Raw genomic sequence first — 87,935 nt, forward strand, 5'->3', positions numbered from 1 at the left:
ATCAAAGAGGTTGAAGAGAGACGTGATCAAGATTTGAAAGAATTAGAAAAACAAAGTGAAATTGCAATTATGCGTCTTGAAGAAGAATTTGATAACGAAATTTCAATGAGAAAAGAGAAATTAAATCAGCTTGATGAGCAGTATAATAAGGAGATCGCGTTCTTGAAACAGGCTCAAAGTAAAGGACAAATATCTGGAGAGGAATTTCAAAGACGCATTAGGACATTAGAGAATGAGCATCAATCTAAAAAACAACAAGAGACCCAAGGAATAACTAATGCAGAAACTTCTAAGAAGGTTGAATTAGAACGTAAACGCAAACTTAAAGATTTAGAAGCAGAACGTATCAAAGCACAAGCTGAGGTTGACAAGGTTAAGGTGTCTAATTGGTCTTGGAATCAAGCTCGTGATTTAGATCGTGCTAATACAGTCTTAGAAGAAATCTTGAAAAGAATATCGAAAGTTAAGTCGGCAAATTCTGTTGAAGAAATTAAACTTGCAAATAAAGGTGCTAGATTTATGACGACAAGGTCAACGTTTATTCCTGGTTCAGGACTTATTACTAGTGAATTTGGTCAAAATGAGCTTGTAAGAGTAACACCAGCACCAATTGATCAAAATTTGAGAAATTTTGAAGCAAGAATCATCGCAGAAGAAATTAATAGAATACAAAAAAGTGAAGGAAGTAATAAGGGACACGTAATTATCAATAATTATAATTTCAATGGTGATGTTTTGGATGCTGATAAACTTGTTCGAATGTTAAAAGAGAAGGAGCATGCAATTGGTTTTAGAATGTCGGAATAGAAAAAATAAAAAATATTTTCAACAATCGATTTTATCTATTGATTTTTTTGGAAAAAGATGTATAATATAAATTGTATTTATAGTAATGTAATTTATTATTTTTACTATTAATACACCCTTGAATAAGATCAATAACTTTTGTTGTTGGTCTTATTCTTTTTTAAGTGTCTACAATTATAGTAATTCAAGCTTATTATGTTACAATTAATTAGAATGTAAAGAGTTAGGGAGTAATAGAGGTTTGATATGGATGTTGCTGTAACAAAGGAACAATTAATTGATGATAATCCAATAAATAAGAGTTCAATTAAATCTGAGAGAGTTAAAAAAGATTATCATAATATACCATTTGATGGTCAGATTATAAGTTATTATGTTCTTGAAGAGAAGTTTGATCTTCTTCAAGATAGAATGATGGATAATTTTCATTATTTGGATGATAAGATAAATATTCTTAAGATTGATTTAAGTGATAAGATAGATTCTGTTAAGAATGATTTAAATGCAAAGATAGATAAACTAGATGCAAAGATAGATTCTGTTAAGAATGATTTAAATGCAAAGATAGATAAACTAGATGCAAAGATAGATTCTGTTAAGAATGATTTAAATGCAAAGATAGATTCTGTTAAGAATGATTTAAATGCAAAGATAGATGGAGTTGAGAGTAGACTTAATGCTAGAATGGATAAACTAGATGCTAGAATGGATAAACTAGATGCTAGAATGGATAAACTAGATGCTAGAATGGATAAATTAGATGAAAAGATAGAGGCTGTTAAGAGTGATGTAGGACAAATTAATTCTAGATTAACTTTTATTGAAAGTAAGTTAGGATTTAAGGGCCAATTGGTTTCGTCTTTGACAGTTATTGCTACACTTGCTGTTTCATATTTTGTAGTACAAATGTTTGTGACTTTAGGAAAGTATTTAGGAATTTCATAGTATGTGATACTTTTAATAAAAGTCATAATTTTTTTGATATTAATACTTCAATATTAATCTTGATTAAGTACTAATCTTTGGTTCTCTTTTATCAAAAAATTAAAAAGAATACTCCACCTATAATTTCTATGAAATTTAGGTGGAGATGAATTTGCAACGCAAGTTAAATATTATAAAATAACAAAACATATGGGTGCTAATAAAGCTTATAAGTACAGAATATATCCTAACACTAATCAAAAGAAATACTTTTCAAAAGTATTTGGATGCGTAAGATTTTTGTATAACAAAATGTTAAGTGATAAGAAAGACTATTATGAAAAGAATAAGAAAAGTATTAGCGTTAATCCAAGTAATTATAAAAATGAATTTCCATTTTTAAAGGAAGTTGATAGTTTAGCTCTTTGTAGCGCATGGATTGATTTAAATTTTGCGTATAGTAATTTTTTTAGAGAAATTAAAAAAGGAAATAGAACACAAGGATTTCCTAAATATAAAAGTAAGAAAAATAGACAAACCTTTAGAACTAATAATCAAAAAAACTCAATAAGAATAGAAAATGATTATATAAAGCTACCTAAAATAGGATTTGTAAAATTGGCTCTACATAGGAAAATTAAAAGCAATGAAGTTATTAAAAATGTAGTAGTAGAAAAAGATACTGATGATAAATATTACATTTCAGTAGCAGTTGAGTGCTTAGATGTTAAAAATAACGATAAAACTAAATTCAATAAAAAAGAGATAGTTGGTATTGATATGAGTATGAGGCATTTTCTAGTAAGTAGTGAAGGTGAGAAAATCAATCATCCTAAATATTTACTAAAAAATGAACGTAAACTTAAGAAATGCCAAAGAAAACTATCAAAAAAACAAAAGGGCTCTAGGAATAGAGCTAAATCTAGATTAAGAGTTGCCAAGTTGCATAGGAAAATTTCAAATCAAAGAAAAGATTTTTTACATAAATTATCTTATTATTTTGTAGCTAATTATAAAAATATAGTAATAGAAAGCCTATCAATTAAAAGTATGCAAAAAGGAATGTTTGGCAAAAGTGTTAATGATTTAGGATGGCATGAGTTTGTAAGACAATTATCGTATAAATCAGAGTGGTACGGAGCCTATTTACATAAAGTTGATAGATATTTTCCATCAAGCAAGCTATGCAACAATTGCGGTATTAAAAATACAACTCTAAAATTAAGTGATATTAGGTGGAGTTGTAGGAGTTGTAACACTTTGCACGATAGAGATATAAATGCAGCTCTAAATCTTAAAGCTTATTATTATAAGGAAATAAAAGCTAAGGCAGGAACTGCCTGAAGTAAAGCTTGTGGACTATGCTCTAGTGGATGACCGTTCTTATAGAACCTAAAAAGCTATCATGGGATGAAACAAGAAGCTATTTCTATAATCTTTGATTTAGAAATAGCAGTTCACAATCTATATTTAAAATATGTTGAACTTTTGGTTTTGATCGAATTACACAATAGCTGTTGATATATTATCCATTTTAGTTTTTGTAAATTTTTTATTTTTAGTTTTATTTTGATTTTATTGTTATAAACTTTTCTTATTTACAAGCTAATTTTTAACTTTGGATTATAGAAAAATGTGAAATTACAAATTTATTTGGAGGTAAAAATGGGATTTATTAATAAGATTGGTATTTTAAATATTTTTATATTTTTAAATGTTTTGCCATTTAGTTATCAATTTTGTGGTGCTATGGTATTAGGTGATTTTTCTCCTAATAATAAAATCTGTGATTTAATTGGTTCTGTTTTTAAAAGTGCAACAACTACTGGTGCAGATAGTATGGTGATATCGTCTGTTATCAATTTTGGCTTTAAAATTAAAGAGGCAATTTATTATTTGGGTAGTGATGATGTTGCAGAAGTAATTTTAGGTGTTGGTGTTAATACGAATAGAGAAGTTGTGGGTTCTGATATTTTAGGTATGCAAGATGAAAATGGTACTTTTAATTTTAAAGATTCTGGAACAAATATTGATGAAGTTATTATTGAGAAGAGTAATTTTACTGATAATCAAAATTTAGATGTAATGCAAGATTCTAATGGTTTTGAGCCTGGACTTGTTAAGGAAACGCAGAATAATACTATTTTGGATGCAAAAGATCCTTCTCTCAGCAAGGATTTAAGTGATGATGCAAATGATACCGATGAGAGTTTTAGGAATATATCTGATAATATTGTTAAATTTAGTAGTAGAGTTGATAAATTTTTGGGTTGGATGAGAGATGATTCTGTTAAGTGGAAAGAGCTGATAACATTGATGCAAAAATTTTATAATAGAAAGAGACAAGAAATTAGAAAGAAAATGGCAGGTTGGCATTTAAGAGAACCTTTTTTTGTAGATCAAAATAAAGGTACAGTACATCTTTGTGATAGTTATGTTGTAGATATGAAAGGTGATAATGTTAAAATCTTTTTAGATGATTATTCTGAAGAAAATTCTAGTGATTGGAGTTGGGCTTGTATTAGATTCTTTGCAAGAGAATTTTTATTTGCATTAACTACATTTGGTAATAATTATGATAAGATTTATGAACATTTGAAAAATTTTTTTGAAGGAAGTATTTTAGAGAGTACATTAAAAGATTCTTTTAAAAAATAAGATTATTGATGTGGGTTATTGTAAATCCTGCTTTTGATACTTAGGTTGATTATATAGTGTTATTATTTTAAAAATTGATATTTGTCATTTAAAGGGTTATCTTTAAGTTTATAAAAATTTTAAGATAATCCTTTTATTATTTATTTTCCTTGTTTTAAGGTATCTAATGATTTTTGAGAGAATTGCTTTGTAAATTTCATTTATTGCTGTATATTTTTATTTCAATGTCTATAAATCTTTTAAGGAGGTTAGATATGAGGCATTTTGGTATTATTGTTTTATGTTTAAGTATCTCTATATTTGGTTGTAAATTTTATGATATTGGAGATCAAAAATCATTATGGAATGATAATACTGGGCGTGCTCAAGATGTTAGGGATTTTTTTTCATCTGATGTTGGCAAAATGAATAGTGATATTGTTGGTATGAAATTTGATGATAAGAGGGCAAATAGAGGTGATATAGGTAAGGTGCAAGATAGTTCTCTTAATGGAGTTGTTGGAAAAAGTAAAGGGGATGATAAGAAGGAAAAGGTAGATGAAAATGCGGAAGGGAGAGTAGCTGGTAATCAAGATGTATCACCAGTAGCTGATGGTCAAAAAAGAGATGAACAAAAGGGTTCTGATGAGCAAGTAGCATCAGTTGGTGAACAGCAAAAAGTGAATGTTGAGCAAAAAATACAAGATGGTAATCAAGGTGTAGAAGCTAGAGAAGAAGGTAAAGAAGTATTAAGTAGTGAAGGTCAAAATTTAAATGGTGCTGATAATAGTTCTGTTGATAGTTCTGATAGTAGCGGTTCTAATGGTGAATCTGGTGGTGGTGTTGGTTCTGGTACTTTATTGGGAAGTGCTGATGTGCAAGGTTCAGAAGTTGTTTCTAGTGAACAGCAAAATCAGGTACAAGAACAAATTCAACCTCAGACGCAAAGTCAGAATGATTTAACTGCTGATTTGGGAACTGATGCTCTAGAAACTAATGCTTTAGAAAAATTAAGTTTAAGTAGTGCAGAAGATGGGTCTAGAAAGGTGTTATCTGTAAGTACGCCTGAAGTTACATCTAATTTGGGTCTTCAAGATAATTCTATATCTATTGATAATGTTAAGGATAAACATGAAGATGTTAAAGATGTTAATTTGGATTCTTCTTTAATAGATAATAAAGTAACAGAAGGTATTGTATCTGGTGGGAGTTTATATCCTAATTTGGTTTCTCAGTCTAGTATGCTTGATAGTAATATGGTTGAGCAGGAGAGAAAGGTTAATGTTCCTACGTCTAATATTCCTGTTGTTAAGGAGAGTAAGTCTGTTGTGTCTTTGGCACAAACATCAGATTCTAAGGTACGAGATATAGAAGTTAAAAAAGAACAAGTTTCAACTTCTAAAACACCAACTTCTAAAACACAAGTTGTAAAAACACAAAGTAATGTTAAAGCCGATAGTAATTCTAAGGTTGCAGATGAATCTTTGGGTAAATCTGTTTCAGTATCAGGAAATAAAGTTGTTGATAATGTTGTTGATGGAATTGTTCATGGAATTGGCGATGGAGTTGGAGCTGTTATTAGTAAAGCAGATACTTTAGTGACAGCTGCTGTACAAGGTGCAGAAGCTGCTATTGGTGCTATTCACGATGCTGGAACTTTTGTTATAGATACTCTTCAAAATATGGGTTCTAGTATGCTTGTTGGCATTGATCCTAGTTCTTATGTTTCAAATTCAGGAAATGGCATGTATTTGGGTTTAACTTCTAGTGAATCACAGGCACTTGCTCGTTTAGAGGAATATTTAAAGAGTGCTATTAAAGTTAATGGAAGAAAAGAGGAGCAGAGTAAATTAGAAGATGGTCATAAAAAGTTATTTGATTGGTTAAAGAAAAATGATTCTAATTTTTTAAAACGAAAAGAATTGGTACGAGCTATTGAGGAAATATATCAGTTTATTAGAGATAGAAGTTCTTATTCTTTTGAGCTTCGAAATTGGGCTGAAAATATTATTTGGGATATGAGAGCGAGAAATATTATTTTTGATATTAATATTGAAGATCAGTTAAATAACGATGAGATTGATATTTTAATAAGAAATACTCTTAGATCTGATAAATATAGAGGAACTATTGTAAGTTTGTTATTTCAGGCACTAGCCGATACTCTTTATGATAGTGTTGGGGATAATTATAAATCTGAATCACAGATATTTGAAGATTTAAAAGATGCATTTTCTGATAGTTCTCCTAAAGGAGCAAATGTTAGAGAATTAAAGTCTATAATTGAGTCTAGGACACAAATTGTGGATTAATATTTAAGATTGTATATTATTATAATTGATAAGCATATAATAAAAATTTACCCTGTAATATAAGGATTTGCCTAAAATTTTAATATTAGGTAGGTTCTTATCTTTATTTATTCTATTTTATTTGAAATTAAATGAGAATCTCCATCTTATATAACTAAATGGAGATTTTATTTTCGTATTATATTTATTAAATCTTCTAAAAGTTGCTTAAGAGCAAATTGTTAGTAGTTTTGTTTTATATTTAAAGTTATGGATTAGTTGTACCATCTTTTTGATCCTGTGGATTTTGTGTTGCAGGTTGTGAATTTTTAATCTTTTCTGCTTGATCTTTAATTTTTTGCAATTCGTCATTAGGGTTGGTATTTGCAATAGATTTTTGTATCTCATCAAAAGGCTTTTGAATAAAAATAGAGTTGTGAAATATAGCTAAATAATTGTTAACATAAGCAATTTTTCTTTGAGATTCTATTTGTTCTGCTTTTTTCTTATCTTGGATTTGTGTTTCGAGTATCTTTATCTCTGCGTAAAGTTCCATTGCTTTTGCAAGATGTTTTACCATTTCTCTAGTTTTCTGTAGCTTGATATGTGCTAGAAATTGAATAAATTTTTCATTTGGATAATAATAATAAACAGTCGTTTTGAAAAGACCTTCTAACAGCATTAACGCTGTCTTTTCCTTGAAAGTTAGATTTTGTATTATGTCTTTTACAACAGTTATAAAAAGGTATAATTGGTCTTGTATTTCTTTGATATTATTAGCTGATATTTTTTTAATATCATGTCTTATGGCATCATTAGATGAATTTTCAACAATAGCTTTTGCAATCTCTTTCTGGTAATTATTTATTTTGCTTGTTACTTGAGTTTCGAGATTTTTTATTGTTTTCTGGGTCCACAACTGTGAGTGAAAATAATTATCTTTTATCTTGTTAATTTGATTAATTTGATAGTCTATGTTTTTTTTGATTTTTAATATTTTTATTATATTTTTAAGCATTGTCTCAATTTGTTTTTGATCTAAATCTTTGGTCAATTCATTAATTTTTGCCTCTGCATCAATTTTGCGACCTTGACTTGTATCTTGATTTAAGGCTTCTTTTATAAAATTTAATGCTTCCTCAATGTCTTGAGGCTCTATAGTATCAATGTTTATAACATAATTAGGTTGTTGGGGTTGTGATATAATCGTTCTTCTCTCTTTTGGAGTTCCTTCGAATTCTGTTAGAGTTGACATTAAATTTTCCTTGGTATTGGTACTAGTAGTTTGTGGACTTGTTTGTGTTTTACAGCTTATTAAAAAGCATAAAGCCATAAATATTTTTAGTGTTTTTTGCATAAATATTCTCCGTTATAAATATCGTTAAATTTTTTGAATGTGTTTTATGGTATATCACAATTAGGAATATATAACAATATTTATATTTAAATAATTTATATTATTTCTAATTTATAACTTAACTTAAAAAGTTTATTTAAATTTACTTTTGCATTAAAAGTTATCTATTTCTTTCATGCTGAAAAAATTGCTCTTTGTGAACTTGGTTTGCTTGATTGAATGTTTCTTTAATTTTGTGGAAATGGACATTTTGAAAGTTTTGTTTAATAGTATCTAAAGGAAGTGTACCATTACCAAAAGCTGTTCTCATTGATTGTTCTAGATCCTTGAAGGCTTTTTGTAGAGCAGATTTTAATTTGGATTTTTGTGAAGTACTTGTACTCTTAGAAGTTATTATAGTTACTGTATAGTTTATCATATTAAATTCTTCTGTAAAATGTGTAAGCAGGTATTTAGCTTTGTCTAAATGTATATTTAATATAAATCTGTTAAATGTATCATGTGTGTAAGTGTTTCCTTCCGGAAAAATTTCTTTTAAGTAGGTTATTGCATTATAATATTTATCATAATCTCCAGGAAGATGTGCTTTTATTCTATTTTGAACATCAATAGCTCGTTTTATTTCATCTTTTATTTCTGTAATGTTTGTGATAGGTATGTTTTGAATGTTGATTTTTGCAATGTCAAAAGACTCATGATTAGCAGCTATTTTGATAGCTATTTTGTAATTATTTATTTCTTCTTTGATGCGATCTTTTGATTCATTTATCTGGTATGTATCGTCATATAATATATTGATGTTGGTTTTTAAATTTTCTATCTCTTCTAATGCTTTTACAGTATTTACTACCATTTCTTTAATTTGTTGCTCTCCTAAATAGTTTATAAATTTATTAATTTGAGTATTTGTATAGATTTTATTTATGTCTATGATTGTATCTTGTAGTGCTGTTGCAGTATTTACTACCATTTCTTTAATTTGTGGCTCTCTTAGAGATTTTATACATTTATTCATTCTATTATATATATAGGTTGTGTTATATTCAGTTCTATTTGTATTTTGTAGAGTTTCTGTTATAAACTTTAATGCCTCTCTTTCTTTGGGATCTAGATTGTTTTTTATAGCTTCTGCATTCGTGTTGATAATTTCATTTTGAGCATCAACAGCTTGTTTTGCTTCATCTTTGATTTTTATAATTTTAGTGATAGGTATATTTTGGATGTTGATTTTTGCAATGTCAAAAGAGTCATGATCAGCAGCTATTTTAATAGCTATTTTGTAATTATTTATTTCTTCTTCTAATTTGTCATTTAATTTTTTTGTTAATGACATTTTGATAGGTGTTGCCATATTGTCATAATCATCATTTAGTATTTTGATATTGTCTTTTATGTTTTTTTTGATTTCTAATAGTTTGATAATGTTTGTAACCATTTCATTAATTTGTTGTGAGTTAAAATGTATTATAAACTCATTAATTCTTTCATCTGTATAAATTTTGATATTGTTGGCTATAGTATTGTTTGTTAAGACATTTATTAAAAAAATTAATGCTTCATTTACATCAAGATTAAGTTTTTTTGTTGTTGCTTTAGCTTTTGTGTTTAGCATCATTGAATCGGAGTTAGTTATATTATCTGGTTTATTTCCTTGTGTATTACAGCTTATAAGTAAACATAAAATAACTAGTGACTTTAACCATTTTTGCATGAATATCTTTTCTTCTCAATCTTATTTGTGTGTAACACATTTACCATAATATCATAGATGAACAAACATTCCAAATTTATAGAGTGACGATATAAGACAATTGTTTATTTTATTGAAACAAAGAATATTGATTTTTAAGTATTTGTTATGGAGATTGATTTTTGAGTATTTGTTTTGCGTGAGCTTTTATTTCTTCAAATTTGTGAAAATGGATATTTTTGAAGTTTTGTTTAATAGTATCTAAAGGAAGTGTACCATTGCCAAAAGCTATTCTCATTGATTGTTGTAGATCGTTGAAGACTTTTTGTAGAGCAAATTTTAATTTAGATCTTTGTGAAGTATTTTTAATATGGCGAATTAGATTTTCTGTATCGTCTATATTATTAAATTCTTTTGTAAAATGTGTAATCAGGTATTTAGCTTTATCTACGTGTATATTTAATATAAATCTGTTAAATGTATCATATGTGTAAGCGTTTCCTTCTGAAAAAATTTCCTTTAAGTAAAATATTGCATCTTCATATTGCCAATCAGGGCCAGGAAGATGTGCTGTTATTGTATTTTGAACATCAATAGCGCGTTTTGTTTCATCTTTTATTTCTGTAATGTTGGTGATAGGTAAGTTTTGAATATTGATTTTTACAGTATTAAAAGACTCATGATTAGCAGCTCTTTTAATAGCTATTTTGTAATTATTTATTTCTTCTTCTAATTTGTGAGATAATTCATAAGAGTGATTTTTCTGGCTCATATGGACAATCATTTTAATATTTATTATTGCCTTTTCTTTTGCGTCTAATGCTTTTACAGTATTTGCGACCATTTCTTTAATTTGTTGCTCTCTTAAATGGTTTATAAATTTAGCAAGTTTATTACGTGTATAGATTGTGTTATTTGTGTTTATAGTTGTATCTTCTAGTGTTGTTTCTATAAACCATAATGCATTTCTTACTTTGGGATCTAGATCGTTTCTTATAATTTGTGCATTTGTGATCAGTGTAATTTCATTTTTTAAATCAACAGCGCTTTTTGATTCATCTTTGATTTCTATAATTTTAGTGATAGGTATGTTTTGAATGTTGATTTTTGCAACATCAAAAGAGTCATAATCAGCAGCTCTTTTAATAGCTATTGTGTAATTGTTTATTTCTTCTTCTAATTTGTCATTTAATTGATTTATTAATGATATTTTGGTATGTGTTGGCATATGGTTATCATCATTTAGTATTTTGATATTGTCTTTTATAATTTTTTTGCTTTCTAGTACTTTTATTATATTTTTAGTCATTTCGTTCATTTGTTGTGGGGTAAGATACAGTATAAATGCATTAATTTTTTCATTTGTATAAATTTTGATATTGTTGGCTATAGTATTGTCTGTTAAAACATTTATTAAAAAAATTAATGCTTCATTTGCATCAAAATTGAGTTTTTTTGTTGTTGTTTTGGCTTTTATGTTTAGCATCATTGAACTGAAGTTAGTTATATTGGTTGGTTTATTTCCTTGTGTATTACAGCTTATAAGTGAACATAAAATAATTATTGACTTTAACCATTTTTGCATGAATATCTTTTCTTCTCAATCTTATTGTGTGTAACACATTTCATTATGGTATCATAGATGAGCAAACACTTCAAATTTATTTATTTATTTATTAGAGATTGACGATATAGGGTAATTATTTATTTTATTGAAACAAATAATATTGCTTTTTAAGCATTTGTTATGGAGATTGATTTTTGAGTATTTGTTCTGCTTGAGCTTTTATTTCTACAAATTTGTGAAAAGAGATATTTTTAAAGTTTTGTTTAATAGTGTCCAAAGGAATTGTACCGTTGCTAAAAGCTGTTCTCATTGATTTTTGTAGATCTTTGTGGGCTTCTTGTAGATCATCATTTAATTTAGATTTTTGTGAAGTATCATTAATATAACTTATAACATTGTTTTCTGTATTGGATATGTTGAAAAATTCTTTTGCAAGATGTGTAAGCATATCTTTAGTTTTATCTAAACCTATATTTAATATAAAGCTGTTAAACTTATCATATGTGTAATCATTTCCTTCTGGCAAAATTTTGGTTAAATAAATTAATGCATATGCATACTTTTCATTATTGTCAGGAAGATATGCTGTTATTGTATTTTGAACATCAACAGCTCGTTTTGCTTCATCTTTTATTTCTATAATCTTGGTGATAGGTGTGTTTTGAATGTTGATTTTTGCAATATCAAAAGATTCGTGATCAGCAGCTTTTCTAATAGCTATTTTATAATTATTTATTTCTTCTTCTAATTGCTTACTTAATTCAGCTTTCTGTTGTTTATAGTCATGTAGTATTTTGATGTTGGCTTTTGCATTTTCTATCTCTTCTAATACTTTTACAGTATTTGCGACCATTTCTTTAATTTGTTGCTCTTTTAAATAGTTTATAAATTTATTAATTTGAGTATCTGTATAGATTGTGTTATTTGTGTTTATAGTTGTATCTTTTAGAGTTTTTGTTATAAGCTTTAATGCTTCTTTTGCGCTAGGATCTAACTTTGCTTTTATAGCTTTTGCATTCGTGTTGATAATTTCATTTTGAGCATCAACAGCCCTTTTTGCTTCATCTTTTATTTCTATAATATTAGTGATAGGTATATTTTGAATATTGATTTTTGAAATATCAAAAGACTCATGATCAGCAGCTATTCTAATAGCTATTTTGTAATTATTTATTTCTTCTTCTAATTTGTCATTTAATTTTTTTGTTAATGACATTTTGAGATTTGCTGGTATATTGTTATTATTATCATTTATTATTTTGATATTGTCTTTTATATTTTTTTTGATTTTTAATACTTTTATAATGTTTGTAACCATTTCATTAATTTGTTGTGAGTTAAAATGTATTATAAACTCATTAATTCTTTCATCTGTATAAGTTTTGATATTGTTGGCTATAGTATTGTCTGTTAAGACATTTATTAAAAAAATTAATGCTTCATTTGCATCAAAATTGAGTTTTTTTGTTGTTGTTTTGGCTTTTATGTTTAGCATCATTGAACTGAAGTTAGTTATATTGGTTGGTTTATTTCCTTGTGTATTACAGCTTATAAGTGAACATAAAATAACTGTTATTTTAATCATTTTTTTCATCAATATCTTTTTATAATTTTTTTGCTTGGGCATGGATTTCTGTAAATTTGTGAAAATGGACATTTTTAAAGTTTTGTTTAATAGTGTCCAAAGGAAGTGTACCGTTACCAAAAGCTATTCTAATTGATTTTTGTAAATCTTTTAGGGCTTCTTGTAGATCATCATTTAATTTAGATTTTTTTACAGTATCCTTAATATGAGTAATTATTCCTTTTATATTTTCTATCTTAGAAAATTCTTTTGAAAGATGTGTAATGAGGTATTTAGCTTTATCTACATGTATATTTAATATAAATTTGTTAAATGTATCATGTGTGTGAGTGTTTCTTTCTGGAAAAATTTCTTTTAAGTAAGTTATTACATAATAATATCCCCAATAATTGCCAGGAAGATTTTTTATTATATTTTGAACATCAACAGCTCGTTTTGATTCATCTTTGATTTCTATAATCTTGGTGATAGGTGTGTTTTGAATATTGATTTTCGCAACATCAAAGGAGTCATAATCAGCAGCTCTTCTGATAGCTATTTTGTAATTATTTATTGCTTCTTTGAGTCGATCTCTTGATTCATTTGCATAGTGTTTATCGTAATATAATATATCGATGTTATTTTTTGAATTTTCTATCTCTTCTAATGCTTTTACAGTATTTGCGACCATTTCTTTAATTTGTTGCTCTCCTAAATAGTTTATAAATTTATTAATTTTATTATCTGTATAAGTTGTGTTATATTCAGCTCTATTTATATCTTGTAGAGTTTCTGTTATAAACTTTAATGCCTCTCTTTCTTTGGGATCTAGATTGGCTTTTATATCTCCTGTATGCATGTTGATCATAATTGAATTTTGATTTTCAATAGCCTGTTTTGCTTTGCTTTTAATTTTTGAAAATTTACTAGGGACTATGTTTTTAATTTTTTGTTTAATATCATCAAAGGAGAGTGTATTATTGCTAACAGTTTTAATAAGTAAGTTTTGTAAATTTGTGTCTGCATCGTCTATTTCATTATTAAGTTCAGTTTTTGTTATATCAGAATGTATTTGAGAAATGTAGTTTAATACGTCTTGTTTGTTGATAAGTTCTTCTGTTATGTTTGTAAGCATGTCTCTAGTTTCATCTAGGTTTAGGTATAATATAAGTTTATTAAAATTGTCATGTTGATCAGTAGTGTTTTCTTTTGTTAAGTGGTATTGTAAGTAATGAAATGCATTTTGTTCATGATTACTAGGGAGATGTGCTGCTATTGTATTTTGAACATTAACAGTTTGTTTTACTTTATCTTTTATTTCTATAATATTAGTGATAGGTATATTTTGGATGTTGATTTTTGCAATGTCAAAAGAGTCATGATCAGCAGCTATTTTAATAGCTATTTTGTAATTATTTATTTCTTCTTCTAATTTGTCATTTAATTTTTTTGTTAATGACATTTTGATAGGTGTTGCCATATTGTCATAATCATCATTTAGTATTTTGATATTGTCTTTTATGTTTTTTTTGATTTCTAATAGTTTGATAATGTTTGTAACCATTTCATTAATTTGTTGTGAGTTAAAATGTATTATAAACTCATTAATTCTTTCATCTGTATAAATTTTGATATTATTGGCTACAGTATTGTCTGTTAAAACATTTATTAAAAAAATTAATGCTTCATTTGCATCAAGATTAAGTTTTTCTTTTGTTTTAGTTTTTGAGTTTAGCATCATTGAATTGAAGTGAGTTTTATTAGATGGTTTATTTCCTTGTGTATTACAGCTTATAAGTGAACATAAAATAACTATTGACTTTAACCATTTTTGCATAAATATTCTCTCATCTTTAAAATTTATTTTATTATATACTATACCAAAGTTTATTTAAAATTTGGTTGAATATAAATTTAATTAGATAATTAAAATCCCCATTTTATATAATCATGTGGGGATTTTAATTTTACATTGTGCCAATTGGATATGCTTATAGATTTGCTTTTGGCAATTTTAAGCATATTTATCAGATAGTATGTGTTATCCAGATTGACTTCTATAAATTTGGAGTGCTTGCTCATCGATCTTTTTAAATCTATCAAAAGAAATTGCTTGGAGTTTGTGATTAATATTATTAAAAGAAGGCTTATTATTTTGAAAGATATTTCTAATTGACTTTTTTAAGACTTGATGGGCGTTTTCTAATTCAGTTTTTAACCTGTCTTTTTTGTTTCGATCTCTTATATGGTTAATATATATTTTTGTATATCCTATTGCTTTTATTTTTTTTGCAAAAGGTATAATTAGTTCTTTGGTTTTCTCTGGACCTATTTGCAATATAAATTGATTAAATTCATCATGTCTAGAATTGTTTTGTTCTGCTACGGCGTTTTTTAAGTAATTGAATGTATTTTGAGCATACTCATCATAAGGAGTTATATGATCTACTATTGTATTTTGAACTTCTGCAGCCCTTCTTATTTCTACAATATAAGTAATAGGTATGTTTTGGATATTAATTTTTGCAAGATCATAAGACATATAATTAGCAGCTTCTTTAATATCTTGTTGATAATTTTTTATTTCTTCATTTAATTGTTTGTTTAATTGAATTTTTTGTGGATTATTATCATTGATTCTTTGAATATTTATCTCTGCCTTTTCTATTTCTTCTAATGCTTTTACAACATTTTCTACCATTTCGCTAATTTGTTGTTCTCCTAAATATATTATCAAGTTATCAGTTTCTTCACTTGTATAAGTTTTTTGATATGGGTATATTTTTTCGTTTTGTAGGATGTCTATTATAAATTCTAATGCTCTTTTTTGTTGAGCATCTAGTAATTTTGTTATTGCAAATAGAGAGCCTTGATTATCTATGGCCTGTTTTGCTTTGTTTTTAATTGCTATAAAGTTATTAGGAGGAATTTTTTTAATGTTTTGTTTAGCAACATGGGGAGAAGGTATACAATAATTAAAGGCTATTTTAAGTAAGTCTTTGAAATTTTTGTCAATGTTTTCTATTTCATTGTTTAAGTTAGTTTTTTGTGTAGTATCATTAATTTGAGCAATATAATTTATTGCATTTATTTTGTGTGTCAGTTCCATTACAATATTTGTAAGCATGTCTTTAATTTCATCTAGAACAAGATTTGATATTAAGCAATTAAATTGCTTGTGTGTATAAGCATTGTTTTCTGTTAAAGCATTTCGCAAGTAGCGTAATGCATTTTTATGATCGCTATTGAGGGCATTTTCTTTTGTTTGAGCATCTATGGCTTGTGTTGCTTCATTTTGTATGTTTATTATTCCAATAATATCAATAGTTGCGTTTTGAGTGTCGTCTTTTGTAATATCAAAAGATTTGTAATTAACAGCATTTTTAATAATGACTTTATGTTTATTTATTTCTTTTTCCAATCGATTTTTTAATTCAGTTTTATGTGGATTATTGTCGTTAATTTCTTGAATTTTGATTTCTGCGTTTTTGATGGCTTTTAATACTTGGTTAATATTTCCTACCATTTCTTTAATTTTTGGTGTTCCTAAATATATTATCATGTCATTAATTTTTTGATCTGTATGAATTTCAATGTTTTTGGCTATGGTATCATCTTGTAAAATATCTATCATAAAATCTAATGTTTCATTTTCTTCAATAGTTAGATGTTTTGTTATTTTTTGAGCTTCTGTATTTAGTATTGTTTTTGACTTTCTTTTTGTTCGTGTTGTTTGTATTAAATCCTGGTCATCTTTGTCTTTATCAAGAGTGGGAGTTTTAGTTTGTTGATTGCAGCTTGTGATTAAATAAGAAATAATTAGCAACAGTAGTAGTTTTTGCATAAATAAATATCCTCCTGTTTTTAAACGCATTTTATTTTGTGCGCAGTATCCAACAATATATAACATTATTTTTAATTTAAAATTTTAAAAAACTTATTTTGGTTAAATAAAAAACTTTAATTTTAATCTATAATCATAGCTAAAATTAAAGTTTGGAAAATTTTACACTTAAATAAATATATTTAAAAATCGATCTTAACGGAGCTATAATCGATTTTCATGGGGGTAGATGTTAATAGTCTGTTGAAAATTTTTTTTGCCTCAGTTTCTATTTGCTCAAATTCATCTAGATAAGAAACATTATTAATGTTTTGCTCAATAATATTAAAATCATCATGCTCAAAAGCTTCTCTTAGTGATTTTTTGAAATCTGTGTGAATTTTTGATAGTTGATTATTTAAGCTAGTTTTTTGTGTTTCATCTTTTATTATACCAGCTCTTCTTGCTGCACTTTCTGCATAGATAATATGTTTTCTAAGGTTTGTAAGTATGCTTGAGGTTTTGTTTACCCCTGTTTCTAATAAGAATTTATTAAATTTATCATATTTATCATACTTATCATATTCATTAATGTTTTCATTTATTATAGCTTTTATTAAGTAATTTAATGATCTATGTTCATACTCCTCAAGCTTTTTTATTATTTTTTCTTGAGTATCTACAGCTCGTTTTACTTTTTTTTGCATGTCTATAATTTCAGTAATAGGTGTGTTTTGAATATTGATTTTTGCAATATCAAAAAATTCTTGATTGGCAGCTCGTTTAAGGGCTATTTTGTAATTATTTATTTCATATTTTAATTGCTCAATTAATACATTTTTGTTTAGATTATTTACATTTATTTCTTGAATTTTGGCTTCTATATTTTTTATTATTTTTAATGCTAGTACAATATTTATAACCATATCTTTAATTTTTTTTGTTCCTAAATGTAGGATGAAATTATTAATTTCCTCATCTGTGTAGATGCTGATGTTTGGTTCTATAGTGTCATTATTTAGAATGTTTGTTAAAAAGATTAGTGCTTCCTGTGTGTCAAGAGGCAGTTGTTTTGTTATATTTGCAACTTCTTCATTGATTTTTGTTTGATCTTTTGCTGGTAGAGTTAATCTGGAATCTTTATTATTGGTATTTTGTCCTGCTTGTGGATTACAGCTCATTAGTAAGTATGAAATAATTGGTAAAAGTAATAATTTTTGCATAAATAAGTATCCTCCAGTTTTAAAATTATTTTTGTGTTTGATACTTGAAATATACATCAATATTTTTTTTAATAAAAAAAATATATCAAAAAAATTGATATATTTAAAATAATCTAATCAATTTTTTAAGTCTATAATGGTAATTACTATTAATTTAATAATAATAAATTTGTATTTTGTTATTTATATAATTGGTTTTTGATAGCACGTATTGCTTTCTGTTTTATTTTGTCAAATCCATCAAAAGAGATGTTTTTGATATTTTGTATAATAACATCAGGAGAAATTGTGCTGTTGCCAAAAGCTTCTAAAAGCAATCTTTTGTAATCTTTTTTGATTAATTCTAAGTAAGCAGCCAAACTATTTTTGACGTTTTTATCATTAATGAGTTTCTTAGTGTAGTATGTTGCAGCTTTTGCTTTATTAAATTCTTTTACAATATTTGTAAGCATATCTTTAACTTTATCTATTCCTAGATATAATATAAATTGATTAAATTGGTCATATGTATAATGTTTATTAGAGGTTTTGTGATTTATTTTTTGTAAAGGTTCTACTAAGGAAAATAATGTACAAAGTTCATTATCAGTTAGATTTAAAGATATCCCTTGAACATCAATAGCTCGTTTTGCTTCATTTTGTATATTTGTAATTTCAGTTAGATTAATAGATGTGTTTTGAATATTGGTCTTTATAGTATCGAAAGATTCTTGATTTGCAGCTCGTTTAAGGGTTATTTTATAATTATTTATTTCATCTTTTAATCTATTATTTAGTTCAGTTTTTTGTTTTTTATAATCATAGATCTTTTTTATATTGCTTTCTGTATTTTCTATAAATTTTAGTGCTTGTTGAATATTTGCAATCATTTTTTTAATTTGTTGTGGTTTTAAATATGTTATAAAATCATTAATTTCCTTATTAGTATAAGTTTTGTTATCTTTGACTATATTATTGTCTTTTAAAGTTTCTGTTAAAAAATTTAATGCTTCATTTTCTTTTGAATTTAGTTGTGCTATTAAATTTGATATAAAATCTGGTGTTGAAGATTGAGTGTCTGCAATTTGTTTTGCAGTGATCTTATGAATATTTTTGTTTGCAATATTTTGGTTATCAAATTTTTTTACAATATTTGTAAAAGTATATTTAGTTTTTTTTGGAGTTGTATTTAATATTAATTTATGAAATTGACTATTTGTATTATAAGTGTTGTTTGTTATTTGGTCTTTGTTTGTTGTTTGTGGTTTTGCTGTTGGTATTTGTGTTTGTTTTAAATGATAATCATTGTTGGATGTGGCAGTTTTTGTATTCTTTTGGGGATTATTACAGCTTATTAGTAAATATGAAATAATAAATAATATTAACCATTTTTGCATGATGCATCCTCGCTTTTAATTTATTTTATCATGTGTAGAAATATTCAAGATATATATAAATGTAAAATATAATTTATGTATTGTTTTTTAGTTTGATTTTTAAGTCGGGTAATCAAAAAGATTACAAATTTAAACAGTTGTTTGAGCAGTGTGATTTTCTTTTTTTAGACTTGATTAGTTTATTTAGAGTTTGTTTTAGATTTAATTAAATATGAATTAATATTAATCTCCATCGTATATTGATGGAGATTGTTTATCAAAAAATTAAAAAGAATACTCCACCTATAATTTCTATGAAATTTAGGTGGAGATGAATTTGCAACGCAAGTTAAATATTATAAAATAACAAAACATATGGGTGCTAATAAAGCTTATAAGTACAGAATATATCCTAACACTAATCAAAAGAAATACTTTTCAAAAGTATTTGGATGCGTAAGATTTTTGTATAACAAAATGTTAAGTGATAAGAAAGATTATTATGAAAAAAATAAGAAAAGTCTTAGTGTTAATCCAAGTAATTATAAAAATGAATTTCCATTCTTAAAGGAAGTTGATAGTTTGGCTCTTTGTAGCGCATGGATTGACTTAAATTCTGCGTATAGTAATTTTTTTAGAGAAATTAAAAAAGGAAATAGAACACAAGGATTTCCTAAATATAAAAGTAAGAAAAATAGACAAACCTTTAGAACTAATAATCAAAAAAACTCAATAAGAATAGAAAATGATTATATAAAGCTACCTAAAATAGGATTTGTAAAATTAGCTCTACATAGGAATATTAAAAGCAATGAACTTATTAAAAATGTAGTAGTAGAAAAAGATACTGATGATAAATATTATATTTCAGTAGCAGTTGAGTGCTTAGATGTTAAAAATAACGATAAAACTAAATGCAATAAAAAAGAGATAGTTGGTATTGATATGAGCATGAGGCATTTTTTAGTAAGTAGTGGGGGTGAGAAAATCAATCATCCCAAATGTTTACTAAAAAATGAACGTAAATTCAAGAAATGCCAAAGAAAACTATCAAAAAAACAAAAGGGCTCTAGGAATAGAGCTAAATCTAGATTAAGAGTTGCCAAGTTGCATAGGAAAATTTCAAATCAAAGAAAAGATTTTTTACATAAATTATCTTATTATTTTGTAGCTAATTATAAAAATATAGCAATAGAAAACTTATCAATTAAAGGCATGCAAAAAGGAATGTTTGGCAAAAGTGTTAATGATTTAGGATGGCATGAGTTTGTAAGACAATTATCATATAAATCAGAGTGGTCTAAATCTTATTTGCATAAAGTTGATAGATATTTTCCATCAAGCAAGCTATGCAACAATTGCGGTATTAAAAATACAACTCTGAAATTAAGTGATACTAGGTGGACTTGTAGCGGTTGTAATATTTTGCATGATAGAGATATAAATGCAGCTCTAAATCTTAAAGCTTATTATTATAAGGAAATAAAAACTAAGGCAGGAACTGCCTGAAGTAAAGCTTGTGGACTATGCTCTAGTGGATGACCGTTCTTGTAGAACCTAAAAAGCTATCATGGGATGAAACAAGAAGCTATTTCTATAATCTTTGATTTAGAAATAGCAGTTCACTTTAATTTTGTACTATATGTATAGCTTTGCTAAATCTTGCTAAGCATGATTTTTATTGGTTTTTATTCATTTGGTTTCTTTGTTTTGCTCTTTTAAAATATCTTCTGCCTGTTTTTGAAGTGCTTTAATTTTATCTAAGTCAGAAGGAAGTTGCATCAAATTTGCCTCAATTTGATCAAAGTCAAGATTGCCACTAGAAATAGCGTTTGCAATTGCTTGGCGTGAATATATAGCATGTAAGCATAGTTGCGTATATATTTTATTTTGTTGACTCTCATCAGTAATTTGTAAAATCGTTTTTTTTGCACTTGCTTCAGCTTTCATATCTATTGCCAATTTTGCAAATATGGCTTTTATTTTGTCTGCTTTCCTATCTAATATAAACTTGTTGAATTGGTCATATGTGCAAGCTTTTTGATGGTTTATTACATATATTAGTACTATATGATATGAAGCCCATGCATTTTTGTCGTCTTTTTTTGCTCTGTCGTACATTCTTTGAACCTCTAGAGCTCGGTTTACCTCATCATATATTTTTTTTATTTCATCATTATCGATAAGTGTGTTTTGGATATTAATTTTTGCAATATCAAAAGAATCTTGATTAGCAGCTTTTTTAATATCTTCTGCATATTTATTTATTATTTCATCTAGTCGTTCATTTAGCTCTTGTCTGTGGGAGAAATACCTAACTTTTTTAAATCTGTGATATGTCTCTTTTTTTTCTTTTGATACTTTTGTATTTGTTTCTTTTAATATTTTTATAATATTTGCAATCATCTCTCTAATTTGTTTTGCATCCAAATGTATTATAAAGTCATTAATTTGTTTGATTGTGTAAGCTTTGTGGTCCTTAGCTATTTTTTTATTGTATAAAGCATTGATTACAAACATTAATGCTTCATTCTCTTCAGGATTTAGTTTTTGTATTATTTTTTGAGCTTCTTGATTAAATGTTATTTCTGATTCTATATTAACCTCAACCCTTTGTCTTGTTTTAAGATCGCAGTTTGTTAATAAGCATAAAATAATAAATATTTGTAATAATTTTTGCATAAACATTCTCCATTTATTTAAACGTATTTTTAAAAACTAACATAATTAAAGGAATATAACAATATTGTTTTAATTATATTGGAATAAAAATATAAATATTTTTATCTGTCTTTGTTATTGGAATTAATTAAAATGTAGAGCATGTTTGGGTGAGGTAAACGGTTTCAAAATAATTGTTATAGGAGATTGCTTACAATCATTTTTTATATATTTATTATTTAAATTTTAATTTATTGGTGTATATTTGTTAGACTTGTTATTTAAAAATTTATTTAACTTATGTAAGGAGGAAAATAATGAAGGTTCATAAAATTTTTATTACTCTCTTAATCATCTTATCATTTGGTTGTGATTTGACTGGACTTCTTGGTGAAGATGCTGAAGGGAAAGATAGGTTGCAAACTATTATTGAAGGTGCAGAACGTTTCTTGGGTGATCTTGTCGAGGAACATGTTGAATATGAATATTATTATGTTGATGATCAGGGTAATTATTTTGATGAACATGGTAATGTTGTTGTTCTAAAGGAAGATGGTACTTTTGTTTATAAAGATAAAGATGTTGTTATTGGTGCTGAAGGTAAAGGCTCAATTTCTGTTAATGTTGATAGAGATGGTAAGATTGGTGTTTCTGTTGATGGTGAGGCAATGGTTGTTGATCTTGATGGTGCTAAGAAGTTGGTTGCTGATGTTAAGGCAGAGGTTTTTGGTAAGCCAGGTGAGGTGCAAGGAGATTTAGTTGCTAAGGTATCAGAGGTTGTTGCTAAGGGTTCAGACTTTAAATCTTTGGTTGCTAAATTAGAAGGAGATGTTAAGGGTGACATTAAACAAATAGTTGCTGCTCCTGTTGTGAAAACCAGAAAACCTGTTTCTGTTTTTGCTAAGCAAAATACATATAAAAAGCCTACAAATTATTCTGGACAAAAAATGAGTAGTGCGCCACGTACTAAAGTTTACTGTCAATCTTATACTCTTCGTCCAGGAGAGAGAGCTACAAAAGTGTATATTTCTGATGATGAGAGAAAGATGTTTAATTTTGTAGAAAAACATCTTAAAGATGTTATTGCGCTTATAGATAAAAATTCCTATTCTAGTGGACTTAAAAGCCGTCAAGATTATAAAGATAAAATTAAAACAAAATATGAAAAATTAATGCGTATGTCAAAAGAAGATACTATTGCTGGTGATATGAGAATACTGGAACTTGGACGCGCTGTGAAAAAATTTTATGACTTTATGAAAGACAATGCTGCAAATTCTGCAGAAGTTAAATCTTTAATTGAGCTTGGCGTAAAAGATAAAAGTGATATTTTAGAGAAAGCCGGAATTAAATTTTCTAGTGATATTAAAAATTATGATCATGTTGCAGCTTTGATTGATCTTGCTCTTTGTGATAAGAGTTATTCTAGTTCTATAAGAGTATTCTTTGAAAATGTGGCAGATACTTTGTGGTACCATAATTATGCTTCTGATGAGGTTACACTTATGCAAGAGTTAATATGGGATATGGAATCCAAATTTCACTCTTCTAATAGTCCTGATTTGGCTCAACTAAAACAAGGTATTCTTTCAAGATAATAAATAAGAGCAGTTATTTTATTTATTGTTTAGATTTATAAAATATTTATGAATTTAATTACTTACCTTAAGACCCAAAGGTCTTAAGGTAAATTTATTTATACATTTTGATAATGTTTATTACTGATATAAAGTTTATTTTAAATTTTATTTTAAATCTTAAATAAATTAAGATTTAAAGAATAGATATATGTGTATAATTATTTATAAAATTGATTGATATTTTTGATATTTAATTTACAAAGTTAAATATTGATGATATAATTAATTTATGATATTTAAAAAAACTATGAATGATTTTGAACATGCTTTATTTAAAAGATATGCAATAGATCCATTAAAGCTTTATAAATATTCGTTATTCTTTAGGAATTATATAGAAAATTCAGCAGAAGATGCATTGAAGTGTGGAATTAAATTAGAATCTTTGAAAGATTCTCTTGATTATAGTAGTTTGCAATTTTTAAATTTAGAACTCTCAAATGCACTTCTTGAGGCAATTATAAGTTATAGATTTAATGGTGCTGGATATATTTTAATTAGACCTAAAGATTTGTATGAAGATTTAAGTAAAAGTGTTAATGATGAATTGCCATTTGGATTTAAGTATTTAGATTATAATCGAATAAAAGATGATCACAATAGTGATTATTTAAAGTATTTTCAAGATGATGGTACTTTTATTATTGTGCATAAAAGTAGAGTTATAATTTATGAGAATTTTGATTATGTATTGAGTGAGCATACACCAGTCTACACTCAAAGTTTACTTTTAGATATTTGCTTGTTAGAACAGATATATACAGAAATAGAAAAACGTATTGGGCAATATAATTTTTTATTTTACAAGGATGAACAATTGGTTGGTCTTATGGATGCTTTACAGGATGCTAAGAATCAGATAAGTCATTTTAGTAGTAAGGGCAGAGGTTTATTTTCTACATTTTTTAAAAATGATGATAATCAAAAAAATTTGGAAACAGTCGATTTTGAGCTTAGTCGTGTTATTGAGCGATTAAAGAGTGGATTGAGTAATGATGGAGTATTTTATAGTGCTGATGAGGGAGCAAGTTTGCAGGTTATAAAATATGATCTCTCATTTTTAAAGGATGCATTTGAACTTGTAAAAGCAAAAATAGGTGCTGATAGCAAAGAACCATTGACTAGAAATTTTAATGAGCAGGTAAAGGGCTTGGGGAGTGATGGTAAGGGAGATAGGACTAACTATATTGACTTTTTACATACCGTTCAGGAAGCAGTAGCACTCTCAGTTAATATTAAGCTTAATAAGTATTACAGGCTTAATATGTGTTTTAATGATCTAATTGTACTTAGTGATAAAGAAAGATTGGAAGAAGATATGATGTTTCTTGATGTTTATTCTAAGTATCTAGATATTGTAAGATCAAATTCTTTAAGTGATGATGAGATAGAAGTATTAAATAGTAAATTACATTTTAATTTTAGGAGGTTTAGTAAATGATAAAGGCTTCTGGTGTTAATCTAAAAGATGACCTTGAAGATGGTGATAAAAATGTTGATGTAAATCAAGATTTAAATATTGATAATAAACTTAATAATAAATTTGAGCATAATATCAATAATGATATTAATAATAATGAATTGTTAACTAGAGCTGTTTGGATTACTAGGCTTGCTGATGATAACTTGAGTTTAAGTTATAATACAAAAGAACTTATTAATTCAGGCCATGCACTTGGTGAGGTTTTAGATATTCAAGTGTGTGAACTCATTAAAAAGTATGTTGATGAGAAGCAAATATTGGCAGTTGCAGGTAGTCTTGATGTTTTAAATTTAAATAGTCAAATTAAAGATATATTGCTAAGGCTTGCAAGTGTAAATATTGATTCATTTAAAAATAGTAATAATTCATATGGTCTTATGACTTTTACTAAAGGCAATGTTCAGGAGGTGTTAAATTTAAGAAATACAAGTCATACAATAAAAGATTATAAAGATTTAAGACAGGCAATGCTTAATGAGTGGATGCAAATTAGGCAAGATTTTTATAATGTTTAAATCTTTAAGTTAATTTAATTTAAGTTTGGTATAAATTTAAAATAGGAGAGTATTTATGGCAGATAAGAGTGCATTAGAGGCCAGTGTAGAGAGACTTACTAGGGAAAAAGATAGACTTGAGAGTGAACTTGCATCTTTAAAATTGGGCAAGCAATCAGAAGTTTTAAAGCGACTAAAAGATCATACCACATATCCAGCAGTTTTTGATAGGGAGGTTCAGTTTGGATCTCGAGATATTTATTTTGCTCATAGAGGGGGCTTGCAGTATTCTTTGGCAGATAAATTTGAAAATTATCAGGATATTGGGTTTTGCTATAAACGTGGAGTTAAGCTTGTTGTTCAAAATGGTATGTCGACTTGCGTGACACGTGGTGGTGGAAATGATCTTTATGGAATTTGCATAGATTATGATGATTTGACACGAACAGCAACAGTCATCTCAATTGCAAATAGTTTTGAATGTATTTTGTTGTCAGATATGAATGTTAAGGCTGGTGATAAATTGGTTTTTGATGATATGGGAGTACTTTCAAAGGTAAAGACCAATGGTACTTATATGCAAGCTTTGGCTTTAAGTGATGCTTTAGAGTTTAAAGATAAGTCAGGATTTTATGGTGCAAAGGTAATGCTTATCAATAAGCCTTTGTAAACAAATAATATGGTAATTTAAATAGTAATTGAATTAATAATTCAATTTTAAAAATAAATTTGAAAAAATTAGTTAAAATTAAGGAGATATTAAACATTGAGTGAAAGTTTATTTAATAATGAAGAATTTATAAATACTCTTAGAGATTCTCTTTTTGTTGATAGGCCAATCCCTGAATATTATCATTTTTTTGATAATGAACAAATAGAAACTAGTGATGCATCACTTACAAGTGAGCGAGTTATTAAATGGAATTCTAGTATTGTGGATTTGCCAACACTTAAGGTAAATGATTTTAGTACGGTTGCTACTATTAAGTTTAAAAGGCAAGTTGTTCTTGTTAATTATTTACCTTTTCAATATGCATTTACATATTATGCACCTGATGGCAGATTGGATATTCAAGCAGTTAATAATATTAATATGAGAGAAGGACTTAGGTATTCCTTATCACAAATACATAAACTTTTAAGTTCACATTATTTAAGGGGTGGTTTGTGTTTTTCTGGTTCTAAAGAGCGAACACTTTTGGTTGATGATTCTAATAGAGAAACTATGTATGGATTACTTAATATTCCAGGGCAAATAGATAAAAATATTAAAGTTACTAAAGCTTCTGATTTAATAAAGGCTTGTAATGATGAGATTGGTAATATTAATGTAGAAGATGAGCGAGGAGTGCCTTTTAGAGTACTTACAACTCCGAAAATTAAAGCGATATTGCTTGAGAGATTGAGTAATAATAATTATTCATATAAAGATGTGTTGTTTGATTCTCTAAGAGCAATAAATAATGATGCTGATATTGAGCTTGAGACTACCAATTTATTGGATGATGAGATGTTAATTTATCCAAGAAGTTCTAAGCTTTTATTGCTAAAAGATGGACATCCTCCGATTTTAAATGCATATACACAAATGTCAAGTAGTAATTTTAGAACTAGTTTTTTGGATTTTTCTATTGGAAGCATTCTTGCAAGTGAAAAATCAATACTTAGATTTAAGATAAGTTGGACATAATAATGGATCGTAATGAGGATTTAGATAAGATTTATTCTAAGATATTGAATTTACTTATGATTAAGAGTTTAGATTTTAATTTTGAAGAATTTAATTTGTATATAGGGTTACTTGAAGATGTTTTACTGAGCAGAGGTTTAGGACTTAAAGATTTAAATTCAAGTAATGTTTTTTTGCTTATTTATTACTTTATTGGATGTGAACTTAAAAAGCGAGGAAAACTTTTATATTTTGATTTGGGTAAAATTAAGTCTGAGAGATTAGGTGAAATATCAGTTGAGTATTTTGATGATGCATTGCGTGGTGAAGTTTTGGTTAATGATTTTTGTTCTGCTTTTAACAATCTTGTAGAAGATATTAAGACTAATAAAAAAGTTTTAATAGGGGTTGTATGATGGATGCTATTAATTTAGCCATAGTTCGTAATATTAAAAGGTATACACAACCGATGTTTTTATTTAAAAAAAATTTAATTAAAAATAAGATCAATTCTTCTTATGAAATTAAGATTGATAAAACAACTCCTATTAAATTTGATGGAGTGTTTTTACCAAGTGGTGAGAGTAATATTGAGCTTTTTGGTTCTAATATATTTGTTAAAGAAATTCATGCAAAGACTTATACTTTAGATGTTCTTGATTTTAATGCAGGAGAGCAATTATTAGTGGGTAATGATCTTATGGAAATTTTAAGTGTAAGTAGGCATTTAAATTTTTGTTTAAATCAAAGATTTAGATATATTGTTTTGATGCTTAGAAAACTTTAACTTAAATTTTTACGTTTATTTGGAGAATATTTGTGTTACTTAGTTTATATGAATCTCAAACTTTTTTAGTAAAAATATTGTTTGAGTTTAAAGATTATTTAAAGAAACATTCTTTTAAAGTGAAGATTATAAATTCTTATAATCCTTTATATTTAAATGATCTAGAAATTAGTGGATCTTATCTTTTAGTAATAAGGCCAGAAGGTTTTGATTCTTTGGATGTTAGAGATTTTAGAAGTGGCAGTTTTTATGAGAATGTTAATGAGTTTGGATTTAAATTTATACTTTTCTTTTTAGGATTTGTAGGAGAGGTTGGAGAACTTAAGATATATGTTGGGTTGCATACTATTTATGAATATTTTTTAGAATTTTTGCATGATAATGCATTTGAATTTAAGTTTTTAAAACCAAATCTTTTAGAAAATGAATATGATTTGTCTTTGAATTATTATTTAAAATCCACAAGTGATTTAATAAATGGAGGGTTTGTTAAGACTTCTTGTAATGGATTAAAAGGTGTTTTGGGACTTAGTCAAAATTACAGGGCAAATATACAAATTGTTGAAAATAAAATAGATTAAAAAAAATAAATTAAACTTAAAAGTTAAATTTAAAAATAGGAGATAATATGCCGCAAGATACAATTAATGTCAATTTAATTGAAGATAAAGTGAAGTTGAATAATATTGGTTATTATAATCCTTTGCTTATTTATAAGAGTGATGTTTTAGAAAAAGGGCATTTTGTTTTAACTAGTGGAAGCTTTAGAGATTTTTTAACTTCTATGAGTGTAAGAGATGATGTTAAAACAGATGTAGAGAAGGTTAAATTAGCTGCCGAGCAGATTGAGTTTTTAATAAAGAGTAGCAATGATTTTTTTAATGAGGAGGGGCTTAGGTCTTTTGATTTTTATATTTACGAAAATATAGACGATGTAGTTCAGTTTTTAAAGCAAAATATACATGCAGTTGTTATATTTGTTGCTACTTTAGAAGAAAATTTTGGGACAGAATGGAATATGATTAAAAGTCTGATTAAATTTGTAGTATTCTCAACAAATCTTAATAGGCTGCCTGAATTTTTGGAAGTGTTACCAGTAAGCCAGAGGGATGGTGTTGTTTTGGTTTATGATAATGGTGCTGATAATTTACATCTTAAATTTGCAGCTAAATATTTATATGAGGCTGGCATGTTTCATTCTGTGAATCCTTATGGAATTACATTACGGGCAAACCCAATTTATGATGCAACTTTAATTAATAATTTAAGACGTCATAATATTAATTTTTATTCGCTTTTAAATGAAACCGGTAGGGATGGTGTTTTGGCATTTAAGGAAGCAGTAGATTGCTCATCAATGCCAATTGATGAGGCATTCACTTATTACCTTTTGAAGAATGAATCAACACATGAACTTATTCGTATTTGGAATCGAAATCATAGGCAAAATAGTAAGCTTAGTGAATTAAAATTTGCTGATGGGAAACCCAATGCTTATACGGCAGGACTTGAGTGTTTATTTAAAGAATTTAAAGAGAGGGGACTTATTGTGTCTTTTGGTGATATTAAGTTTGGACTTAAGAGAGATAATGTTTTGGGTTTAGATTTGTCTATTCGTGTTAAATATAATGATAGTTTTAAGAGCGTTGTGTTAAACATAAGTAGTGATGATATTAATGATTATTTAAGACGGGAGGTTGATTGATGAAGGATTATTATTCATTAGATTTAGTGTTCTTTAGTTTCTCAGGTGTGCTTATTGATAGGGGCAAATTGCAATATTCAACTTCTCCAAATGTTATGGCAACTGCCAGTACTGAGGAGCGAAATGTTCCAATTCCAAGTTTTAGAGATCCTAGAACTATTATTCACATATTTAATTTAGAGATTACCAAAGGATCATTTGATTATAAGGTCTTAACTAAACTTAGTAATGAGCAATTTTATGGTTCTAGCTATAAGAGAGACAAATTAAAATCATTGGTTTTTAATGATCAAATGGGACTTAAGATTATTTCTAATAGTGCATTTTTTTCTGAAATTCCAAGTAGAACTTATGCAAGTGGCAGTGATACTGTAAATTTTGTAATTCATGCAATTAATTGTGAAGTTGAAAGGAGGTGATTAGTGAGATATAAACTTAAGATTTTAACTAAACATAAAACTTATGAATATGTTGTAAGAGATATTCCTATGTATGATTGGGATTCTATTTTAGGTTTTGATTCAAGTCAAGAAACTTTAAGACGAGAATTAAATAATTTATCTACTTTGAAAAAAGTAAGCTCTTTAATGATATCTGCATCTTTTTTTGATGAATTTTATGACATTATTAATGATAATAAAGAGCATTCATTTTTGTATAAATATCCACTTCCTACTATTTTGTTTGCTATTGAGTATTCTTTAGTTGAAAAAATATCAGGATTGCAAAAGCCTAGTTTGGTTTATATTGAGAGTTTTCAAGATTCTGATGGGACTTTTGTTAAGTATTCGTATATTGATGAGAGGTGGAATTATGATGATTTGGTATTAAGAGAAGTTGGTTAGGTTTAAAAAAATTTAAGGAAAATTTATGAATCGTAGTGAAATTTTAAATGAATATTTAAATTATTTAAAGTATTTAAGAAGTGAAACTTGTAAGTATTATTTCCCCGTTTTAATGGAGGTTTGTACATTTAACGATGTTAAGAAGTTTAAATATGATGAACTTATGGAAATTAACAAAATTGCTAATTTTAAACTTAAGAAAGAAGTGTATGAAAAATTTTTGGTTTCAAAGTTATTAGGTTAGTGGGAGATTTTTATGAGTTTGGGCATTGATGCTACAAAGAAAGATTTAACCTATCTTTCTAATTTTAATATTGAGTTAGATGAGTATTTAAAATCAAAATTTAAATCAAAGTTTATGGGTAGTAATGATTTTTTTAAAAAACAAATAGCTTCTCTTTTTTCTGTATCTAACTCTAATGATTTTAAATCTAAAGATTTTGGTAAAGTCTTTGCCAAAGATTTTGGTGATGATTTTATAAGTTATTTGCCCAAATTATCAGAACCTAAATTAGCAAATATTGATTTTGACTTAATTGAGGCACCAAAATCTATGCAAAATTTAAATTTTAAAGATTTAAATATGAAAACTTTTAGGTCTAGAGAAAAGAATGATAATCAAGAAAATAATTTTAATTTAATTAAACCTTTAGTTTCAAATTCTTTTTTAATACCTTTAGTACCTATGGAGTCTAATGACTTACATGATAATTTGCCGCGCTTAAATTCAAATGTAGATTTGATTTCAAATTCAAGTATAAAGTCAAATATGTTATATTCAGATATTTTTAAATATTTAAATGTAAATGCAGCTTCTAAGACACGTTTAAATATGGTTCCTGGTGATTTTGATTTTAAAACCAAAGGTGGTTCTGTGTTGGGAATTAATGATGTGACTTATAATAAATCTGAAACTCAAAAAATCAAAAGCATGCTTGCAAGTACGGGTAAATTTGATACTCAGGTGGATATTAATGATTTTATTCGCAAAACGGCTGGTTTTAAATCTCTATTGTCTAATGATCAACAACAAAATATAACAAATATGCCCAAGATGTTTTTTGAAATGATTAATTTGGCAAGTAATTTTAAGGGTAAACAGCAACCAAAAGATAATGATAATGCTGTTTCTGTTATTTATAAATTATTTAATGATGGTATTTTGTCTCCTCTTAAGAATCAATTAATAAAAAGTTTTGCTACTATTAAAGAAAAGAAAACAGATTATATCAAAAGTTCTCTTAGTAATTCCCTTGGAGAACCTTTGGGAGGTGCAGTTTCAGATCTTTTCTCTACTTTGATGTCACAATTTGGTACGAAATTAGATGTAATATTAAAAGATTTCAATTTAAAAAAAATTATTGGTTGGGACAGCTATGAAGAGAAATCTGAAGATGCAGAGCAAGATGGAGTAGATAAAACCAGTTTAAAAACAGAACCAGAAGCTAATTTGGAAACCAATTTAGACTTGGATAATTTAAGACTTAATGATGTTTGTAATGATTTAAATGTGATTTTGACAGAAATTAGAGATTCAATAAAGCAGGTTTGTGGTATGGATTTCGAGAGGAGTGTTGTAGATCCTTTAAGTGTTTATTTTAACAATGTTGAGAATGCTATTAATGCTTTATCAGATGCAATAACCCGTAATTCTCAAGGTGGGTCTTTTGGGGGTAATATAAATGATATTAAGATTGGTAATGCAATCTCGCGTATCCCTTAAAATCTTATTTATTTTATTTTATTTTATTTATGAGGATATTTAATATGATAGATAAAAAAAATATAACATCAATGATTTTGGATATTGTAAATCATGTTTTAAGTCTCTCAGTTTCATCTAATTTTATTGTCCTTTTTCCTCGTCCCGATTTTAAGGGATTTGTGTATGTGCCACAGTTGTTTTTTATATTTCCAAAATCAAAACCAACCGAGGAGAGTTTTAGCAATGCCAGTAGTGAACAGGGAACTGTTAATGTTAATTTAAAAGAAGGTGAGGTTTTAAGTTATAATGTTGTGTCAAATCCAGAGATAATTAATGTTTCTAATGGCATTTTGTCTTCTATACATGATAAGTTTTTGATTGAACATTTAAAAAAGACATCTTATGCAAATAGTGTTTTAGAGTTTAATGTTAATTTTGTTAAAGTGCACTTTAGAGAAAGATTTAAGATGGGTTTTTATTATTCTGTTTATGGTCCTATGATTGGATTTCATGAATTGACTATTATTAATTCTTTAAAATTTAGAGATACTGCATTCATTGAAGAGATTAATGTTAGTTTGCAAATTAAAATATTAAAAACTTTTAATTTTTCTACTTATAAAGGTTAAAATATAATTATATAATATAATTATATTTATTTAGGAGAATGTTTATGGTTAAATTTAGGTATATTGTATTTTTATTCATTTTATTTTCAAATCTTAATTCAGTTGTAAGTCCATCATCACCTTTAGTTAGACCTTTTGATTTTGGTAGTTGGAATTTTGAGCGGGATATTGAGGAAGCTTATGAGGCAAGTTATGAAGTTGTAGATGGTATTTTGGTAAATGTTGATGATTCAAATAAAAATGTTAAAGCAAAGCATATTTTATCTAGAATATTAGAGCTTGAAGGTTATTACAAATGTCTTGTGAATGTGATACGAGATAATATTTTTTTACAAGTAGAAGATGAGTTTTTAAGAGAATATGGTCAATATTTTGATGATGATGTTTTTACAGAAACTGATAATAGGTTTAAACAATTGATAGAAATTCCTATGGAAGATGCATTTGGTATGTATAGACATAGGGTTTTAACTTTTAGTAATAAAACTTGGATTAAAAATCCAGACTATACCAAGTTATTTATTAGATTGCAACTTAAAGAGATTGAGTTTGTTGAAGATTATATTAAACAAAGACTTGGTATTAAATTGGGTTCAAATGGTCAGAAGATAAATCATCAATTAAATGATCAAAGATATGGTAATAATTCTATGGAAAATGAATATGATGATGCTGCGCAGGAAAGAAGAGGTGCGGTAGTGCCAGGTTATGATCGTGGAAGTCGTCCTGTAAGTAGAGGGCAAAGACCAAATTATGATCGTGGAAGTCGTCCTGTAAGTAGAGGGCAAAGGCCAAATTATGATCGTGAAAATTACTCTGGAAATAGAGGCCAAAGACCAAATTATGATCGTGAAAATTACTCTGCAAATAGAGGGCAAAGACCAAATTATGATCGTGAAAGTCGTGTGCAACAATCTGTTCCAAGACAAGAAATGCCAAGATCTGTTGTTTCAAGACAATCGAGTGGAAGACCAAATGTTTCAGGGTCAAAAGTTGTAAAACCAAGTAGTATTAAGAGAGGAAATCTTAGACCAAGTAGCATAAGACCTAGCCTTAGAAGACCTGGTAGTGATATTAGACCAAATTTTGTAAGACCTGTTGTAAGGCCACTTGGTGAGAAACCTGTGACTTATAAGAGAGGCAGTAAAGATAGTGGTGATGAGTAATGTCAATCTGGTGATTGATTTGGATATTAAATTTTTTAGTTAAATTTAATTTTTAATTTTGTAGGTCTTTGTAAATATTGATTTTAATTGGAGAGTGATTATAGGTTGTAATTGAAGATTTTGATTGCAATAATAAGGAATTGTATGTTGTTATTTCAGTATGACTTTAAAATGGAGTTTTATAGTAATGATGTTGCGTTTGGAGATCAAAGACCTAAATTGGTAGTAGAGACAAAAAATGGAGTGCCTGTTGTTAATATTTTAATTAGTAATGAATATTCTTATGTGGGTTCTTTGCAGTGGAAAAAAGCACAAATTAGATTGTTTAATGTACCTTTGAATTTTGGCAAATCTTTAGGACAGGGAGATATTGTTAGAATATATTATAAAAAGTTTTCTAGTGATGATGATTTAGGTTATAAATTTATTATTTCTGGATATTTGGGTGCGCCTGTTGATTTTGAGTGTCATAATGGTGATTTTATTTTTCAATATGAAGTTTATCTTTTATCTCAAGATACGTTTTTCAATAAAAAACTTGATGTTAAAGATTATACTGGTAAATCTCTTAAAGATGCAATTAATTTGGCATGTCCAGGTCAAGCAATTATTTATATGAGTGAACAAGATATGGAGAGCATCATATATCAGAGTTTTTATGTCTCTACTTTAAAAGAATTTATAGAAAGACTTATTGGGAAATATGTTCAATTAATTTTTGTTGATATTGGGGATTTAGATTATAAAATTGATACTAAATTTGTATTTATTAATTTTAATGGATTTAGCAGTAATCAAAATTATAAAAAACTTGAAAATTTTGTGCCTCTCTCTAGTCCACAAAGAGAGGTTAGGTTTGTGGGCAAATCTACTATTAATTTTTGGAATGCTACACTTCTCTTTACAGATAAAATTAAGGTCGGAGATCCGTTTCAATTTGTTGATAGGTATGGAAATATTGTTAAGACTATTGTTCAAAGAACCAGTGCTGAATTAAATAATGTAGGTAAGTGTGTATTAAGGTTAAGTCTTTATGACGAATCTAATGTTTTATAGGTATTTATAATTTATATTTTATAGGTAGGATTTATGCAAAGCAATTATGAAATTTCAAGAAGACTTGGGAATTTGAGTGAAGATTTGGCATTTGAGGATGCTAAGAGATATTTGCAAGATAATGTATTTATCTGTAGGATTGGGATTGTTAAGGAATTTGATTTTGAAAAACAAGAGGGAATTGTTGTAATTGAAGAATATGAAGATTTAAATATTATAAGTCGTAATATTTCAAATTTAAAACTTGAGCTTGTAGAAGGTGATAGGGTGGTTTTGCTTCAAAGCAGTATAAATATTTTTAATGAAAATGATAATAATTATTTTGATAAGCATTATTTTTATATTTTAAATGCTCTAACTCTTAGAAATGTGGGAATAAGTGTAGAAAAATTTAAAATTGATACAAGAGAACTTGATATTACTAGTGAAGATTCTTCTTTGAATTTAAAGAACATAACTTGTGACGGTGAACATTCCAAAATTTCTCTTAAGTCTTTGGTTATTGAAGCTGGTAATATTGAACTTAAAGGTAATGTGTATATTAATGGCAGATTGTTTGAAAGTCATACACATTCTTCTGGAACCATAACTTATATAAATGCCAGTGGAGCTCCTACTCTTGCAAGTGGCAGTACTGCAGGTGTATCTTGAGTATTATAATTAATATTAATTGAATCTTATATTTTATATATTGAAGTTTAATTAATTAATTTTATTAATTTTTATTAAAATTGATATTAATGAGATATCTTTTTCAATTAGAAGGAGATATTAAAAATATGAAAGTTCTTGGTAATTTGCTCTTGTTTTTTGTTTTATTTTTTTGTTGTAAAGATGAAGAGTATTCTGGTAATTTTGATTTAATGTATGATTCTGATGATGTTGCTTTTCATGATATTATTGATAGTGATTTTGATATTGGTGTTAATTTTGATAATGCTTCATTAGAAAAGTTAATTTCAGATTTTGAGCTATCAAATGAAGAAAAACAGGCAGTTAGATTTTTAAGGAGTGCATTGACAGATTCTACTATTTTGGATGATATGTCTCATATGCGTACTTATAGTGATGATGAGTTTTATGAATTTTTAGTTATTCTTAATGCTGATAAGGTAAAAGAGGCAGTTGCTGATATAGTTTTGACATTAAAAGTTAGAGATGAAATACTTGATGCTATATATGAATTTGCAGATGGGAATCCTAGAAAAGATACATTTGAAATACAACTTAATGTAAAGGAAAAAGAATATCTAAAAACTTTAAAAGTTGCTTGTTGTGTTGATAGTGGTTATAATGGGGCTTATTTGGCGCTTAAATTGGCCAATCATTCAGGGATATTTGCGTCATTAAAGAGGCAGGTGTATGATGTTTTGCATGCGTATTAGTTTGGATATTTACTTTTAAAGTTTTTAAAAACCGTTGATATTTAAAATCTGATCATTAGGAATGATCAGATTAATCAACAGGTGCTCTGAATTGATTGTTTGCCTCTTTTATGTTAGGATGCTTTTTTATAACTGATTTTAAAAATTCGTTAAACATTATGCTGTCTAGAAGTATTGATTTAGTGGTTGTTGTGTGATTAAGTGTGTCTTTGGTTGTTATTTCTGCTTCCATAAAGCTCCAAGTACCATTTTGGTACTGACTCCCAAATGCATTTATTAAGTCTTTTCCACCATCTGGGTAGAGCATATTTATTGTTCCATAAAGATATGCTTTTTTATAACCTTGGTCTTTAACTGCTTTATTTACTTGAGTGGCCACCCGATTTCTAAGATTTTGCATGGAACCTTTTTCAAAATCCAGATTTAAATTTGGGCGACATTTTAATTTAAATGAAATTATTTCAATATAATCAACCAGGCTTGCAAATAATATTAAAGGCATAACATATTGGGTATATTTATCATGGCTTTTAATTGGTGCTACTATATATGTGTAATGCAATTTACCTTGAAATAGTTTTGATTCTTGTTGTGTATCTGTTTCAATAATTTTTTGAAAATTGTTTTTTATCCAAGTAATTTTGCAGTTGTCTTTATAAAAAGGCCACCACGAATGAGGTGTTACTTGTAAGCATACATCTAAAATTCCTTCTTCTATTTGTAATTGTGCTGATTGATATTGATTTATATTTTCTTTAGAGTCTATGTTTCCTGGAGTTCTTTTGTTTTTAAATTTATTATATGTAGGTTGAATAAATCGTTTCTGTTGTTTTTCTAAGTTGTTATCTTTTTGGACATTGCATGATACGATGGCTAATAATATTATTATAATTCTTATCACTTTTTTTTACCCCCTTTAACTATTTGGTTTTTTAAATTTTATATTTGATACAGTGGTTTTTTTAATTAGTATAATATAAATTATATCAATAAAAATTTTTTTCATTGTTTAAGTATATTAAATATTATGAATTGAAACTTAAATTAAGGGTCAGTATGATTTATTTTTTTAAAAAAAATGTTGAGAATTGTGTATCTAGGGTTATTGGCTTTTGTTTGAGGTTGTTTAATAAGTCTGAGTAATTCTACAATTAATAAAAAATTACTGAGAATCTTAAGTATTAATTGTAGAATTTTTTATATTTTTAGTTGTTAATGGGAACTTGGAATTTGGTATTTGTAGTAGTTGTGCCTGGATATTTATTTATTACTGTTTTTATAAATTCATTAAATAATTTCCCATCAAGCAGTATATTATATGTTGATTCTTGATTGTTTTTCTTGTCTTTTACTTTAATTTCTGCCTTCATGAAATCCCATTTTCCGTTTTTGTATAGAGATTTAAAAGCAGATATCAACTCTTCTCCACCAGTTGGAGCTATTGCGTTTAGTATTCCATAAGGGTATACATTTTTATATCCCTCTTCAGATGATTTTTCTACTTTTGGTATTCCTTGAAGAAAACCGCCTAAAACATTTTTATTATTAAAGTTTAGGTTTTGATGGTCTTTTAAATTAAATGATGTAACTTCAATATTTTCGTCCATACTTTCAAATAGGATTAAAGGCATAACGTATGTGCTGTAATCATTATTGTATTTGATAGGCGATACTGAATATGAATACCTAAGTTTGTCCTTAAGAGCTTCTAGTACCTTTTTATCCTGGTCAACAATTTCTTTGGCTTTAATTTTCATCCAAGTAATATAACATTTGGGTTTTGGGCAGCTACACCAGAACCAACAACTTATGCACATGCATTGTTCTTTTTGCCCTTCAAGCACTTCAAATGTGGTTTGTTCTTCTGCAACAACTTCTTCTTTTTGTAAATCTTTTAATTTATTATGATCGTATTTATTTATAATATTACTTAATGCTTGATCAAATTGAGCTTTTGAGTAATCTGTTTTATCATCTAAAAAACAAGATGCTATAGATAATAATATTATAAATAAAGGTAGTAAAATAATTATTTTTTTCAATTTTTAATCCTCCCAAAATTTGCATTGTATCATAAAAACATGTTTTTATAGCAATTTTATTATTTTGAAATTTAATTTATAACTTATATGTTATTATTTACAAGTTTATTCTTATCTTAATTGTGTATAAATTAAATATGCGTTTTTGGGCAAAATAGCTTGTTTAATATTGAATAGTTTTGTGTTAACATTTATCTATTAATTTTTACTTTAATTCTTATTTTGATTTTGTCAAAGTAGTGGTTAAGTTTTTTATAAATAGTTAAGGTGTTTGAGGTGTATTATGGTATTTAAAGGTAAGATAAACTATTGTATGATGGGTGATTCGTAAAGTGTTTGCAGAGTCATTATATTAGTTTTTTTGATATTTTGATATTTGTTTTTGTGACTTTGATACGCAGACGATAATTTATTTTTTGAAAAAATTTTTAATTAAGTAGGATGGTTTTATGCACGATCATGTAGATGCAGCAGAAGAGATATTGGACAGAGAATATAAAGTATTAGATAAAGGGTTCTTAAGGCTTATTGATTATATGGGCAGTGATGAGAGAATAGTTAATTCTGCTAGAGTTTCTTATAGAGATTCTAAAGCAAAAAGAGATAATGCCGGTCTGATTGATTATTTAATCAGGAATGAGCATACAAGTCCTTTTGAGCAAGTGGTTTTTACTTTTCATGTTAAAGCTCCAATATTTGTTGCAAGGCAGTGGATGAGACATAGAACTTCAAGAATTAATGAAGTCTCAGGACGTTATAGTCTTATGAGAGAAGAGTTTTATGTGCCTTTAAGAGAAGATGTTAAGACACAAAGTTTGCTAAATAAACAGGGTAGATCGGATGAGGAGATTGACATTAATGTTGCTATATCTTTTTTAGATGGTCTTAATGAGAGTTATAAAAATGCTTATAAAATTTATGATGATATGATTAAAAAAGATGTCTCCAGGGAGCTTGCAAGAATAACTTTGCCTTTAAGTTTATATACCGAATGGTATTGGCAGATTGATCTTAATAATTTGTTTCGTTTCATTAAACTAAGATCATCAAGCCATGCACAAAAAGAGATAAGAGAATATGCTAATGTTTTGTTGGATATTGTTAATTTGGTGGTACCATTGGCAACTAGTAGTTTTAAAAAGCATATTTTAGGAGGTGTAATGCTTTCAAGTGAAGAGGTATGTGAGATTAGAAAGGCATTAGATTTAACAAAACTTAATTTATCACAAAAAAGTTTAGATAGGTTGAAAGAAAAACTCAATTTATAGTTAATTTGGTTATAATATTTATGAATTATTTTTTTATAAGTATTGTAATCTTTACAAAGAGGTGAGTATATTTTAGTGGTTTATGCTTCAAAAACAGGAAATATAGGGCGTTTTATCTCAAAGACAGGACTTAGCAATACTTTTCGTATTGTTACAGGTGATGAGATTGTTGAGGAACCTTATGTTTTACTTACTTATACTATTGCATTTGGAAAAGTTCCATCTGAAGTTGATAAATTTTTAGAGCATAATTTTGAATTTATGATTGGTGTTGCTGGTAGTGGAAATAAAAATTGGGGTGATTCATTTTGCAATGCTGTTAATTTAATAAAAGATAAATATGGTGTTCCTGAAGTGTTAAAATTTGAATTATCTGGAACATCACATGATGTTAAGAATTTTATGGAAAGGATTAATGATGAGGCACTTAGAGTTAAATAATGAGATGATGGTTTTAAGAGACGGGTTTTATAGGTTAGAGAAAGATCTTGAGGCTTTGAGTGTTTTTTTGGAAGAAATTAAAAGTAAATCTTTAAAATTTAAAAATCCAAATGAAAGGATGCATTATTTGATTGATAACAATTTATATGAAGATTTTTATCAAAAATATTCTGAAGATCAAATACTTGCAATCTATAAAGCTGTTGAGGGAGAGGAATTTAAATTTAAGTCTTATATGAGTGCTTCAAAATTTTATAAGGATTATGCACTTAAAGTAAAAGATACTTATCTTGAGTCTTATGAAGATAGAATTATTGCAGTGAGTTTGTTTCTTGCTGATGGATGTTTTGATTTTGCATTGAGACTTGCTTTAGATATGATAAAGCAGCGATATCAGCCTGCAACTCCCACTTTTTTAAATGCTGGTAAGTGTGTTAGAGGTGAACTTGTATCTTGTTTTTTATTAGAGGTGGGTGATTCATTAAATAGCATTACTTTTAATATTTCTTCTGCTATGCAGCTTTCTAAAATTGGTGGGGGTGTTGCTTTAAATCTTTCAAATATTAGAGCTAGGGGTGAAGAGATACGGGGAATTTGTAATGTTGCAAAAGGTGTTATTCCTGTTATGAAGCTTTTAGAAGATGGGTTTAATTATGCAGATCAGATGGGGCAGAGAAAGGGTGCTGGTGCTGTATATTTAAATATTTTTCATTATGATATAGAAGATTTTTTAGATACAAAAAAGATTAATGCTGATGAGAAGAGTCGTGTTCAGACATTGTCATTGGGAGTAATAATTCCAGATAAATTTTTTGAACTTGCAAAGCAAGATAAAAATTATTATGCATTAGCCCCATATTCAGTTTATAAAGAGACTGGGCTTGTGATGAATGAGATTGATTTTGATAAAGATTATGATTTACTTGCAAGTAATCCTCGTATTATAAAAAAAGAAATATCGGCTAGAGATATGCTTGTTCGTATTGCAAAGCTTCAGTTTGAATCAGGATACCCTTATATTATGTATCAAACTTCATGTAATTTAAATCATCCATTAAAAGAGGTTGGACGTGTTAAGATGTCTAATCTTTGTACAGAAATTTTTCAGATTCAAACACCTTCTATTATTGGCAATTATGGTGAGGGGGATGTTATTGGATATGATGTTAGTTGTATTTTGGGTTCATTAAATATTGTTAATGTAATTAATAGTGATTTGGAATTTACTGTTGACTTGGCTATGAGAGCTTTGACATCTGTTGTTGACAAGGCTTGTATTAATAATGCTCCAAGTGTACGTAAAGCTAATGATGATTATCGTGCTGTTGGTCTTGGTGTTATGAATTTGCATGGTTTTTTAATTAAAAATAAAATTCCTTATGAGAGTGATGAGGCTTTGGATTTTGTTCGCACATTTTTTATGTTGTTAAATTTTTATTCTCTAAAGAGCAGCATGAATATAGCAAAAGAGAGAAATTCTGTTTTTAAAGATTTTAAACAGAGTGAATATTATAATGGTAATTATTTTAATATGTATCTTAATGAAGATTTCTCTCCAAGAAGTGAAGTTGTAAGGGAAATATTTGGCTGTCTTAAAATTCCTTCTAAGAGTGATTGGAACAATTTGAAAGGAGATATTCAACGATATGGACTTTACCATGCTTATAGATTAGCTGTAGCTCCAACTCAGAGTATATCTTATATTCAGAATGCAACAACATCTCTTATGCCTATTGTTGAGCCTGTTGAGGCTAGAGTTTATGGAAATTCTACAACTTATTATCCAATGCCATATCTTAGCAGAGAAAATGCTATTTTCTTTAAGTCTGCATATTATATGGATATGAGAAAATTAATTGATCTTGTAAGTGAAGCACAAAGACATGTTGATCAAGGAATTAGTACTTTGCTTTATGTTACAAATGAAACTAGTACTAGAGAACTTGTAAAACTTTATATTTATGCAAAGAATAAGGGGCTTAAAAGCTTGTATTATACGCGTAATAAAAATCTCTCAGTAAATGAGTGTATTCTTTGTGCAATATAGATGTTTAACTTTTTAAGTGTACTTTTAAGTTGAGGAGTATTATTAATGAGAAAGAATAGAGAAGCCATAAATTGGAATAGGCTTAATAATGGCTATACTAAGATGTTTTGGGATCAAAATATAAGACAATTTTGGGTAGATGAGGAGATTCCAATCTCTGATGATAAGTTGGTTTGGAATACATTGTCTGTTGATGAGAGAGATGTTTATGAAAAAGTTTTAGGTGGGCTTACATTATTAGACACAGAACAAGGTTCTGTTGGTATGCCACGTATAGCTTTAGCTATAGATAATCTAGATTATAAGCCAATTCTTGGATTTATGGGTGCTATGGAGCATATGCATGCTAAGAGCTATAGTAGCATTTTCTCAAGTCTTTCTAATATCGATCGCATAGATTATATATTTGATTGGGTTAAAACTTATAGAAATTATCAAGAAAAGTTAGAATTGATTTTGGATAAATATAATAACATACACGATAGAATGAGTTTATATCAAGCATTGTGTACTTCCGTATTTCTTGAGACATTTTTATTTTATTCAGGCTTTTTTTATCCATTGTATCTTGCAGGACAAGGTAAGATGGTTAATAGTGGTGAGATTATTAATTTAATATTGCGTGATGAATCTGTTCATGGTGTATTTGTGGGTCTTTTGGCTCAAGAAGAATTTGATAAAATGACAATGAAAGAACAAGCGCTTGCATATAAAGAGGTGTCATTAATTTTAGAAAAACTTTATTCTCTTGAGAGAGAATATACTAAAGAGCTTTATTCTTGTGTGGGACTTGAATCTGCTGTTGATGTTTTTGTAAGGTATAATGCTGATAAAGCATTGATGAATTTGGGTTTTGATACTAAATTTAATATTAAAGATACTGATGTTAATCCTTTGGTTTTAAATGGTCTTAGAACTGACACTAAAACCCATGATTTTTTCTCTACTAAAGGTAATGGTTATATAAAGCCCATGCGTGTTGAGCCTTTGCATGATGATGATTTTATGTGAATATTTTGATGATTCTATTGATTGTTTATATGAGTTTATATAAACAATTGCTTATTTTTTAAGGTTTTTGAATTTATTTTATTTTTTTCAATAGATTTAGCAATTTTTTTATTTTTCTGTCATTAAAAATCTCTTTAAAATGTTGTTTTTTTAAAGTTTTATTAATATATTAAAAAATAACAGCATTATATTTTATTTTTTAATAATATTTTAAAATTAAATTGATTTATCAATATAATTTTATTATATAATAATAGATATTAATATTGAATAATATTTTAAGTAATATTAATGTTTATATTTTAATTGATCTTGGGGAAGGGGGATTTTTTTGAAAAGAATGGCTTTAATGTTTAGTATGTGTGTTATGTCCCTTATTTTTGTTATATTAGCTTGTGATCCAATGGTGTTTATTAAAGAGATGGAGTCAAGGGATAGGGCTTATGCAATTTTGAAAGACACTGTATTGACATATAAAAAAAGAGTTATTAGTTTATTTGATGATTTTCAAAAATTAGGTTATGAATTTAATATTCCTTTTGAGAAATTTATTCCAGTTTTTTCTCTTCCAGATTCTCGTAATAATGTTTATGCTGCTTTTGAGTATGATGTTGCATCTCTAGAGAGATTGGTCAAGATTTGTGAAAAGTTTAATATCACTTCTGATATGACAGATGCAGATACAAAACTTATTTATGATTTGTTGTATCTTTTAAAAGAGATTGCAGAGCCAATTGATGAAATCATTAATGTACATCTGCGAGATGAATATTTAAGTAGAATTAGCACCACTAGGAGTGCAAGTTCTATTTCTGTAATTACCGTTGCTTTACGAGATTCAATAACTAAGGAGAGAGAACTTTTATTTAAGATTAAGGAACGAATATTGGCAATAGACCCAGCTGCTATAAAGCAAGTGATTGCGATACAGATAAGAGATATTCTTTATGATGGAAATATTAATGCAAATATTCGTTTTATAAAAGAAATGGCTAGAAGAATTTCAAGAGCAGTTAGATGATTTTAATTTGAATATTAAGAAAATTTAACTCTTTGATGTTTTATAAAGTCCTTTCAAGCACATGAGTGTGTGATTGAAGTACTTTGTCCTTTACTTTGTTGTTCTCCTTTAGTTTATATATGCCTAGAAGCATACTAGAATTTGTATCTTTTAGGTATTTTTTTAGATATATTGTTTCAGAATTCACATTCTAATTTTTTTCAAATTTTTTGTTCGTAAATATTGCAAAAATGTAATTTTTATTGTATAAAATATATTATCAAAATATAATGATTCTTATTTGAGATTCAAGGATTTTGAGAAATTTTTAAAAGGTGAGAAATTATATGAGAAAAAGTAATTTTATATTTTATGTGTTGTTGTTTGCTGTTATGTCTTGTAATTTAGATTCTAAAGTTGATTTAAGTCAGCTACAGGCTTCTTTGAAAACTTTAATGCCTCAAGATGATGGTTTTGTTGAGGATGATAAAAATTTAAATGATTTTAAAGTTTTATTACAAGAATATAAAGCTAAAGTTAAAGATGCAAAAGATAAGTTTGAAAAATCTGAGCATAAATTTGATTTTTGTAATAAAGTAGTTGAAGGTTTAGAGATAGAAAATGAGTTTAATGATGATTATGTTTATGCGGCAGTGGGTTATAATGTTGATGTTTTAAAACATATAGATGCTATTGTAAAGAAGTTTGATGCAGCATTTGTTCCTAAGCAAAATGTTGCTCAGAATGATGATAAAGATGATGATAAAAAGTATTTAATATCTGTTCATTTGTTATTAGATAATCTAAATTCAGATGCAAGATTTTTGAATTATTTTGTAAAGAAAAATTTTAGTGATGAGAATTTAGATAAACTTGCAAAAATAGAGGATGTTGAGAAATTTACTTCTTCTTTAAGGGAGTTTTTAGATTCAAAAGAAAAATTAATGTCTGCTCAAAATAAGCATATATTAGAGATTGATTTAAATAGCAGTAATGATGAAATTTTAGATCAATTGAATAAGATTAATGCTGGAAATTTTGTTGATAAAAATGAAGTTGAACGTTTTTTAGATAATGGGCAATATATTGAGGATGTCGTAAAAAATTTATAAATTAAAGGACCTTTATGGTCCTTTAATTGTTATTAAAGGTATAAGTGTATGTGTAAGTACAGTTTTGAATTAGATAATGTGTATTTTATAAATATTTTTTTGTTTTTTTGATGCATATGACTTGAATTTGGAAAAGGAGAATATTTATGAGAATAGTTTTTATTTTGTGTGTGCTCTTGAGCATATTTTCTTGCTATTCAGGGGATTTTGGACAAGTTGAGACTTTAACTAAGTTTGAAGTTGTTTTAAGAGAGCCTATCTATAGTCAGTTGTCGGATAAGGTGGCTAAGTATAAAATGTCATTAGCTGATAAAGGGATTAAGTTTCAAAAGGCTGATTATCAATTTGATATTCCTTTTTTTAAAGTATCTGCAGCTTTTGATAGTGAAAATGGAGATATACAAGATAGTATTTATGCAAGCCTTGGGTATGATTTTGGTGTTATTAAGATAGTAGAGATGTTATTTAGTAAATTGCGATTAGAAGATCCTCCTGCTGAGAATGAGGATACTGCTGTTGCTATTTATTTGTTGGATCTCTTAAAGGATACTACAGATTCAGTTAAAATAATATTGAATGAGTATTTAAATGAGGCGTTTTTTGCAAGACTTGGAAGGAGCAAAAAGGGGATAAATATTGTTTCTAAGATTGAATTGCTCTTGGATGATGTAATGAAGATGAGAAGGGATGTGATTTTAAAGATTATAAAATCGATGAATAAGATTCAATCAGAAATAAATAATGATCCAGATATACTCAGTAAACTTAGTGATATTTTTGACGAAAATGGAGATATTAAACGATCAGTTAATCTGATAAGTAATATATCTAATCAAATTGAAACATTGTCTAGTCAATTTGCTTAAATTGAGTTTAGATATTTATTAACAATATTTAATTTTTAAAATTAATTTAATCATATTTATATAATTATATTGATTAATATAATAGTTGTGTTATAATTTTTAATTGTCGAATTCCAATAATTCTTGGAGTTTTAAAAGATTGGTTAATAGAATATTGATTTTTTTAATTATTTTAAATAAAGGAGATATAGCGTGCAAAAAATGGGATTTAATGTTTTTAGTATTGTTGTTGCTTTAGGTTTGATATCTTGTAACCATTCAGATAGGACTGGTCTTGCAGGAGGAGAAGGAGGGGGGGGATATAGTTCTGATTGCAAGAGCAGTCTTCCTTTAAATGAATTGTTTGGCTCTGTTCATGGTGCAGGTTCTAAGAAAGGTTTTTCTGGAATATCAGACATATTATTGATATTAGAAAATTATAAAATGGATGATAGAAATCGCAAATTAAATTTGAAGAGGCTAGTTAAAAATATAGATGTTTTCAAATTTCCTTTTCATAAAATGCCTTTATTAAAAGATAGTATAGCTACACGTGATAATGTTATTGCTGCCTTGCAATATAAACGTAAACTTTTATATTCTTTGATAGATATATTAAAGATATTCAATTTAGATGATTCTAGTTCAAATGAAGCAATGCTTGCAAACAACTTTGTATTGCTTTTAGAGAAAGTATCAGATCTGACTTTGCAATTGATTTATGAAGATTTTGATGGAGCTTGCTTAGACAAACTTAAGAATTCTACAGACCGAGAATTAGTTTTTGTTATTTATAATCGTTTGATGAGTATTATGAAAATAAGAAAACTGCTTTTAAATTCATTTGAATTTATTATTAATGATCTTGTAGAAAATATGGAAAGTCTTAAAACTAAGTCTGTAGATAAAGAGTATGTTTTAAATACATTTAATAAACTTGTTGGAAGTGATAACGTACTTTTGAGTGTTTTTGAAGGTATGCAAGATCGTGTACGAAATCTTCGAGGTTTGTTAAAGGCCCTTTAAGTATTAAATTCAATATTGAAATAAATAGAAATTTGTTTATTATAAACAATTTATATTCTCTTTTGTGTTTTGCAATGCAGCTTACTTTAACTTATGTTATTGTGGTTGCATTTTTTACATATGTATTGTTTATTTTGGTTTTGTTGTGAGATAGATATTTGTGTATGAAATTATAATTTTCTTAAATTAATTTAATTATTTGTATATAAACATTATTTATTAGTATAATTATTGTTAATAGAAATAAACATTAATTTTTTATAAAAGGAGGTATATTTAAAAAGTCATATTTTAATATCTTTGTTATTTGGTTGATTATATTGATTACAAGTTATAAATTTAGGTGATTTAATTTTTAAATAAAATGCTTTCATTAGTAAATAGGTAGTTATATACCACAATATTATTCAAATTTTGTATAACTTGATGAATATTTAGCAATATTTAAGGTTTTCTTTAAATATAAACCTTACTAATTAATTCAACTTGATTTTTTGTTTCTCTTTTACATAATAAAAAATGTTATAAAGTTTTCTGTGGTAATGGTTGTTGGGTTATTAGAAAATATTTAGATAAAGAATTGACAATTTACAAATAAATAAGGAAGAAATTTATTTTCATAATAGATAGAAGTTTTTTATTTTTATCTTGAGTGTTTTTATTTGGTTTAGGAATTGTATTAGTGTTTTTGTATTTTATTACTTAAAGATAAGTGTTTTTAAGTAATCATATTTATATATGATAGAAATATTGATTTGCATGCATAGCGTATAAATAAGGCTTGTGTAATAAATTTATTTTTAATTTTTTAGGGAGAATGTATGAAAAATTTTAGCATGACATTGGTATGTGTATTATGTTTATTATTGATTTTGTTCATAATGTTTGGTTGGGATACAGGAGTTAAGTATCATTCAGAATTTCAGAGAGAATTAGAACGTTCAGGAATACGTCCCCTAAATCCAGGCGAGATAAAAGATTCATCTATCGAAGATGAAATTTCAAAATATGAGAGATCAACTGTGCAAGATGATAGCGATGAGATTTTGGATAATGAAAATTTGTTATCAGAGGTGCCAGATTCTTATAAAACTAGGGAACAAGCTTATGATGAACTTGAAAATAAAGTTAGAGAGCTTAAGAATGAGTTTTTAGATAGAAGTTTACGTTTTGCTAGTGGTAAGCATCAATTTAGTATGCCTTTTTTTGAACGATTTGCTAAATTTGATGGTGATGATAAAAAGGATATCGTTTATGCATCTTTGGGGTATGATGTTGATGTTATTAGAAAATTAGAAACGCTGATAAATAAGGTAGATCCAAATGTTCCATCTTATTTAAGTAGGCTAGATAAGGGAATTGCTTCTGGGTTATTGGATGTTTTATATAATGTTACTTATTATGTTAGAGAAGTTGTGATAAATAATCATTTAAATTTGTTTAATTTAGGTAATATTAAGACTAGTAGTTTAATAACAGCAGATGATATTGCTTCTATTAATGTTTTTATTGATACATTAATGCATATGAGGAGAAATTTAACATTGAAATTGGGTAGATATATTGTATTAGCAGAATCAAAAACAGATAAATTGGAGATGGAAGCTGTACTTAGAAAAATTATTGAGCAAAATGGAGATATTAGGAGATTAATTGCAAAAATAATGTTTATTTCACAATCAATTGGAAATTTGGTTAATGTGCAAACTAATCCTTAATATTTTAATAATAGCAGTATTTTAAGAAAAAGTCGTAGAGTATTTACTTTAAATGCAGCATCTTGTATAGGAATTTTGATTTTGTTATTATGATTTAATTTTTACTTGAGTTAAATATATTAGTTGTAGTAGTATTATTTTGTTTAACTTTTATGTAAGTGTTGCTTTATTATTATAAAAAAGGGGAATATATGAAGAGAGTTATTATGGTGTTTTTAAAGGTGAATATTGTATTTTTGTTTTTAATGATATTCATATCTTGTGTATCAGAATATGGGGGATTCTTAGATTCAGACGCAAGAAAAGTTTATAAGGCTTTTAAAAATAAGGTTGAGAATTATAGAATAACATTTTTATCAAGATCTGATAGTCTTATCAATTTTATTGATTCAAAAATTTCTTTTTTCTCTGATGATAAAGAAGCTTATTCAGATAAATTATTGTACTTTGATGAAGATACTACCAAACGTATTATTGTTGCTACATTGGGAGATGATGTGGGAGTTGTTCAAAGACTTATAGATATATTATCCACATTAGATTTACGTTTTAATAAGGATGTTGGTAATTTTAATGATGATGATGTTAATGTTGCTATTAGTTTTTTAAAAGAATTGGAATATGTTACAAAATACGGAATTATATTGTTAAATAGGCATTTAAGCAACGCAAATTTAGCTAAAATTAAAGACTATTTTAAGTTTGAAGAAGGTTTAGTGACTTTTATTAATAATATTATGTTTCATTTAGATTATTTTATGAAGGCAAGGGAAGAGTTAATCTCAGATATTAAGCATTTTGTTAATGAGGCAGCTGCAAGAAGAGGTGATAAATTGATGATGGTAAGTTATTTAAAGAGTTTAGTTTATGATGGTATTTTGTCAAATAAAATTTTGATTGGCATTGTAGATAATGTATTGAAAATTGAAGACAAACTGAATGAGATATTGAAATCATAATTTTAATTTGAAAAATTTTATTTTTTAAAGTCAATTCCATTTTATGTTTAATATAAACTTAATAGTAAAAAATTTTTTTCAATAAATTAGTTATATTGTTATTATATTGTATTGTTTTTACAATGTGATTGATAGTATAATGTATGCGTTCTAATAATAGATAGCTTGCACAAAGGAGTAGAAATATATGGATTTAAGGGAGCAAAATTTTGATGAGCTTAAAGGAATATTGATTGGTTTTAGAGAAGAACTTGAGAATGAACGTTATGCATTTATGTCTAAACAGTCTCAATTGGATATTAATTTTAAGGGGGTATTAGATGATATTATTTATTATCAATCAGATAGAGATAAAATTTATACTATGTTAGGATATGATGTTGAAATTATTGGTAGATTAGGTGTGATTTTTAGTAAATTGAATTTTAAACATGTCTATGATAGAGACACAAGACTTGTTATGAATTTATTAAATGGTTTAATGCGAGTCGCACATTCAATTCAGACTCTCTTTAAAGATATTTTTAATCAAACGAAATTGGATTTGCTTCAGTTAAGAGATGTTGAGGATATTAAAAAAATTGTTATTTATCTAGAACAGTTTATAGAAATAATAAAAGATTTGATGTTGCAAGTTAAGGCTATCATTGTGTCTGTTGCATCAAAAATTAATGAAGATAGCATATTAAAAGAGTTGAGTAGAGTGGTTGCTAAGTTAGATTCAAAATTTAATAAAGGTGTTCGTAATATTCATTATCTTTTATTTGATATTATAGAGTTAGTTGATTTTTTGTAAAAGTAGTAAATTAAAATGATATTGGATATTGTATTTTTTGTTTTGAATATGAAATTAAAAAATTTTAAATAATATTTGTTTGTTAATTCAATTTAATTAATTGATGTTTATGTAATGTATACTGTAAGTAGTGTGTATTTATGTTGGTAAATAGTGTTATGAAAGGAGTAATGTATGGATGAAATGAAATCTTCTTTTGGTATTTTAAGTAACGTATTGATGAAATTTAAGCAAGAGCTTGAAAGTGATCGCGTTGCATTTTTTGCCAAAGAAGAGAGGATAAGTATTAATTTTAAAGGGGTTTTAAATGACATTTATTATCCTTCAGATTTGGATGAGGTTTATGAAGCATTAAGATATGATGTTGAGATTATTCTTAGTTTGGGCAGAGTGTTTCAAATATTGAATTTTAAGAATATGGGGGACAGAGATACAAGAATTATTACTAATTTGCTAAATGGTTTAATGTACATTGCTCATTCAATCCAAATTTTTTTTGAAGATGTTTTAAGTAAAGCTAAATTAGAAATGCTTAAATTTAGAGATGAAGATGATCTTAAAAAAATTATTAAGTATTTAGTTCAATTTATAGATGCTGTTAAAGATTTAATGTCTAAGTTTAGAGATGTTATTGTTGTTATTGCATCAAAGACCAATGAGGATGATATATTAAATGAACTAGAGAAAGTTATAGCTAGTTCAGATTCAAATTTTAATAAGGAAATGCGCAATATCCATTATATTTTATTTGATATTGTAGAGTTGGTTGATCTTTTATAGTTGGTTTTATGTTTTAAATTTAGGTATTTTTAATCTATATATTTATATATATAGTAATTTGACATGTTGCTATAGATTATATTACTATTTGTTAAAATATTGATAATATTAGGGGAGAAATTTATGAGAAGGTTTTGTATTTTCTTGTGTGTGTTAAATTTTATTTTAGGGTGCAGATCTGATGCTGTTTTGAATGATGGAAAGAAGATTAATAATGATAAAGAAGCATTTTCAACATTTGAATTGATTCCATTTTTTAGAAGTTCAGTAAGTAGAGCCTATCATGATTTAGAATCTCTAGTTTCTTTTTTTAAATTTTTGGTTGATAATGAATATATAAATAGTGGTTTGAGTAAGAGTTCTATTTCTGTTATTGATCAATATAGTAAGTATATTGTTAAAGAGTTGTCATGTTATGGTAAGATGTCAACTATTCAAAAGGGATACTTGGAATTTGATACTTATTGTGGTGGGGTTAACAAGAGTCACAATATTTATATGGTTTTAGGATATGATCTTGATTGCATTAATGCATTAAGAGAGATACTTCATACATTAAATGTGGGATTAACCTTTGTTGATATACCTCTCTCAAAGAGAAATATAGATAATGTGGATGTAAGAATTGCATCTCTTTTATTATTTAATTTAGAGCAACTTGCGTATCATATTGATTTTGTTGTTAATATCTTTAGTGATGAAGTGTTAGAAAAAATTAAGATGAATAATGAGATTACAGTGGAAAATGTTTCGAGTATTACCAATGTGTTATTATTATTTATGCAATTAAGAGATGAATTGATAGTGGATTTTAAAAATGTTATAAATAGTGCAGCAAAGTTAAAACGTTACAGAAGGTTGATGGAGGCTGAACTTGGTAAGATTATTAAAGATGGAAAGATTAAGAAAAAAATTGCTGATAGTGCTGATTTTGCAAAAACTATTCAAGAATTAGTTATTGCAATTGTTAAGGATTTGCCCAAGGTAGATATGTATATAAATGCAAGGAGAATATAATTGTTTATGCAAATATATAATTATTGAATCATTATAATTTTTAAATTTTATTGTTGAAATTTGTGTATATATGTTTATATATTTATATATGAAAAAGGGAATATTTATGAGAAGAATTAATATTATATTATGTATATTATTCATCTTATCTTGTAGTGAAAAGAATGTTGATAAGTCAAGTGAAAATGTGAAAGATTCAGATGATAAAGATGTATGTGCTAATTTATCATTTATAAGGCTTGTAGCCATTGAGCCTCGTTATGTGACTTTTTATAAGATTCATAGGTTAGTCAAAGAGTATAGAGATAAACTTCATGGTAGGACATTTAAATTAAAAGAGGGCGAGTCTAAGCCTGAATTTAAGTTTCCCTTATCAAAGATATTTCCAGTCTATAGTGATGCAAATTTTATTTTTGAAAGTTTAAACTATAATGTTAAAGCGATTTATGGTTTGGAATATGTGTTTCATGCATTAATATTGCCGACCTATAGTAGTATTTTGGGAGATGTGTCGCGTTTGTCTATTTTTTTATCTTATTTAGACGAGAATTCAAAAGTTTTAAAAAGGCTTGTTAATGATGATTTTAATGATGAAACTTTAGAGCGACTTAAGACCACGAAGACAGATAGAGAGCTTGCTTTAATTTATTATTATTTAGTTGGTTTTATAAATAAAAAAGCAAGTTTGGATCGCAATCTTGAAACGATATTAGTTAAGTTGGTAACTGAAGGTGCTGGTAGAGAGGCTGTGTTGCAAATTTTTAATAATAGTATTGTGAATATTTTTTCAAAATTGCCTGAAGGAGAATTAGTGGTAAGCATACCAAATACTAGACTTATTAGAGATTTTGAAGACCTAAAAAGTGGACCATTAACTATAATTAAATGTTTGATTAAATAAATATGATGTACTCTTTACTACAGGTATTTTCTTTAATTATCAAACTTATTTAATAACATTTGAAATTTTATAATAATAAGTAATCTTTAAGTATTTTGACATGAGAGAGACTATTTTTTGTTTACATGTTGATTAATATTTTAGTTTTTATTTGTCTTAATATTATTAACTTAGAGTGATTTTGATTCATTTGATAAGAATGTTTGAAAGTTGTGATGCGATTTATAACATTTTCTTGAATAAATATAATTATATTATATAATAATAAGTATTAAATTGTATTGATATGATTAAATATTGAATTTAAAAATATGTAATCTTAAGGAAGGAGAAGTATATGAAAGTATTAGGTTTAATATTTTATTTGTTGTGTGTAATATATATGAGTTCTTGTAGATATTGGCCTTTAGAGGAGAGAATGGCGAGAGACTTTAACCAAAAAGATGAGGTTGGTGGTACACGTAATTTAAGAAATTTGGGTAAATTAAATCAGTCAGCAGTGACAAATCTGTCATTTATAGATTCAGATTTATGGGATGAAATCTTTAATTATCCGGAAGATAGTGTTAAGAATAGTGATTATGGGGAGCAAATAGTATTTCCAGAAAATGAATTTGATTTTCCGTTAGATGTAGAAAAACAACAGAGAATAGATGATTTTCAAGTCAATGATGCTAGAGAGGAGACTAATGATAGAGATGAAATTGATAAAGATAATTTAGAGAAGAGAGACAGGGGTTCTGGAAGTAAAATTTTAGAAGGAAGGGAAGTTGAATTTAGAGATAATGTTGAGAATGATGATGGCGATTTGGGTGGTGAGAGAAAAGTTTATGATTATCTTTTGGAGAAAGTACAAACTTATAGTGCAAAGCTTTTAAATGAACGTGATCACTTTTATTTAACTAAATTATTCTCTAATATTCCTTTTGATAAAATCTCTTCAGATTTTAGTTCTGAGGAAAAGCAGGATAAAGTTTATGCAGGATTAGGATATAATGTTGGTCTTATTGAAAGATTGGGTACTTTATTTGATAAGTTATTGTTAACAAATATTTCTAATGGAATTTTAGAGGTCTTTGATGATGTGTTATCAGTTTTAACTGAACTATCACAATATCCCAAAGATTCTTTAGAGCTTTTAAATGAAGAAATTCTGGCAAATATTAGAGAACAAGATATTGACATTAAGCGTATTAGTGATGCTTTGGATAATATTGTTCAAGTAAAAGAAGAACTTGTTGAGGATATTAGGAATAATATAGAATCGTTGGGCTCTATTGATGATGAGAGTGAGATAATATCTTTATTAAAAGAGGATTTTGGAAGGGGTAAATATAAGCTGAAAATTAGTGCTTTAAGAGAGGTTGCTATGTTAATTTCAAATTTGGTTGTAAATATTAAACATTAAATGGGCTATAAGCCCATTTAATGTTTTTGTTTATTATTTTGTTATTTTATTATTTGCGGAATATTAAAAAATTTTCTTTAGTTTTTTGCATTAAAAGTTATAGTATTCCTTGAATTTTGATGAAATTATGCATAGATTAAATTATTACAATATTATATTGTATATAAATATATATTATATATCTTATTATATTGGTTACTATATAGTATATTAATTGTAATAGGGAGAAGAAACGTATGAAATTATTTGGTTTATTGACAGGGACTCTGGTTTATAGTGTGGGAAGTATTGCAAAAAATCGACCTGTTAGAAAGGTATTTGATTTAAAACGTAATACAAGTAGTGGTAATGTACGTGTGCAAGGGTCTTTTAATATTAGTGATAAAGAGCAGATTTTTTATACTCTAAAGACAAGAGTGATTGCTTACAGAGAAGAAATTAATGGTTTACATTCGCAATTTAATTTAAGTGAATTGTTGTTAAATATTCCTTTTAAAAAAATCTCACCAGATTTTGCCGATTCGGATAAGCAGTATAAAATTTATTCTAGTTTGGGATATGATATTGAGATTATTAAACAATTAGGAAATGTATTAAATAAGCTTGATTTTAATAGTCCGCATTTCATTAATATTGATGCTGATGTTGCTTATAAATTATTAAGCTTTTTAAGTAATATTACAGATTATGCTAAAACACTTGTTAATTATTATTTAAGTGATGAAACTTTACTCCATATTAAATCTAGCAAAGATAAATCGCGAATTACTGAGATTTATAATCATTTGGAAGACTTTATTACTTTAAGGGAAAATTGTATGTCTAAAATTAAGTTACAAGTAGCATACTTAGAATCAAAAATTACTAGAGAGTCCGTATTGACAGGGATGAAGGAAATGGTTGCTTATGAGGGTGAAATTGGGCAGGATATAAATTTAATGAGTAATATTGCAATTACAATTTGGAGTCTTAGTTAAAACGTTGGTTTATTGATGTTTAAAATTAAAATTTATTAAATATAATTTATATGTAAATGAATAGTGTGTATATAATAAAGTTTATTTATTATTCTATTAATTTTTAATTTTGTTTATTATTATTTAATAATCTCATACTTATTATTTTTTTGTAATATATGTTATATTATAAATGATGCTATATTATATTAATTACAATATGATAATAAGCTTAAATAAAAGGGGGGTGATTTATGAGAGTAATGGGAATGTATTTTTTGTTTTGCTTGATTATGATATCTTGTAGTAACGATCTTTTAGAGGATTTAAGAAAAAACCCGAAGTTGGAGGGGCAATTGAATGTTGGAGGTAGAGCTGTTTATGTTTTGGGGAAATTGGATAATAGGGGTAGTGTTGGTAAAGCAGGTAGTACAGTTGATGGGTCAACAAATGGTGGCAGTCCTGGTCCAGTGGAAGTGACGATTAATGGTTCAGAACAAGGCTTAATGGATGAGCTTTATAATATGCTTTTAAATAAAACGGCGGGTTATAAAGCTAAACTTGTAGATGAGGCTTCTCAAAGTAATATGTCTCGTAATCCATATAATATTCCTTTTAGTAAAATAGATTTACGATATGATGATTTAAAACGACAATCAGATTTTTATGCTGGATTAGGATATGATGTTCAGGCTATTAATGATCTGAGTTTTATATTCAGTAATTTGAATTTAGAAAAAGAAATGCCCTCGGATGACAGATCTACTAAAGGTAAAAATGATGAGTGGATGCTTGCTTATAACTTGCTTGTTCTTGTGTGGCAAGTTGGGTATTATTCTGAAAAATTTATGAGTTATTTAGATAGTGCAAGCCTTAATAAATTTTATAGGGATAAAAATAAAGAAAAGCTTTTGTCAATTAGTAAGTGTTTCGATGAGTTTGTTAAAGTTAGATCTCATGCTGTAGAGACTATAAAAAAAGAATTGGCATTATTAAAATCATTAGTGAAGAGAGAAGAATTTTTAGATAGAATGAAAGCAACACTTGGTTTAGTTGACGGTTATGAGAACACTATTCAGTCAGTATCTTATGAAATCGTCTCATTAGAAGGACAATTATTAAGATTGAAGAATAGTTAAATTAAAGAAAAATCTTGAGATTTTTAATTGGAATCCCAAGATTTTTTTTAAATTTATAATTAAATCTCAAATAACAAAAAGTAAAAAAATATTAGCAAAATTTTCTTCTTTTTATATAAATCATTTAGTAAATATCATTATATTGCGTTATATTGAGTGGTAAATATTGGTTGGTGTAAACGCTAAGGGAAAGGAGAAGTTTATGCAAGGATTGGGTATAATTTTATATGCATTTGGTATGATATCTTGTAAGCAACTTAAATTGTCAGAAATTACCAGTTTTTTAGATATGCATCAATCAAAAGATAATTTAAAAAATTATTCACTTGAAAAAACACTTAATCAAACAGATTTAAAGGATCAAAAATCTTCAGTTTTGGGTGAAGTAAAACTTGAATCAAAAGAGATTGTATCAAAAGACAGCGATTCAACCAAAGTTATTGCAGAATCTCTAGATTTAAGTAAGAAGGTTTTAGAGAAGGATGTTTCAGATAAAAAAGTTGGGGATAGAGTGTTTGGAGATAATAAATCTGCAAACAATAAAAAGAGTGATGCTAAGAAACTTGAAAGTAAAAGTAAGTTTAGATCAAATTTAAAGATTGATGGAAAAGTAAAGTTATTAATTCCTAAAAAAACAGCACAAGAAGTGTATGCTGCATTTGAATCTAGAGTATTAAAGTATAAATCAAAACTTATACATGAACGCAGACGATTTAATCCAAGGCATTATTCGTTAAGTATTCCTTTTAAAAAGGTGTCACCAATTTTTACTTCTGCAGAGCAACAAGCAGATATTTATGCTGCTTTGGGGAGTGATGTTAAAGTTATTACGGGACTAGAGAGAATATTAAATAATTTGGATTTAAAAGATCCTGCTCTTTATTCTTATGGTGATACAAAAGTTGCAGCTCATTTATTTAATCTATTATTAAATATTTCAAATTATACAAGAAAACTTGTCAATAATCATTTAAATACTGCAAATTTAGATCGAATTAAGAATAGTAAGAGCGTGGAAGATATAATTGCACTTAATGATCTCTTAGAAAAATTTATGATAGAGAGAGACAATGCAGTAAAGATAATTCAAGAACAAATACTCTCATTAGCATCGAAAGATAAAAAAGAAGTGTTGAGTGGGTTAAAACAAACTATTGGGCTTGAGAATAATTCTAGTAGAGAGATTCAGCATGCATCTTATTCTATTATAGGAATGGTGACTCGCATAGCATATTTAGTAAAATAATTTTTCAATATCCTATATAAATAATGGCTACTTCTAATTTAGAGGTAGCTATTATTTAATTAAGTTTATGAGTAATTTTTATTTATTAAAATTTACAATTAATTATATTTTTTAAAATAAGTATCCTGTTGTTTGTTTTTTTGATATATATTGTCTTTTGTATTAGATTAATATCTATAAAATTTATTTTTTTAAAGTTTAAATTGATTATTATTTGTGATAATACTTTATATTGTAATTAATATTAAAACTTATTAATTATTATAGTATTACTATTATTATTATTATCATGTAATTTTAAAAAAGGAGAATTGTGTGAAACAAATAGGTGTTTTGTTATTTATAATATGTGTACTGTATGTGTTATGTATACTCAGTATTTTGTCTTGTAAGCAGGATATTGCTGAGAACTTGCAACAAGATGACATATTGAGATTAAACAAAATTAATTTAAATTCAACTAACAATAAAAGGCACTCTTATTGGCTATCTTGAAATTAAAATATAAGACATTTATTTAAATATTATAAAGTTTGAAATTCTATTTTGATTTCTATTTTGAGTATATCTATTAATATTTTATTTGTTTATATTGAGAGTCTGATATTAAAGATAGGCTAATTGATCATTATGTATATTAATGTAATATATCCCAATTAATTGATTAATCAATTAATTGGGTATTTTAATATTGATTATAGTAAGAAATATGCATAAATATCATTTAATATATTGTTTTAATTATTTTGATAATTTGTGTTATAATGATTATAAACTAATACTTCTTATTGTTTTAAACTGATTATACTTAGATAATAAGTATTGATATATTAATGTTCTATTAATGTATTTTTAGTTATATAGGAGAAGTGAGGAGTGGTTGAATGAAATTTATATGTATGATAATGAGTATTACATTTGGTGTTTTGTTATTTATGGGTTGTGATGCTACAGGCCCTTCAGGTCCAATGGGGCTTGCAGGAGGTGATGGGGTTGATGGGAAACCGGGTAAGGCTGGACGAGGTGATCTTGCGATTTTGTATATGAATTTTTTTAATCTGAGTAGGTCATATAATGCTAATAAAGAAAAATTTGATCCTGCAGTTAATAATTTTGATGCTGAAGCTTTTTTTTCTCATAGTGTATTTGAAGATAAATTTTCGGATAGTAATGTTGAGAAAAGACATGATTTTTATGCTAGCTTAAAATATAACATTGAGGATATTAAGGTAGTAGAAAAAGTTGTAGAGATATTGGTGAGTAGTAAGGATGAAATAATTAGTAGTAATGCTTTACATCTATTGAATGTTTTAGTTGATAGTGCTCAATATGTAAAATCAGTTTTGTCTGCATTGGAACTTAATTTGGGTGTATTAAATGAAATCGATGATGTTGCAGGTATTAGCGACCTTAATATTATGTTAATGATGATGTGGACGGGGAGAGAAAAGGTAATAGATGATATTAGATTTTTGTTTAGTATGTTAAAGGGACATATCAGTGTTGAAAATCCAAATATGCGTAATATTATGGATTCATTAAATGTAATTATTACTAAATCAGGAAATATTTATAAACAAGTTAATTTAGGTTTTGATAGTTTGGCTAGTTTAAAAGATGCAATTTTAAATAAAATAAGAAATTTAACACTAAGAGTTTAGTTTTTATAGATTCTTAAAATGGGAGTTTTGATGAAAAGAATGTATGTATTAATATGTGTTGTAAATTTTTTAGTGATATTGGGATGTGTTGGGCCTACTGGGATACAGGGTCTTAGGGGTCCTGATGGAAGAGATGGAGAGAAGGGACAGGATTATCATGGTGATGTTGAATTGTTAATGTCAACCTTTTTAATCCTTAAGAGTTCTTATAATTATAATCTTGGTGATGTTGCAAAAATTAAAGATTCTATTGAAAAGTCTTCTATATTTTCACATGTTGTATTTGAGGATAAATTTCAATCAGATAAAAATAAAGATTATATTTGTATTGCAGTAAAGAGTAATGAATTAGTTTTTGAGGATGTATTGAAGATTTTACGATTATTAGTAGGAGGTCGTAGTTCTACTTCTCAAGATCATAATGTTGCTAAAAAATTTTTGAATGTTCTAATAGATAGTGCCAGCTATATTGATGAGGTTATAAACTTAGATTTATTTACCCCTGATTTTAACTTAGATAGGTTGCGCAATTTTGACAAGTCTATTGTTTTTGAACTTAATTTTCTTTTGATAGGAATGTTAGACTTAAGAGAAAGTATTGTTAATGATATTAAAATATTACTTAAAAATCCAAATATTTCAAAATTGGGTTCATCAAGTCCTTCAAATCTTAAAGTTGAGTTAGCCCCGATTATTGATATTGGTGGTGATATTTATGAAAAAATTTATGGAAATAATTATAGCTTGCAAAGTTTGAAAGATCAAATTATTAAAATCAATACCAGTGTCTAGTATGTTGAGGATGTAAAAGGGGTTTTTATGAAAAAAATGTATGCAGTAATTTTTATTTTAATGTTGTTAGTATTTGGATGTAAAACAGGAGAACGTGGTATAGCTGGATTTCTGGGTCATCATGGTAAAGATGGACTTAGTGGTCATGATGGAAGGAGTGATGTTGAGTTGCTTAAAGCAAATTACTTCAAATTTAAAAGAATGTGTCATGCCAATTATGAGTCATTTAAGTTACAAAAGAAAGATTTTGATAAAGAAATTCCATTTGACAATATTATATTTGATAATGAATTTAAAACTGACAGCCAAAGAAATAGTATTTATGCTAGTTTAGATTATAATGTTGAAGATATTGAGATTTTAAAAAATCTAATAGCTAGATTATTGGAATTTATTGATGAGGATAAGAAACAAAATATTAAAGCTTTATTATTTTCTTTAAGAGATATTGACCAATATGTTTCTGATGTTATAACAGCAAGTGATGTTGTTATTAATGATTTTAATCTTGCTAATATTAAGAAAGGGAATAATATGGATATTGTTAGTTCACTTAATGCTATGTTTAGTGAACTATCATATAGAAGGACAAGTGTAATTAAAGATATTAGAAATATTTTTAGTCGCGTAAAAAAATTTATGGAAGTTGCTTCTGCTGATCGTATATCAAGTATTAATGGTAATATAAGGACCATTGGTTCGAATACAGGAATTATTTATAAAAAAATTCATGTGGGTGATGAGAGTCTTTTAGGGCTAAGAAATGATATTATAAAAGAATTGGAGGAATTAAAAAGAACATTATGGTTAAAATGAATTTTAATTATAGTAAATTGTTATTCTTTGATTCTAGATGTATTTATATATTTGGTATATTCTCTTTAGAAGTAGTATAATTACATTTAGTGGCTTTTCTATATGAGTTATACGAAATGCTGAGAAGGAGGGTATTTAATGATAAAGATTTACGTATTAATTTTTATGTTTTATGCCCTAGATTTATTTTTGGCGTGTAGGGTACATAATGATTCGTCGGATGATGTTGTTGTGATGAATTTTGATGATTTATCACAAATTGGCAGCACGTCAGCTCCATCACAATTACCTCCGATTAGAGATAAATATCCTCAAGCAAATGTGGCTTATGATAAATTAATGAAAAGTTTATATGCTCTTAAGGCTTCTTATAGTGAAAATCGTGATGCTTTTTTGCCAGTTAAATTGCAATTTGACAATGGTATTTTTGGCAGACATAATATGGATTTTAGTGGTGATGAGTCAAAAGATGATGTTTATAGTAGTTTAAAGTATGATTCTTTGAGTATTGCAAATTTGAAAAAAGTGATAGAAACTTTAATATCTGCTAATCATGAAGATATTGTTTTAATGTTGTTGTACCGCTTGAGAGCTAGTTCTATCTATATAAGAGAAGTTATAGATGAAAATTATGGAATTTTTAGTCAGGATAATTTGAGTATGATGCGATGTAGTAATAATATAGCAGGTATTAATTTAATTAAGTCTTATTTGGATGAAATGCTGAAACTGCGAAATACTATTGTGAACGAAATTAAAAATATGCTAGATGGTGCAGTAGATGTTATAAATGATAATGATAAATTTTTACTTAAGTTAAATTTAGTTACTGATTCTCAAGGATATATTAGAGAAATGATTAATGGTTTAAAAAGTCTTAGATATTTAAGAATTGAAGTTGAAAAAGAACTTGATAATTTAAAATTGTATTTATTAATGTCAAAATAATTATTTTTTTTAATGTTTTTTTAAAGTTATGTATTTGATATTACTCTTTTAGTTAAAAGAGATTAACGCCTTTAATTAAATTAAAAATATTTATTATTATTAATTTAATCTTTATTAATTAATAATAATGAAATATAATGTTTCAATGTATTTCATTACATATGTCATGGCATTGTTTTGTAGTATTTCTATATTAAAAGGAGCTATTTTGATGAAAATAATATGTCGAATATTTTGTATTTTGAGTTGCTTTATGATAATAGGGTGTTCATTTGATGGGCAGTTATCACGTGATGCAAGTGGTGAAATTTACCCATATTTGAGGTATGCTAAGGGTAATAAGGGATCTGGTGCTTTATCAAGTTTTGGTGTAGATATAATATTGCAAAAGCAAGGCAATAAAGGTTCTCTAGCTTATTCTAACTTACTTCAAAGCATTAACAATATCAAAAAGACATTAAAGTTTGATTGTGTGGAGTTTGATGAATCTCAGTTTGATGATATGTTTCAAGTTTGTTCTTCGTATAGTGATAAAATTAAGTATGATCTAAAAGTTAAAAGAGAAATTTATGCTAGTTTAAATTATGATGTTAATTCTTTAAATAATTTAAAGACAATAGTAAAAAGTTTGGTAAAGTCGGGTGAAAAGAATGGTTGTGATTTAGTTGTTACTTTACTTAGGTACTTAAGTTTTAGTACTCAATATGTAAGTGAAATTGTAGATGAGAAAGGGTTTATTTTCAATGTAGCTAATCTAAATATATTGAAAAGTAGAAATAATTTAGATGGTTTAAGAGATCTTAAATCTAAATTGGATACTGTTTTGTTGCAACATAATGCTTTAGTAAATAAATTAAATGCAATTTTGCAACGTTCAGTGGGAATATATTCTGATGCAGCAGATCCTCAGAGTAAGGCTAGCGCGATAAGCATTTATCTTAGCAATATGATTAGTAGGGATAGTGATATTTATACTAGGATTTTTGATCCTGTTGATTCTACAGCTGCTACTGGTGATAGATTAAGTTTACAAAGCTTAAAAGCTGTAATTATGAATAAAGTGAATGAATTGATCAAATAGTTTTATATGTATTTTCTTTACTAATTTAATGTTTAAGTATTTATTGTGTTTATATAAGATTAGTGGGTGTTATTTTGAATGTTAATTTTTTGTTATTAATTTTTTAGTTTTGTTATTCTTGAGTAGAGAGATGTTATAATTAACTAAGCTTTAATAAGGGGAATATATGTCAAGAATAGGTATGGGAGTATTTATAATTGTTGCTTTAAATTTGTTCATTAGTTGTTCAGCTGTTAGAAAAGATAATTTTGGTGATGTACATAAAGTTGTTCTTTCAAAACATTTAGATAATTTTGATCTACTAAATTTAGATTCATATACAACAGAAGGTTTAGATCTATATAGAGATCTTCCAGTACCAATAACACCTTATGAATCATTAAAAAGAAAAGTTCAAGAATTTAGGATTTCATTAGATGTTGGTTCTAAAGGTTTTGATAAATCCAAATTTGATGGCATGTTTAATGGTTTTAATAATTATTTTAAAGATGATTATTCTAGAAATTGTGTTTATATTGCTATGAAATATAATGTGGCATATCTTGACAAAGTAAAGAGGATTGTAGATAAATTGGTGTCTTTTAAGATTGATGATCCTAAAATGGTTTTTAAATATCAAAATACAGCTTTGGATTTTTTAATAGTTTTACAAGATATTGGGATATGTGCTTTGGATGTTGTAGAAGAGAATGGTGAAATTTTGAGTAACTCTAATTTAGATATGTTGCAGGAGGATAATGACTTAGATTCTATTAATTCTATTAGTGTTGCTTTAGATAACTTGTTTAAACAAAAGGAATATGTTTTTAATTTATTGATAGATAATATAGAAAATATCGTGAATTTAAAAAAAATTGCCTCCATTAAATATGAATTGGATCTTATTACTGGTAATAATGGAGATATTTTTAATAAAGTTGAGCATAAGAGTGGTTTGTTGGGTTTTAAAGAAATAATTAAAGAAAAAATTGTTGATCTGAAGGAGCAAAGAGCTCGTAAGGCCCGTATTTATTCAAAATTAAAAGGAGATTCAGATAAACAAAAATCAAAGAAATAAAATTAATAATATAAAAAGTAATTAATTAAAAGGTTGATCTGTAAATTATTTATTTCATATACATATATCATTAATATGTATACAATCTTTATTAATTCTTTTATATCTTTATTGTCAATATATTAACTTACGTTGTAGGTAAGTTGATATGTTTTAATAGTTTTATTTTTATGAAAAATTTTTTTGATTTTTTGATTATTTTTTAATTTTTATTAAATTTTATTAAAATATTAAAAAATAATATAATAAAATAAACAATTTATATTATTATTGTGGTTTATTACATCGAGAGTAAAGGTTAATAAACATAAAAAATATATTATGTATATAGGAGTATATTTAATGAATTTAATATATAAAATAATATTTATAGTAAGTGTGTTATTTGTATGTTCTTGTAAACAGAATGGTGAACAACCTGAAGAAGTTATTAATCAGAATGGTAAAGGACCTCAAGAAGTTATTAATCAGAATGGTAAAGGACCTGAAGAAGTTATTAATCAGAATGGTGAAGGACCTCAAGAAGTTATTAATCAGAATGGTAAAGGACCTGAAGAAGTTATTAATCAGAATGGTGAACAACCTAATCAAGCTATAAGTGGTGATTTTACGGAAGCTTATGTTGTATTGCTTACTAGTTATAATAGATTTAAAAGTTTAATTGATAGGCCAAAAGGATTTAGTCATTCCTTTTTTTATGATATGAAGAAATTATTTGGTGCTGATGTTGAACAATATGCTCAAAATAATTTTTATGCTAGTTTAGGGTTTGATGCTGTTGCTATTGATAATTTAAAACATATAATAACTACTTTTAATCTTAATAAATATTATTATGATACAGAGGTTGGTAATTCGTTTGTTCATAGGTTAAGACAGTTTAGTCTAAAGCTTATTGTTCCGATTGATAAATTGCTTCAGGAAAATAATAATATAGGTGTTCTTAAGGATAGTAGTAATATGGAAGGTTTAAAGGGGCTTGCTGTGATGTTAGATGATGTGTGTGTCAAATGGGGTATGTTTGTAGAGCAAGTAAAAAATACAATCAATGAAGCAGCAAATTTAACCGTTAAAAATGATGTTATAAATAAATTAGAAATTTTGAATAAGTTGGAGATTGATAATCCTAATCAAAAATGTGTTGATGCTCAAGGTATTAATAATAATAAGCTTTGTGATCTTAAGCATGAATTGTTGCGGTTGTTTATTCCTATTAAAGACAAGGTATTAGAGTTGGTAAGGGCTGTAGGTAAGGAGTAGGGATTTGATATCTTTTGATGTTATTGATAAAAAAATTAATAATTAAATAGAGAAAGATTAATTATTAGTTAAGTCCACAAATATGTGGACTTTTTTATTTTTCGAATTGTTTGTGACTTGTTGCTTTTATGCATACCACATTAACTATGTTAAGTTTGTTAATATTAATAACTTAGATGCAATATGCATATGAGCTCAGAAGCACATTGAATATAAAACTTATGGTGCTGGATTTATTTCGTTAAGTAATTCTTGCACTTGATTTATCACTTGAGAACATAATCTCTTAAATTGATTTTTTAGTTCGCAAAGTTTAGGATCACTGTTTTCCTGGTCACTGCATACTTGATCGTCTTTAAGAGTCTCTAGTGTGAGGAGTGGTTTTAATTCCTCAATAATATTATCTTTGCTGTTCTGTTGTGCAGCCTTCTCAATTATGTTTTGTATTGATTTCACAATTTTTTGCCATTGTGAATGCATATCATCTAACATCTTTTTAAGCGAGTTAATACCTTGTATATTTTGGCTTTGTTTTAGTTGTGCTAATTTACCCTTTCCAAATTCCTTGTCATCTTTTAATATTATATTAATAGAATGTTTTGCAATATCACTTAATTTATAAATTAAAGGCTTAGCGTTTTGTTCTTGCATATACTCCTCTTTATTGGTAATTGAAGAATGTAGTACTATTTTTTTTAAATTTTCTAAAGAATGAGTATTTCCAGATATGCTATAGGTAACTTTATCTTGAACATCTTGAATATGAACCTTGTGACTGTCCTTAGTAAATTTTTTGTTAATCTCATCAAATAGTGAAGATATATCAAATCCTTCGTCTTTATGATGATATAATTTTTCAAGCTCATTAAAGCTAGCAGTTAATGCATCATAAGCTACTTCTTCTGGTGTTTTGACTTGAGTTTCTGGTGTTTTGACTTGATCCGTTGGTATTTCTCCTTGATCTGTTGGTGTTGAGCTTGAGTGACTAAATGGAGCATTGTCTCTAGCATCATCTGTAGGTTGTTGCGTGTTTTGACTACAGCAATATATAAGAAATGCACTTAGTATAAATATTATTTTATATATTAATTTCATTAAATATCCTCCGTTATTTTTTAAAAATTGAATTTTTACATTATATATTGCAAAAGTATTACAAATATATAATTAACTGTATTATTTTACATTGTTAATAGTATATACATTATTGTAATAAAAATCAAAAAAAATATATTATTAATTAAGTTTAGTAATTAAAATAAACTATGTATTAAAATAGAAATTTTAATTTTTGGTGTTTAATTTGTATATTTGCTTTGTATATATTTATATGTATCAATATATATCCTAAATATTACAGTATTTAATTTATATCTTAAATTAAGCTTTTAATTTTATTTGTAGTTTTTAAATATGAATTTAAAAATTCATTCTTAAGATTACAAAGTTTATCATCATATTTGCATTGTTGGTTAGGATTATTTAAATCTAAATCGTAAAATTGTATTAATTTATGTATAACATTACTTTTTATGTTTAAATTTGCTGCTTCATTAATTATGTTTTTTACTTGCTCTACAAAAATATCCCATTTGACACATACATCATCTAACATCACAGCAAGCTCCTTTAAACCTTCTATATCTTTGCTATATTGAAGCTTAAGCATATTGGTATTTTTAAAAATACCATTGTTTATATCTATGGTATTAAAAATAATATTAAAAGCAAATAGACTTAATCTGTCAATCAATTTATCGCCAATCATTGAGGTATCATATTCTGCAGGAGTATTGAATTTCATTATTATTTTTTTTAAGTTATTAAGGGTATTAATATCTCCTTTAACCAAAGAATAAATAGGATTTTTATGATCTATATTATTGTAAGTAACATTAAATTTTTTATTAATATCAAAAAATAAAGGATCATGAAATTTTGTGGGCATGCAATTATATAGTGCTTTAAATTTATTAAGGCTTTTTATGAGTATGGCATATGCTGTCTCTTTTGTTAATTTGGGTATTTGCAACTTATTTTTATTTAAATTTCTTTTGTTGATTGAATTTGTTTTAATTGCTAAAGGAGTACTTGTATTTATCAGATCGTTACTTGTCTGTTTGCAACACAGTAATAATATATTTAAAATAAATATTAAAGAATATACTTTGAACATTAAATATCCTCCTCTAAATTATAATTTTAATACCATTAATTAAAATATCTTGATAATATAAATCCTTTATATTTTTATATTTATCTCAATATAATTATTTATCAATATCATATTTAGATAAATTAATTTATATGACAACTTTATTGACGATTTTGGTAAACTAAGCCCATATTTATGGGCTTAGTTTAATGATTGTTATATTAGTTACTGTATTTTTCCAGTTATCAATTCTGTAATTTTATTTTCAATCTTTGTAGACAATCCTATCAGTGTATTTTTAAGTTTACAAATTTCAGCATTATTGGTAGAACATGTTTCAGTTTCATAAGACTTTAACTCATTTAACATTTTGAGTTTATGTATAACATCTTGTTTATTGGTTAAATTTGCTGCATCGTTAATCGTCTTTTGAAGTAGGCTGACAAACATATTCCATTTTATATATGCATCATCTAACATTTTTGCAATTTTATTTAGACCTTCTAAATTTTTAGTGTTCTTAAGTATATTTATACGATTATTTCTGCTAAATGAATTATCAATTTTACGCATAATATTTATTATGAGATAACTTAAATTGCGGACTAATGATTCACCAATTGCTGGATTATGATAATCCTTCTTTGAACCAAAAGTAGTTATTATTTTTTTTAAATTATCAATAGTAGTAGTATCAAAATTTAGCGTATAGTACAAATTGTCATTAACACTGTGTTTATAGTCTGTATTAAAGAAACCTTCAATTTCTTCAATACAAGAACTATGAAATCCTTCTGGTTTTTTAAGTAAAGCTTGAATTTTATTATACTTTTCAAGTAATTGCTCATAAGCTTTATTTGGGATATTGTCAGTTTCTTCTAAATTTTGTGTTTCTTCATTTGTAGCAGTGTGACTAGGTGCAAAACTTTTGTTTTCATCTTGACTTTTAGGTTTCTCACCCTTATCTTGTTTGCAACAACATATAAGAAACGTACTTAGTACAAATATTGTTTTATATATTAGTTTCATTAAATATACTCCTTCATATTAAACATTTTTCTTAATATTTTAAATTGCAATTTCCATATCATACATCACAAAAGTATGATAATTCGTATCATTAATAATATTGTTATGTTAATGTTAATAATTAATATTTTTAAATTCCTTGTAACCTTTTTGTAAAATTACTCAGCATATCTATTGACTCTAAGTTCAAGCAAACTAACCTTTTAATGCCATTTTTCATGTTGGCAAATAATATCCAACATAAACATACTTAATTTATCACTTAACCATATAATCAATAGTTAACATATGATATCCTAAGTTAAAAATTAATGCAAAAAATTAAAAAAACATTATTAATAGATAATAAATAAATAATTTATTTGTTTTTAATGTTAGATTTTTTAAAGATATTAATTATATGATTCAAATCAGGCGACTTTTAATTTAACAATTTTGGCAAAAAAGAAACCCACATATTTGTGGGCTTTTAATTTTCATTAATTTTTTACCAGGCTTTCAATTTTGTTTTTAATATTTGTGGATAATTGTCCCATTTCATTTTTAAGTTCACAAACTTCATTATTAACGCCGTTTTCATTACATATTTGACTGAAATTAGCAAGATGTAAATCATTTAACAATTTTAATTTTCTTACAACATCATCTTTCTTATCTAATTTTGCTGCTTCGTTGATTGTAGTTTGAATCAGGCTTACAATTGTATCCCATTTTTCGTATAAATTATCCAACATATTCGTAAGCTCGTTTAAAGCTTTTACATCATTACTATTTTTAAGAATATTTATTTGATTGTTTTCTTTGAAAGCATTATCAATTGGACGAATAAGTTCTTTGGCAAAAAGACTTAATTGATGGACAGACGTAACATCAATTCCTGGAATATTAGGTCTTTTAGTTGGATTAAAAGTCGTTATCATCTTTTTTAAATTATTAATAGTAGTAATATCAAAACCTAAACTAGGGTAAAAATTATTTTTTATAAATACTTCATAATTTACTCCAAAGAAATTTCCAATTTCTGTAATAAAAGAACTATTGAATTCTTTTGGGGTATTAAGTAAAATTTGAAGTTCATTATAGTTTTCAATTAATGCATCATAAGCTTCTTCTGGTGTTTTTGGTATTTGTCTTTCTTTTTTTAATTTCATTTTTTCTTTCCATGCATCAGTATGCATAGATTTGTTGATGACGGTTTTAATGGTGCTTGCATGTTGTTCACCTTTGTCTTGTTTGCAACAACATATAAAAAATGTGCTTAGTATCAATATTGTTTTATATATTAATCTCATTAAACATACTCCTTTAGGTAAATATTTCTTTAATGTTGCTTAAAATTTTGATTTTTCATATTCATACCATACATTACCGAAATGTTGTAATTGCATTTTAATATTGTTAATTTCAATATTAAAAATCAAATAAATATAACAATAAATAATTTAATTTACCAATTAACCTATAATTAATAGTTGACATATGAGATCTTAAGTTAAAATTTAATGCAAGAAATTAGAAAAACATCATTAATTAATAATTTTAATAATTAATGTGTTGTTTCGTGATAATAGATGTAGAATGCATTACGTTTTATATGTCACCAAAATATTTTTAGTTGTGTGATATGAGAATATAAAGGAGGATATTAATGCAGCGAATTTACATTTTAGTATTTTTATTTGCTATGTTAATGTTATGTTGTAAACAATTGAGAAATGATGGACATAATATTAAAGGGACTGAAGAGAAGAAGAATAAATCGGGAAGTGTGTCAAATTTTCCATTCTCACCAGTTATATCAGATATAGGAACAGAAAAAACAGATGGTTTAAAACCAACAGGTGTCAAAGATTTTCAAGGAAATGGGGAGGATGGGCATGTTGAGGATGAAGGTACAGAAGATTCATTGAGGACAAAAGCTTATCTTGCATTAAGAACAAATTTATCTAAGCTTGTGGATTTATATTATTATAGACCCAGCGAATTTAGTGACTTTTTGTTTGAAAACATTAAGGCTAAATTTGGGATTGATGAGATGCAAGACTTTAGGGACAGTGTTTATGCTATGGTGAAGGGAGATGTTGCTGTTCTGAAGAATTTGGAAAAAATAGTAATGCATTCTTTTGGAAAAAATGAGGTAGTAAGTCAAGATTATCTTTTTGAGAGTAATGCTTATTTTTTGCTTTTTCATTTTAGTAAGATGGCAAATTATCTTTTGGGTATAGTTATGCATAAAAATGGTTATATTTTAAATAATGATAATTTGTTAAAACTTCAAGATAGTAAAGATGTAGAAGGTTTAAATGAACTTGCAAATATTTTAGAGCATATTTGTTTGAAATGGGAAAATATGGTGAGGTTAGTTCAAGGTATTATTAACGATGCTTCAAGATTTGCTACCAAAGATGAAATTATGGAAAAATTGAAACCAATTACTTATTTGGAGGTTATTAAATATAATCAGCATTGTGATTGTGATTTGCCAGATGATGATATGCATATTTGCAAACTAAAGAATAATTTAAGGGTATTATGCAGACAGCTTAAGGAGAAAATGAATAAGTTGATAAGATATAAAGATTACTAATAGGTTATTGGTGATTTTGGTATTTATATTTGGTATTTTTTTATTTTTGTGTAGAGAGAATGTGAGCTATTAATTGAATAATTATTAGGCTTATTAAAGGAGATGTTGACATTATTATTAATTTTTTTAATTAATTTAATAATATTATTGTTTTATCTTAAATAATGACTATATTGTATTGTAGTTTTTATTATATAAGCATGCTTTGTAGTATGTATTTTCAATATGGTATTGAATTTGTGATAAATGTGTTTTTAATTTAAGCATAGAGGAGAAAAGATGACAAAAGTGGGTGTGATTTTGTGTTTATTTGCTGTGTTATTTCTATGTTGTAGACACGGAAATATTATGGCAGAAGATTTAGAAGATTCAAATTTCGAAGAAACAAAAGAAAAAAAGAAAAATAAAAGAGGAAGGTTTGGTTATTATGATTTGAATTCTTTAGAGCAGGCTTATGATGAATTGAGTACAAGTTTAAATAATCTTCGAGCGTCATATTATTATAGAGATGATGGTTTTAATATATCTTTGTTTTCGGATATTGATGATGAATTTAGGATTAAAGATAATATATTCATTATGGATGACAATGTTTATGCTGTCTTACATGGGAATATTGATGTTGTTAAGAATTTAAAAAAGATAGTGATAGATGTTAATAAGGATCGATCTTCATATATGTACAACAAGTTCAATGGCCATTCTTTGGTTGCTAAACTGGATCATATTTCACAGTTTACCATTTTTGCTATTATGAAAGCATATTATGATGTTAAAGGTGGTCAGCTTTTAGGGAAGCTTGAATATAGTAAAGATATAGAAGGGCTTAGAGGAATTAAATTGATGATCGATGATTTTTGTGTTGAATGGGCAAAGTTTGTTGCAGAAGTTCAAAAAATAATAAATGATGTTGCAGTATTTGCTGAGGAATATATTAAGATCAAAAATAGTAGTCTTAAAGAGAATGATAAAATTTCTTATATGAAAAATATTGAAGATGGATTACGACCAATTGCTGTTTTAGATATAAGCAATTCTAATCAGGCATGTTCGGGTAGTTTGATTTGTAAAATTAAGAATGAGTTGGTGAGGTTAGCTACTCAAATTTTGGATAAAGGTGATAATTTATTGAATGCATTGCAACCAAAAAATCCAACACCATAAATGCTATATGTGTTGTTATATTTATTTAATTTTTGCTGATATCAGGATATAGTAATATTCATTCACTGAAAAACGAAGCCCATGTTTGGGTTTTGTTTTTTTATATGTTCTAAAGTGTGTGATATTGCAATTAAAAAACAGATAATAAATTTAAAGAATACTTGAGGTATTATTCTATTTGGTACATTAATCTTTGCAAGTTAAATATGAATGTCGTAGTTTATTAGAGGTCTATTTTAAAAAATCCAAAATCTTAATTTTTTATCATTATAATATAGTGTTCATTTATTCATTAGGATATGTATGTATACTTAACAAATTTTGCATATAAAGTCTGTATTGTGGATTTTACATTGTATAAACTCTTTTATTATTAAAATATTTGACTTAAGTAATAATTATATTGCCATTATTTAAAATAATTATTATATTATATTGGGCACAAATTAATATTGAATCAATTTATGTCATACTACATTTCATAAGTATGTTTTATAGTGTGATGTAAAGTTTGGACTAAAGAGATATTGTGCCACTAAAGAAAAAGGAGATATTAATGAAAAGAATATTTATGGTAGTTTTTGCATCTAGTGTATTATTACTATCATGTAAGGAAAAGGAGGATAATGTGATAGATGATCAAGCAGGTGATTACATGGATATGAAATCGTTGACATCTGAACAACAGCAAACTTATTCTGCATTAATTACGAGTTTTAATGATCTAAAGGCCTTATATGATTATAAACCAGAAGGATTTAATGTTTCTCTGTTTGATGATATTAAGAATAAATTTGGAAATACATATTATGAAAATTTTAAAGAAACTATTTATGCTGCATTTAAAGGAGATGTTGCAACTATTGATAACTTAAAGAAGATAGTTGCAGATTCAATTGAGACTAAGGACGAATATATGTCTGCACTTAATGGTAGGCCTTTGCTTTATAGGTTAAATGAACTTGGAAATATTCTTTTTTTATTTTTGAATAATGATAGTGTTTTTGGAAATGATGGTTTGATTAAAATTAGAGATAAGCAAGATATTACACTCTTTAATGAAGTTAAATATATGTTAGATGATATGCGTGTAAAATGGGATGAGTTGGTGAGCTTGCTTCAAAGTACAATTAATAATGTTTCTGGATTTGCTTCTAAATATATTGCAACTAGAAATGTTGCTGATAAAGAGGCAATGATAGCACAATTAGAACCAATTATCGAATTAAAGTCATTAGATGCGAATCAGTCATGTACGGGTGTAATTTGTAAGCTTAAGAATGAATTTATGGATTTGTATTCTCAAATTAAAGAAAAAAGTGTTGAATAAAATTTGTTTATAACTTTAAATTAGTTGCTTGTTAATTAATCGTTGATGAAGTTCATATAAGTTTGGACTTCATCAGTTTTATTATATAGAGTAATTAAGAATGAAGAATAATTTAAAATTATGGAATTAAAGTTTTATCAAAAAATCATGCAGATAAAAAAGGTTTTTATTATAAATATATTAATTAGATTGATTAATTATGCTATATTATATTTTGTATAAAAAAATATACATTACATTTATGTATTGAGTATAATTAACATACTAAATAGTTTACATATATAGTAAGATGTGTTTTATTAGTATGTGATATTAGATTTGTAATGTAAAAATTTATTGTATGTCTAAAATAAAGGAGAAATAAATGATAGTATGTGCGATAATATTTGCACTTAATATATTATCATTTTCTTGTGCTCAATCGGTAACTAGTATTGCAAATGTAGAAGGGGGAGTAGTTACAGGCGTATCAAAATCGTTAAATGATTTTAGATTAGAACAAGCTTATGCTGAATTAGAAAATAGCTTTAATAAACTTAAATCCTTATATCATTGTAGCTTTGAAATTTTAAATATTCCTTTTCTTAATGATTTTAAAATTGAATTTAATATTACTAATAGGCAATTTCATATTGATTTGATTTATGCTATTTTAAAAAAAAATTATTTCCTTTTTAATGCTGTGAAAGGTCCTGATGTTATTTTTGTTAATAGAGATAGTAAAAATCATATTTTAAGTGATAGTGTGTTGTTGATCTTAGGTATATATACTTTAGTAATAAACACCTTTTCTGCGATTTTAGAGCAAAATGATGTTTTTGGAAATTATAAATTGAATAAGCTGAAATATAGTCGAGATATAACGGGTATAAATGAGATTAAGAATATGTTAAATGATATGCATTTAAAATGGGTAGAGTTTTCAACTTTATTAAAGGATTTCATTAATAATTTATCAAAGTTTTTTTATAGTGATGTTCAAAATTATAATGATTTCTTTAGAGAAGAAATTTTATTGCAATTGAGAAAAATTAGAGATATAGATTTTATAGATAAGAATCAATTTTGTAAAGATAATTATAAAATTTGTGAACTTAAAAATGATTTGAGAAATTTGCGTTATCAAATTGAAGTTAAAAGTAATGAATTGATAGCAGTTATATATTAACGTTGTATTATTATAATAAATTTTTAGTATATTAATATTTTATTTTAATAATATATTTTGTTATTATTGTCAACTTAATTGGCTTAAAAAATAGTGGTAAATTTAAATTCAACCGAAATTGAATTTAAATATTTACATAAATTATTGTGTAATAAGTTTAATTTTATGGGAATGCATGTAGAATGTATTTATGCATTGATTTTTGATAAAATTTTATTCATAAAAATTGTTTTTTAATAAATAAAAGGAGGATATTGATGCAACAAATATGTGTGGTAATTTTTTCGTTTGTATTAGTATTATCTTGCAGACAAGGGAGTAGTGATAATGTTAGTAGTTTGGTTGTAAGAAAAAGTAAAATCAAAGCAAATCAAGTTATATCACCAGTTGTAACAGGTGTTAAACTACGCAAAGAAAATGGTTTTGATGTAGGTAAAGCCTTGTTTGTTGAGAATGATGTGGATAGGAAAAAAATTGTATTAACTCCTAGTCAAGCTTATGAGGCACTTGAGGTAAATCTTGAAAAACTTAAAGCTTTATATAAGAGGCCTGCAGGATTTAATATATCTTTTTTTGATGATTTTGAAGAGGCTTTTGGGGTTGAGGAAATGCAAGCTTTGAAGGATAGTCTTTATGCTATATTAAATTGGGATGTTAATATTATTAATAAGTTAAAAAAAATAGTACTGTTTTCTGTTGAAAACAAATCTGATTATTTTTATGAAAAAAATGCTGAACCTTTGATTGATAAATTAAGGAAGATTTTTTGGCGTACTATTTATGCAGTGATAGTTGAATATAATGGAGATGAAATTTTCAGTGTTGCTAATTTGGCAAAAATTAAATCTATGGGAAATGTGGAAAACTTGAATGAAATTTCTGTTATGCTGGGTGATATGTATAATAAATTTAAGGATATTGTGAAGTTGATAAAATATGTTATTAATGATGTAGCAAAACTTGATGCTAAGGATCTTATTATCGAGGGATTAGGACCAATTATTAAGTTAAATTATATATATGAACAAGGGTGTGCTACTTATGGAGCTGATGTTTTAGGAATTGGCATTAAAATGTGTCAACTGAAAAATGATTTGATAAATTTGCGAACAAGAATTAAAGATAAAGTTTTTAAAATAATATATTCCGATAAATAGACAACATCAAAGTTTTAATCTGCTTAGTAACAAATTAAATTAATTAAATTTATTTGAAATAATTAATAGTTTTTATGTTATTTCTTTATAGTGGGTGTAAAATGTATGTCATTCTATGTAGTTTATTAGTATGTTTTATAGTGTTATAAGCATAGAAGTTGAAATTACATTATATATTATTGTGTAATTTGAAGCACAAAAGGAGGATATTAATGCAGAGAATTCGCGTTATAATCTTATTGTTTAGTTTATGCGTGTTATCTTGTGGTCAAGATAGAGTTATAACTCCTGATAAATATGGAATGCGAAAAAGACGTTCATTTCCAACAATTACGCCAGATGTTAAAGTGAAATCAGGTAATTCAGGTTTAACATCAGATGCCCAAGTGGAAGTTATAGAGAGAGTTAATACTCGAACTAAAAGAATGCCCCAAACCCCAAAAAGGGCTTATGCCAAATTTAAGCGAAGTTATGACAAACTTAAAAGATTTTATAATCGTAGACCTAAGAATTTTAATGTGTCTTTATTTGATAGCATAAGGAAAAAATTTGGTGTTGATGAAAGACAAGGTTTTAAGGATAGTGTTTATGAAAGTTTAAATGGAGATATTATTTCTCTTAATAACTTAGAAAAAATAGTAATGCTTACAAAAGGGTCTGAGGATGCATATAATGTTGCACTTAATTCTAGACCTTTGCTTATTAAGTTGTGTGGTATTGTAGGGCGCTCTATTTTTACGATTATGAATGAAACAGGTGCTATTTTGAGTAAGGATAATTTAGTTCTACTGCAAGATAGTCAGGATGTAGATGGTATTAATAATCTTGGAAATAAGATGGATGATATTCGAGAAAAGTGGAGGGAAATAGTAAAGTTGCTTCAAAATATAATTAACAATGCAGCAAGGTTTGCAACCCAAGAGGATGTTATTCAAACTTTACAACCTATTATTGATTTAGATACTCTAAGAGGTGACCAAAAATCTAGTAGTCAATTATGTTCAATTAAAAATGAGTTGATAGATTTGTACTGTCAGATTGAAGAGCAAGTTAGAAAACTAAGGCTTGGGCTTTTGAAATCAAATTGATAATAGTGATAATAATATTTGTTTATTGAGGACTTGTATTCGTTTAAAAGAGTGCAAGTAGACGTATAAATATTCTCTGGGCCTGCTTAAGAGCAGGCTTAGTTTTATTTATGAATGAAAAAATAGGATTTATATAGACAAGATAAAGATAATTAATTTGTTTAAAATTATGTTTTATAGAGCAATTTCCTTAATCAATAAATTTTTAATTAAATAAATTAATAATTTCATGTTATTTGATGATAATGGGTGTAGAATGTAGTGGGTTTATATGTCATCAATATTTTTTTGGTGCTTATATGGAAATTATGATGTAAATAGAAAAAGGAGGATTTTAATGCATCAAATGTATAGAATAATATTTGTGCTTAGTGTATTTATATTATGTTGTAGGCAGGATAGAGGTGATATTAGTAATGGTCAGTTAATGAATAGGGATAGGAAGATTTATGGAGCAATGCCATCGACTGTTTTAAATAATGCTCACTTGGAAGAAACAAAGACTTCAGGTACAGGTGATTTACGACATAATAAGTTAGGTGTAGATCTGTCAATTAACATAAAACCAGTGGGTGATTTATCGGCATCAAGAGGAACAGAAAATGTTGATGATGCAAATACTTTAGCCCTACCACCTAGTGTGTCAAGTAATGGTTCACCTAATATGCCAAGTAGTGGGGAGAGGACACCTGATGTTGTTGATGAAGATAAGGGATCTGATCATACACAACAAAAACAAAGGACATTTGAGGAAGCTTATGATGCATTAAAGACAAGTATTGACAATCTTAAAGCATTGTATTACTACAGATCTGATAAATTTAGCGAATATACACTTGATAAGATTATGAGTGATGTAAATATGCATTATGGTAGGGCTTCTAAAAATAATGTTTATGCTGCATTAAAGGGCGATATGCATACTTTAAGTAGATTAGAAATTATAATGAGGTATTCAATTGGATTTTGGGGTTTGAAATATAATTATCCTAGTTATTTTTTTAGAATTTTAGGCAATCTTGGGGGTCTTATCTTTAAAATTATAGATGAGAAGGGTGAGATATTTAGTGATGAGAATTTAAGTAGATTGAAGAATAGTCAAGATTTTGAGTGTATTGATGTTATGACAGATACTTTAAATGTTGTGCATAAAAAGTGGAGTGCGTTGTTAAAGATAATTCAAGATCGAATTATTGAAGCATCCAAGCTTGATTCTGTAGTTTTTATTGTAGAACACTTGTCGTTAATTTCTGATATATATGATACTCCTGAGAATTTTAAAGAAGTAGAAACACGTATTCTTAAGGATGAGTTGATAAATTTGCGTTCTTCTCTTAGAGATAAGGTTTATGAATTAACTAGGAGACACCACTGAAAATTTAATATAATTTTATAGTTATTGTATCTGCTTGTTTGTAAATAATTTATAAATAACTTGTAAATAAGTTTGCATTTAAATGCAGACTTATGTTTTTTATTTGGTAGTAGTTATTATTTTTAAAGAGTTTTGGATAGTAAAACTTGGGAATAATTTGATATGAGATAGAAAGTTTTTATTAAATAATATTCTTGGTAAGTAAATTATTAATTAAATAAATTAATAATTGTATGTTATTTAATTCTAATTGATATAGAGTTTATTGAGATCGATATCTCATAAATATGTTTTTAATGCTTATGTGATAATTATGATATAAAAAAAGGAGGGTATTAATGCAACGAATGTATAGGTTAATATTTTTACTTAATGTATTGATATTATGTTGTAAACATTGGGGAGATGAGACTCATGGTCCTAACCATGTATTGCATTCGGGTATAGTTAAGGCTAGACCTGAGTCAATCTCATCGGAAACTATAAAAAATGTTCAATCAAAATTTTCAGTGGATGATTTTGAAAATAAAAAGTTAAACTTGGATGTAGAAGTTGGCTTAACTCCAAGTGGCCATTTCATCGTAAGTCAGGTAAGAACAACAGATTCAAATAAGCCAAATTCAAAGCCCGATGTGGGTGATTCATTGGGTAGTGATGTTTTAGACAAAAATGTTGAGAATCCTTCACAAGATAAGGATGTTAATAAAGAAGAAGAGTTGGTTCAAGTAGAAGAAGAAACAGAAATATTGAAGAAAAATTATGCTATGTTGCAGGCAAAAATTGAAGAGCTTAAGACCTTGTATTATTATAGGCCTAGAATGTTTGATGAGAATATATTAAATAATATTGAACGTAAGTTAGATGCTAGTTATAGTGAATTATATAAGGATAATATTTATGCTGTTATTCAAGGCGATATGGAGATTTTAAGTAAACTGGATTTAATGCTCATATATTTATTTTTAGTTTGGGATGGTAGTTATACTTATTTTCGTGATTTGCTTAATGTTTTGCAACATCTTTCGATGTCTCTTATCTTTAGGATTATAAATGAGAATGGTTCTATTTTTGATAAATCTAATTTAGTTGCACTTCAGTCTAGTAAAGATGCGTTGGGTCTTAAAGAGCTTGTTAGTAATTTAGATTCTATATGTTTAAAGTGGAATCGGTTAGTAGGGCTTATTAAAGATCAAATTGTGCAAGCATCAATATTTCATCACAAAGACGAACTTATTAAACACTTGTCTCCTATTGTTAATTTATCTGTGCGTTCTGATAATTATAAAAATGATCCAATACGTTTGCTTAAAGATGAGATTTTAGGTTTAATCGAACAAGTTGAGACTCAAGTTTATAAATTAAAATCCGAGGAATAATTTGCTATTGTAATAGTTGTAATGATTATATGTGTTAATTTATTAATTAGTCTGCATTTAAGGCAGACTTTTGTATTAGATATATTAGATTATAATTTTAATTAATAAAATTTAATTAAAATTATTAATGATTTATGTGTTGTTTTGTAATAGTGGGGTAGAATGTATTACATTAGGATATAGAGATATTTTCTAATTTTTAAAGGTTGATGGTGTAAAGACACAAAGGAGGATATTGATTTATGCAGCGAATTTATATGGTGTCATTTGTATTTGTTTTGTTAATATTGTGTTGTAAGCAAGGTGGAGGGAAAATTGATAATACTGGAAATAAAAGAGATGTTTCTAAAGATAGATCTCTAAGGACAATTAATTCTGAATTAGATAATCAAGGAGGTGGGGCTAAATTAGGAAAAGATTTGCCAGGTGGTGGTGTTCAAAATAATGTAGTTGATCAAGGTGTTGTGGTTGTGGATGATAAGGGCGATGGGCATGATGAAAAAATAAAAACACTGGAAGAGGAATCTTATGATGGTTTTAAGACAAGCTTTGAGAGGGTTAAAGCTTTGTATGATTATAGACCTGAGGGATTTAATGATTATATGTTAAGTGATATTGAGAGTGAATTTAATTTTGAGTATAGTTTACCTTTTAAAAATAATGTTTATGCGATTTTAAAAGGTGATATTAAAACTTTGCATAATTTACAAAAGATCGTGGTTAATAGTCATCCAGATAAGGTTTTGGAAGAGTATTTATCTGAAAATGAGTCTCATGCTTTAATTTCTAAATTAAAAGATATTTCAGAGCATATTATTAGTAAACTTATAAATGAGCATTGGGGTGACTTTAGTAATTATAATTTATCTAAACTGGCAATTAGTAAAGATATTGCAGGTTTGAATTTTCTTAAAAATGGGTTAGATGAGTTTTGTGCAAAATGGGAAGAAATGACAAAGTTAGTACAAGATGTCATTAATGATGTGGCAAAATCAAAAGATAAAAATGATATTTTACAAAGGGTACAAACAATTATTAGTCTCATGCCTTTAAATTCTAATCAACAATGTAATACTAGAATTTGTGCTGTTAAAAATGATTTAAATGTGTTGCGAGTTAAGCTTGGTCGTAAGGTTGACCAATTGATACGTGAGATATATTTATGGTTATAATCTTTATGTATTATTTGTAAATCCTTTTGGATTTAAATTTGTTAAATAATATATAAAATAAATTAATAAAAATTAATAGCAAGCTTATAGTGTGTAAGCTTGCTATTAATAGTGCTCTTTTATTTTTGACTTTAGATAGATATTGAAAATTATTACCAATACTATATTCCATATAAATTTGTAAAAAAAACTATATTGTATTATTGCAATATAGTTTTAGTATTATACTATAATGAATATGAAAATATATTATTTTAAGTAGTATGATGGTGCTTAGCAAATATTGTAATTCAAAAATATAAAGGGGGAAATGTTAGTGAAATGGAAGTATTTTATATGTGTGATGATATTAGTGCTTAGTATTGTAATTTTAAAATGTCCATTGGGAAAGATAACAAATAATAATGATTTTTTGTTAAATGGTGATTTAGATTCGTTTGATAATTTGAATGAAAAAAATAGCTTGAATACTTTGGATCCTTATTCTGCATTACAGGTAAGTTTTGTGAAACTTAGAGATTCTTATATTTATACACCTGTAGGATTTGATGAGACACAGTTTGATAGCATATTTCAATGGAATTCCACTATTAAAAGGGTTAAATATGGTATTTATTCTGTCTTAAAGCGAGATATTGGGACTTTAAATAACTTAAATACAGTAGTAACAAATTTGTCAGGTTCTTTTGATAAGAATTTAAAGTCGGTTGTTTCGGATTTGTTTGTAGGGTTATGGGATATTGCAAGTAGTATCGATAGTGTTTTGGCTAGAAGAGGTTATATTTTAAGTGATGCTAATTTAATTATGATTAAGAGTAGTTCAAATACAGAAATTATTAATGATATTAGGGTTTCCTTAGAGCATATGCTTGAACTTAGAGAAGAGCTTGTAAGATTACTTCAAAATATAATAAATTCAGCAGCAATATTTGGTATTGATGCTCTAAATAGTATTGAAGATACTTTAAGACCAATTACCACTTTAGCATTAGGTTCTACTGGTTTTGCATGTAGTACTAATCGAATTTGTGTGATTAATAATGAGCTTAAAAGTTTAAGTAGTCAAATTGAGGATAATGTTAGTAAATTAAAAAAAGAGAAGTGATTTTTATAATCATACTTATTAATATAAAAGCTACTTATGTGATACGTTATATATTAAATATTTTAATTATATATTGCAATTGTATTTGGGCCTACAGTAAATTTGTGGGCTTTTAAATTAAAAATTTATGTATTATATATGCGAGGCATTTATTCTTTAAGCTATTGTAATAAATCAGTATATAAAATACAATAAAATTGGAATGGGAAGTCTTAAAATATCTTTATTGATTGTTTTATATATTACATCTTTAATTCATCTATTTGCACAAGATAAAGTAAAAATAAAATTACCAATAGTTACAGAATGGGAAAATAAATTAAATGGATTAAAAAGTGATCCAGAATTTATAAAAGAAATCGAATATGTTAAATCTCTACCTGAAGGAATATATACTCCCGCACGTGATATATATGCTGAGGCAGATTTTAGGGTTTATTGTGAAGTTATTTTTAATACTACTAAATGTTATCCACCAGATGGTTATTTTGGAAAAGAATATGAATCTTTATTTGCAAAAACATATAACTTTCTTAAAGTTCTTAAAAGGAAAGATCCATCCAAAGTAATACATCTTATACGCACAATGGAAGATGTGGCTGGGAGTTTTGGAGATATACAAGAATATGATAATTGGTACTTATACAATACTAAAGGTGTACAAGTTCTTGATAAACGCATGGAGGATATAGGCGAGGTATTAAAGATATATAGAAAAACCAAAAAACAATATTTTTCCTCAATGGACATGCTTGATATTAATGATATCGATAATAGTATTGCTAAACTTATTATTCAACTTGAAGAAATACGCAAATCAATTGAATATGTAACTAAAAAAATGAGTTAAAAATAATAATATTTCTGCATTTATCATTTAACACGAAGAACTGCTTGAGTCAATTGAACATATAGCTGATTAATAATATCGATTAATTTTGTCAAAAGCATAAGTGATAAATTTTTATAATAAAAAAAATAAAAAAGTCAGATACATCAGCATTCAGCTTTAATGTATCGACTTAATTATTTAAAACATCAATTATGAAGAAGTAATAATGCTGTTAAAAGAGTTTTTATATAAAAAAATACGCTCTTGTAGTCCCAGAAATTGTGACCAGTCTGGGCGCTCGTTCATATTAGCAGGATTCATATATACGTTTACTATATCAGACTCATATTGTTCCTTAACTTCATTAAATGTGGTTTCCATCTCTTGTTTCTTATTTGGATCTTGTTCATTATTGATTACTAACATAACCGAATTTATTATTTTAAGAAGTTCTGAAATCTTTTTACTAAAAGATGTTAAAAACTCTTCATTCAGATAAGAGGATTCACTTATTTTGAATATAAGCCGAATAAAATGTCTATCTTTATTTATTTGAGCAGTTTCCTCAGCAGGCTGAGCATTATCAATAATTTCTTTTAGATATCGTATAAGTTCTTTATTCTCTCTTGTAGATGCAAAATCTACCGCTCTTATACGTTGGTATTTAAATATCTCAAACTTATTTTTTTGAATTAGATTGTAAATCTTTATAATTTCAGCTCTATTAATTACAGGTCTACTATAAGAATCCCTTATTATTGACATATAATCATCTTCTAGCTGTTTAAAGTCTAGATACAATTCTTGTTTTTTCTTGTCATTTTTTACAGCCCCAATAAATTTAATCACTTCTTCTATTTCATTAATAATACATAAAATATTGTCAGCAAGATCTTTTAGCTCTAATCCTTTAATACAGTCTATAAATTGATAAAATTCATCATTAGTATATTTATCTTCTTTATCAAAATCAATGACTATTCTGCGTAAATGTTGAATTGCTTTTATTTGTTGTTTTGACAATCCAAATTTGTTAACTAACAAATTTGTAAGTTCTTCGTTATTATTTGAATTTTGATCAAATCCATTACTTTCTTTAAAGCGAATTTTAAATTTTATATCTTCTCCATCTTCTTCGGTACTTATATCCACTAATCCTTTTAAATGACAGCTTCCAAACAGTCCCATTAATAATAATACTAATATCTTTATCAACATGTTTTTCAAAATTAATTCCTCCTTTTTCTATAAAGACCTAATTTCATTACCCAATACTTAAAATTAGACAAACATTGCTTATACTTTATGCCATCTATATGTCATAAATTATCTCACCATCTAAATTAATTAAAATGAAATAAAAGATTACCTCCTTAATTACAAATTAAAACTATCAATAATTTACAATAGAAAATTATATATCACAATTAATTAATATCATAAATTAAGTATTATTTTTTAATTTATGATATTAATATCGAATAATCGAGTACCGATTGCTTTTTTAATAGAATTTAATTAATTTGATTTTTGATAATAGATGTTTTGGTTTTTATAGATACTATTTAATATAAAAGTATAAAAGTACAAAAGAATTTGTACTTTTATACTTTTTCATAATTTACCAGTTACATGCTATTTTTGTAAAAAATATTTATAGCATTTCTGTAGTCTAATTTTCTTGAGGGATTACTCTTTGCATTATTGACCTAGCATATGCCATACATTCACCAAAATAATTATTTGTAGTCTTAATTTCTTGTTGAAGGTCATCATCATCATTGATACTCTTAAAGACTTTATAATATTCTTCTGTTTCTGGTAATACATTAACCTGTTGAAATCTCACAGAATTTACACGTATATGTATTTCATTTGCTGTTTCAAGTAATTTTTGTATATATTGCTCAAACTTATCCTTTATATTTGAAAGTTCTTCTGTTGTTGCATTTATTTTTACTTTGTGAATATTGCGATTTATATCATATAACACATTTTGATAACCATTAAGGTTTGGTATCATTGAATTTATGTTATATAGGAAATTAGTAGTAACATTTGCATATTCTTTCATTTTTTTATAATTTTCATCCTCCTTAGTACCATAGCCTTTTTCCTTTAATTTTTTATAAGCATTATATATTCTAGTTACACCCAATAATATTGGATATATCCTATCTTTATTATATTTAAAAGCAGCAGCAATAGCTTTGTTGTTGAAATATTTAGTAAAGAAACGGCGATCTCCTTCTTTTAAAATGGAGAATGAAACTAAAGGTATTCCCAGCCCATGACCATAGGAGGCAGGAAACTTTTCATGCATATTAGAGTTCGTGATACTGTTGTTTGGGTTATCATCACCATTAATTTGTGAAGTTAATTGAAAAAGTTCATTCAAAATTGTCTCTTTTTCCTTTATTTCGTCTTGTGATATTCCTGATTGTGCATATGATAGTTTTGCTTGTTCACTTTTTAATGTTTTTTCTGTATCTTCTAATTCTTGCTCTATTGTATATCTTGCATATTCCAGATCTTCGTATTTTAATGATGCTAGTTCTTCTTCTTGTTGTGCTCGTATTTTCTCTTCTTCGTTTTCTGTCTTTTCTGCTTCTTCTAATTTATCATATGCCTTATCAAATGCCTCTTCTGCTAATGCTTCTTCTTCTTTAGTTTTTAATAATTTTGATTTTAGTTCTTCTATTTTTTCTTCTATTGCTATTATTCCCCTTTCTACTATTTGTTCCTCTAATTCTAATTGTTTTTTTATTTTTTGTTCTGCTTCTTGTGCTTTTGCTACCCTTATTTCTTCTTGTGTTTTTTTTGCTAATTCTAGTTCTGATTCTAGTTCTGATTTTAATCGTTGTGTTTCTTGTTCTTTTTCTTTTTGTAATTTTGTTTCTCTTGTTTCTTCTTGTGTTTTTCTTGCTGATTCTAGTTCTGATTCTAGTTGTTGTGCTTTTTGTTCTTTTCTTTCTAATTCTAATGGTTTTTCTTTTATTTTTTCTGTTGTATTCCTTGTTCCTTTTCTTAGCTTGTGTAATTTATCCTGTTTGCTTTTTAAATCTCTATAAGTGTTGTTTGTTGATTGTTGTGTACGTTGTGTACCAAATGCCTTCTTCCATGCTAAATTTTCTTGGGTAGCTTGGGAGCAACTTATTATAAGAATAACTAACAAACAGAATTTAATATAAAAGCTCTTCATACCTAAAATATCTCCTTTTTATTCAATAAGTATTACTAATATGTATACCATGCAATGTTAAGGGTACACAAGTAATTAAGTCATAAATTAATGACTCTTTAATAGAGTATACATTATAAATTAATAATTTAATATTTACAACTTTAGTGATGTGATAGTTAAAAATAGTGTTCTAATTGAAAAGAGAAAGGCAATAGTTGATAAGTTGCATTGCTGGTTATAAATAGGTATCAATAATTAGCATAAGGATTTTTGGTGCGATGTAAAGTCCATTTGGGAGTAGATCTGTCAATCGATACTGCATACCAAATCTGACGTACATTTTCCATATAATATCTTTGCGGTATAAGAAATATTATACTAGGAGTTTTTTTAGTCATATATATATTATAAATTATAGGGTAGACATCAACATATCCTAGTCCACCAAATGTGTCTGCTTCATATGATGTATTTATAATTGGATTGTGAAGTATTTTATTATTTTTTAGTTGATATTCAAGTCCAGCAACATTTGTTGATTGTTCATATGCCCCATTAATTTTTATTGTCAAAAACATTTTTTCAATATCATCCTTACAAATTTTTTCAATAATAGCTTTCATTTGTCTTAATAGAGAATTTGCTTGTTCTTTAACAAGAGAATCAATGATATGTTGATTCTTTTTTGCATTGTTTATTTCTTGGTAGATATTTTGTTTAAATAAATATTGGTGTATTTCAGATAAATCATCATCAGAAAGATACAATTTGCATGATTCACATTTATTAATAATATCATTGTTAAAGGTAACAGGTTCAACTGGTACTTGCTCTAAGAGAGGTTCTTGACTAATCTTTAATCTTTGATGATAAAATTTTTTATCGATATTTAAAACAATAGCATTATTGTAAAATGTTCCAGAATTATCTTTCATTTTATGGTTTTTATTACCTACAATGAGCACTTTAGGATTAGTATAAAGAAAATACATGTTATAAAAGGCAGCATATATATGAAAATAATTGTTATTAATAATTTCATCGAAAGGTATTACTTGTTCATATTGTGATAGAATTCTTAATTCTTTTATTCCATTTTCAATTTTAGAAAAATCTTTTGAATATTTATATATTTCTTTAATAAAAAACTCTAAATTGTCTTCTATAAATTGATCAACTTGTCCTTTTTCATCCTTGCGTATATTACGCATGGGTCTAGGAATATCGGGCAGAGTGAAATACGAGTCGACCATTTCTTCATGTATTTTACTTTCTAAGTGATAAGATTTTATCTTATAAACATAATCAGGAGGTATATTTTTAACAAAGCTATCATTTATACTTAAATCTATTTCCCAATTTTCTTTTTCTTTAGGCTGTAAAATCCATTCATTACTATTTTTAATGACATCAAGTTTTAATG

77 protein-coding genes and 1 pseudogene are annotated in these 87,935 nt (G+C 26.8%); 60 read left to right on the top strand and 18 right to left on the bottom strand.

Annotated features, from left to right (window positions below; genetic code table 11):
- From U880_RS10925 to U880_RS0106430, 5 genes and pseudogenes are all read left to right on the top strand, one after another.
- A pseudogene (locus U880_RS10925) lies at positions 1-807 on the top strand (hypothetical protein); the annotation flags it as partial.
- Between the two features lie 246 nt (positions 808-1,053).
- The gene (locus U880_RS0106415; RefSeq protein WP_024655232.1) at positions 1,054-1,752 is read left to right on the top strand and encodes a coiled-coil domain-containing protein; all 699 of its coding nucleotides are present in this window, start codon (positions 1,054-1,056) and stop codon (positions 1,750-1,752) included.
- Between the two features lie 189 nt (positions 1,753-1,941).
- The gene (locus U880_RS0106420; RefSeq protein WP_024655233.1) at positions 1,942-3,075 is read left to right on the top strand and encodes an RNA-guided endonuclease TnpB family protein; all 1,134 of its coding nucleotides are present in this window, start codon (positions 1,942-1,944) and stop codon (positions 3,073-3,075) included.
- 321 nt (positions 3,076-3,396) lie between these two features.
- Positions 3,397-4,389: a hypothetical protein gene (locus tag U880_RS0106425; RefSeq protein ID WP_235048025.1), complete on the top strand. Its 993-nt coding sequence runs from the start codon at positions 3,397-3,399 to the stop codon at positions 4,387-4,389.
- 254 nt (positions 4,390-4,643) lie between these two features.
- Positions 4,644-6,680, top strand: coding sequence for a hypothetical protein (locus U880_RS0106430; protein WP_235048026.1), 2,037 nt, complete (start codon positions 4,644-4,646; stop codon positions 6,678-6,680).
- Positions 6,681-6,927: 247 nt separating this feature from the next.
- Here U880_RS0106430 and U880_RS0106435 read toward each other — a convergent pair whose 3' ends face one another.
- The 8 genes from U880_RS0106435 to U880_RS10345 all read right to left on the bottom strand — a co-directional run bounded on the left by U880_RS0106435 (position 6,928) and on the right by U880_RS10345 (position 19,259).
- Complete coding sequence (locus U880_RS0106435; RefSeq protein WP_024655236.1) at positions 6,928-8,016, bottom strand: hypothetical protein; 1,089 nt, start codon at positions 8,014-8,016, stop codon at positions 6,928-6,930.
- A gap of 160 nt (positions 8,017-8,176) precedes the next feature.
- Complete coding sequence (locus tag U880_RS0106440; protein WP_024655237.1) at positions 8,177-9,727, bottom strand: hypothetical protein; 1,551 nt, start codon at positions 9,725-9,727, stop codon at positions 8,177-8,179.
- Positions 9,728-9,872: 145 nt separating this feature from the next.
- Positions 9,873-11,291, bottom strand: coding sequence for a BTA121 domain-containing protein surface lipoprotein (locus U880_RS0106445; RefSeq protein ID WP_024655238.1), 1,419 nt, complete (start codon positions 11,289-11,291; stop codon positions 9,873-9,875).
- A gap of 160 nt (positions 11,292-11,451) precedes the next feature.
- Entirely contained in the window at positions 11,452-12,867 is a 1,416-nt protein-coding gene (locus tag U880_RS0106450; protein WP_024655239.1) for a BTA121 domain-containing protein surface lipoprotein, read from the bottom strand.
- Positions 12,868-12,877: 10 nt separating this feature from the next.
- Entirely contained in the window at positions 12,878-14,674 is a 1,797-nt protein-coding gene (locus U880_RS0106455) for a BTA121 domain-containing protein surface lipoprotein (protein ID WP_024655240.1), read from the bottom strand.
- A 204-nt stretch (positions 14,675-14,878) separates the two neighbouring features.
- Positions 14,879-16,681: a BTA121 domain-containing protein surface lipoprotein gene (locus tag U880_RS0106460; RefSeq protein WP_024655241.1), complete on the bottom strand. Its 1,803-nt coding sequence runs from the start codon at positions 16,679-16,681 to the stop codon at positions 14,879-14,881.
- Positions 16,682-16,863: 182 nt separating this feature from the next.
- Positions 16,864-17,883, bottom strand: a complete 1,020-nt coding sequence (locus U880_RS0106465; protein WP_024655242.1) for a BTA121 domain-containing protein surface lipoprotein — start codon at positions 17,881-17,883, stop codon at positions 16,864-16,866.
- A gap of 179 nt (positions 17,884-18,062) precedes the next feature.
- Complete coding sequence (locus U880_RS10345) at positions 18,063-19,259, bottom strand: BTA121 domain-containing protein surface lipoprotein (protein WP_024655243.1); 1,197 nt, start codon at positions 19,257-19,259, stop codon at positions 18,063-18,065.
- A 354-nt stretch (positions 19,260-19,613) separates the two neighbouring features.
- On the opposite strand from U880_RS10345, the gene U880_RS0106475 reads away from it, so the two are divergent.
- Positions 19,614-20,747, top strand: a complete 1,134-nt coding sequence (locus tag U880_RS0106475; RefSeq protein ID WP_024655244.1) for an RNA-guided endonuclease TnpB family protein — start codon at positions 19,614-19,616, stop codon at positions 20,745-20,747.
- A 183-nt stretch (positions 20,748-20,930) separates the two neighbouring features.
- On the opposite strand, the gene U880_RS0106480 is transcribed toward U880_RS0106475, so the two are convergent.
- Positions 20,931-21,920 (bottom strand): hypothetical protein, encoded by a 990-nt coding sequence (locus tag U880_RS0106480; protein ID WP_024655245.1) that lies wholly within the window; start codon positions 21,918-21,920, stop codon positions 20,931-20,933.
- Positions 21,921-22,216: 296 nt separating this feature from the next.
- Here U880_RS0106480 and U880_RS0106485 point away from each other — a divergent pair, with 296 nt between their 5' ends.
- The 18 genes from U880_RS0106485 to U880_RS0106570 all read left to right on the top strand — a co-directional run bounded on the left by U880_RS0106485 (position 22,217) and on the right by U880_RS0106570 (position 36,463).
- On the top strand, positions 22,217-23,497 hold the full coding sequence (locus U880_RS0106485; protein WP_024655246.1) for a hypothetical protein: 1,281 nt from the start codon (positions 22,217-22,219) through the stop codon (positions 23,495-23,497).
- 271 nt (positions 23,498-23,768) lie between these two features.
- Complete coding sequence (locus tag U880_RS0106490; protein WP_038359570.1) at positions 23,769-24,980, top strand: anti-CBASS protein Acb1 family protein; 1,212 nt, start codon at positions 23,769-23,771, stop codon at positions 24,978-24,980.
- Positions 24,977-25,537, top strand: coding sequence for a DUF1357 family protein (locus tag U880_RS0106495; RefSeq protein WP_024655248.1), 561 nt, complete (start codon positions 24,977-24,979; stop codon positions 25,535-25,537). The genes U880_RS0106490 and U880_RS0106495 overlap by 4 nt, the downstream gene beginning before the upstream one ends.
- A 55-nt stretch (positions 25,538-25,592) precedes the next feature.
- Positions 25,593-26,186: a DUF228 domain-containing protein gene (locus U880_RS0106500; RefSeq protein ID WP_024655249.1), complete on the top strand. Its 594-nt coding sequence runs from the start codon at positions 25,593-25,595 to the stop codon at positions 26,184-26,186.
- Positions 26,187-26,282: 96 nt separating this feature from the next.
- Positions 26,283-27,206 carry a hypothetical protein gene (locus U880_RS0106505; RefSeq protein ID WP_024655250.1) on the top strand — a complete coding sequence of 308 codons (924 nt, stop codon included), beginning with the start codon at positions 26,283-26,285 and terminating at the stop codon, positions 27,204-27,206.
- A gap of 2 nt (positions 27,207-27,208) precedes the next feature.
- Complete coding sequence (locus tag U880_RS0106510) at positions 27,209-27,601, top strand: DUF3890 domain-containing protein (RefSeq protein WP_235048027.1); 393 nt, start codon at positions 27,209-27,211, stop codon at positions 27,599-27,601.
- Positions 27,601-27,972: a hypothetical protein gene (locus tag U880_RS0106515; RefSeq protein ID WP_235048028.1), complete on the top strand. Its 372-nt coding sequence runs from the start codon at positions 27,601-27,603 to the stop codon at positions 27,970-27,972. Before U880_RS0106510 ends, U880_RS0106515 begins: the two co-directional genes overlap by 1 nt.
- Positions 27,973-28,004: 32 nt before the next feature.
- Positions 28,005-28,553: a DUF764 family protein gene (locus tag U880_RS0106520; protein WP_024655253.1), complete on the top strand. Its 549-nt coding sequence runs from the start codon at positions 28,005-28,007 to the stop codon at positions 28,551-28,553.
- A gap of 47 nt (positions 28,554-28,600) precedes the next feature.
- Positions 28,601-29,677, top strand: a complete 1,077-nt coding sequence (locus tag U880_RS0106525; protein ID WP_024655254.1) for a DUF787 family protein — start codon at positions 28,601-28,603, stop codon at positions 29,675-29,677.
- Positions 29,677-30,096 carry a DUF1463 family protein gene (locus U880_RS0106530; RefSeq protein ID WP_024655255.1) on the top strand — a complete coding sequence of 140 codons (420 nt, stop codon included), beginning with the start codon at positions 29,677-29,679 and terminating at the stop codon, positions 30,094-30,096. Before U880_RS0106525 ends, U880_RS0106530 begins: the two co-directional genes overlap by 1 nt.
- A 3-nt stretch (positions 30,097-30,099) precedes the next feature.
- Positions 30,100-30,522 (top strand): DUF1473 family protein, encoded by a 423-nt coding sequence (locus tag U880_RS0106535; protein WP_024655256.1) that lies wholly within the window; start codon positions 30,100-30,102, stop codon positions 30,520-30,522.
- A 25-nt stretch (positions 30,523-30,547) separates the two neighbouring features.
- Entirely contained in the window at positions 30,548-30,766 is a 219-nt protein-coding gene (locus tag U880_RS0106540) for a DUF1322 family protein (protein ID WP_012539422.1), read from the top strand.
- Between the two features lie 12 nt (positions 30,767-30,778).
- Positions 30,779-32,245, top strand: coding sequence for a hypothetical protein (locus U880_RS0106545; RefSeq protein ID WP_024655257.1), 1,467 nt, complete (start codon positions 30,779-30,781; stop codon positions 32,243-32,245).
- Between the two features lie 44 nt (positions 32,246-32,289).
- Positions 32,290-32,856, top strand: a complete 567-nt coding sequence (locus tag U880_RS0106550) for a DUF792 family protein (protein WP_038359574.1) — start codon at positions 32,290-32,292, stop codon at positions 32,854-32,856.
- Between the two features lie 44 nt (positions 32,857-32,900).
- A complete protein-coding gene (locus tag U880_RS0106555) occupies positions 32,901-34,022 on the top strand; it encodes a hypothetical protein (protein ID WP_235048029.1) in 1,122 nt (373 codons plus the stop codon).
- A 144-nt stretch (positions 34,023-34,166) separates the two neighbouring features.
- Positions 34,167-35,078 carry a DUF693 family protein gene (locus U880_RS0106560; protein ID WP_024655260.1) on the top strand — a complete coding sequence of 304 codons (912 nt, stop codon included), beginning with the start codon at positions 34,167-34,169 and terminating at the stop codon, positions 35,076-35,078.
- Between the two features lie 33 nt (positions 35,079-35,111).
- Positions 35,112-35,729 (top strand): DUF777 family protein, encoded by a 618-nt coding sequence (locus tag U880_RS0106565; RefSeq protein ID WP_024655261.1) that lies wholly within the window; start codon positions 35,112-35,114, stop codon positions 35,727-35,729.
- A 128-nt stretch (positions 35,730-35,857) separates the two neighbouring features.
- Complete coding sequence (locus tag U880_RS0106570; RefSeq protein ID WP_235048031.1) at positions 35,858-36,463, top strand: BTA121 domain-containing protein surface lipoprotein; 606 nt, start codon at positions 35,858-35,860, stop codon at positions 36,461-36,463.
- Positions 36,464-36,533: 70 nt separating this feature from the next.
- On the opposite strand, the gene U880_RS0106575 is transcribed toward U880_RS0106570, so the two are convergent.
- Both U880_RS0106575 and U880_RS0106580 read right to left on the bottom strand, forming a co-directional pair.
- Positions 36,534-37,364 (bottom strand): S2/P23 family protein, encoded by an 831-nt coding sequence (locus U880_RS0106575; RefSeq protein WP_024655263.1) that lies wholly within the window; start codon positions 37,362-37,364, stop codon positions 36,534-36,536.
- Positions 37,365-37,668: 304 nt separating this feature from the next.
- A complete protein-coding gene (locus tag U880_RS0106580) occupies positions 37,669-38,505 on the bottom strand; it encodes a S2/P23 family protein (RefSeq protein WP_024655264.1) in 837 nt (278 codons plus the stop codon).
- Positions 38,506-38,954: 449 nt separating this feature from the next.
- Between U880_RS0106580 and thyX the strand changes: the two genes are divergently transcribed.
- From thyX to U880_RS10355, 25 genes are all read left to right on the top strand, one after another.
- On the top strand, positions 38,955-39,773 hold the full coding sequence (gene thyX / locus U880_RS0106585; protein ID WP_024655265.1) for an FAD-dependent thymidylate synthase: 819 nt from the start codon (positions 38,955-38,957) through the stop codon (positions 39,771-39,773).
- A 75-nt stretch (positions 39,774-39,848) separates the two neighbouring features.
- The gene (nrdI, locus tag U880_RS0106590) at positions 39,849-40,214 is read left to right on the top strand and encodes a class Ib ribonucleoside-diphosphate reductase assembly flavoprotein NrdI (protein WP_051373904.1); all 366 of its coding nucleotides are present in this window, start codon (positions 39,849-39,851) and stop codon (positions 40,212-40,214) included.
- Positions 40,189-42,261: a class 1b ribonucleoside-diphosphate reductase subunit alpha gene (gene nrdE, locus U880_RS0106595; protein ID WP_235048032.1), complete on the top strand. Its 2,073-nt coding sequence runs from the start codon at positions 40,189-40,191 to the stop codon at positions 42,259-42,261. The genes nrdI and nrdE overlap by 26 nt, the downstream gene beginning before the upstream one ends.
- A gap of 45 nt (positions 42,262-42,306) precedes the next feature.
- Positions 42,307-43,272: a class 1b ribonucleoside-diphosphate reductase subunit beta gene (gene nrdF / locus U880_RS0106600; protein ID WP_024655268.1), complete on the top strand. Its 966-nt coding sequence runs from the start codon at positions 42,307-42,309 to the stop codon at positions 43,270-43,272.
- A gap of 340 nt (positions 43,273-43,612) precedes the next feature.
- On the top strand, positions 43,613-44,293 hold the full coding sequence (locus U880_RS0106605) for a hypothetical protein (protein WP_235048039.1): 681 nt from the start codon (positions 43,613-43,615) through the stop codon (positions 44,291-44,293).
- A 326-nt stretch (positions 44,294-44,619) separates the two neighbouring features.
- Positions 44,620-45,384: a hypothetical protein gene (locus U880_RS0106610; protein ID WP_235048033.1), complete on the top strand. Its 765-nt coding sequence runs from the start codon at positions 44,620-44,622 to the stop codon at positions 45,382-45,384.
- A gap of 146 nt (positions 45,385-45,530) precedes the next feature.
- On the top strand, positions 45,531-46,250 hold the full coding sequence (locus tag U880_RS0106615) for a hypothetical protein (protein ID WP_024655271.1): 720 nt from the start codon (positions 45,531-45,533) through the stop codon (positions 46,248-46,250).
- 201 nt (positions 46,251-46,451) lie between these two features.
- Positions 46,452-47,255 (top strand): hypothetical protein, encoded by an 804-nt coding sequence (locus U880_RS0106620; RefSeq protein ID WP_235048040.1) that lies wholly within the window; start codon positions 46,452-46,454, stop codon positions 47,253-47,255.
- An 821-nt stretch (positions 47,256-48,076) separates the two neighbouring features.
- The gene (locus tag U880_RS0106625) at positions 48,077-48,973 is read left to right on the top strand and encodes a hypothetical protein (RefSeq protein WP_024655273.1); all 897 of its coding nucleotides are present in this window, start codon (positions 48,077-48,079) and stop codon (positions 48,971-48,973) included.
- A gap of 191 nt (positions 48,974-49,164) precedes the next feature.
- The gene (locus tag U880_RS0106630) at positions 49,165-49,932 is read left to right on the top strand and encodes a hypothetical protein (protein ID WP_024655274.1); all 768 of its coding nucleotides are present in this window, start codon (positions 49,165-49,167) and stop codon (positions 49,930-49,932) included.
- 187 nt (positions 49,933-50,119) lie between these two features.
- A complete protein-coding gene (locus U880_RS0106635) occupies positions 50,120-50,728 on the top strand; it encodes a hypothetical protein (protein ID WP_024655275.1) in 609 nt (202 codons plus the stop codon).
- Between the two features lie 174 nt (positions 50,729-50,902).
- Positions 50,903-51,508 (top strand): hypothetical protein, encoded by a 606-nt coding sequence (locus U880_RS0106640; protein WP_024655276.1) that lies wholly within the window; start codon positions 50,903-50,905, stop codon positions 51,506-51,508.
- 123 nt (positions 51,509-51,631) lie between these two features.
- Positions 51,632-52,525 carry a hypothetical protein gene (locus U880_RS0106645; RefSeq protein ID WP_024655277.1) on the top strand — a complete coding sequence of 298 codons (894 nt, stop codon included), beginning with the start codon at positions 51,632-51,634 and terminating at the stop codon, positions 52,523-52,525.
- A gap of 106 nt (positions 52,526-52,631) precedes the next feature.
- Entirely contained in the window at positions 52,632-53,426 is a 795-nt protein-coding gene (locus tag U880_RS0106650; RefSeq protein WP_235048034.1) for a hypothetical protein, read from the top strand.
- A 337-nt stretch (positions 53,427-53,763) separates the two neighbouring features.
- Positions 53,764-54,834 carry a hypothetical protein gene (locus U880_RS0106655; RefSeq protein ID WP_024655279.1) on the top strand — a complete coding sequence of 357 codons (1,071 nt, stop codon included), beginning with the start codon at positions 53,764-53,766 and terminating at the stop codon, positions 54,832-54,834.
- Between the two features lie 236 nt (positions 54,835-55,070).
- On the top strand, positions 55,071-55,811 hold the full coding sequence (locus tag U880_RS0106660; protein ID WP_024655280.1) for a hypothetical protein: 741 nt from the start codon (positions 55,071-55,073) through the stop codon (positions 55,809-55,811).
- A 233-nt stretch (positions 55,812-56,044) separates the two neighbouring features.
- On the top strand, positions 56,045-56,929 hold the full coding sequence (locus tag U880_RS0106665; RefSeq protein WP_024655281.1) for a hypothetical protein: 885 nt from the start codon (positions 56,045-56,047) through the stop codon (positions 56,927-56,929).
- A 202-nt stretch (positions 56,930-57,131) separates the two neighbouring features.
- Complete coding sequence (locus U880_RS0106670) at positions 57,132-58,175, top strand: hypothetical protein (protein WP_024655282.1); 1,044 nt, start codon at positions 57,132-57,134, stop codon at positions 58,173-58,175.
- Positions 58,176-59,059: 884 nt separating this feature from the next.
- Positions 59,060-59,836 carry a hypothetical protein gene (locus U880_RS0106680; protein WP_024655284.1) on the top strand — a complete coding sequence of 259 codons (777 nt, stop codon included), beginning with the start codon at positions 59,060-59,062 and terminating at the stop codon, positions 59,834-59,836.
- Between the two features lie 30 nt (positions 59,837-59,866).
- The gene (locus U880_RS0106685; RefSeq protein WP_235048035.1) at positions 59,867-60,628 is read left to right on the top strand and encodes a hypothetical protein; all 762 of its coding nucleotides are present in this window, start codon (positions 59,867-59,869) and stop codon (positions 60,626-60,628) included.
- Between the two features lie 27 nt (positions 60,629-60,655).
- Positions 60,656-61,444 (top strand): hypothetical protein, encoded by a 789-nt coding sequence (locus U880_RS0106690; protein WP_024655286.1) that lies wholly within the window; start codon positions 60,656-60,658, stop codon positions 61,442-61,444.
- 138 nt (positions 61,445-61,582) lie between these two features.
- Positions 61,583-62,392: a hypothetical protein gene (locus U880_RS0106695; protein ID WP_024655287.1), complete on the top strand. Its 810-nt coding sequence runs from the start codon at positions 61,583-61,585 to the stop codon at positions 62,390-62,392.
- Positions 62,393-62,645: 253 nt separating this feature from the next.
- Entirely contained in the window at positions 62,646-63,473 is an 828-nt protein-coding gene (locus U880_RS0106700) for a complement regulator-acquiring protein (protein ID WP_235048036.1), read from the top strand.
- A 166-nt stretch (positions 63,474-63,639) separates the two neighbouring features.
- Positions 63,640-64,530: a hypothetical protein gene (locus U880_RS10350; protein WP_038359582.1), complete on the top strand. Its 891-nt coding sequence runs from the start codon at positions 63,640-63,642 to the stop codon at positions 64,528-64,530.
- Between the two features lie 342 nt (positions 64,531-64,872).
- On the top strand, positions 64,873-65,790 hold the full coding sequence (locus U880_RS10355) for a hypothetical protein (protein WP_024655289.1): 918 nt from the start codon (positions 64,873-64,875) through the stop codon (positions 65,788-65,790).
- Positions 65,791-66,009: 219 nt separating this feature from the next.
- Here the strand turns inward: U880_RS10355 and U880_RS0106715 are convergent, their stop codons facing one another.
- The 4 genes from U880_RS0106715 to U880_RS0106730 all read right to left on the bottom strand — a co-directional run bounded on the left by U880_RS0106715 (position 66,010) and on the right by U880_RS0106730 (position 70,266).
- On the bottom strand, positions 66,010-66,885 hold the full coding sequence (locus tag U880_RS0106715; RefSeq protein ID WP_024655290.1) for a hypothetical protein: 876 nt from the start codon (positions 66,883-66,885) through the stop codon (positions 66,010-66,012).
- Between the two features lie 280 nt (positions 66,886-67,165).
- Entirely contained in the window at positions 67,166-67,966 is an 801-nt protein-coding gene (locus tag U880_RS0106720) for a hypothetical protein (RefSeq protein ID WP_024655291.1), read from the bottom strand.
- Between the two features lie 204 nt (positions 67,967-68,170).
- Positions 68,171-68,974, bottom strand: coding sequence for a hypothetical protein (locus U880_RS0106725; protein ID WP_024655292.1), 804 nt, complete (start codon positions 68,972-68,974; stop codon positions 68,171-68,173).
- Between the two features lie 479 nt (positions 68,975-69,453).
- Positions 69,454-70,266 (bottom strand): hypothetical protein, encoded by an 813-nt coding sequence (locus U880_RS0106730; protein WP_024655293.1) that lies wholly within the window; start codon positions 70,264-70,266, stop codon positions 69,454-69,456.
- A 356-nt stretch (positions 70,267-70,622) separates the two neighbouring features.
- On the opposite strand from U880_RS0106730, the gene U880_RS0106735 reads away from it, so the two are divergent.
- From U880_RS0106735 to U880_RS0106785, 11 genes are all read left to right on the top strand, one after another.
- Positions 70,623-71,561, top strand: a complete 939-nt coding sequence (locus U880_RS0106735) for a hypothetical protein (RefSeq protein WP_024655294.1) — start codon at positions 70,623-70,625, stop codon at positions 71,559-71,561.
- 279 nt (positions 71,562-71,840) lie between these two features.
- Complete coding sequence (locus tag U880_RS0106740; RefSeq protein ID WP_024655295.1) at positions 71,841-72,725, top strand: hypothetical protein; 885 nt, start codon at positions 71,841-71,843, stop codon at positions 72,723-72,725.
- A 556-nt stretch (positions 72,726-73,281) separates the two neighbouring features.
- Positions 73,282-74,055, top strand: a complete 774-nt coding sequence (locus U880_RS0106745) for a hypothetical protein (RefSeq protein ID WP_024655296.1) — start codon at positions 73,282-73,284, stop codon at positions 74,053-74,055.
- Between the two features lie 364 nt (positions 74,056-74,419).
- Positions 74,420-75,223, top strand: coding sequence for a hypothetical protein (locus U880_RS0106750; protein ID WP_024655297.1), 804 nt, complete (start codon positions 74,420-74,422; stop codon positions 75,221-75,223).
- A gap of 257 nt (positions 75,224-75,480) precedes the next feature.
- Positions 75,481-76,380 carry a hypothetical protein gene (locus U880_RS0106755; protein WP_024655298.1) on the top strand — a complete coding sequence of 300 codons (900 nt, stop codon included), beginning with the start codon at positions 75,481-75,483 and terminating at the stop codon, positions 76,378-76,380.
- Between the two features lie 212 nt (positions 76,381-76,592).
- Complete coding sequence (locus U880_RS0106760) at positions 76,593-77,468, top strand: hypothetical protein (protein WP_235048037.1); 876 nt, start codon at positions 76,593-76,595, stop codon at positions 77,466-77,468.
- Between the two features lie 337 nt (positions 77,469-77,805).
- Positions 77,806-78,843, top strand: a complete 1,038-nt coding sequence (locus U880_RS0106765; RefSeq protein WP_024655300.1) for a hypothetical protein — start codon at positions 77,806-77,808, stop codon at positions 78,841-78,843.
- A 338-nt stretch (positions 78,844-79,181) separates the two neighbouring features.
- Positions 79,182-80,219 (top strand): hypothetical protein, encoded by a 1,038-nt coding sequence (locus U880_RS0106770; RefSeq protein WP_024655301.1) that lies wholly within the window; start codon positions 79,182-79,184, stop codon positions 80,217-80,219.
- Positions 80,220-80,461: 242 nt separating this feature from the next.
- Positions 80,462-81,391, top strand: coding sequence for a hypothetical protein (locus U880_RS0106775; protein ID WP_024655302.1), 930 nt, complete (start codon positions 80,462-80,464; stop codon positions 81,389-81,391).
- A gap of 310 nt (positions 81,392-81,701) precedes the next feature.
- Positions 81,702-82,496 (top strand): hypothetical protein, encoded by a 795-nt coding sequence (locus tag U880_RS0106780; RefSeq protein WP_024655303.1) that lies wholly within the window; start codon positions 81,702-81,704, stop codon positions 82,494-82,496.
- A gap of 202 nt (positions 82,497-82,698) precedes the next feature.
- Positions 82,699-83,346: a hypothetical protein gene (locus tag U880_RS0106785; protein WP_024655304.1), complete on the top strand. Its 648-nt coding sequence runs from the start codon at positions 82,699-82,701 to the stop codon at positions 83,344-83,346.
- Between the two features lie 192 nt (positions 83,347-83,538).
- On the opposite strand, the gene U880_RS0106790 is transcribed toward U880_RS0106785, so the two are convergent.
- From U880_RS0106790 to U880_RS11235, 3 genes are all read right to left on the bottom strand, one after another.
- Positions 83,539-84,546 (bottom strand): BTA121 domain-containing protein surface lipoprotein, encoded by a 1,008-nt coding sequence (locus tag U880_RS0106790; protein WP_235048041.1) that lies wholly within the window; start codon positions 84,544-84,546, stop codon positions 83,539-83,541.
- Positions 84,547-85,000: 454 nt separating this feature from the next.
- On the bottom strand, positions 85,001-86,530 hold the full coding sequence (locus U880_RS11885) for a coiled-coil domain-containing protein (RefSeq protein ID WP_235048038.1): 1,530 nt from the start codon (positions 86,528-86,530) through the stop codon (positions 85,001-85,003).
- Between the two features lie 230 nt (positions 86,531-86,760).
- Positions 86,761-87,935 (bottom strand): hypothetical protein (locus U880_RS11235; protein WP_024655307.1); only part of this gene is annotated, 1,175 nt, incomplete at its 5' end.

The sequence above is a fragment of the Borrelia hispanica CRI genome, assembly GCF_000500065.1.
Taxonomy (GTDB): domain Bacteria; phylum Spirochaetota; class Spirochaetia; order Borreliales; family Borreliaceae; genus Borrelia; species Borrelia hispanica.

Bases quoted from the DNA above. Each gene is read 5' to 3' on its own strand.
- U880_RS0106415 (WP_024655232.1), top strand. From the start codon at position 1,054: ATGGATGTTGCTGTAACAAAGGAACAATTAATTGATGATAATCCAATA.
- U880_RS0106420 (WP_024655233.1), top strand. From the start codon at position 1,942: ATGGGTGCTAATAAAGCTTATAAGTACAGAATATATCCTAACACTAAT.
- U880_RS0106425 (WP_235048025.1), top strand. From the start codon at position 3,397: ATGGGATTTATTAATAAGATTGGTATTTTAAATATTTTTATATTTTTA.
- U880_RS0106430 (WP_235048026.1), top strand. From the start codon at position 4,644: ATGAGGCATTTTGGTATTATTGTTTTATGTTTAAGTATCTCTATATTT.
- U880_RS0106435 (WP_024655236.1), bottom strand. From the start codon at position 8,016: ATGCAAAAAACACTAAAAATATTTATGGCTTTATGCTTTTTAATAAGC.
- U880_RS0106440 (WP_024655237.1), bottom strand. From the start codon at position 9,727: ATGCAAAAATGGTTAAAGTCACTAGTTATTTTATGTTTACTTATAAGC.
- U880_RS0106445 (WP_024655238.1), bottom strand. From the start codon at position 11,291: ATGCAAAAATGGTTAAAGTCAATAATTATTTTATGTTCACTTATAAGC.
- U880_RS0106450 (WP_024655239.1), bottom strand. From the start codon at position 12,867: ATGAAAAAAATGATTAAAATAACAGTTATTTTATGTTCACTTATAAGC.
- U880_RS0106455 (WP_024655240.1), bottom strand. From the start codon at position 14,674: ATGCAAAAATGGTTAAAGTCAATAGTTATTTTATGTTCACTTATAAGC.
- U880_RS0106460 (WP_024655241.1), bottom strand. From the start codon at position 16,681: ATGCAAAAACTACTACTGTTGCTAATTATTTCTTATTTAATCACAAGC.
- U880_RS0106465 (WP_024655242.1), bottom strand. From the start codon at position 17,883: ATGCAAAAATTATTACTTTTACCAATTATTTCATACTTACTAATGAGC.
- U880_RS10345 (WP_024655243.1), bottom strand. From the start codon at position 19,259: ATGCAAAAATGGTTAATATTATTTATTATTTCATATTTACTAATAAGC.
- U880_RS0106475 (WP_024655244.1), top strand. From the start codon at position 19,614: ATGGGTGCTAATAAAGCTTATAAGTACAGAATATATCCTAACACTAAT.
- U880_RS0106480 (WP_024655245.1), bottom strand. From the start codon at position 21,920: ATGCAAAAATTATTACAAATATTTATTATTTTATGCTTATTAACAAAC.
- U880_RS0106485 (WP_024655246.1), top strand. From the start codon at position 22,217: ATGAAGGTTCATAAAATTTTTATTACTCTCTTAATCATCTTATCATTT.
- U880_RS0106490 (WP_038359570.1), top strand. From the start codon at position 23,769: ATGATATTTAAAAAAACTATGAATGATTTTGAACATGCTTTATTTAAA.
- U880_RS0106495 (WP_024655248.1), top strand. From the start codon at position 24,977: ATGATAAAGGCTTCTGGTGTTAATCTAAAAGATGACCTTGAAGATGGT.
- U880_RS0106500 (WP_024655249.1), top strand. From the start codon at position 25,593: ATGGCAGATAAGAGTGCATTAGAGGCCAGTGTAGAGAGACTTACTAGG.
- U880_RS0106510 (WP_235048027.1), top strand. From the start codon at position 27,209: ATGGATCGTAATGAGGATTTAGATAAGATTTATTCTAAGATATTGAAT.
- U880_RS0106515 (WP_235048028.1), top strand. From the start codon at position 27,601: ATGGATGCTATTAATTTAGCCATAGTTCGTAATATTAAAAGGTATACA.
- U880_RS0106525 (WP_024655254.1), top strand. From the start codon at position 28,601: ATGCCGCAAGATACAATTAATGTCAATTTAATTGAAGATAAAGTGAAG.
- U880_RS0106530 (WP_024655255.1), top strand. From the start codon at position 29,677: ATGAAGGATTATTATTCATTAGATTTAGTGTTCTTTAGTTTCTCAGGT.
- U880_RS0106540 (WP_012539422.1), top strand. From the start codon at position 30,548: ATGAATCGTAGTGAAATTTTAAATGAATATTTAAATTATTTAAAGTAT.
- U880_RS0106545 (WP_024655257.1), top strand. From the start codon at position 30,779: ATGAGTTTGGGCATTGATGCTACAAAGAAAGATTTAACCTATCTTTCT.
- U880_RS0106550 (WP_038359574.1), top strand. From the start codon at position 32,290: ATGATAGATAAAAAAAATATAACATCAATGATTTTGGATATTGTAAAT.
- U880_RS0106555 (WP_235048029.1), top strand. From the start codon at position 32,901: ATGGTTAAATTTAGGTATATTGTATTTTTATTCATTTTATTTTCAAAT.
- U880_RS0106560 (WP_024655260.1), top strand. From the start codon at position 34,167: ATGTTGTTATTTCAGTATGACTTTAAAATGGAGTTTTATAGTAATGAT.
- U880_RS0106565 (WP_024655261.1), top strand. From the start codon at position 35,112: ATGCAAAGCAATTATGAAATTTCAAGAAGACTTGGGAATTTGAGTGAA.
- U880_RS0106570 (WP_235048031.1), top strand. From the start codon at position 35,858: ATGAAAGTTCTTGGTAATTTGCTCTTGTTTTTTGTTTTATTTTTTTGT.
- thyX (WP_024655265.1), top strand. From the start codon at position 38,955: ATGCACGATCATGTAGATGCAGCAGAAGAGATATTGGACAGAGAATAT.
- nrdE (WP_235048032.1), top strand. From the start codon at position 40,189: ATGATGAGGCACTTAGAGTTAAATAATGAGATGATGGTTTTAAGAGAC.
- nrdF (WP_024655268.1), top strand. From the start codon at position 42,307: ATGAGAAAGAATAGAGAAGCCATAAATTGGAATAGGCTTAATAATGGC.
- U880_RS0106605 (WP_235048039.1), top strand. From the start codon at position 43,613: ATGGCTTTAATGTTTAGTATGTGTGTTATGTCCCTTATTTTTGTTATA.
- U880_RS0106610 (WP_235048033.1), top strand. From the start codon at position 44,620: ATGAGAAAAAGTAATTTTATATTTTATGTGTTGTTGTTTGCTGTTATG.
- U880_RS0106615 (WP_024655271.1), top strand. From the start codon at position 45,531: ATGAGAATAGTTTTTATTTTGTGTGTGCTCTTGAGCATATTTTCTTGC.
- U880_RS0106620 (WP_235048040.1), top strand. From the start codon at position 46,452: ATGGGATTTAATGTTTTTAGTATTGTTGTTGCTTTAGGTTTGATATCT.
- U880_RS0106625 (WP_024655273.1), top strand. From the start codon at position 48,077: ATGAAAAATTTTAGCATGACATTGGTATGTGTATTATGTTTATTATTG.
- U880_RS0106630 (WP_024655274.1), top strand. From the start codon at position 49,165: ATGAAGAGAGTTATTATGGTGTTTTTAAAGGTGAATATTGTATTTTTG.
- U880_RS0106635 (WP_024655275.1), top strand. From the start codon at position 50,120: ATGGATTTAAGGGAGCAAAATTTTGATGAGCTTAAAGGAATATTGATT.
- U880_RS0106640 (WP_024655276.1), top strand. From the start codon at position 50,903: ATGGATGAAATGAAATCTTCTTTTGGTATTTTAAGTAACGTATTGATG.
- U880_RS0106645 (WP_024655277.1), top strand. From the start codon at position 51,632: ATGAGAAGGTTTTGTATTTTCTTGTGTGTGTTAAATTTTATTTTAGGG.
- U880_RS0106650 (WP_235048034.1), top strand. From the start codon at position 52,632: ATGAGAAGAATTAATATTATATTATGTATATTATTCATCTTATCTTGT.
- U880_RS0106655 (WP_024655279.1), top strand. From the start codon at position 53,764: ATGAAAGTATTAGGTTTAATATTTTATTTGTTGTGTGTAATATATATG.
- U880_RS0106660 (WP_024655280.1), top strand. From the start codon at position 55,071: ATGAAATTATTTGGTTTATTGACAGGGACTCTGGTTTATAGTGTGGGA.
- U880_RS0106665 (WP_024655281.1), top strand. From the start codon at position 56,045: ATGAGAGTAATGGGAATGTATTTTTTGTTTTGCTTGATTATGATATCT.
- U880_RS0106670 (WP_024655282.1), top strand. From the start codon at position 57,132: ATGCAAGGATTGGGTATAATTTTATATGCATTTGGTATGATATCTTGT.
- U880_RS0106680 (WP_024655284.1), top strand. From the start codon at position 59,060: ATGAAATTTATATGTATGATAATGAGTATTACATTTGGTGTTTTGTTA.
- U880_RS0106685 (WP_235048035.1), top strand. From the start codon at position 59,867: ATGAAAAGAATGTATGTATTAATATGTGTTGTAAATTTTTTAGTGATA.
- U880_RS0106690 (WP_024655286.1), top strand. From the start codon at position 60,656: ATGAAAAAAATGTATGCAGTAATTTTTATTTTAATGTTGTTAGTATTT.
- U880_RS0106695 (WP_024655287.1), top strand. From the start codon at position 61,583: ATGATAAAGATTTACGTATTAATTTTTATGTTTTATGCCCTAGATTTA.
- U880_RS0106700 (WP_235048036.1), top strand. From the start codon at position 62,646: ATGATAATAGGGTGTTCATTTGATGGGCAGTTATCACGTGATGCAAGT.
- U880_RS10350 (WP_038359582.1), top strand. From the start codon at position 63,640: ATGTCAAGAATAGGTATGGGAGTATTTATAATTGTTGCTTTAAATTTG.
- U880_RS10355 (WP_024655289.1), top strand. From the start codon at position 64,873: ATGAATTTAATATATAAAATAATATTTATAGTAAGTGTGTTATTTGTA.
- U880_RS0106715 (WP_024655290.1), bottom strand. From the start codon at position 66,885: ATGAAATTAATATATAAAATAATATTTATACTAAGTGCATTTCTTATA.
- U880_RS0106720 (WP_024655291.1), bottom strand. From the start codon at position 67,966: ATGTTCAAAGTATATTCTTTAATATTTATTTTAAATATATTATTACTG.
- U880_RS0106725 (WP_024655292.1), bottom strand. From the start codon at position 68,974: ATGAAACTAATATATAAAACAATATTTGTACTAAGTACGTTTCTTATA.
- U880_RS0106730 (WP_024655293.1), bottom strand. From the start codon at position 70,266: ATGAGATTAATATATAAAACAATATTGATACTAAGCACATTTTTTATA.
- U880_RS0106735 (WP_024655294.1), top strand. From the start codon at position 70,623: ATGCAGCGAATTTACATTTTAGTATTTTTATTTGCTATGTTAATGTTA.
- U880_RS0106740 (WP_024655295.1), top strand. From the start codon at position 71,841: ATGACAAAAGTGGGTGTGATTTTGTGTTTATTTGCTGTGTTATTTCTA.
- U880_RS0106745 (WP_024655296.1), top strand. From the start codon at position 73,282: ATGAAAAGAATATTTATGGTAGTTTTTGCATCTAGTGTATTATTACTA.
- U880_RS0106750 (WP_024655297.1), top strand. From the start codon at position 74,420: ATGATAGTATGTGCGATAATATTTGCACTTAATATATTATCATTTTCT.
- U880_RS0106755 (WP_024655298.1), top strand. From the start codon at position 75,481: ATGCAACAAATATGTGTGGTAATTTTTTCGTTTGTATTAGTATTATCT.
- U880_RS0106760 (WP_235048037.1), top strand. From the start codon at position 76,593: ATGCAGAGAATTCGCGTTATAATCTTATTGTTTAGTTTATGCGTGTTA.
- U880_RS0106765 (WP_024655300.1), top strand. From the start codon at position 77,806: ATGCATCAAATGTATAGAATAATATTTGTGCTTAGTGTATTTATATTA.
- U880_RS0106770 (WP_024655301.1), top strand. From the start codon at position 79,182: ATGCAACGAATGTATAGGTTAATATTTTTACTTAATGTATTGATATTA.
- U880_RS0106775 (WP_024655302.1), top strand. From the start codon at position 80,462: ATGCAGCGAATTTATATGGTGTCATTTGTATTTGTTTTGTTAATATTG.
- U880_RS0106780 (WP_024655303.1), top strand. From the start codon at position 81,702: ATGTTAGTGAAATGGAAGTATTTTATATGTGTGATGATATTAGTGCTT.
- U880_RS0106785 (WP_024655304.1), top strand. From the start codon at position 82,699: ATGGGAAGTCTTAAAATATCTTTATTGATTGTTTTATATATTACATCT.
- U880_RS0106790 (WP_235048041.1), bottom strand. From the start codon at position 84,546: ATGTTGATAAAGATATTAGTATTATTATTAATGGGACTGTTTGGAAGC.
- U880_RS11885 (WP_235048038.1), bottom strand. From the start codon at position 86,530: ATGAAGAGCTTTTATATTAAATTCTGTTTGTTAGTTATTCTTATAATA.